Origin of the sequence: Janthinobacterium sp. LM6, from assembly GCF_002002885.1 — a bacterium.
Classification (GTDB): Bacteria; Pseudomonadota; Gammaproteobacteria; order Burkholderiales; family Burkholderiaceae_D; genus Janthinobacterium; species Janthinobacterium kumbetense.
In genome coordinates this window covers 6,005,279-6,119,619 of sequence record NZ_CP019510.1, presented here as the reverse complement: position 1 = coordinate 6,119,619, position 114,341 = coordinate 6,005,279, and the positions used below count along the sequence as shown (strand labels likewise).

Annotated in this window: 105 protein-coding genes and 1 tRNA gene (2 of these 106 running past the window's edge); 72 read left to right on the top strand and 34 right to left on the bottom strand. The window is 59.7% G+C overall.

Annotated elements, in window-relative coordinates:
- The 4 genes in view from BZG29_RS26910 to BZG29_RS26895 are tightly spaced (at most 25 nt apart) and all read left to right on the top strand, a layout consistent with a single transcriptional unit that may run on beyond the window.
- A protein-coding gene (locus BZG29_RS26910) for an ABC transporter permease (protein ID WP_077408788.1) crosses the window boundary here: on the top strand, positions 1-99 show its final stretch. The gene continues 681 nt to the left of window position 1, outside the view; only the last 99 of its 780 coding nucleotides appear in the window; the start codon falls outside the window, past its left edge; the stop codon is at positions 97-99.
- A gap of 13 nt (positions 100-112) precedes the next feature.
- The gene (locus BZG29_RS26905) at positions 113-1,144 is read left to right on the top strand and encodes an ABC transporter ATP-binding protein (RefSeq protein WP_077408787.1); all 1,032 of its coding nucleotides are present in this window, start codon (positions 113-115) and stop codon (positions 1,142-1,144) included.
- Positions 1,145-1,163: 19 nt separating this feature from the next.
- On the top strand, positions 1,164-2,108 hold the full coding sequence (locus tag BZG29_RS26900) for a nucleoside hydrolase (protein WP_253192720.1): 945 nt from the start codon (positions 1,164-1,166) through the stop codon (positions 2,106-2,108).
- A 25-nt stretch (positions 2,109-2,133) separates the two neighbouring features.
- Positions 2,134-3,189, top strand: a complete 1,056-nt coding sequence (locus BZG29_RS26895; protein WP_077408786.1) for an adenosine deaminase — start codon at positions 2,134-2,136, stop codon at positions 3,187-3,189.
- A gap of 1 nt (position 3,190) precedes the next feature.
- Here BZG29_RS26895 and BZG29_RS26890 read toward each other — a convergent pair whose 3' ends face one another.
- On the bottom strand, positions 3,191-4,573 hold the full coding sequence (locus BZG29_RS26890; protein ID WP_077408785.1) for a short-chain fatty acyl-CoA regulator family protein: 1,383 nt from the start codon (positions 4,571-4,573) through the stop codon (positions 3,191-3,193).
- Positions 4,574-4,731: 158 nt separating this feature from the next.
- Here BZG29_RS26890 and BZG29_RS26885 point away from each other — a divergent pair, with 158 nt between their 5' ends.
- The 5 genes from BZG29_RS26885 to mmsB are packed head-to-tail and all read left to right on the top strand — an operon-like array spanning position 4,732 to position 10,243.
- The gene (locus BZG29_RS26885; RefSeq protein ID WP_077408784.1) at positions 4,732-6,240 is read left to right on the top strand and encodes a CoA-acylating methylmalonate-semialdehyde dehydrogenase; all 1,509 of its coding nucleotides are present in this window, start codon (positions 4,732-4,734) and stop codon (positions 6,238-6,240) included.
- Between the two features lie 9 nt (positions 6,241-6,249).
- On the top strand, positions 6,250-7,410 hold the full coding sequence (locus BZG29_RS26880) for an acyl-CoA dehydrogenase family protein (protein WP_077408783.1): 1,161 nt from the start codon (positions 6,250-6,252) through the stop codon (positions 7,408-7,410).
- Positions 7,407-8,192: an enoyl-CoA hydratase gene (locus BZG29_RS26875; RefSeq protein ID WP_077408782.1), complete on the top strand. Its 786-nt coding sequence runs from the start codon at positions 7,407-7,409 to the stop codon at positions 8,190-8,192. The genes BZG29_RS26880 and BZG29_RS26875 overlap by 4 nt, the downstream gene beginning before the upstream one ends.
- Positions 8,185-9,318 (top strand): enoyl-CoA hydratase/isomerase family protein, encoded by a 1,134-nt coding sequence (locus BZG29_RS26870; protein ID WP_077408781.1) that lies wholly within the window; start codon positions 8,185-8,187, stop codon positions 9,316-9,318. Before BZG29_RS26875 ends, BZG29_RS26870 begins: the two co-directional genes overlap by 8 nt.
- Before the next feature lie 22 nt (positions 9,319-9,340).
- Positions 9,341-10,243, top strand: a complete 903-nt coding sequence (mmsB, locus tag BZG29_RS26865; RefSeq protein ID WP_077408780.1) for a 3-hydroxyisobutyrate dehydrogenase — start codon at positions 9,341-9,343, stop codon at positions 10,241-10,243.
- Between the two features lie 186 nt (positions 10,244-10,429).
- On the opposite strand, the gene BZG29_RS26860 is transcribed toward mmsB, so the two are convergent.
- The gene (locus BZG29_RS26860; protein ID WP_077408779.1) at positions 10,430-11,011 is read right to left on the bottom strand and encodes a hypothetical protein; all 582 of its coding nucleotides are present in this window, start codon (positions 11,009-11,011) and stop codon (positions 10,430-10,432) included.
- 36 nt (positions 11,012-11,047) lie between these two features.
- The gene (locus BZG29_RS26855) at positions 11,048-11,647 is read right to left on the bottom strand and encodes a hypothetical protein (protein ID WP_077408778.1); all 600 of its coding nucleotides are present in this window, start codon (positions 11,645-11,647) and stop codon (positions 11,048-11,050) included.
- Positions 11,648-11,892: 245 nt separating this feature from the next.
- On the opposite strand from BZG29_RS26855, the gene BZG29_RS26850 reads away from it, so the two are divergent.
- Complete coding sequence (locus BZG29_RS26850) at positions 11,893-12,618, top strand: HAD family hydrolase (RefSeq protein WP_171985114.1); 726 nt, start codon at positions 11,893-11,895, stop codon at positions 12,616-12,618.
- Positions 12,619-12,735: 117 nt separating this feature from the next.
- Positions 12,736-13,752 (top strand): heat-inducible transcriptional repressor HrcA, encoded by a 1,017-nt coding sequence (hrcA, locus tag BZG29_RS26845; protein ID WP_034745713.1) that lies wholly within the window; start codon positions 12,736-12,738, stop codon positions 13,750-13,752.
- Positions 13,753-13,803: 51 nt separating this feature from the next.
- On the opposite strand, the gene fur is transcribed toward hrcA, so the two are convergent.
- Positions 13,804-14,235 (bottom strand): ferric iron uptake transcriptional regulator, encoded by a 432-nt coding sequence (gene fur / locus BZG29_RS26840; RefSeq protein ID WP_034778781.1) that lies wholly within the window; start codon positions 14,233-14,235, stop codon positions 13,804-13,806.
- Between the two features lie 196 nt (positions 14,236-14,431).
- Here fur and BZG29_RS26835 point away from each other — a divergent pair, with 196 nt between their 5' ends.
- Genes BZG29_RS26835 through BZG29_RS26825 form a run of 3 tightly spaced genes read left to right on the top strand, consistent with a single transcriptional unit; the run spans position 14,432 to position 16,219 of the window.
- Positions 14,432-15,055, top strand: coding sequence for an outer membrane protein assembly factor BamE (locus tag BZG29_RS26835; protein ID WP_077408776.1), 624 nt, complete (start codon positions 14,432-14,434; stop codon positions 15,053-15,055).
- Between the two features lie 19 nt (positions 15,056-15,074).
- Positions 15,075-15,884, top strand: coding sequence for a 4-hydroxy-tetrahydrodipicolinate reductase (dapB, locus tag BZG29_RS26830; protein ID WP_077408775.1), 810 nt, complete (start codon positions 15,075-15,077; stop codon positions 15,882-15,884).
- An 8-nt stretch (positions 15,885-15,892) separates the two neighbouring features.
- Entirely contained in the window at positions 15,893-16,219 is a 327-nt protein-coding gene (locus BZG29_RS26825) for a barstar family protein (RefSeq protein WP_077408774.1), read from the top strand.
- A gap of 54 nt (positions 16,220-16,273) precedes the next feature.
- Here the strand turns inward: BZG29_RS26825 and BZG29_RS26820 are convergent, their stop codons facing one another.
- Both BZG29_RS26820 and BZG29_RS26815 read right to left on the bottom strand, forming a co-directional pair.
- On the bottom strand, positions 16,274-17,521 hold the full coding sequence (locus BZG29_RS26820; RefSeq protein ID WP_077408773.1) for a CaiB/BaiF CoA-transferase family protein: 1,248 nt from the start codon (positions 17,519-17,521) through the stop codon (positions 16,274-16,276).
- Positions 17,521-18,702: an acyl-CoA dehydrogenase gene (locus tag BZG29_RS26815; RefSeq protein WP_077408772.1), complete on the bottom strand. Its 1,182-nt coding sequence runs from the start codon at positions 18,700-18,702 to the stop codon at positions 17,521-17,523. Before BZG29_RS26815 ends, BZG29_RS26820 begins: the two co-directional genes overlap by 1 nt.
- Positions 18,703-18,863: 161 nt before the next feature.
- On the opposite strand from BZG29_RS26815, the gene BZG29_RS26810 reads away from it, so the two are divergent.
- The gene (locus tag BZG29_RS26810; protein ID WP_171985113.1) at positions 18,864-19,769 is read left to right on the top strand and encodes a LysR substrate-binding domain-containing protein; all 906 of its coding nucleotides are present in this window, start codon (positions 18,864-18,866) and stop codon (positions 19,767-19,769) included.
- On the opposite strand, the gene BZG29_RS26805 is transcribed toward BZG29_RS26810, so the two are convergent.
- Both BZG29_RS26805 and BZG29_RS26800 read right to left on the bottom strand, forming a co-directional pair.
- Complete coding sequence (locus BZG29_RS26805) at positions 19,766-20,158, bottom strand: VOC family protein (protein ID WP_253192719.1); 393 nt, start codon at positions 20,156-20,158, stop codon at positions 19,766-19,768. The two genes, BZG29_RS26810 and BZG29_RS26805, sit on opposite strands and share 4 nt — an antisense overlap.
- Before the next feature lie 52 nt (positions 20,159-20,210).
- Entirely contained in the window at positions 20,211-20,999 is a 789-nt protein-coding gene (locus BZG29_RS26800) for a DUF6597 domain-containing transcriptional factor (protein WP_253192718.1), read from the bottom strand.
- A gap of 149 nt (positions 21,000-21,148) precedes the next feature.
- Between BZG29_RS26800 and leuS the strand changes: the two genes are divergently transcribed.
- The 27 genes from leuS (at position 21,149) to BZG29_RS26665 (ending at position 56,542) form a co-directional block, all read left to right on the top strand.
- Positions 21,149-23,788: a leucine--tRNA ligase gene (gene leuS / locus BZG29_RS26795; protein ID WP_077408770.1), complete on the top strand. Its 2,640-nt coding sequence runs from the start codon at positions 21,149-21,151 to the stop codon at positions 23,786-23,788.
- Between the two features lie 2 nt (positions 23,789-23,790).
- Positions 23,791-24,390, top strand: a complete 600-nt coding sequence (gene lptE, locus BZG29_RS26790) for an LPS assembly lipoprotein LptE (RefSeq protein WP_077408769.1) — start codon at positions 23,791-23,793, stop codon at positions 24,388-24,390.
- A gap of 10 nt (positions 24,391-24,400) precedes the next feature.
- Positions 24,401-25,417 carry a DNA polymerase III subunit delta gene (gene holA, locus BZG29_RS26785; protein WP_034778765.1) on the top strand — a complete coding sequence of 339 codons (1,017 nt, stop codon included), beginning with the start codon at positions 24,401-24,403 and terminating at the stop codon, positions 25,415-25,417.
- Positions 25,418-25,440: 23 nt separating this feature from the next.
- A complete protein-coding gene (locus BZG29_RS26780) occupies positions 25,441-26,712 on the top strand; it encodes a glutamate-5-semialdehyde dehydrogenase (protein ID WP_077408768.1) in 1,272 nt (423 codons plus the stop codon).
- 84 nt (positions 26,713-26,796) lie between these two features.
- Positions 26,797-27,234, top strand: coding sequence for a CopD family protein (locus BZG29_RS26775; protein ID WP_076565768.1), 438 nt, complete (start codon positions 26,797-26,799; stop codon positions 27,232-27,234).
- Positions 27,235-27,244: 10 nt separating this feature from the next.
- The gene (locus tag BZG29_RS26770) at positions 27,245-27,859 is read left to right on the top strand and encodes a 2-hydroxychromene-2-carboxylate isomerase (protein ID WP_077408767.1); all 615 of its coding nucleotides are present in this window, start codon (positions 27,245-27,247) and stop codon (positions 27,857-27,859) included.
- A 134-nt stretch (positions 27,860-27,993) separates the two neighbouring features.
- Positions 27,994-29,163: a class I SAM-dependent RNA methyltransferase gene (locus BZG29_RS26765; protein ID WP_077408766.1), complete on the top strand. Its 1,170-nt coding sequence runs from the start codon at positions 27,994-27,996 to the stop codon at positions 29,161-29,163.
- A 181-nt stretch (positions 29,164-29,344) separates the two neighbouring features.
- Complete coding sequence (locus BZG29_RS26760; RefSeq protein ID WP_216350336.1) at positions 29,345-30,625, top strand: multidrug effflux MFS transporter; 1,281 nt, start codon at positions 29,345-29,347, stop codon at positions 30,623-30,625.
- Positions 30,626-30,827: 202 nt separating this feature from the next.
- A complete protein-coding gene (locus tag BZG29_RS26755) occupies positions 30,828-32,981 on the top strand; it encodes an HDOD domain-containing protein (RefSeq protein ID WP_171985112.1) in 2,154 nt (717 codons plus the stop codon).
- Positions 32,981-35,191: an EAL domain-containing protein gene (locus BZG29_RS26750; RefSeq protein WP_077408763.1), complete on the top strand. Its 2,211-nt coding sequence runs from the start codon at positions 32,981-32,983 to the stop codon at positions 35,189-35,191. The genes BZG29_RS26755 and BZG29_RS26750 overlap by 1 nt, the downstream gene beginning before the upstream one ends.
- A 3-nt stretch (positions 35,192-35,194) precedes the next feature.
- Complete coding sequence (locus BZG29_RS26745) at positions 35,195-36,769, top strand: tetratricopeptide repeat protein (RefSeq protein ID WP_077408762.1); 1,575 nt, start codon at positions 35,195-35,197, stop codon at positions 36,767-36,769.
- A gap of 342 nt (positions 36,770-37,111) precedes the next feature.
- Positions 37,112-37,816 carry a DUF4197 domain-containing protein gene (locus BZG29_RS26740; protein ID WP_077408761.1) on the top strand — a complete coding sequence of 235 codons (705 nt, stop codon included), beginning with the start codon at positions 37,112-37,114 and terminating at the stop codon, positions 37,814-37,816.
- 424 nt (positions 37,817-38,240) lie between these two features.
- Positions 38,241-41,135, top strand: coding sequence for a YjbH domain-containing protein (locus tag BZG29_RS26735; protein WP_253192716.1), 2,895 nt, complete (start codon positions 38,241-38,243; stop codon positions 41,133-41,135).
- Between the two features lie 53 nt (positions 41,136-41,188).
- Complete coding sequence (locus BZG29_RS26730) at positions 41,189-43,117, top strand: SLBB domain-containing protein (RefSeq protein ID WP_077408759.1); 1,929 nt, start codon at positions 41,189-41,191, stop codon at positions 43,115-43,117.
- Between the two features lie 105 nt (positions 43,118-43,222).
- Positions 43,223-44,443 carry a GNVR domain-containing protein gene (locus BZG29_RS26725; protein ID WP_077408758.1) on the top strand — a complete coding sequence of 407 codons (1,221 nt, stop codon included), beginning with the start codon at positions 43,223-43,225 and terminating at the stop codon, positions 44,441-44,443.
- Positions 44,444-44,500: 57 nt separating this feature from the next.
- Positions 44,501-45,271: a glucose-1-phosphate cytidylyltransferase gene (rfbF, locus tag BZG29_RS26720; protein WP_077408757.1), complete on the top strand. Its 771-nt coding sequence runs from the start codon at positions 44,501-44,503 to the stop codon at positions 45,269-45,271.
- Entirely contained in the window at positions 45,271-46,338 is a 1,068-nt protein-coding gene (gene rfbG / locus BZG29_RS26715) for a CDP-glucose 4,6-dehydratase (RefSeq protein WP_077408756.1), read from the top strand. Before rfbF ends, rfbG begins: the two co-directional genes overlap by 1 nt.
- A gap of 30 nt (positions 46,339-46,368) precedes the next feature.
- Entirely contained in the window at positions 46,369-47,694 is a 1,326-nt protein-coding gene (rfbH, locus tag BZG29_RS26710) for a lipopolysaccharide biosynthesis protein RfbH (protein ID WP_077408253.1), read from the top strand.
- Positions 47,695-47,871: 177 nt separating this feature from the next.
- Positions 47,872-49,134, top strand: coding sequence for a lipid II flippase MurJ (locus tag BZG29_RS26705; RefSeq protein ID WP_150131067.1), 1,263 nt, complete (start codon positions 47,872-47,874; stop codon positions 49,132-49,134).
- 3 nt (positions 49,135-49,137) lie between these two features.
- Positions 49,138-50,139, top strand: coding sequence for a glycosyltransferase (locus BZG29_RS26700; protein ID WP_077408754.1), 1,002 nt, complete (start codon positions 49,138-49,140; stop codon positions 50,137-50,139).
- Between the two features lie 17 nt (positions 50,140-50,156).
- Positions 50,157-50,792, top strand: coding sequence for an acyltransferase (locus BZG29_RS26695; protein WP_253192714.1), 636 nt, complete (start codon positions 50,157-50,159; stop codon positions 50,790-50,792).
- The gene (locus tag BZG29_RS26690; protein WP_077408752.1) at positions 50,789-51,922 is read left to right on the top strand and encodes an NAD-dependent epimerase/dehydratase family protein; all 1,134 of its coding nucleotides are present in this window, start codon (positions 50,789-50,791) and stop codon (positions 51,920-51,922) included. The genes BZG29_RS26695 and BZG29_RS26690 overlap by 4 nt, the downstream gene beginning before the upstream one ends.
- Positions 51,919-52,800, top strand: a complete 882-nt coding sequence (locus BZG29_RS26685; RefSeq protein WP_077408751.1) for a glycosyltransferase family 2 protein — start codon at positions 51,919-51,921, stop codon at positions 52,798-52,800. The genes BZG29_RS26690 and BZG29_RS26685 overlap by 4 nt, the downstream gene beginning before the upstream one ends.
- 190 nt (positions 52,801-52,990) lie before the next feature.
- Positions 52,991-54,334 (top strand): hypothetical protein, encoded by a 1,344-nt coding sequence (locus BZG29_RS26680; protein ID WP_077408750.1) that lies wholly within the window; start codon positions 52,991-52,993, stop codon positions 54,332-54,334.
- A gap of 4 nt (positions 54,335-54,338) precedes the next feature.
- On the top strand, positions 54,339-55,325 hold the full coding sequence (locus BZG29_RS26675) for a glycosyltransferase family 1 protein (protein WP_216350335.1): 987 nt from the start codon (positions 54,339-54,341) through the stop codon (positions 55,323-55,325).
- Positions 55,326-55,409: 84 nt separating this feature from the next.
- Positions 55,410-55,991 carry an SIS domain-containing protein gene (locus tag BZG29_RS26670; RefSeq protein WP_077408748.1) on the top strand — a complete coding sequence of 194 codons (582 nt, stop codon included), beginning with the start codon at positions 55,410-55,412 and terminating at the stop codon, positions 55,989-55,991.
- Between the two features lie 14 nt (positions 55,992-56,005).
- On the top strand, positions 56,006-56,542 hold the full coding sequence (locus BZG29_RS26665; protein ID WP_077408747.1) for a PfkB family carbohydrate kinase: 537 nt from the start codon (positions 56,006-56,008) through the stop codon (positions 56,540-56,542).
- A gap of 577 nt (positions 56,543-57,119) precedes the next feature.
- Here the strand turns inward: BZG29_RS26665 and BZG29_RS26660 are convergent.
- The 10 genes from BZG29_RS26660 to BZG29_RS28015 all read right to left on the bottom strand — a co-directional run bounded on the left by BZG29_RS26660 (position 57,120) and on the right by BZG29_RS28015 (position 67,470).
- Positions 57,120-58,217: a glycosyltransferase family 9 protein gene (locus BZG29_RS26660; RefSeq protein WP_077408746.1), complete on the bottom strand. Its 1,098-nt coding sequence runs from the start codon at positions 58,215-58,217 to the stop codon at positions 57,120-57,122.
- 122 nt (positions 58,218-58,339) lie between these two features.
- Positions 58,340-59,428, bottom strand: a complete 1,089-nt coding sequence (locus tag BZG29_RS26655; RefSeq protein ID WP_077408745.1) for an acyltransferase — start codon at positions 59,426-59,428, stop codon at positions 58,340-58,342.
- Positions 59,429-59,788: 360 nt separating this feature from the next.
- The gene (gene rfbD, locus BZG29_RS26650) at positions 59,789-60,661 is read right to left on the bottom strand and encodes a dTDP-4-dehydrorhamnose reductase (protein ID WP_077408744.1); all 873 of its coding nucleotides are present in this window, start codon (positions 60,659-60,661) and stop codon (positions 59,789-59,791) included.
- A gap of 41 nt (positions 60,662-60,702) precedes the next feature.
- Positions 60,703-61,248, bottom strand: a complete 546-nt coding sequence (gene rfbC, locus BZG29_RS26645; protein WP_077408743.1) for a dTDP-4-dehydrorhamnose 3,5-epimerase — start codon at positions 61,246-61,248, stop codon at positions 60,703-60,705.
- A gap of 24 nt (positions 61,249-61,272) precedes the next feature.
- Positions 61,273-62,166 (bottom strand): glucose-1-phosphate thymidylyltransferase RfbA, encoded by an 894-nt coding sequence (rfbA, locus tag BZG29_RS26640; protein WP_077408742.1) that lies wholly within the window; start codon positions 62,164-62,166, stop codon positions 61,273-61,275.
- A complete protein-coding gene (gene rfbB / locus BZG29_RS26635; protein WP_077408741.1) occupies positions 62,166-63,245 on the bottom strand; it encodes a dTDP-glucose 4,6-dehydratase in 1,080 nt (359 codons plus the stop codon). The genes rfbA and rfbB overlap by 1 nt, the downstream gene beginning before the upstream one ends.
- Positions 63,246-63,336: 91 nt before the next feature.
- The gene (wbaP, locus tag BZG29_RS28625; protein WP_366928739.1) at positions 63,337-64,704 is read right to left on the bottom strand and encodes an undecaprenyl-phosphate galactose phosphotransferase WbaP; all 1,368 of its coding nucleotides are present in this window, start codon (positions 64,702-64,704) and stop codon (positions 63,337-63,339) included.
- A gap of 172 nt (positions 64,705-64,876) precedes the next feature.
- On the bottom strand, positions 64,877-66,295 hold the full coding sequence (locus BZG29_RS26625) for a mannose-1-phosphate guanylyltransferase/mannose-6-phosphate isomerase (RefSeq protein ID WP_077408739.1): 1,419 nt from the start codon (positions 66,293-66,295) through the stop codon (positions 64,877-64,879).
- Positions 66,296-66,543: 248 nt separating this feature from the next.
- On the bottom strand, positions 66,544-66,900 hold the full coding sequence (locus BZG29_RS26620; RefSeq protein WP_077408738.1) for a diacylglycerol kinase: 357 nt from the start codon (positions 66,898-66,900) through the stop codon (positions 66,544-66,546).
- A 309-nt stretch (positions 66,901-67,209) separates the two neighbouring features.
- Positions 67,210-67,470 (bottom strand): hypothetical protein, encoded by a 261-nt coding sequence (locus tag BZG29_RS28015; protein WP_150131066.1) that lies wholly within the window; start codon positions 67,468-67,470, stop codon positions 67,210-67,212.
- 300 nt (positions 67,471-67,770) lie between these two features.
- Between BZG29_RS28015 and BZG29_RS26615 the strand changes: the two genes are divergently transcribed.
- The 3 genes from BZG29_RS26615 (at position 67,771) to galE (ending at position 69,784) form a co-directional block, all read left to right on the top strand.
- Positions 67,771-67,844 (top strand) — tRNA-Gly (locus tag BZG29_RS26615).
- Positions 67,845-67,936: 92 nt separating this feature from the next.
- Positions 67,937-68,617: a tRNA (guanosine(46)-N7)-methyltransferase TrmB gene (trmB, locus tag BZG29_RS26610; protein ID WP_077408737.1), complete on the top strand. Its 681-nt coding sequence runs from the start codon at positions 67,937-67,939 to the stop codon at positions 68,615-68,617.
- Positions 68,618-68,764: 147 nt separating this feature from the next.
- Positions 68,765-69,784, top strand: a complete 1,020-nt coding sequence (galE, locus tag BZG29_RS26605; RefSeq protein ID WP_077408736.1) for a UDP-glucose 4-epimerase GalE — start codon at positions 68,765-68,767, stop codon at positions 69,782-69,784.
- Positions 69,785-69,963: 179 nt separating this feature from the next.
- Here the strand turns inward: galE and BZG29_RS26600 are convergent, their stop codons facing one another.
- From BZG29_RS26600 to BZG29_RS26570, 7 genes are all read right to left on the bottom strand, one after another.
- Positions 69,964-71,250 carry a Glu/Leu/Phe/Val dehydrogenase gene (locus BZG29_RS26600; RefSeq protein WP_034785857.1) on the bottom strand — a complete coding sequence of 429 codons (1,287 nt, stop codon included), beginning with the start codon at positions 71,248-71,250 and terminating at the stop codon, positions 69,964-69,966.
- Between the two features lie 162 nt (positions 71,251-71,412).
- Complete coding sequence (locus BZG29_RS26595) at positions 71,413-72,390, bottom strand: LysR family transcriptional regulator (RefSeq protein ID WP_077408735.1); 978 nt, start codon at positions 72,388-72,390, stop codon at positions 71,413-71,415.
- Between the two features lie 44 nt (positions 72,391-72,434).
- Positions 72,435-72,929, bottom strand: a complete 495-nt coding sequence (locus BZG29_RS26590) for a hypothetical protein (protein ID WP_077408734.1) — start codon at positions 72,927-72,929, stop codon at positions 72,435-72,437.
- Positions 72,929-74,752 (bottom strand): DNA helicase RecQ, encoded by a 1,824-nt coding sequence (gene recQ, locus BZG29_RS26585; protein WP_077408733.1) that lies wholly within the window; start codon positions 74,750-74,752, stop codon positions 72,929-72,931. Before recQ ends, BZG29_RS26590 begins: the two co-directional genes overlap by 1 nt.
- Positions 74,753-74,758: 6 nt before the next feature.
- Positions 74,759-75,604: an undecaprenyl-diphosphate phosphatase gene (locus BZG29_RS26580; RefSeq protein ID WP_077408732.1), complete on the bottom strand. Its 846-nt coding sequence runs from the start codon at positions 75,602-75,604 to the stop codon at positions 74,759-74,761.
- A 155-nt stretch (positions 75,605-75,759) separates the two neighbouring features.
- The gene (locus BZG29_RS26575) at positions 75,760-76,908 is read right to left on the bottom strand and encodes an MFS transporter (protein ID WP_077408731.1); all 1,149 of its coding nucleotides are present in this window, start codon (positions 76,906-76,908) and stop codon (positions 75,760-75,762) included.
- A gap of 32 nt (positions 76,909-76,940) precedes the next feature.
- The gene (locus BZG29_RS26570; RefSeq protein WP_077408730.1) at positions 76,941-77,711 is read right to left on the bottom strand and encodes a DeoR/GlpR family DNA-binding transcription regulator; all 771 of its coding nucleotides are present in this window, start codon (positions 77,709-77,711) and stop codon (positions 76,941-76,943) included.
- A 146-nt stretch (positions 77,712-77,857) separates the two neighbouring features.
- Here BZG29_RS26570 and BZG29_RS26565 point away from each other — a divergent pair, with 146 nt between their 5' ends.
- Positions 77,858-78,094, top strand: a complete 237-nt coding sequence (locus BZG29_RS26565; RefSeq protein ID WP_077408729.1) for a hypothetical protein — start codon at positions 77,858-77,860, stop codon at positions 78,092-78,094.
- Positions 78,095-78,118: 24 nt separating this feature from the next.
- Here BZG29_RS26565 and BZG29_RS26560 read toward each other — a convergent pair whose 3' ends face one another.
- The gene (locus tag BZG29_RS26560; protein WP_077408728.1) at positions 78,119-78,391 is read right to left on the bottom strand and encodes a YkgJ family cysteine cluster protein; all 273 of its coding nucleotides are present in this window, start codon (positions 78,389-78,391) and stop codon (positions 78,119-78,121) included.
- A gap of 70 nt (positions 78,392-78,461) precedes the next feature.
- A complete protein-coding gene (locus tag BZG29_RS26555) occupies positions 78,462-79,331 on the bottom strand; it encodes a head GIN domain-containing protein (RefSeq protein WP_077408727.1) in 870 nt (289 codons plus the stop codon).
- Between the two features lie 318 nt (positions 79,332-79,649).
- Here BZG29_RS26555 and BZG29_RS26550 point away from each other — a divergent pair, with 318 nt between their 5' ends.
- The 4 genes from BZG29_RS26550 (at position 79,650) to BZG29_RS26535 (ending at position 82,939) form a co-directional block, all read left to right on the top strand.
- A complete protein-coding gene (locus BZG29_RS26550) occupies positions 79,650-80,300 on the top strand; it encodes a TetR/AcrR family transcriptional regulator (RefSeq protein WP_077408726.1) in 651 nt (216 codons plus the stop codon).
- Positions 80,301-80,469: 169 nt separating this feature from the next.
- Complete coding sequence (locus tag BZG29_RS26545; protein ID WP_034788761.1) at positions 80,470-81,120, top strand: protein-L-isoaspartate O-methyltransferase; 651 nt, start codon at positions 80,470-80,472, stop codon at positions 81,118-81,120.
- Between the two features lie 13 nt (positions 81,121-81,133).
- Complete coding sequence (locus BZG29_RS26540) at positions 81,134-81,457, top strand: rhodanese-like domain-containing protein (RefSeq protein WP_034745954.1); 324 nt, start codon at positions 81,134-81,136, stop codon at positions 81,455-81,457.
- A 141-nt stretch (positions 81,458-81,598) separates the two neighbouring features.
- Positions 81,599-82,939, top strand: a complete 1,341-nt coding sequence (locus BZG29_RS26535) for a TolC family outer membrane protein (protein WP_077408725.1) — start codon at positions 81,599-81,601, stop codon at positions 82,937-82,939.
- A gap of 68 nt (positions 82,940-83,007) precedes the next feature.
- On the opposite strand, the gene BZG29_RS26530 is transcribed toward BZG29_RS26535, so the two are convergent.
- Complete coding sequence (locus tag BZG29_RS26530) at positions 83,008-83,475, bottom strand: DMT family transporter (RefSeq protein WP_077408724.1); 468 nt, start codon at positions 83,473-83,475, stop codon at positions 83,008-83,010.
- Between the two features lie 84 nt (positions 83,476-83,559).
- Here BZG29_RS26530 and BZG29_RS26525 point away from each other — a divergent pair, with 84 nt between their 5' ends.
- Positions 83,560-84,474, top strand: coding sequence for a LysR substrate-binding domain-containing protein (locus BZG29_RS26525; protein WP_077408723.1), 915 nt, complete (start codon positions 83,560-83,562; stop codon positions 84,472-84,474).
- Between the two features lie 4 nt (positions 84,475-84,478).
- Here BZG29_RS26525 and gloA read toward each other — a convergent pair whose 3' ends face one another.
- The 3 genes from gloA to BZG29_RS26510 all read right to left on the bottom strand — a co-directional run bounded on the left by gloA (position 84,479) and on the right by BZG29_RS26510 (position 85,796).
- Positions 84,479-84,886, bottom strand: coding sequence for a lactoylglutathione lyase (gene gloA / locus BZG29_RS26520; protein ID WP_077408722.1), 408 nt, complete (start codon positions 84,884-84,886; stop codon positions 84,479-84,481).
- Between the two features lie 114 nt (positions 84,887-85,000).
- Positions 85,001-85,423, bottom strand: a complete 423-nt coding sequence (locus tag BZG29_RS26515) for an OsmC family protein (protein ID WP_077408721.1) — start codon at positions 85,421-85,423, stop codon at positions 85,001-85,003.
- A gap of 106 nt (positions 85,424-85,529) precedes the next feature.
- Positions 85,530-85,796, bottom strand: coding sequence for a hypothetical protein (locus BZG29_RS26510; RefSeq protein ID WP_077408720.1), 267 nt, complete (start codon positions 85,794-85,796; stop codon positions 85,530-85,532).
- A gap of 262 nt (positions 85,797-86,058) precedes the next feature.
- On the opposite strand from BZG29_RS26510, the gene BZG29_RS26505 reads away from it, so the two are divergent.
- The 7 genes from BZG29_RS26505 to can all read left to right on the top strand — a co-directional run bounded on the left by BZG29_RS26505 (position 86,059) and on the right by can (position 95,144).
- Positions 86,059-87,018, top strand: coding sequence for an NAD kinase (locus tag BZG29_RS26505; protein ID WP_251350094.1), 960 nt, complete (start codon positions 86,059-86,061; stop codon positions 87,016-87,018).
- Positions 87,019-87,066: 48 nt separating this feature from the next.
- Complete coding sequence (gene recN, locus BZG29_RS26500) at positions 87,067-88,734, top strand: DNA repair protein RecN (protein WP_077408719.1); 1,668 nt, start codon at positions 87,067-87,069, stop codon at positions 88,732-88,734.
- A gap of 272 nt (positions 88,735-89,006) precedes the next feature.
- The gene (gene hemH, locus BZG29_RS26495; RefSeq protein ID WP_077408718.1) at positions 89,007-90,116 is read left to right on the top strand and encodes a ferrochelatase; all 1,110 of its coding nucleotides are present in this window, start codon (positions 89,007-89,009) and stop codon (positions 90,114-90,116) included.
- Between the two features lie 352 nt (positions 90,117-90,468).
- Positions 90,469-91,005 carry a nucleotide exchange factor GrpE gene (grpE, locus tag BZG29_RS26490; protein WP_077408717.1) on the top strand — a complete coding sequence of 179 codons (537 nt, stop codon included), beginning with the start codon at positions 90,469-90,471 and terminating at the stop codon, positions 91,003-91,005.
- Positions 91,006-91,096: 91 nt separating this feature from the next.
- Positions 91,097-93,040, top strand: a complete 1,944-nt coding sequence (dnaK, locus tag BZG29_RS26485; RefSeq protein ID WP_070290878.1) for a molecular chaperone DnaK — start codon at positions 91,097-91,099, stop codon at positions 93,038-93,040.
- A gap of 162 nt (positions 93,041-93,202) precedes the next feature.
- Positions 93,203-94,336: a molecular chaperone DnaJ gene (gene dnaJ / locus BZG29_RS26480; protein WP_034745985.1), complete on the top strand. Its 1,134-nt coding sequence runs from the start codon at positions 93,203-93,205 to the stop codon at positions 94,334-94,336.
- 136 nt (positions 94,337-94,472) lie between these two features.
- On the top strand, positions 94,473-95,144 hold the full coding sequence (gene can / locus BZG29_RS26475) for a carbonate dehydratase (protein ID WP_077408716.1): 672 nt from the start codon (positions 94,473-94,475) through the stop codon (positions 95,142-95,144).
- Between the two features lie 21 nt (positions 95,145-95,165).
- On the opposite strand, the gene BZG29_RS26470 is transcribed toward can, so the two are convergent.
- Positions 95,166-95,651 carry a tetratricopeptide repeat protein gene (locus BZG29_RS26470; RefSeq protein ID WP_077408715.1) on the bottom strand — a complete coding sequence of 162 codons (486 nt, stop codon included), beginning with the start codon at positions 95,649-95,651 and terminating at the stop codon, positions 95,166-95,168.
- Positions 95,652-95,862: 211 nt separating this feature from the next.
- Between BZG29_RS26470 and BZG29_RS26465 the strand changes: the two genes are divergently transcribed.
- The 4 genes from BZG29_RS26465 (at position 95,863) to BZG29_RS26450 (ending at position 99,509) form a co-directional block, all read left to right on the top strand.
- Entirely contained in the window at positions 95,863-96,747 is an 885-nt protein-coding gene (locus BZG29_RS26465; protein WP_077408714.1) for a TauD/TfdA family dioxygenase, read from the top strand.
- Positions 96,748-96,836: 89 nt separating this feature from the next.
- Positions 96,837-97,793 (top strand): ABC transporter substrate-binding protein, encoded by a 957-nt coding sequence (locus BZG29_RS26460; protein ID WP_253192918.1) that lies wholly within the window; start codon positions 96,837-96,839, stop codon positions 97,791-97,793.
- A 1-nt stretch (position 97,794) separates the two neighbouring features.
- On the top strand, positions 97,795-98,640 hold the full coding sequence (locus tag BZG29_RS26455; protein WP_077408712.1) for an ABC transporter ATP-binding protein: 846 nt from the start codon (positions 97,795-97,797) through the stop codon (positions 98,638-98,640).
- Positions 98,637-99,509 carry an ABC transporter permease gene (locus tag BZG29_RS26450; RefSeq protein ID WP_077408711.1) on the top strand — a complete coding sequence of 291 codons (873 nt, stop codon included), beginning with the start codon at positions 98,637-98,639 and terminating at the stop codon, positions 99,507-99,509. Before BZG29_RS26455 ends, BZG29_RS26450 begins: the two co-directional genes overlap by 4 nt.
- Positions 99,510-99,523: 14 nt before the next feature.
- On the opposite strand, the gene BZG29_RS26445 is transcribed toward BZG29_RS26450, so the two are convergent.
- Positions 99,524-100,411, bottom strand: a complete 888-nt coding sequence (locus BZG29_RS26445) for an HTH-type transcriptional regulator ArgP (protein WP_077408710.1) — start codon at positions 100,409-100,411, stop codon at positions 99,524-99,526.
- 144 nt (positions 100,412-100,555) lie between these two features.
- Between BZG29_RS26445 and BZG29_RS26440 the strand changes: the two genes are divergently transcribed.
- The 5 genes from BZG29_RS26440 (at position 100,556) to BZG29_RS26420 (ending at position 106,993) form a co-directional block, all read left to right on the top strand.
- Entirely contained in the window at positions 100,556-102,985 is a 2,430-nt protein-coding gene (locus BZG29_RS26440) for a penicillin-binding protein 1A (RefSeq protein ID WP_077408709.1), read from the top strand.
- 4 nt (positions 102,986-102,989) lie between these two features.
- A complete protein-coding gene (locus BZG29_RS26435; RefSeq protein WP_077408708.1) occupies positions 102,990-103,613 on the top strand; it encodes a trimeric intracellular cation channel family protein in 624 nt (207 codons plus the stop codon).
- 95 nt (positions 103,614-103,708) lie between these two features.
- Positions 103,709-105,598: a beta-propeller domain-containing protein gene (locus tag BZG29_RS26430; RefSeq protein ID WP_077408707.1), complete on the top strand. Its 1,890-nt coding sequence runs from the start codon at positions 103,709-103,711 to the stop codon at positions 105,596-105,598.
- Positions 105,599-105,647: 49 nt separating this feature from the next.
- Positions 105,648-106,214, top strand: a complete 567-nt coding sequence (locus BZG29_RS26425) for a sigma-70 family RNA polymerase sigma factor (RefSeq protein WP_253192712.1) — start codon at positions 105,648-105,650, stop codon at positions 106,212-106,214.
- Positions 106,211-106,993 (top strand): hypothetical protein, encoded by a 783-nt coding sequence (locus tag BZG29_RS26420; RefSeq protein ID WP_077408705.1) that lies wholly within the window; start codon positions 106,211-106,213, stop codon positions 106,991-106,993. Before BZG29_RS26425 ends, BZG29_RS26420 begins: the two co-directional genes overlap by 4 nt.
- Before the next feature lie 6 nt (positions 106,994-106,999).
- Here the strand turns inward: BZG29_RS26420 and BZG29_RS26415 are convergent, their stop codons facing one another.
- Entirely contained in the window at positions 107,000-108,145 is a 1,146-nt protein-coding gene (locus BZG29_RS26415; RefSeq protein ID WP_077408704.1) for an MFS transporter, read from the bottom strand.
- A gap of 282 nt (positions 108,146-108,427) precedes the next feature.
- On the opposite strand from BZG29_RS26415, the gene BZG29_RS26410 reads away from it, so the two are divergent.
- The 5 genes from BZG29_RS26410 to BZG29_RS26390 all read left to right on the top strand — a co-directional run.
- Complete coding sequence (locus tag BZG29_RS26410) at positions 108,428-109,195, top strand: gamma-glutamyl-gamma-aminobutyrate hydrolase family protein (protein WP_077408703.1); 768 nt, start codon at positions 108,428-108,430, stop codon at positions 109,193-109,195.
- A 67-nt stretch (positions 109,196-109,262) separates the two neighbouring features.
- Positions 109,263-110,633, top strand: coding sequence for a glutamine synthetase family protein (locus BZG29_RS26405; protein ID WP_076565894.1), 1,371 nt, complete (start codon positions 109,263-109,265; stop codon positions 110,631-110,633).
- A gap of 11 nt (positions 110,634-110,644) precedes the next feature.
- Positions 110,645-112,105 carry an aspartate aminotransferase family protein gene (locus BZG29_RS26400; RefSeq protein ID WP_077408702.1) on the top strand — a complete coding sequence of 487 codons (1,461 nt, stop codon included), beginning with the start codon at positions 110,645-110,647 and terminating at the stop codon, positions 112,103-112,105.
- A 216-nt stretch (positions 112,106-112,321) separates the two neighbouring features.
- Positions 112,322-113,470 carry a polyamine ABC transporter ATP-binding protein gene (gene potA, locus BZG29_RS26395; RefSeq protein WP_077408701.1) on the top strand — a complete coding sequence of 383 codons (1,149 nt, stop codon included), beginning with the start codon at positions 112,322-112,324 and terminating at the stop codon, positions 113,468-113,470.
- A 7-nt stretch (positions 113,471-113,477) separates the two neighbouring features.
- A protein-coding gene (locus BZG29_RS26390; protein WP_077408700.1) for an ABC transporter permease subunit crosses the window boundary here: on the top strand, positions 113,478-114,341 show its 5' portion. Its footprint extends 66 nt past the window's final position; 864 of the gene's 930 nt are visible here — the first part of the coding sequence; it begins with the start codon at positions 113,478-113,480; the stop codon falls past the right edge of the window.

Here is a 114,341-nt window from a genome sequence, read left to right as displayed (position 1 = left end):
GATCCGTCGATCGCTGCCCTGTCGACCTTGCTGGTCTTGTTCACCATGGCCTTCGTGATGGTGACCGAGAAGGTGCTGGGCATTTCTAAATACATGTAAGAGGCAACACACCATGAGTTATCTGGAACTGCACAAGCTGAACCTCGGCTACGCCAAGAACACGACGTCCGTGAAAGACCTGGACCTGCACGTCGAGCAGGGCGAGCTGATTTCCCTGCTGGGCCCCAGCGGCTGCGGCAAGACCACCACCATGCGCGCCATCGCCGGCCTGATGCCGCTGCAGTCGGGCCGCATCGTGCTCGATGGCCGCGAAATCGGCAAGCTGGCGCCGAACAAGCGCAATATCGGCATGGTCTTCCAGTCGTACGCGCTGTTCCCGCACTTGAGTGTATACGACAACATCGCTTTCGGTTTGCGCTTGCGCAAGGTCGCGCCAGCTTTGCTGAAAACGAAGGTGGAAGCGGTGATCGCCGCCGTCGGCCTGACCGGTTTTGAAACGCGCCTGCCGGCGCAGATGTCCGGTGGCCAGCAGCAGCGCGTGGCGCTGGCGCGCGCCATCGTCGTCGAGCCGGCCCTGCTGCTGCTCGACGAGCCGCTGTCGAACCTGGACGCCAAGCTGCGCGTGCAGATGCGCGCCGAACTGCGCCGCATCCAGCGCGAGCTGGGCATCACCATGCTGTACGTGACGCACGACCAGGAAGAAGCGCTGGCGCTGTCCGACCGCATCGTCGTCATGAATGGCGGGCGCATCGAGCAACTGGCGGCGCCGGAAGCCGTCTTCAACACGCCGTCGACGCGCTTCGTTGCCAACTTCATGGGCTTCGAGAACCTGTTCGACTACCGCGACGGCGCGCTGCACCACGCGGGCGCCAGCCTGCCGTACACGTCGCCCGTCGCGGCCGGCACCACGGTGCTGGGCTGGCGTCCGGACAAGGTGCGCGTGTGCGCGGCCGACGACGCGGCCGGTCAATACCCGGGTACCGTGCTGGCGCGGGGCTTCCTGGGCGACACCGTCGAATACCTGCTGCAAACGCCGCTGGGCCAGGTCAAGGGCATTTGCGCGGCCGGCGGCGCCGCCTGGCGCGAAGGCACGGCCGTCTCCTTCGTGCTGCCGTCCGACAGCGCCCTGTGGCTGGGTGCCTGATTTCTTACTGGAAAGCATCATGACCCAATCCTTGAAAAAGATATGGCTCGATACCGATCCCGGTTTCGACGACTGGCTGACGATGTTGCTCTTGGGCAGCAATCCCGATATCGAGTGGCTGGGCGTGAGCGTGGTGGCGGGCAATGCGCCCGTCGATATCACCTACGACAACGCCTTGCGCATCAAGGCCCATGATGGCTTGACGGTGCCGATCTACCGCGGCTGCGAAGAGCCGCTGGCCGGCGTCATCGAAACGGCACAGCGCATCCTCGGCGACAGCGGCATGCCGACGACGGGCGCGATCCTGCCGCCCGGCGCCGCCACGGATGCTGCCGGCCACGCCGTCGACGCGCTGATCGCCGCCGTGCGCAAGTATCCTGGCCAGATCACCATCATGGCGATTGCGCCGATGACGAACCTGGCCACGGCATTGTCTAAGGCGCCCGACATCGCGGAAAAAATCGTCGAAATCATCCTGATGGGCGGCTCGACCGACCAGGGCAACCACACGGCGGCGGCCGAATTCAATATCTATGCGGATCCGGAAGCGGCCGCCCAGGTCTTCCAGGCCGGCATCCCGCTGCGCATGTTCGGCTTGAACCTGTGCCGCCAGCTGCTGGTCACTAAACTGGAAGTGGAGCAGCTGCGCGCCATCGGCACGCCGCGCGCGCAGCGTCTGGCCGGCTACCTGGAAGCGTATGTGCGCATCCGCAGCAGCGACGGTTCCGTGCCCATGCCGATGTACGACCCCGTGGTGGCCCTGTACCTGGAAGCGCCGCAGCTGTTCCAGTTCCAGAGCGCCCACGTGGCCATCGAATTGACGGGCGAACTGACGCGCGGCATGACGGTGTGCGAATTCCGCGTGCCGCGCCGCGCACCCATCAACACGCAGGTGGCGATGCTGGCCGACGGCCCGGCCGCCATCGAGCGCCTGATGCGCCGCCTGGCCGCCATTCTCGTCTGACCCACTTCACTACGAAACGAGCTTCATGTCTAATTCCCCCCTGAGCATCGAACAGTTTTTACGCGCCATGCCGAAAGTGGAGCTGCATTGCCACCTGTTCGGCACGGTGCGGCAGGCTACTTTCCGCGCGCTGGCCGCCAAGACGGGCAATGTCGTCACCCCCGAGGAAATCGACGCGTTTTACACGCGCGGCGACAAGCCCGTCGGCGTGCTGCGCGTGCTGCGCGCGCTCGACGCGCACCTGATCGTCTCGCCGACGGACTTGTATTGCCTCGCCTACGAATACCTGGAAGACGTGCATGGCCACGGCGTGCGCTACGCGGAATTCTTCTGGAATCCCACCGGCACCGTGCGCGTGTCGGGCATCCGCTATGACGCGGCGCAAGACGCCATCGTGGCCGCCATCCGCGACGCACAGCGCGATTTCGGCGTGATTGGCCGCCTGATCCCCAGCATCGACCGCGAAGCGAGTCCCGCCGAAGCCGTGCAAATGGTGGAATGGATGAAGGCTTACCGCGCGCCGGAAGTCATCGGCATCGGCATCGACTACCGCGAAAACGACCGCCCGCCAGAACTCTTTATCGAAGCCTACCGCGCCGCGCGCGAGGCCGGCTTCAAGTGCACGGCGCACGCGGGCGAATTCGGCATGCCGTGGATGAACGTGGAGACGGCCATTGAACAGTTACAGGTGGACCGGGTCGACCATGGCTACACGATTGTTGATAATCCTCAATTGGCGCAGCGCTGCGTGGAGCGCGGCCTCGTGTTTACGGTCGTGCCGACCAATTCCTACTATCTGCGCACCCTGGCTCCCGAGCGCTGGGCCCTCGACCACCCGATCCGCGCCATGGCCAAGCTGGGCCTGAAACTGCATCCGAACACGGACGACCCGACCCTGCACCACGTGACGCCGACGGGCGCCTGGATGATGATGCGCGAGTTCGGTTTCGGCCTCGATGACATGCGCGGCTTCATGTTGAATGGCCTGGACGCGGCCTGGATAGCCGAATCCACGCGGCGCGACTGGCGCGCGGAATTTGCGCGCGAATTCGACGCGCTGCGCGCCCGGGTCGTCGAGTAAGTCAGGCGGACGCTGGCGGCGGTGCCAGCAGCGACGGAAACGCCCGCTGCGGGCAGCTTTGGCGCTCGCACACCTTGCAGCCCGTGCCGATCGGCGTGGCGCTGCTGGGGTCGTGCAGATCGAGTCCCTTCGAATAGATCAGCCGGTGCGCCTGCGAGATGTCGCAGCCCAGCGCCACGGCAAAGGTCTTGCCCGGTGCGCGGAAGCCCGGCGACGCCGTGCTGACCTGGCGCGCGATCCACAGATAGGTGCAGCCGTCGGGCATGCTGGCCACTTGCGTCAGCACCTGGCCCGGATGGCTGAAGGCGTCGTAGACGATCCACAGCGGACACGTGCCGCCCACCCTGGAAAAATGGAAGTCCGTGGCCGACTGGCGCTTCGAGACATTGCCGGCGCGGTCGACGCGCACGAAGAAAAACGGCAGTCCCGCCGCATCGGGGCGCTGCATGGTGCTCAGGCGGTGGCATACGGCCTCAAAACCCACGCCGAACTGGTGCGCCAGGCGTTCGATATCGTAGGCGCGCGTTTCCGCCGCCTGCAGGAAGCGCTGGTAGGGCATCAGCAAAGCGCCCGCGAAATAATTGGAAAAGGCCAGGCGCGCGCCCGTTTGCGCGGCCGCGCCGGAGAGACCCGCCGCCAGCACGAGGGCGTCGATCAGCTCGCTGTGCTCGAGCAGGCTGATCTGCGCTGCCATCTGGAAGGCGCGCTGGCCGCCCGTCAGGGTGTCGGGCAGAAACAAAATATGTTGTTGCGCATCAAAGCGATGCTTGCGCACCATGCCCGCGTCGCCATCGGACAGTTGCACCCGGATGCCGTGGCGTTCCAGCAGGCGCCCTTGCAGCGCGTCGAGCGTGCGCAGGGACGGATCGAGTTCGCCCGCCACCCGCTCGGCCGCCCGGTCCAGCTCGTCGATGTAGTTTTGCCGCCGGTTCAGGTATTCGCGTACTTCCTCGTCCGTGGACGGCGCCGCCGAGCTGGCGCCGCGGCTGCCGTCGTCGAGGCGCGCGGCCAGCGTGTCGGCCCGCTCCGCCATCACCCGGTAGCGCCGCTGCAGGAGCAAGATCGAGCGCGCCAGTTCCGGCATGTTTTCCACCAGCATTTTCAATTCCGCCATCGAGGTGGGCGGCGCGTCGGGCAATTCGCCGAACACGTCGCGCACGTCGGCCACCAGGCTGGCGCTGTCGTGTTCGGAAAAGATTTGCGGATCGACCCCGAGAACACTGCCGATGCGCAGCAAAATCGGCACCGTCAGCGGGCGCTGGTTGCGCTCCATCTGGTTCAGGTAGCTGGGCGAGATGCCCAGGGACTTGGCCAGCGCCACCTGCGTCATGCGCCGTTCCTCGCGCAGGCGCTGCAGGCGCACGCCCATGAAAACCTTTGCCATCGCGTTTCCTCTTCCCCGGTTTGTGGAGTCTGCAAATTTACAATCTTTGCAGATTAACAGATTCAGCTTTGCATTATCTCGCATTTTCACGCCTTGTTCGCAGCGCGGATTGTGCGAATAATGCAAACAGACCTATACCCCCAACGAGGAGACACCGAGTGACCACGCAAACTTCCATCCCTACCGTTCCACTGCTGATCAACGGCGAGTGGGTTGAATCGACCACCACCGTCTGGCGCGACGTCGTCAACCCCGCCACGCAGGAAGTCCTGGCCCGTGTGCCGTTCGCCACGCCGGACGAAGTGAACGCCGCCATCGCCTCGGCCCAGCGCGCCTTCAAAACCTGGCGCAAGACGCCGATCGGCGCGCGCGCCCGCATTTTCCTCAAATTGCAGCAATTGATCCGTGAAAACATGGCCGACCTGGCCGCCACCTTGACCATGGAACAGGGCAAGACCCTGCTCGACGCGGAAGGCGACGTCTTCCGCGGCCTGGAAGTGGTCGAGCATGCGGCCAATATCGGCACCCTGCAAATGGGCGAATACGCGCAAAACGTGGCCGGCGGCGTCGATACCTACAGCGTGATGCAGCCGCTGGGCGTGTGCGCCGGCATTACCCCGTTCAATTTCCCCGCCATGATCCCCCTGTGGATGTTCCCGATGGCGATTGCCTGCGGCAATACGTTTGTCTTGAAACCATCGGAGCAAGATCCGCTGGTGACGGAAAAGCTCGTGCGTCTGGCCTTGCAGGCGGGTATCCCGGCCGGCGTGCTGAACGTGATACACGGCGGTGAAGACGTCGTCAACGCCCTGTGCGACCACCCGGACATCAAGGCGATTTCGTTCGTGGGATCGAGCAAGGTGGGCACGCATGTGTACCAGCGCGCCAGCCTGAACGGCAAGCGCGCGCAATGCATGATGGGCGCCAAGAACCACGCCGTCGTCTTGCCGGATGCTAATAAAGAACAGACCCTGAACCAGTTGCTGGGCGCGGGTTTCGGCGCGGCCGGCCAGCGCTGCATGGCTGCATCGGTGGCCGTGCTGGTGGGCGAGGCGCGCGAGTGGCTGCCGGAACTGTCCGCCAAGGCGAAAACCCTGACGGTGGGTGCGGGCAAGGACAATCCTGACCTCGGTCCCGTGATCTCGTGCGCGGCAAAAGAGCGCGTCTTCAGCCTGGTCGCCAAGGGCATCGAGCAGGGTGCCGTGCTGACCCTGGACGGCCGCGACGTGAAGGTCGATGGCTATCCAAACGGCAACTTCGTGGGACCGACGATTTTGTCCGGCGTCAAACCCGGCATGGTCGTATATGACCAGGAAATCTTTGGCCCCGTCTTGATCGTCGTCGAAGTCGATACGCTCGATGAAGCGATTGCCCTGGTGAACGCGAATCCGAACGGCAACGGCACGGCCCTGTTTACGCAAAGCGGCGCGGCCGCGCGCTATTTCCAGGAAGAAATCGACGTGGGCCAGGTCGGCATCAACGTGCCCATCCCCGTGCCCGTTCCCCTGTTCAGCTTTACGGGTTCGCGCGGCTCGAAACTGGGCGACCTGGGCCCGTTCGGCAAGCAAGTCGTGCTGTTCTACACGCAGACGCAGACGATTACCCAGCGCTGGTTCACGGACGCGGCCTCGGTGGGCAAGGTCAACACCACCATCAGCCTCAAATAAGGAGCTGGCATGGACTTTGAACTGAGCGACGAGCAGCGCGAGTTCCAGCAGGCGGCGCGCGCGTTTGCCGAAGGCGAACTGGCGCCGCACGCGGCGCATTGGGATGCGGAATCGATTTTCCCAGTGGAAACGATTGCCAAGGCGGGCGAGATGGGCTTTTGCGGCCTGTACACGCCGCAGCGCTGGGGCGGCCTGGGCCTCTCCCGCCAGGATGCGGCCATCGTCTTCGAGGAGCTGGCCGGCGGCTGCACCTCGACCACGGCCTACATCACGATCCACAACATGGCCACCTGGATGCTGTCGCGCTGGGGGCAGGAAGCCCTGTGCGACGAATGGGTGCCGGCCCTGGCCGCCGGCCAGAAGCTGGCCAGCTATTGCCTGACGGAACCGCAATCGGGCTCCGACGCGGCCTCCTTGCGCACCAAGGCCGTGAAAGATGGCGATTTTTATGTTCTCGATGGCACCAAGGCCTTCATTTCCGGCGCGGGCCAGACGGACATGCTGATCGTCATGGCGAGAACCGGCGGCGAGGGCGCGGCGGGCATTTCCGCGTTTGCCGTGCCGGCCAACCTGCCCGGCATCGTGTATGGCAAGAAAGAAGAAAAGATGGGCTGGAACAGCCAGCCCACGCGCATCATCAGCTTCGACCAGGTGAAAGTGCCTGTCGGTAACTTGTTGGGCGCGGAAGGCGAAGGCTTTGCCATTGCCATGAAGGGCATCGATGGCGGGCGCATCAATATCGCCGTGTGTTCGGTCGGCACGGCGCAGGCGGCCCTCACGCGGGCGCAAACGTACATGAAGGAGCGCACGCAGTTCGGCCGCGAGCTGGCCCAGTTCCAGGCCTTGCAGTTCAAGCTGGCCGACATGCTGACGGAATTGGTGGCGGCGCGCCAGATGGTGCGCCTGGCGGCCTGGAAACTCGACCAAGAAAGCCCGGATGCGACGGCATATTGCGCCATGGCAAAACGTTTCGCCACGGATGTGGGTTTTAATGTGGCCAACGATGCGCTGCAGTTGCACGGCGGCTACGGCTACATCCGCGAGTACCCGCTCGAGCGCCACGTGCGCGACACGCGGGTGCACCAGATCCTGGAAGGGACGAATGAAATCATGCGCCTGATCGTCGCGCGAGCGATTCTGAAAGATGGCGCCACGGAGACCTTACGATGACAAAAGTGTATACCAATCTGCTGCTGGAACGCCGTGGCCATACGGCTCTGGTGACCCTCGACAACCCGCCCGCCCACACGTGGACCCTGGCCAGCCTGAACGCGCTGACGCAGCTGGTGGCCGACCTGAATGCGGACCCGGACGTGTATGCGCTGGTGATCACGGGCGGCGGCGCCAAGTTCTTCTCGGCCGGTGCCGATTTAAAGGTGTTTGCCGACGGCGACAAGGATATGGCTTTTAATATGGCCGCCGCCTTTGGCGAGGCCTTCGAGGCGCTGTCCGCGTTTCGCGGCGTCAGCATCGCCGCCATCAATGGCTACGCCATGGGCGGCGGGCTCGAATGCGCGCTGGCGTGCGACATCCGCATTGCCGAGGAACACGCGCAGATGGCCTTGCCGGAAGCCTCCGTCGGCTTGCTGCCGTGCGCGGGCGGCACGCAGCACTTGCCGTGGCTGGTGGGCGAAGGCTGGGCCAAGCGCATGATTTTGTGCGGCGAGCGGGTCGACGCGGCCAAGGCCCTGGCCATCGGCCTCGTCGAGGAGGTCGTGCCAACCGGCAAGGCTGCCGCCACGGCGCTGGCCCTGGCCGCCAAGGTGGCGCGCCAAAGCCCCAGCAGCGTGACGGCGTGCAAGACCCTGATCCAGGGCGCGCGCAGCCATCCGCTGGTCAATTCCTTGCCCGATGAGCGCACCCTGTTCCTGGGCTTGTTCGATACGCAAGACCAGAAAGAGGGCGTGCAAGCGTTCCTGGAAAAACGTCCGGCGGAGTGGAAGAATGGTTGAGACCGTTAATATTGTTGAAACCGTGAAAATCGAGGAACGCGATTGTCCCGGCGGCATGAAGCTGGGCGTCATCACCCTCGACGCGCCAAAGTCCTTGCATGCGCTGACCCTGGACATGATACGCGCCATCGATGGCGCCCTCGTGCGCTGGGCCGTTGATGACGCCATCGCCTGCGTGGTGCTGCAATCGTCGACCGACAAGGCTTTCTGCGCGGGCGGCGACGTGCGCAGCCTGCGCACGGCCATCGTTGAGCAGCCGGGCGTCGTGCCTAACCCGCAGGCGCTGGCCTTCTTTGCCGAGGAATACCGGCTCGACCACCGCATCCACACGTATGCAAAGCCGCTGCTGGTGTGGGGCGGTGGCATCGTCATGGGCGGCGGCCTGGGCCTGATGGCCGGCGCCAGCCACCGCGTGGTGACGGAAAGCACGCGCATCGCCATGCCGGAAATCACCATCGGCCTGTTCCCCGACGTGGGCGGCAGCTGGTTCCTGGGCCGCATGCCGGGGCGCAGCGGCCTGTTCCTGGGGCTGACGGGCGCGCCGCTGAACGCGGCTGACGCCTTGTTTGCGGGCCTGGGCGACTATTTCCTGCGCCAGGAAGAGCGCAACATGGTGCTCGACGCGCTGGCGCTGGCGCAATGGCAAGCCAGCCCGCAGGCGAACAGCGAGCAGCTGGATCGCCTGCTGCGCGGCTTCTCTGCTCCCGCGTCCATGCTGCCTGTCTCCGAAGTGCGCGCCAACTTCGACGCCATCGCCGCGCTGACGCAAGCGCCCACCTTGCCTGAAGTGGTGGCCGCCATCGCCGCGTATGACGGCGATTCGGCCTGGCTGCAAAAGGCGGCCCACTCGCTGCACAGGGGCGCGCCCAGTTCCGCCGCTCTGGTCTGGGCCATGCGCGAACGCACGCGCCACATGAGTTTGGCGCAAGTGTTCCAGCTGGAATTGATCGTTGCCGTGCAGTGCTGCGCCCATGCGGACTTCAGCGAAGGCGTGCGCGCCTTGCTGATCGACAAGGACAACGCGCCGCAGTGGCAGCCGGCCAGCCTGGCCGACGTCGGCGACGCGTATCTCAATGGGTATTTCACGGCGCCGTGGGATAGCCATCCTTTGCGCGACCTACATTAAAAGAACAACAGGAGACTTTAAAATGCAACATATCGCTTTCATCGGCTTGGGCAACATGGGCGCGCCGATGGCCCGCAACCTGGTGGCCGCCGGCTTCCACGTATCCGTATTCGACCTGGCGCCGGCGGCGGTGGCGTCGCTGGTCGAGGCAGGCGCCACGGCGGCCGCGTCCGCCAGCGCTGCCGTGCAGACGGCTGACGCCGTCATCACCATGTTGCCAGCCAACAAGCACGTGCAGGAGCTGTACCTGGCGGCCGGCGGCGTGCTGGACTCGGCCAAGCCGGGCGCCCTGTTCATCGATTGCAGCACCATCGCGGCCGACGTGGCGCGCCAGGTGGCGCAGGCGGCCAGCGAGCGCGGCTTTGCCATGATCGATGCGCCCGTCTCGGGCGGCACGGCGGGCGCGGCGGCCGGCACCCTGACCTTCATCGTCGGCGGCAGCGAAGCGGCCTTGCAGCAGGCGCGGCCCCTGCTGGAAAAGATGGGCAAGAACATCTTCCATGCGGGCGAGGCGGGCGCGGGCCAGGTGGCGAAGATTTGCAACAACATGCTGCTGGGCATTCTGATGGCGGGCACGGCCGAGGCGCTGAACCTGGGCGTGGCGCATGGCCTGGACCCGAAAGTGTTGTCCGACATCATGGCCAAGAGCTCGGGCCGCAACTGGACTCTGGAAGTGTACAACCCGTGGCCCGGCGTCATGGACGGCACGCCCGCGTCGCGCAATTACACGGGCGGCTTCGGCACGGCGCTGATGCTGAAGGACCTGGGCCTGGCGCAGCAGTCGGCCCTGTCGGCGAACGCGCCCACGCCCTTGGGCGGCCTGGTGCGGCAGATGTACCAGATGCATGCGCAAGCCGGTTATGCGCAGCAGGATTTCTCCAGCATCGTGCAGATGCTGCAGCCGGGCTTGAATCAACCCGTTTGAGGAATTTTGGACAAAAAAAAGCCCGCTGGTAAAAGCGGGCTAAATCCAATTCTTGGAAGAGTTGGAGGAGACAGATGCATTATGCTGCATCGCCACATATAACTCCAATTTATCTTTGGAATATCGACTATATATTTCTGTGATATCTCTTCCCGGTAGCCGCGCAGCGGCTACCGTTGCCGCAAATCAGGCTGGATTACAGGCGATCTTCACCGTCGTCACATTCGCTTCGCCCATGGTGCCTTTTTCCGTACCTGGCACCAGGTCGCACTGCAGGCCCTTCGGCTGAACGGACACGCTGACGCCATAGGTGTCGCCATAGGCGACAGGGCCGGCCATGGTAAAGGTCGTGGTGTCCTTGGCCACCGTTGTTGTCGTACTGCCGTTAATCAGCACGAGGCCGTCCACGGTCAGGCCGGAAATCGTGCCGCCCACGGTATATCTGTTTTGCTGGCAAGTAACAGCGGCGCTGATACTGATGTAATGACCAGCCGAGCCGGAACCGCCGCTGATGCTGCAAGTCATGTGGGCCGGTTGTTTATTGAAGGTGATGTTGTAGTCGGTGCCATAGTCGATGCGCTTGACAAAAGTGAAGTTTGTTTTGCCCGCAGGAACTGGGAGGATGTCGCTGCCATTGGCCAGGATCAGCCCTTCATTGTTCAAGCCTGAGATCGTACCGCCGACCTCATACGAGGCCTTGCCGCCGCAAGCGGCCAGTCCCAGGGTCAGCAGCAGCGCGGCGAGTGGGCGCAAGCAGGATAACTTCATGTATTTCTCCAAAAAATAGGTGACGGATCGCAAGGATTACTGCGGCGTGCAGTCAAGTGTGGCCGCGGTCGTGGCGGCAGAGCCCATCGTGCCGACCGTATCGCTGGCGTCGGTACTCTTTGAACCCTGGAAGCGGCACGTCAGGCCCGTTGGCTGAGTCAGTATGGAAATACCGTACGGGGCGCCGTCATCTACCGAATTGAATGTGTAGGCGGCGGCGCCAGCCGACAGGGTGATGCCTTTGGGGCCCATCACCAGGCGCAAGCCATCGGCGGTCAGGCCCGTGATCGTGCCATTCAGCGGGTAGCTGTTGGTTGTGCAGTTCACCAAGGCCGTGTTCACGGAATAGCTCGATGCCTTGCCGGCGCCATTGACGATGGTGCAAACGGCGCCCTTGGGCTGTTCCGCGATGGTAATATTGTAGCGGTCATCGTTCTTCACCAGCTTGCTGAAGACAACGGTGGCCTGGCCCACAGGAACCGGCAAGCGCTCCCCGTCATTCAGGAGAATCAGGCCATCCTTGGCCAGGCCGCTGACTGAGACTTGCAAATACAGGTTGCCGCCGCTGCCGCCGCAGGCTGCCAGTGTGGCGGCGCAAGCCGCCGCCAGCATCGAGCGCAGGTACAAATTTTTCATACATTCTCCAAAACGAATTAGGTTGGGTAGCGCAACGCGGACGCTGGCGCCGCATTGGAATGGCGCCTATTTTAGTCTATCTGGCAAGCTGGATGACCTTGCCTTGTATCACCCTGTAACAATTTTTCGCCGGGAAGCGCTGGCCCGGCCCCATTTCACGGGGGCGCAGCCATGCCGGCGGCGGCGATCGGTGCGACAATAGACGCATCCTGCGCACCGTGACGCAGTATCCCATTGTGAGTCCCATGTCCCTTGCCCCTGTAAAACCCGCCGTGCCGCCCAAGGCCATCCTGTTTGACCTCGACGATACCTTGTGGCCCATCGCACCCGTGATCGCCGCCGCGGAAACCCTGCTGCACGACTGGCTGGTCACGCATGCGCCCAAGGTGGCGCGGCAGTTTTCCATCGAGGTACTGCGCCAGCACCGCCAGGCCATGCTCAACGAACAACCGCATTTCCATGGCAACCTGATCGAGTTGCGCCGCGCGGGCCTGCTGGCCGCCTTCGAGGCTGCCGGCGAGGATCCCGCCCTGGTCGACGGGGCTATCCTGCAATTCCTGGCCGCGCGCAACCGCGTCCAGCCCTATGACGACGTCTTGCCGGGCCTGGCCTGGATGCGCCAGCGCATGCTGGTCGGTTCGATCTCGAATGGCAATGCGGACCTTGACATTATCGGTCTGGCGCAGCATTTCAAGGTATCGATCGCCGCCAGCGATTTTGGCGTGGCCAAGCCCGACGCCAGCATCTTCCTGGCCGGTTGCGCCGCACTGGACGTCGCGCCCCATGAAGCCGTGTATGTCGGCGACGACCTGTATTTCGACGTGACGGGAGCGCAGGGGGCGGGCATGCGCGCCGTCTGGATGAACCGCAAGGGCAGCGATGCGCACCTGGCCGCCGGCGTGCAGCCCGACGCCATCTGCGCCAACTTTGATGAATTGTTGCTGTGGCTGCAAGGGCAACTGGAAGATTGATCGCCGCAGGCCGGGCGAACGTGCATAATAGGCGCTGTTGACGCACGTTCGGCCGCTTTCGTTGCCGCTTGCTTAACAAAATACTTGCTTAAAGAATATTTTCTTAAATAAGACACCATGCAACTCGATACACGTGCCCAAACACTGCTGAAAGCCCTGGTCGAGCGATATATCGCCGACGGCCTGCCGGTCGGTTCGCGCGCCTTGTCGAAAATTTCCGGCCTCGACCTGTCGCCGGCCACGATCCGCAACATCATGGCCGACCTGGAAGAGCTCGGTTATGTGTCCAGCCCGCACACTTCGGCTGGCCGCATCCCCACGCCGCGCGGCTACCGCATCTTTGTCGACACCTTGCTGACCGTGCGGCATCTGGACGAGCACCTGGTGGAATCGCGCATGCGCCTGCAGACGCCGCAACCGCAAAAAACCATCGCCAATGCGGCGCAGATGCTGTCGTCGCTGTCGCAGTTTGCCGGCGTCGTGCTCAGTCCGCGCCGCGAATCCGTGTTCCAGCAGATTGAATTTTTGCGCCTGTCGGAAAAACGCATCCTGCTCGTCATCGTCGCCCCCGGCGGCGACGTGCAGAACCGTTTATTGCTGACGGAGGCCGACTATACGCCGGCGCAACTGGTGCAGTCGGCCAATTACATCAACCAGAATTATGGCGGCCTGTCCTTCGATGCCGTGCGCGTGCGCCTGCAGGGCGAATTGCGCCAGTTGCGCGACGATATGGGCAGTTTGATGCAGGCGGCCGTGGAAGCGGGCAGCGAAGCGATGGCCGACCATAGCGACGACATGGTGATTTCCGGCGAGCGCAACTTGCTCAGCGTGAGCGATCTGTCGTCGAACATGCATTCGCTGCGCCAGATGTTCGACATGTTCGAGCAAAAAACGGGCTTGATGCAGCTGCTCGACGTGTCGAGCAAGGCGACGGGCGTGCAGATTTTCATCGGCGGCGAATCGAACCTGGTGCCGATGGATGAAATGAGCGTGGTGACGGCGCCGTATGAAGTCAACGGCAAGATCGTGGGAACGTTGGGAGTGATCGGGCCGACGCGCATGGCTTACGAGCGCGTCATTCCGATTGTCGATATCACGGCCAAGCTGCTGTCAAGCGCACTCAGCCATCATTGATCGTACTGCCTGGCGCGCCGGCCGTTCCCTTGCGGAAACGGCCGGCTTGGGTCAGGCGGTTTTGTGCGGGCAAGCCGTCTTGATGCAGTTGCCGTAGATGGCCAAAGCGTGTTCGGCGATCTTGAAGCCGCGCTCTTCGGCTACCTTTTGCTGGCGCACTTCGATGTCTTCGTCGAAGAATTCTTCGACCCGGCCACAGTCGAGGCACACCAGATGGTCGTGGTGGGAACCTTCGTTGAGTTCGAAAATCGCCTTGCCGGTTTCAAAATGGTTGCGATTGAGCAAGCCAGCCTGTTCGAATTGCGTCAGGACGCGGTAGACAGTTGCCAAACCGACATCCATATTGTCGGCCAGCAGAATCTTGTAGACGTCTTCCGCGGTCAGGTGGCGTACCGGGCTACTCTGGAAGATATCGAGTATCTTCAGCCGTGGCAGGGTGGCTTTCAGGCCGCTTGCCTTGAGATCACTAGGATTGTTACTCATGTTTGTTGCTCGTATGTGGGTCAGGTGCTTTATCATATAGCGTTTTGTCGGGGAGTGCCAAAATATGCTTTTTTTTGGCGGGCCGGTCACTCCTGGCGTTTTGTTCATCCAATTGAGGTCATTTATGCGCGTAACACCGGCTGTATTGCCATCTCTCTGGCACCGTATTCCATTTCGAGCACCAGTCTTGGCAGGCATGGTCTGTGTCGCGCTGGCCATGTCCGGCTGCGCCAACCGTGGCATTCTGGGCGAAAAGCCGGCAGCTGCTCAAAAAGAAGGCAAGGAACTGGTTCCCGAACAGGGCGCACAAACGACCACCATTACGCCACTGCAAAAATTCATGTGGTTTTTCTCGCCCTACCGTCCTGACATTCAACAAGGCAACTTTGTCTCCGAAGAGATGCTGGCCCAGTTGAAAGTGGGCATGACGCGCGACCAGGTGCGTTTCGTCCTTGGCACCTCGCTGCTGACCGATATCTTCCATGCCGACCGCTGGGATTACCCATTCCGCCTGGCCCGGGGCAGTGGCGAAACCACCAGCAGCCGCGTGGTCGTGTACTTTGGCAAGGATGGCAAGGTTGAACGTTTCGAAGGCGGTAACTTGCCGACGGAGAAAGAATACATCGACCGCATCGCCGGCCCGTCGCCGTTCGCCAAGGTCGCCAAGGCCGACGCGCCTGCCGCCGCCGTGCCGTCGCCCGTGGCGCCAAGCGCCGTGCCCGTGCCGGCCGATGCCGCGCCTGCCATTCCTGTGAGCAAGCCGGAAGTGACGCCTGCACCTGCCGCCGAGCCTGCACCTGCTGCCGAACCCACCAAATAAGTTGCTGTAAGAGAATAAAATGACTGAACTGAAAATTGCCATCGCTGGCGCCAGCGGCCGCATGGGCCATATCCTGATCGAAGCGGTCAGCAATGCGCCCGACGCCGTGCTGGCCGGCGCGCTCGACCGTGCCGGTTCGCCGTCCATTGGCCAGGATGCGGCCGCCTTCCTCGGCAAGCCTGCCGGCGTGCTGACGGAGTCCGACCTGGCGAAGGGCCTGGCGAACGCCGACTTCCTGATCGATTTCACGCGCCCCGAAGGCACTTTGCAGCACCTGGCGTATTGTGCCGAGCACGGCATCAAGATGATCATCGGCACCACCGGTTTCGATGACGCGGGCAAGGCGGCCATTGCCGCCGCCGCCGAAAAGACGGCCATCATGTTCGCGCCGAACATGAGCGTGGGCGTGAATGTCACCATGAAGTTGCTGGAACTGGCCGCGAAAAGCCTGTCCGAAGGCTACGACATTGAAATTATCGAAGCGCATCACCGCTTCAAGGTCGATGCGCCGTCGGGCACGGCCCTGCAAATGGGGGAAGTGGTGGCCGGCGCCCTGGGGCGCGACTTGAAGGAATGCGCGGTGTACGGCCGTGAAGGCGTGACGGGCGAACGCGACCCGTCGACCATCGGCTTTGCCACCATCCGCGGCGGCGATATCGTGGGCGACCATACGGTGTTGTTTGCCGGCATCGGCGAGCGCATCGAGATCAGCCACAAGTCGAGCAGCCGCGTCACCTACGCCCACGGCGCCCTGCGCGCCGCGCGTTTCCTGGCCGACAAGCCCACCGGCCTGTTCGACATGCAGGATGTGCTGTCGCTGAAGAACTGAGGAAGACCATGGCCACTGCCATCCTGAATGGAAAAGACATCACCGACGCAGCGAGCTTCCACGCGCAATGCGTGCAAGCCTTCGGTTTCCCCGCGTTTTACGGCAACAGCATGGATGCCTGGGTCGATTGCCTCAGCTATCTGCGCGACGACGAAAACATGACGCAGTTCCGTTTGAAGCCGAACGAAGTGCTCGACATCGTGGTGCAGGACGCCGAAAGCATGAAGGCGCAAGTGCCTGATTTACTGGAAGAAATCACGTTTTGTATCGCCGGCATCAATGAGCGCTATGAAGATTACGGTGAAAAGCCCGCGTTGAAATTGACGCTGAAGTAAGGCTGAAGAAATAAAAAAACACCGGACAGTGTTGCCACTGGCCGGCGTTTTTCTTTAGACGACCTTGCGTTCGCGCAAACCGTCGATCTGGCCGCCATCGAGGCCCAGCCATTGCTGCAGCACCTCATCCGTATGCTGCCCCAGCAGCGGCGGCGGCAAGCGGTATTGCACCGGCGAAGCCGATAGGCGCACGGGATTGGCCACCAGCGCCACAGTTCCCGCCGTCGGATGCGGCATTTCCACTTTCAAGCCCCGCGCCACCACTTGCGGGTCGGCAAACACCTGGTCGATGCGGTTGACGGGGCCGCACGGCACGGCTTGCGCCTCGAAGGCGCTGATCCATTCGGCCGTCGTGCGCATGACGGTAGTCTGGCGCATCAAGGGGATCAGGATCGCCCGGTGCGCCACGCGCTGCGGGTTGGTGGCGAAGCGCTCATCCTGCGCCCATTCCGGATGGCCGGCGACGGCGCAAAAGCGCGAGAATTGCCCATCGTTGCCGATCGCCAGAATCATGTCGCCATCGGCCGTGGGAAAGTCTTGATATGGAACAATGTTCGGATGCGCATTGCCCATGCGCTGGGGTACCTTACCGCCGCACAGATAATTGGCCGCCTGGTTGCCGAGCGCCGCCACTTGCACGTCCAGCAAGGCCAGGTCGATATGCTGCCCCAGGCCCGAGCGTTCCCGTTCTGCCAGCGCCGCCTGCACGGCGATGGTGGCGTACAAGCCCGTCAGGATGTCCGTCTGCGCCACGCCCACTTTTTGCGGCCCGGCGCCCGGCTGGCCGTCGGGCACGCCCGTGATGCTCATCAAGCCGCCCATGCCCTGGATCAGGAAGTCATAGCCGGCGCGCGCCGCGTACGGCCCATCCTGGCCGAAGCCGGTAATCGAGCAGTAGACGAGGCGCGGATTAAGTGCCAGCAAGCTGGCAGAGTCCAGACCGTATTGCTTCAAGCCATCCAGTTTGAAATTTTCCAGCAGCACGTCCGATTCGGCCGCCAGCCGGCGCACCAGGGCTTGCCCTTCCGGGGCGGCCAGGTCGATGCACAGGGAGCGCTTGTTGCGGTTGGCGCACTGGAAGTAGGCGGCCTCGGCCGTGTCGCGGCCGTCCTCGTCTTTCAAATACGGCGGCCCCCAAGAACGCGTATCGTCGCCGCGGCCCGGCTGCTCGACCTTGACCACGTCGGCGCCCAGGTCGGCCAGCATTTGCCCGGCCCATGGACCGGCCAGCACGCGCGACAGGTCGAGCACGCGCAAGCCGGTCAGCGGCGCGGGCCGCAAGGTGGAAGCGAAGGCGTCCATCAGTTGCTGAAGGCGGCGATGCCGGTGATGGCGCGGCCGATGATCAGCGCGTGCACATCGTGCGTGCCTTCATAGGTGTTGACCACTTCCAGGTTGACCAGGTGGCGGATGACGCCGAACTCGTCGGAAATGCCATTGCCGCCCATCATGTCGCGCGCCATGCGGGCAATGTCCAGCGCCTTGCCGCAGCTGTTGCGTTTCATGATGGAGGTGATTTCCACGGCGGGCGAGCCTTCATCCTTCATGCGGCCCAGGCGCAAACAGCCTTGCAAGCCCATGGTGATTTCCGTCAACATGTCGGCCAGTTTCTTTTGTACCAGCTGGTTCGCAGCAAGAGGGCGGCCGAATTGCTGGCGGTCCATCGTGTACTGGCGGGCCTTCAGGTAGCAGTCTTCGGCCGCGCCCAGCGCGCCCCAGGCGATGCCGTAGCGCGCGCTGTTCAGGCAAGTGAACGGGCCTTTCAAGCCGCGCACGTCCGGGAAGGCATTTTCTTCAGGGCAAAACACTTCATCCATGACGATTTCGCCGGTGATGCTGGTGCGCAAGCCGACCTTGCCGTGGATTTCCGGCGCCGACAGGCCTTTCCAGCCTTTTTCCAGCACGAAGCCCCGGATCGCGCCTTCATCGTCCTTGGCCCAGACGACGAATACGTCGGCAATCGGGCTGTTGGTGATCCACATCTTGGCGCCCGACAGGCTATAGCCGCCCGGCACCTTGCGCGCGCGCGTGACCATGCTGCCAGGGTCGGAGCCGTGGTTCGGTTCCGTCAGGCCGAAGCAGCCGATGTATTCGCCCGTCGCCAGTTTCGGCAGGTATTTCTGTTTGGTTTCTTCGTTGCCGAAAGCGTTGATCGGCACCATCACCAGCGACGATTGCACGCTCATCATCGAGCGGTAGCCGGAGTCAACGCGTTCGACTTCGCGCGCGGCCAGGCCGTAGCAGACATAGTTCAGGCCGGCGCCGCCGTATTCTTCTGGAATGGTGGTGCCCAGCAATCCCAGTTCGCCCATTTCGCGGAAGATGGCTGCGTCCGTGCGGCCATGGCGGAACGATTCGAGCACGCGCGGCACCAGGCTGCCCTGGCAATAGTCGCGGGCCGCTTCCAGCACGGCGCGTTCGTCGCCCGTCAGTTGTTCTTCCAGCAGCAGGGGGGAATTCCAGTCGAATACGGTTTTGCTCATCACAGGCCTCGCAGGTGAGCGCCGGTGATCGGCGCAAGATTGAATATGACTCATGGTAGATTTTTGCCTAGCCTTGCGCAAACGATTTTTTCGCACCCAGACATGCGTATAACGCATATCTTGCGGCATACTGGCGTTTCTTTTCCTTCCTTTGAGATGCCATGTCGCGAAAAATTCCCATGCTGCAAGCTTTAAATTGCTTCGAGGCGGCTGCGCGGCACCAAAGCTACACGCACGCGGCGCGCGAACTGTCGCTGACGCAAAGCGCCGTGTCGCGCCAGATTTCTTCCTTGGAAACTTTTCTTGGCGTGCAACTGTTCCAGCGCACGCGCCATGGCGTGCTGCTGACCAGTGCCGGCGCCGCGTATGCGCGGCAGATCGCGGCCCGCCTCGATGGCCTGGAGCGCGACACGCTCGACACCATGGCGCGCCAGGGCGGCGGCGGCGCCTTGCAGCTCGCTTCCGTGCCCACGTTTGCCACGCGCTGGCTGATGCCGCGGCTGTCTTCGCTGGCGGGCTTGCATCCGGACATCGTCGTGCATATCGACGCGTATACAAAACCGTTCATGTTTGCCGATACGGAATACGACGGCGCCCTGTACGCGGGCACGCCCGAGCAGCTGGCGCGCTGGCCCGGCACGCGCGCCACCTTGCTCATGCACGAAGAAATCGTGCCCGTCGCCAGCCCCCGCCTGCTGGCGGCGCGCAGCCAGTGGCAGCCGCAGGATTTATTGGAATTGACTTTGTTGCAGCAAAGTACGCGCCCGGGCGCCTGGCGCCAGTGGTTTGACGCCATGCAAGTCGAGGGCGAGGGGCGCGACGGGGCGCACTACGGCGCCCGCTACGAACTGTTTTCCATGCTGGCCATGGCGGCCGTGCAAGGGCAGGGCGTGGTCTTGCTGCCACGCATGCTGGTGGAGGCGGAACTGGCGCGCGGCGAATTGCAGATCGCATGCGAGCGCCCACTGCGGGGCCAGCGCGCGTATTACCTGATCACGCCCGAAACGGCGCATGAAAAGCTGGCTTTGCAGCAGTTCCGCGCATGGCTGCAGGGCGAAGCCGCTTAAACGACCTTGGCCGTATCGAAGTGGGGATTGTCGATCAGGCCGATCTGGTTGCCGAACGGGTCGAGCAATTCCACCGTGCGGATGCCGTCGCCCACGTCCGTGATCGGGTGGTGCCGGGTGCCGCCCAGCTTGATGATGCGCTCGACTTCCTGCTCGATGCCGTCCACGCCCCAGTACGTCACGCTGCCCTGCGTGCCAGGCTGGCCGCCCGGCAGCAGGCCCAGCTCGAAGCCGCCGATGGCAAAACCCACGTAGAACGGCTGGTCGAAATACGGCGTGGTATTGAACACCTGGCTGTACCAGGCCTTGGCCTGATCCAGGTCGGGGACGGGATAGGTGACGGTGCGCAAGCCCTTGATCATGTTCTGCTCCTGTTGGTTGAAATGCATGCCGCCATCATGCCACCGGCGCGCGCCGCGCGATTGGAAAAATGGAAGGTGTTCATGCGCGCCGGCCCGTCAGCCACGCCTCGGGCGAGCTGCGGGCGAAATCCTGGAAGTCGTGGATCAAATGCGACTGGTCGAAATAACCATATTGCAAGGCCACTTGCGCCCAGTCCGGCTGTCCCACCAGGCTTGTCAGGCCCTGGCTGGCGGCGCGAAAACGGCAGATGCGGGCAAACAGCTTCGGGCTGATGCCGACTTGCTGGCGAAATTGCAGCGCCAGGTGCTGGCGCGACACGCCCAGTTGCTGCGCCAGGCCCTCCACGCGCACCTGGCCGGATGCGCGCTCAATGGCCGCGATCGCATGTTCGGCCGCGCCGGCCTGGCGCCGTGGCGGCGCGGTGCGCAGGCGCAGCAGCAGATAATCTTGCAAAATAGAAATTCTTTGCGCGTTGGACAAGGGCTCGCTCCACAGCGCGTCACCCAGGCGCGCCGCCAGCTCGCGGCCCCACAGTTGCTGCAAGCCCGTGCGGCCATCGTTGAGTTCGCACAAGGGAAGCTGGAAAAAGCGCGCCGCCGCGCCCGGCTTGAAGCGGGCCGCCACCGTCTGCACGAGACCCCGGCTGACGACGGCAATCGGCGCCGTCATCATGCCCACGGCAAAGCTGGCGTCCTGCTGATCCTGGCACAGGATGTCGATGCAATTGTCGGGCAAGACCTGGTGCGTCAGGGGCGTGGCGCCCGTCTGCACGCGGCACGTCCAGACGCAGTCCAGCCACGGCCGCAGGGCGGGGATGGGCGGATATTCCTGGTAGACGATCATGGCCGGCGTTGATGCAAAGAACAAGATTGTGGCATATGACACAGCATAATTGTGCGCCGGCCAAAATATGCGAGACCGGGCCGCCGGCGCGCCGCGCTATCGGGCGGCGACAACCAGTATAATGCTCGGTTCATATCCACTATTGGCCGGGCCACGCTGGTCGCACATCCATTATGCAAGATAAATATAGTCCCGCCGACGTCGAACAAGCCGCCCAATCGCACTGGAAGGCGATCGACGCCTATAAAGCCGTCGAACACGACCCGCGTTTCCCAAAAGGCAAGTATTTTGCCTGTTCGATGCTGCCTTACCCTTCGGGCAAGCTGCACATGGGTCACGTGCGCAACTATACAATCAATGACGTGATGTACCGCTACCTGCGCATGAATGGCTACAACGTGCTCATGCCGATGGGCTGGGATGCGTTCGGCATGCCGGCGGAAAACGCGGCCATGGCCAACAACGTGCCGCCCGCGCAATGGACGTATTCGAACATCGCCCATATGAAGCAGCAGATGGAATCGATGGGCCTGGCCATCGACTGGTCGCGCGAAATGACCGCCTGCAAGCCCGAATACTACAAATGGAACCAGTGGATGTTCCTGAAGATGCTGGAAAAAGGCATCATCTACAAGAAGACCGGTACCGTGAACTGGGACCCGATCGACCAGACCGTGCTGGCCAACGAACAAGTCGTCGACGGCCGCGGCTGGCGTTCGGGCGCGCTGATCGAAAAGCGCGAAATCCCCATGTACTATGCGCGCATCACCGATTACGCGGAAGAATTGCTGGCGTATGTGGATGACAAGCTGCCGGGCTGGCCCGAGCGCGTGCGCACCATGCAGACCAACTGGATCGGCAAGTCGACGGGCGTGCGCTTCGCCTTCCCGCATGAGATCAAGGACGCGAACGGCGCCCTGATCGGCGACGGCAAGCTGTATGTGTTCACCACGCGTCCGGACACCGTCATGGGCGTGACCTTCTGCGCCGTGGCCGCCGAGCACCCGCTGGCCATCCACGCCGCGCAAAGCAATCCTGCGCTGGCCTCCTTCAACGCCGAATGCAAGCTCGGTTCCGTGATCGAGGCGGACATGGCAACGATGGAGAAGAAGGGCATGCCGACCGGCCTGTTCGTCACCCATCCGCTGACGGGCGCGCAAGTGGAAGTGTGGGTCGGCAACTACGTGCTGATCACCTACGGCGATGGCGCCGTGATGGGCGTGCCGGCGCACGACGAGCGCGATTTCGGCTTTGCCAAGAAATACGATCTGCCGATCAAGCAAGTCATCGAAGTCAAGGGCCAGGAATTCTCGACGGACGCCTGGCAGGAATCGTACGGCAGCAAGGACGGCGTCTGCGTCGCCTCCGGCAAATACGACGGCCTGCATTTCGCGTCCGCCGTCGACGCGGTGGCCGCCGACCTGGCCGAACTGGGCCTGGGCGAGAAGAAAACCACGTTCCGCCTGCGCGACTGGGGCATTTCGCGCCAGCGCTACTGGGGCACGCCGATCCCGATGATCCACTGCGCCGACTGCGGCGTGGTGCCGGTGCCGGAAAAAGACTTGCCGGTGGTGCTGCCGGAAGACTGCGTGCCGGACGGTACGGGCAATCCGCTGAACAAGTATGAAGCCTTCCTGCAGTGCGACTGCCCGCAGTGCGGCAAGCCGGCGCGCCGCGAGACGGACACCATGGATACCTTCGTCGATTCGTCGTGGTATTACATGCGCTATACCTCGCCAGGCTCGAACGACGCCATGGTCGACGCGCGCAACGATTACTGGATGCCGATGGACCAGTACATCGGCGGCATCGAACACGCCGTCATGCACTTGCTGTACGCGCGCTTCTGGACCAAGATCATGCGCGATTTCGGCCTGGTCAAGTTCGACGAGCCTTTCGTGAACCTGCTGACGCAAGGCATGGTGCTCAACGAAACATATTATCGCAAGGACGCGGTGGGCAAGACCACCTGGTTCAACCCGGACGATGTGCGCCTGTCGCTCGATGACAAGGGCCGTCCGCAAAGCGCCGTTCTGGTGGCCGATGGCCAGCCGGTGGAAATCGGCGGCACGGAAAAGATGTCGAAGTCGAAGAACAACGGCATCGACCCGCAAGCGCAGATCGAGCAGTACGGCGCCGACACGGCCCGTCTGTTCACCATGTTCGCTTCGCCGCCGGAACAGACGCTGGAATGGTCGGGCAGCGGCGTCGAAGGCGCGAACCGCTTCCTGCGCCGCGTGTGGAACTTCGGCTATGCCCAGTCGGCGACGATTCAAGCCGCGCTGACTGGCGGCGCCGCACCGGCCACGGGCGACGCGCAGAAAAACCTGCGCCGCGAATTGCACAAGCTGCTGCAGCAAGCCGATTACGACTTGAAGCGCATCCAGTACAACACCGTCGTGTCGGCCTGCATGAAGATGCTCAACACGCTGGAATCGGCCAAGCTGGATGATAGCGCGCAGTCGAAGGCGCTGATCGCCGAAGGCTTCTCCATCTTCCTGCGCCTGCTCAACCCCGTCGCGCCGCACATCACTCACGTGCTGTGGCAGGAACTGGGCTACGCTGGCGTGCACGGCGACCTGCTCAACGTCGCCTGGCCGCAAGTCGACCCGGCCGCATTGGAACAGTCTGAAATCGAGATGATGATCCAGGTGAACGGCAAGCTGCGCGGCTCGATCACGGTGTCCAAGGATGCGGACAAGGCCAGCATCGAAGCGGCTGCGCTGGCGTGCGAAAGTGTGCAGAAGTACGTCGAGACCACGCCGAAGAAGATCATCGTCGTGCCAGGCAAGTTAATCAGCATTGTGGTGTAATCATGACGATTTCCTCTTCCGTATCGCTGTTGGGCCGCCGCGCCGTGCTGGCCTTGGGCCTGACTGTCCTATTGTCGGCCTGTGGCTTTCATTTGCGCGGTTCGAACGGCAGTTTCATGCTGCCGTTCGCGACGATGTACATCGGCTTGCCCGACACGTCTCCGCTGGCGATCGGCCTGAAGCGCTATATCCGCGCCATTGGCAGTACGGAAGTGGTGAACACCAGGGATGGCGCCGACGCCGTCCTTGAAGTGCTCAGCGACCCGGAGAGGAATCAGACCAAGACCATTTTGTCGCTGAATAAAAATGGCCGGGTACAAGAGTATCAACTCGGCTATTCGATCAATTTCCGCGTGGTGGACAAGGCCGGCAACCAGTTGCTGGCGCCGACGACCATCAGCCTGGTGCGTCCGATTACCTTCGACGACTCGCAGGTACTGGCCAAGGAAACGGAAGAAGCGGCGCTGTACCGCGACATGCGCAACGACCTGGTGCAGCAGATCATGCGCCGCCTGGCCGCCATCAAGCCGGTGCTGCCGGCCATGTCGGTGGCGCCAGTGGCGCCCGTGACGCCGGTTGCGCCGGCAGCCCCGCAGCAGTAACGGGAACGCCATGCAATTGCGGATAGACGCGCTCGATGGGCATGTGGCCAAGCCGCTGGCGCAGCTGTATGTGATCACCAGCGACGAACACCTGCTGGCGCTGGAAGCGGCCGACAAGATCCGCCGAGCGGCGCGCGCGCAGGGTTACTCCGAGCGCGACGTGCTGACGGTGGAGCGCAGCTTCAAGTGGGGTGAACTGCTGGCGGCGAACCAGGAGCTGTCGCTGTTCGGTGACAAGAAAATGATCGAGCTGCGCATCCCCACCGGCAAGCCGGGCAAGGATGGCGGCGCGGCGCTGCAAAGCTACGCGAAAAACCTCAGTCCCGACAACCTGACCCTGATCACCTTGCCCAAGCTGGATTGGGCCACGCAGAAGGCGGCCTGGGTCGCCAGCCTGCAGCAGGCGGCCGTGTATATCGACATTCCGAATGTGGAACGGGCGCAGTTGCCGGCCTGGATATCCCAGCGCCTGGCCGCGCAGGGACAAAGCGCAGAACGGGCCAGCATCGACTTCATCGCCGAACGGGTGGAAGGTAACTTGCTGGCGGCGCACCAGGAAATCCAGAAACTGGGCTTGCTGCATGCCGCGGGCAAGCTGACGTACGAACAAGTGCAGGACGCGGTGTTGAACGTGGCCCGCTATGATGTCTTCAAGCTGTCCGAAGCCATGCTGGCCGGCGACCCGGCGCGCCTGGTGCGCATGCTCGAGGGCTTGAAAGGCGAGGGCGAGGCGCTGCCGCTGGTCTTGTGGGCCGTCTCCGAAGAAATCCGCACGCTGTTAAAATTGAAGGCGGGCATGGCGCAAGGGCGTCCATTGGGTGCGCTGCTGAAGGAATACCGCATCTGGGGGCCGCGCGAGCGGATGATGGAACCGGCCCTGCGGCGCATTTCACTACCTGTGCTGGAAGCGGCGCTGCAGCAGGCGGCGCAAGTGGACAAGATGATCAAGGGCTTGCGCGCCAAGGGCTACGCCGGCGATGCCTGGGATGCCATGCTGCAGTTGGGCCTGAAGATCGCCCGAGGCTAGTTTTTTACTATATGGATACGAGCATGGACATCACAGAATATATGCAGGACGTGGGCACGCGCGCGCGCGCCGCCTCGCGCGCCATGGCGCGTGCCGACAGCGCCACGCGCAACCGCGCCTTGAGCCTGATCGCCGCCGCCATCGTGCGCGATGCCGACCTGCTGCGCGCGGCGAACCAGCGCGACCTCGATGCGGCTGCTGCCGCCGGCCTGGCGCCGGCCATGCTCGACCGCCTGACGCTATCCGATGCCGCCATTGCCACCATGGTCGAAGGCTTGACGCAGATCGTGTCGCTGGCCGATCCGATCGGCGAAATCTCGAACATGAAATTCCGCCCGACGGGCATCCAGGTGGGCCAGATGCGCGTGCCGCTGGGCGTCATCGGCATCATCTATGAAGCCCGTCCGAACGTGACGGTGGACGCGGCCGGCCTGTGCATCAAGAGCGGCAACGCGACGATCTTGCGCGGCGGCTCGGAAGCGATTCACTGCAACCGCGCGCTGGCCAAGCTGGTGGCGGAGGGCTTGCTGGGAGCAGGCTTGCCGGCCGATGCCGTGCAAGTCATCGACACCACCGACCGCGCCGCCGTCGGCGCCCTGATCACCATGCCGCAGTACGTGGACGTCATCGTGCCGCGCGGCGGCAAGGGCCTGATTGCGCGCCTGATGGCCGAGGCCACCGTGCCGATGATCAAGCACCTCGATGGCATTTGCCACGTTTATATCGACGCCAAGGCCGATATCCGGAAGGCGATCGATATCGGCTTCAACGCGAAGTGCCACCGCTACGGCACCTGCAACACCATGGAAACCCTGCTGGTGTCGCGCGCCGTCGCCGCTACCGTGCTGCCGCAGCTGGCCGAACTGTACCTGACCAAGCAGGTGGAACTGCGCGCCGATCCGGAAAGCCATGCGATCCTGGCCGCCGCCGCTTATCCGCACTTGGTAGCTGCCACCGAGGAAGACTGGTCCACCGAATACCTGGCGGCGATCCTGTCGGTGAAGGTCGTCGACGGCATCGACGAAGCGATGGATCACATCAACCAGTATTCATCCAAGCACACGGAATCGATCATCACGGAAGACTACAGCGATGCGCTGCGCTTCCTGCGCGAAGTCGATTCCGCCTCGGTGATGGTGAACGCGTCGACGCGTTTTGCCGACGGCTTCGAATACGGCCTGGGCGCCGAGATCGGCATCTCAAACGACAAGCTGCACGCGCGTGGTCCGGTGGGACTGGAAGGCCTGACCTCGCTCAAGTACGTGGTCTTTGGCCACGGCGAAGTACGCAAATAGGCATCGTAGGTAGTACGTCTTCGCGGGCGGCTCACAAGGCGGCCCGTGCTCTCATTTCTGTAGCTCTCTGACACTGGGAATCCCATGCTTTTTCTCTGGACCAAAGCCTTCCACATCATCTTCGTCATGTCCTGGTTTGCCGGCCTGTTTTATTTGCCGCGCATCTTCGTGAACCTGGCGATGGAGACGGAAACGGTGGCCACCGAGCGCCTGCTGCTGATGGCGCGCAAGCTGTACCGCTTCATGTCCCTGCTGGCGCTGCCGGCGATGGTGCTGGGGCTGGCGTTGATGTGGATGCTGTACGGCGGCGGCGAAGGACGCATGAAGATGCCGGGCTGGATGCACGCCAAGCTGACCTTCGTGGTGCTGCTGCTCGGCTACCACCACGCCTGCGGTTCCATCCTGCGCAAGTTTGAAAAAGGTCTCAACAAGCGCAGCCACACCTGGTTCCGCTGGTTTAATGAAGTGCCGGTGCTGATGTTGCTGGCCGTCGTCGTGCTGGTCGTGGTCAAGCCTTTCTAAGGGAGTCGTGATGAGTGCAAGCCAGAACAAAGTCGTGCAGTATTTCTTTGCCCCCCACTCGCCATGGACTTACCTGGGTCACGCGCGCCTGATGGCGATCGCCGCGAGGACGGGCGCGCAGATCGACGTGCGCCCCTTCGACCTGGGCAAGGTTTTCAGCGTCTCGGGCGGCCTGCCGCTGGCCAAGCGTGCACCGCAGCGCCAGGCGTATCGCCTGGCCGAACTGGCGCGCTGGTCGGCCTTTTTGCAAGTTCCCCTGACCTTGCAGCCCAAGTTTTTCCCCGTGTCGCCGGAAGCTTCGGCCAAGCTGATCATCGCCACGCGCCTGGCGCACGGCGTGGAGGCATCGCTGAACCTGGCGCACGCCATCATGCGCGGACTGTGGGCCGAAGAGCGCAACATCGGCGACGAGGAAACCCTGGTGCAGATCGCGCTCGACGCCGGTTTCGATGGCCGCCAGTTGCTGAAAACGTCGGAAACGGCCAGCGTGCAGGCCGAATACGACGCCAACACGGAGGCAGCGACCGCCGCTTCCGTGTTCGGCTCGCCGTGGTACATCGTCGATGGCGAAGGGTACTGGGGCCAGGACCGCCTCGATTTTGTCGAACGGGCGCTGGCAGGGTAGTCAAGCAAAAGCAGTTTTTTAAACGTCGTATTTTTTAACGTAGTAAGCAGCGCCTGTAATTTAGCGGGCGTTCAACACAATGGAATAAGGGTACACCAACCATGGCTTCATATTTTTGCCCATGCCCGCGCGGCATGGAAGCGGCGCTGGCCGAGGAATTGGGCGAGATCGCCCAGGATAGTTCGACCATGAAGGTCCACAACCAGGTGCCGGGCGGCGTACACTGCTCGGGCGACCTGCTGGACTCCTACCGCATCAACCTGCATTCGCGCATCGCTTCGCGCGTGCTGATGCGCATGGCCCATTCCGGCTACAAGACGGAAAACGATATTTATGACCTGACCCTGGCGCAATCCTGGGAAGACTGGTTCGGCGTGCACCACACGATCCGCGTCGACGTCACGGCCGTGAAATCGCCGCTGCGCAGCCTGGAGTTTACGACTCTGAAAATCAAGGATGCGATCTGCGACCGCTTCCGCGACCAGTTCAACGAGCGTCCATCGGTCAATACCAAGACGCCGGACATGCGCATCGTCGGTTTCCTCGACGCGCATACGTTTACCGTGTACCTCGACACCTCGGGCGAAGCCTTGTTCAAGCGCGGCTGGCGCGAAGAGACGGGCGACGCGCCGCTGCGCGAAAACCTGGCCGCCGGCCTGCTGCGCGTGTCGGGCTGGAAGCCTGGCATGGTGCTGTTCGACCCGATGTGCGGTTCCGGCACCATCCTGGCCGAAGCGGCGCAGATGCTGCAGGGGATTCCGCCGGGCGCCTCGCGCCAGTTCGCGTTTGAAAACTTCCATGACTTCGATCCGGCGCCGTGGAATGCCATGAAAAATGCCATCAAGGTCAATCCGCTGCCGGTAGAACCGACCATCTTCGGCAGCGACATCTCGGGCGACATGGTCGCCATGACGCGTCATAACCTGCGTTGCGCCGGCGTGCGCTTCGACGTGCCCTTGAAACAGATCGAGGCGCAGGAAGTCAAGCCGCCAAGCGACGTGCCGGGCATCATGCTGACCAACCCGCCGTACGGCGAGCGTATCGGCGTGCGCGGCGACAGCACCATCCCGGAAGATGAATTGTCGACGTCGTTCTATTCGGCCATGGGCACGACCCTGAAGCAGCGTTTCGCCGGCTGGACCGTGTTCCTGTTCACCGCCGACCTGGGTCTGCCCAAGCTGCTGCGTTTGAAGGAAGCGCGCAAGACGCCTTTCTTCAACGGTGCGCTGGAATGCCGTCTGTTCCGCTTTGATATGGTCGCCGGGTACAACCGTAGAGAAGAAGCCAAACCGAAAAACATCTGATTAAACCTACTGCGCGTTGCCACTTGCGGCTTGCGATGCTTACCGTACTTTTGTACGGTTGCGCTTCTCGGCCACAATTGGCGGCCGCTCGCTACGGTTTTCTCAGGTGTTTTACGCGCTAAAAAATGCAGTAACCCCGCGCGCGGACTGAAATTGGTCCGCGCGCCACTTTGGATCCGCCATGTTTCCCACCCCTCCGGCCGATGTGCCGCCCGACCCGGTCACCCCCGTTCCTCCACCCACGCCGAGCCACATGGCGCCGCTGAGCCGCGGTGCGTTGGCGATGATGCTGGCCGGCCTGTCGATGCTGGGGCCTTTGTCGATCGACACCTATCTGCCTGCCTTTGGCGCGATCCAGGGTTCGCTGCAGGCGTCGCCGCTGGAAGTGCAGCAGTCGCTGACGTTCTACATGCTGGCCTTTGCCGGCATGGTGCTATGGCATGGCGCGATCTCGGACACCTTTGGGCGGCGCAACGTGGTGCTGGTATCGCTGCTGATGTTTGCCATCGGCTCGCTCGGTTGCGCTTCGGCGCACACGGTGCACTATCTGTGGTTCTTCCGCATCCTGCAGGGTGTTTCGGCCGGCGCCGGCGTGGTGATCAGCCGCGCCATCATCCGCGACCTGTATGCCGATGCGGCGGCGGCGCGGTTGCTGTCGCTGGTGACGATGATCTTTTCCATCGCCCCGGCCGTGGCACCGATTCTTGGCGGCTGGATCGTCATCTGGTTCGACTGGCGCTCGATTTTCCTGTTCCTCGCCTTTTACACGGTCATCCTGCTGGCGTTCTGCTACTGGCGCCTGCCTGAAACCCTGCCGATGGAAAAGCGCCAGCCCTTCAATCCGCGCTTCCTGGCGTCGAGCTATGGCCAGATCCTGCGCTCGCCCCTGTTCCACATCAAGGCCGGCATCGTCGCCCTCAATTTCGCGGGTCTGTTCCTGTTCATCACGGCCGCGCCGGAAATGCTGCCCAAGCAGCTGGGCCTGGGGCCATCGCAATTCGCCTGGCTGTTCATTCCCTGCGTGAGCGGGATTTTCATGGGCGCCCTGGCGGCCAACCGCATCGCCGGCAAGGTCACGTTCGCGCGCCAGATCGGCATCGGCTTTGCCTTCCTGCTATGCGCCGCCAGCGTCAATGTCGTGTACCACCTGTTCCTGCCGCCGTCGCTGCCCTGGTCGGTGCTGCCCCTGTTCTTCTACACCTTCGGCATGTCGCTGGTGGGGCCGGGCGCGACCTTGCTGGCGCTCGACCTGTTCCCGCATATCCGCGGCACGGTGGCCTCGTGCCAGTCGTTTGCCAGCACCTTGCTGGGCGCCGTGGTGGCTGGCGTGATCTCGCCGCTGCTGTCCGGGTCCGTGCTGTGGCTGGCGTCGGGCCAACTGGCGTTTACGGGCCTGGCGCTGGCCTTGTGGCTGATCTCGCGGCGCTTCCGTCACCGTTTGCTGGGTTCCTTCAAGGCATAAGTTTCCACTGCAGAACGCTAGATTTATTTCAACTTAATTTTCTATATTGCAAGTAATATTCGGCGCTTATGATAAGATGACTTCTTTTCCCGGCATCCTCTCAGGCGACATTTTTTGGGTTACAGGAGTAGAGGATTCCTCTGACGTGGCCGCGCTTCGCTGCTAAGCGCTCATCCTTTTCGAACCGGCAATGCCTGATACGATGCATCAATCTGATCAAGATATTCGCAATCGCCTGCTGATTGCCCGCCTGCCGGCCATGCCGCAGATCCTCATCAAGCTGATCGCCCACCTGCAGGCCGACGATGCCGGCATGCCGGAGCTGGCGGCCCTGATCGCCAAGGATGCGGGCATGGCCAGCAAGATCCTCGGCGTGGCCAACAGCTCGGCCTACCATCGCCAGGGCAAGGTCGTCAGCCTGGAGCAATCGCTCGTGTCGCTGGGCACGGACATGATCAAGACCCTGGTCATCAGCGAATCCGTCTTCCAGACCTTCAACAGCTTTCCCCATTCCGGCAGCACGGATCTGCGCGCCTTCTGGAAAAGTTCGCTGTCGGCCGCTGTCATGGCGCGCGCGCTGGCCAAGGCCATGGCCTATCCGCACGTCGAGGAAGCGTATCTGGCCGGCTTGCTGCACAACGTGGGCCGCCTGGCCTTGCTGGCCACGGCGCCGAAGGAATACGCGTTCAATTTCACGGCGCGCGACGATGCCGCCCTGTGCGCGGTGGAGCAGCGCACCTTGCAGATCACGCATGCCGAAGCGGGCGCCTGGCTGATCGAGCGCTGGCATCTCGATTCCTTCCTGGCCGACAGCGTGCTGTATCACCACGAACCGCTGGCGCGCCTGGAAGCGAGCCATCCCCTGATCCGCATCGTGCGCCTGGCGCACCTGCTGTGCTGCCACGCCGACGATGCGGAATCGATCACGCAGGCGGCAAGCCTGTGCGCGCTGGATGACGAGGTACTGCAAGACCTGGCCGGCAGCGTCGCGCGCCAGGTGGCGCAGGCGGCGCAGCACCTGGGCATCGACCTGGCCGGCGCGGACGATATCGCCACACCGCCCGCGTATGCGCCGCCATCCGTCGATCCGGTGCAGCAGCGCCTGTCCGATGAAGTGCGCAATATGGTGCTGGTGTCCGAAGTGGGTCAGACCTTCTCCCGCCAGCAGGGAGAAAGCAGCCTGCTGGAAGCCATCACGCGCTCGGCGCGCATCCTGTTCGATTTCGACACCGCCGTCATCCTGCTGCAAAACCCCACCGGCCATGCGCTCGTCGGCGTGGCAGCGGGCGAACATCAGCAGCGCCTGGCCGGCTTCTCGATCCCGCTGGCCAAGGGCGGGCTACTGGCCGCTTCGGCGCTGGAGTGCCAACTGGCGTTCCTGAAGCGCGACATGCCGGCGCTGGGCATCGTCGAAGAGCAGCTGTTCCGCATTCTCGCTACCGACAGCCTGGTTTGCGTGCCGCTCGTGGCGGGCCAGCGCAGCCTGGGCGTGTTGATTGGCGGCGTGGCGGCGTGGCAGATTCCCGCGTGCCAGAAGCGCGAAGGTTTCCTGCGCGCCTATGCCAACCAGGCCGCCACGGCGCTGGAAACGGCCATCAACGCGCGCGGCCTGGCACGGCGCCAGCTCGATCACGTGGCCGAGGAATACCGCGCCGCGTCGCGTCGCGTCGTGCATGAAGTGAATAACCCGCTGTCCATCATCAAGAACTACCTGAGCGTGCTCGATCACAAGCTGGAGAAGCAGGAGCCGGTCACGGGCGAGATGTCGATCCTGAACGAGGAAATCGACAGGGTCGGCCAGTTGATCGGCAGCCTGGCCGATCTGCAGCCGGTGGCGGCCAGTGGCGTGACCGATTGCGCGCGCGTGGTCGACGATGTGCTGCGCCTGTTCCGCGCCACCGATTTCCTGCCGCCGAAGATCGAGGTGGTCACGCGCATGCAGGATGCGCCATGCGAAGTGGAGGCCGATGCCGACATGCTCAAGCAAATCCTGCTCAACCTGCTGAAAAACGCCGTCGAAGCCTTGCCCGATGGCGGGCGCATCGAAGTGGCGAACCGTGGCCACGTCAACCGCGACCGTCGCTTGTACCTGGAACTGTGCGTCAGCGACAATGGCGCCGGCCTGGCGCCGGAAGTGCTGGCCAATCTGTTTTCCCCTGTGCGCAGCAGCAAGGAAGGGGCGCATCACGGCCTGGGCTTGTCCATCGTGCATGACCTAGTCACCCGCCTGCATGGCGTGATCGGCTGCCGCAGCAGCAAGTCCGGCACCTCGTTTGAAATTCTGCTGCCCATTTCCTTGCCGGCGAGCGCCGCAGCGGCGCTGCCCGCGCCCGGCAATACCGCCTTGTCTTCGTAATGTCCATGAACTCCTCCGCCATTCCGTTTGACCTGGAAAACAGCCCGCGCATCCTGCTGGTCGACGACGAGCCCCGCCTGCTCGCCTCCCTCCACGAATTGCTGAAAGACCGCGGCTACCAGCTGTACACGGCCACCTGCGGCAGCGAGGCGCTGGCGCAGTTGTCGAAACTGCGCTTCGACCTGATCCTGCTGGACTTGCGCCTGCCCGACATGAGCGGCCATGAAATCATGGACCACATCAACCGCCGCGGCATCGAGGGTGACGTGATCGTCATGAGCGGCGATGTCGGCATCGAGGCGGCCATCGGCGCCTTGAAGCGTGGCGCCTACGATTACCTGCGCAAGCCGTACAGCCGCGAGGAGCTGCTCAAGACGGTGGAGAATGCGCTGCAGAAGCGCAAGCTGGCGCTGGAAAACGAGCGCATCGCGCTGCAGCTGGAAAATTCGGAAAAGATGTACCGCTACCTGGTCGACAGTTCGCCCGACATCATCTATACGCTGAACCACGAAGGCCGCATCACCTTCATCAACGACCGGGTGCACCAGTTGCTGGGCTTTAGCCGCGAAGAGCTGATCGGCAGCCATTATTCGATCCTCGTGCACGACGAGGACCAGGAGCGGGCACGCTATGCCTTCAATGAGCGCCGCATCGACGAGCGCGCCTCGCGCAACGTGGAGCTGCGCCTGAAGTGCCACAGCGGCAGCGGCAGCGACCGCACCTTCAACAACACCCTGATGACGATTCCGCTCAACTCGATCGGCATGCACGGCCACGAGCACGAAGCGAAAAAGCAGGAATACTTCGGCACCTACGGCGTGGCGCGCGACATCACCGACCGCAAGCGCGCCGAGGAAGTCATCTCCTACCAGGCCTACCACGATATCCTGACGGACCTGCCGAACCGCATGCTGTTCAAGGACCGCCTGGGGCTGGCCGTGATCCAGGCGCGGCGCAAGCTGACGGAACTGGCCGTGATGTTCATCGACCTCGATCGTTTCAAGCTGGTCAACGATACCCTGGGCCACGTGAAGGGTGACGAGTTGCTGCAGCAGGTGGCGCTGCGCCTGAAGGATTGCCTGCGCCGCGGCGATACCCTGGCGCGCCAGGGCGGCGATGAATTTACCATCGTTCTGCCGGAACTGCGCGACCGCCAGGATGCGCGCCTGATCGCCGACAAATTCCTTGAATGCCTGCACCAGCCCTTCGACCTCGATGGCAACCAGGTGCATATTTCGGCCTCCATCGGCATCGCCATCTATCCGGGTGACGGCGAGACCATCGACGAACTGCTGCGCCACGCCGACATCGCCATGTACCAGGTCAAGGCGCTGGGCAAGAACGGCCACAGTTTTTATCACGAGTCCATGCTCGACGTGTCGCACCAGAAGATCGCGCTCGAACAAAGTCTGCGCAAGGCGCTGGAGCTGAACCAGCTGGAGATGTATTACCAGCCGCAGGTGGACGTGATGACGGGCCGCATCGTCGGCGCCGAAGGGTTGATGCGCTGGAACCACCCGCAGCGGGGCTTGCTGACGGCCGGCGAATTTTTGCCGTTCGCCGAGGAAAACGGCTTGATGCTGCCGATCTCGGACTGGATGCTGGGCGCCCTGTGCCGCGACCTGGTGCAGTGGAACGCGGCCGGCGGCGAAGCCGTACGTCTGTCGCTCAATCTGTCTCCGCAATACCTGGACCGGGGCGACTTTTTCGAGAAGATGCGCGGCGCGCTGACGCGCTATGGCATCGCGCCGGAAAAGATCGAAGTGGAGATCACGGAAAACATCTGCATCCGCAACCCGCAGTATGCAATCGAGCAGCTGAACAAGCTGTGCCAGCTGGGCGTGTCGGTCGCCATCGACGATTTCGGCACCGGTTATTCCTCGCTGTCGTACCTGCACCGCTTCCCCATTCACACCATCAAGATCGACCAGTCGTTTGTGAAGGAAATCCACGACGAGCACGGACACTATCCCGTCATCCTGGCCATCATCTCGATTGCGCGCGGACTGGGCCTGCACCTGATCGCCGAGGGCGTGGAAACGGAAGGTCAGGCGCGCTATTTGCAGGACAAGGGCTGTACCACGATGCAGGGTTATCTGTACCACCGGCCCATTTCGCTGGGCAGCTTCATCGGCGTGTTGCAGGAGCAGAACCGCCTGATCGCCGATACCATCCCCGCGTTGACCCAGACGCTGGCCATCGAGGCCTGACCCATGCCGCTTGCCGCTCCCCGTTACACGGCTGCTCATTACACGGCTGATTACCTGCGCCTGAAAGGGCTGGCAGAGAAGGGCAATGCGAACGCCCAGCACAGCCTGGGTTTCATGCATTTCAATGGCCAGGGCATCGAGCAAAGCTATGCGCTGGCGCTGCACTGGTATGGCCTGGCCGCCGCGCAGGGGCTCGAACACGCGCAATACAACCTGGGCGTGATGTGCCAGAAGGGGCAGGGCGTGGCGCAGGATTTTGCGCAGGCGGCGCACTGGTACCAGCAGGCGGCCGAGCAGGGTTACGCTGCGGCGCAGTACAACCTGGGCTGGCTGTATGCCAAGGGCCAGGGACTCGCGCAAGATAGCGCACTAGCCATGCTGTGGTTCAGCCGCGCGGCGGAACAGGGCGACGCGGGCGCGCAAAACAATCTGGGCATGATGTATGACAATGGCAAGGGCGTGCCGCAGGACTTCGTGCAAGCCATCAATTGGTACCGCAAGGCGGCCGAACAGGGCTATGCACGGGCGCAGTTCAACCTGGGCCTGCGCTACGACAATGGCCAGGGCGTGCGCCAGGACCGCCAGCAGGCGACGGCCTGGATGCGCAAGGCGGCCGAGCAAGGCTATGCGCCGGCCCAGTTCAACCTGGCGCTGCGCTATGAAAATGGCGACGTGCTGCCGCAGGATAGCGGGCAGGCGGTTACCTGGTACCGGCGCGCCGCCGAGCAGGGCCACGCCAGTTCGCAATTCAACCTGGGCCTGATTTACGACAATGGCCAGGGCGTGCCCTGCGATAAACAGGCGGCACTCGCGTGGTACGTGAAGGCAGCGGGCCAGGGACATGCGGCGGCCCAGCATAACCTGGGCCTGCACCATGAGCATGGCGCGCAGGACTATACCCGGGCACAGGTCTTTTACCGCCAGGCGGCCGGGCAGGGCTTTCCCGCCGCGCAGTACCAACTGGGACTCCTGCATGAGCATGGGCAGGGCATGCCTGCCGATGCGCAGGAAGCCATCTTCTGGTACCGCAAGGCGGCCGACCAGGGACATGTGCGGGCCCAGTTCGACCTGGGCCTGCGCTATGAACATGGCCAGGGCGTGCCGCAGGATCTGGCGCTGGCGCTGGAGTGGTACCGCCGCGCCGCCGAGCAGGATTATGCGCCGGCGCAATACATGCAAGGCGTGCTGCACGACCGCGACGACGGCCCTGCGCCTGACAGCCAGCAGGCCTGCGCCTGCTATTGCCGCGCCGCCGCGCAAGGCCATAGCCTGGCGCAGTTCGCGCTGGGCCTGCGGCATGACAATGGCCAGGATGTGCCGCAGGACTATGCCGCCGCCTGGGACTGGTATGCGCTGGCCGCGCGCCAGGGCCATGCGCGGGCGCAAATGAATCTGGGTTTGATGGCGGCCAGCGGTCAGGGTGGCCCGCTCGATTTGCAGCAGGCGTATATCTGGCTGTCGATGGCGGCGGCGGCCGGCGTGGCCGGCGCGGAAAAGTCCCTGCGCCAGACGGCGGCGCGCATGCGCGAGACGGATCTGGCGCGGGTGCGCGAACAGCTGGCGGCGATAGCAGGCTGAACCTATCCCGGTAGGGAGCGTCTTCTGCTGGCAGCGTATTCGGGAGCGCGGACAAGGCGTGAGGAGGACGCGTGGCGAGCTACGCGACGACGATCAACGCAGTCCCCGCTTCCGAGGCGCGCCAGCAGGAGATGTATTCATCTACTGGGATAGGTTCTAAACCATGCCGCCGGCGTTAGCGTGCGCGGATACAACAGCCGGTGTTGTATAGTCCTTTCCCTCCGCCATCTGTGGCACCCCTTATTTTCCCCAAGACGCAAAAAATTGCTGCGGTATTTGCAGTTTTGATGTGCTAAGGTTCCAGCAGAAGGTAGTCTGTCCATTCTTTAGAAAAGGAAAACTATGCGCCTGAACCCTTTACCTGGCCGTTCGGCCGCCCTCCTGTGCGCGCTGGTGTTGTTGTCGTCCGGTGCAGGCGCCGCCGGTCCCCTGGATGCTCTCAGTAACCAGGATGCGAGCAATGGCTTGAAGGCGGCACTGGAAGCCGGATCGGCCGCCGCTGTTGCCAAGTTGGGCATCGAAAATGGTTTTCTCAATAACGACAAGGTGAAGATCAAGTTGCCCGGCATCCTGGAACAAGCCAAGCCCTTGCTGAAAATGACGGGCCGCGGCCAGCAACTGGACGACCTGGTGGTGTCGATGAACCGGGCCGCCGAGTCGGCCGTGCCCATGGCCAAACCCTTGCTGCTCGACGCCGTCAAATCAATGAGCGTGAGCGACGCGAAAAATATCCTGTCCGGTGGCGATACCTCTGTCACGGATTTCTTCCGTCAGAAGACCTCGGCGCCCCTGGCCGTCAAATTCTTGCCCATCGTGAAATCCGTTACCGACCGTTCTGGCCTGGCCAGCAAGTACAACAGCACTATGAGCCAGATCGGCAAGACGGGACTGGTGCCGCAGCAGCAATCGACGGTGGAAGGGTATGTCACGGACCGTGCGCTTGACGGCCTGTACCTGATGATTGGCGAGGAAGAAAAAGCCATCCGCAGCAATCCACTCGCGTATGGCAGCAAGATTATCGGTAAAGTATTTGGCAGTTTGAAGTGACCTTTCCCGCATGCCGCAGCGCCGCAGGCGGCGTTTGCGGTGCATGAGCAGGTGTGGCGCAAGGGAAACAAGTTAAGCATTTGCTACAAGAAAACAATGTTAAAATTCCGCGACATATATTCCTGAGGCATGATTAAGCAACCATCTGTTGCCCGGGAGTGCCTAGTTTGAGTGGCGAACTGATACGTGGCATTGCAAGATGCCCGTCGGTTGGCCTTTTTTCGTTTTATTCACGTTTCCCCAAGCTCATTGATTTTCTGAAGACATTGTCAGGAATTCCAGGTGCAGGATCTTTAGGTAGCCGGATTTGTTAAGCGTACTCAGAAAATCAATCAAATATACCTGGTGTGGCTGTCTGGTGCTTGGCGCGCCTTCGGTGATGGCTGCGACACCGAATCATGGTGGCCAATCCGGGTATATCAATATGCCCAGCGCCGTGGTGGAAACGGACGGCACCTTCAGCGTTGGCTACAGCTACGACAGCCCGTATGGCCAGTTATGGGCGACGGCGAATATCCTGCCTTTCCTGCAAATGACGGGACGTTATGTGTCGATCACGGGCATTCCCGGTTTTACCAACGTGCCCGGTGAATATGGCAGTGGCTATGGCCGCTACAAGGATAAAGTCGTCGACGGTAAATTGCGCCTGTGGACGGAAACGGAGTGGCTGCCGTCCGTTGCCGTCGGCATGACGGATCTGTTTGGTACCGAGCTGTTCAAGGGGCAATACGTCGTGGCTACCAAGACATTTGGCGCCAGCAAGAATATCGAAGCGAGCCTCGGCTATGCCCATAAACGCCCGGACGGCGTGTTTGCCGGTGCGCGCTGGACGCCGGCCGCGCTGCCGCGCTGGTCGGTGGTGGCTGAGTACGATACAACGAATTACTTGCGCGACTTCCGCGCAAGCGACACGAATGCCGGCAAGCGCCGCAAAGGCGCGTCTGTGGGCCTGGAGTACCGCTGGGGCTGGCTTGCCTTGCAGGCGGCCCGCAACCGCGACCAGTTCAGTGTGAACGCCTATATCAGCATTCCGTTTGGCGAACGCGAGTTTGTCCCCAAGGTGTACGAACCGCCGTATTTCGTGGACGACAAGAATCCGCCACCGCTGCCGAGCAAGGAAGAATGGCACCGCGATGCCGTGTATGGCGCCGACCTGGTCAATGCCCTGGTAAAACAGGACTACAAGAACATCCGTGTCGAGCAGGAAGGCAATGTCCTCAGCCTGAGCCTGACCAACAGCCGTATCTCGAACATGGGCCGCGCCGTTGGCCGTGCCGCGCGCACGGCTGTCGCCTTCACGCCGAAGGGCGTGACGACCCTGCGCATCACGTATACCAAACTGGACCAGCCAATCGCCACCTACGAATTCTTTGATTTGCCAAAACTGAATGACTATTTGGCAGGCAAGATCGACCGCAAGGCCTTCCTCGACGTCGTGCTGCTGCGCTACCCTGAAAAAAGCGATGTGATCCGGGACGATCAGCAAGGCTGGCTGCAGGAATTCCTCGACAAGCCGGCACCGGTCGTTGCCGCAGCACCTGCACCAGTACCTGCGCCCGCGCCAACACTTGCCGCCGCTCCGGCGACTGCCATTGCGCCAGCGGCGCCTGCTCCTGCTGTTTCCGCACCTGCTCCCGCCAAGGCCGCCAATGTCCTCCAGGACGACGGCAAGCTGGCCGTCGGCGTCGGCGTCGATGGCGACGTGGTGCAGATCAAATCGCTGGATCGGGAAGCGAACCGTTTCAAGGTCGCTCCCAAGGTGGGCTTCTTCTTCAACGACCCGAGCGGTGCCTTCCGTTATTCGATCTCGGCGGTAGCCAATTATGACCGCCGCCTCGGCGATGGCCTGTACCTGAATAGCGCCGCCAGCCTGCAGTTGCTGGAAACGGTATCGGGCGTCAAGCAGCCGTCGAACAGCAATTTGCCGCACGTGCGTACCGATATCGCGGAATATTTGCGCGGCGGGCGTTTCTCGCTGAGCCGCGTCTTGCTGAACAAATACAACAATCCCGCCGAGCGCGTGTATACCCGCATGTCGGCCGGCCTGTATGAAGACATGTTCCGCGGCGTGGGCGGCCAGGTGCTGTACCTGCCGAAGGATAGCCGCTGGGCGGCCGACGTGGCTGTCGATGCCTTGCAGCAGCGTGGCTACAAGGGCTTGCTCGATTCGCGCGACTACAAGACGGTGACGGCGATCGGCTCCCTGCATTACCGCTTGCCGCACGATATTACCGTGACGGCGCGCGCCGGCCGCTTCCTGGCCAAAGATACGGGCGTGCGCATGGAGTTCAAGCGCCGCTTCCAGTCCGGTATCGAAGTCGGCGCCTGGTACACGCATACGAACGGCAACGACATCACCAGCCCTGGTACGCCGTCGAAGCCGTATCAGGACCGTGGCATCTTCCTGTCCGTGCCGCTGAACAGTATGTTGCCGATGGATACGCAATCGACGGCCGGTTTTGCCATTGCGCCATGGACGCGCGACGTGGGGCAGATGGTGGCTTCGCCTGGCGACCTGTACGACATGTTCGAGCGCCCGCGCGCCGACATGCACAGCTACGATGGCCTGGGCAACTTTGCCGAGCGCCCGGACGAACAGCACCTGCCTGCCGTCAATCCGCCGGACCGGCCGTTTGTCAGCCCATGGCCCGCCATGCGCGCACGCCTGGAACAATCCGCATCTGCTACGCCTAGCGCCCCTGAGTGGCTCAAGGCGACGGCAGTGGTCGGGGGCGTGGTGCTGGCATCAGCCCTCAGCGACAAGCCCGTCGACCGTTTCGTCAAGAAGCACGAGGATTCCAAGGTCTACCGCAACTGGGACAAGCTGGGCAAGGCTATGCCCTATGCGGCAGTGGGCGCCGCTGCTGCCGCCTTCGCCCTGGGTGATGAGCGCATGCAAAATACGGGACTCATATCCCTGCAATCGGTTGCTGCGGCAACGGGCCTGGCAGTGGCCGGTAAATATGCGTTTGGCCGTGCCCGTCCCGAGGAAGACCTCGGAACGTGGAGCCGCGTCGGCAGCGGCAGTTCCCGTTCGAACTCGTCGTTCCCTTCCGCGCATGCCGCGATTGGCTTTGCTGCCGTGACGCCATTTGCCAAGGAATACGATGCGCCATGGCTGTACAGCGTGGCTGCCGTGGGTTCCGCCGGCCGCGTGTTCGGCCGCAAGCACTGGGTGTCCGACACGGTCGCCGGCGGCATCGTCGGCTACGCCATGGGCAGCTGGCTGTGGCACGCGCAGCGCGACCAGAGCAAATCGGGTTTGTCGATCAATCCCGGCCCGAAAGAAATCAGCGTGACCTGGCAGGGCAAGTATTAAGCGCGCATGGTGCTCCCTTTACTCATACAACATTCATCCAGACAAAGACCAGCATGAAAAAGCAATTTCGTACTCCCCCGCCTTTCGTGAAACACATGATTTTCTCGGCTTTCCTGCTGGGGGCAACTTCCGCCTATGCCGTCGAACAGGAACTTGGCGCAACTGACATGCCCCGCACGGATATTTCCCGTGCACAGGCGAATGAAATGGGCGGCAGCAGTTTGCCCAGTATTCGCAGCGGACGCGGTGAGCAGCGTCAGGCAAAAAAAGTCCCCGTCAACAGTAACGGCAAACGGAGCATTGTGGGTACTGGTACTGATGTCGATGCGCCAGTCGGGGCTTTCGAAGAGTATGTCGATGGCGTGACCGGTAAGAAATTGAGCATCTTTGGCCAGGATCTGTTCGGCGACGTGCCGTCCACCTTTGCGCCGCTCGATGGTGTCCAGGTGAACCAGGAATACGTGATTGGCACGGGTGACGAGCTGCAGGTACGCGGATGGGGCATGGTCGACATTGACGTCAGCGCCACGGTTGACCGCAGCGGTGCGATTTTCATCCCACGCGTCGGCTCCATCAAGGTCAGCGGCGTGCAGTACAAGGATTTGCAGGGCTATTTGAAAAAGGCCATTGGCAAGATATACACCAATTTCGACCTGACTGCGAGCATCGCGCAAACGCGTGCCGTGCAAGTGTACGTGGTTGGCCATGCCGTTCGTCCCGGTACGTATACCCTCAATTCCATGAGCACCCTGCTCAACGCCCTGTTTACCTCGGGCGGTCCGGACGCTACCGGCAGCATGCGCAGTATCCAGCTCAAGCGTGGCAAGGATACCGTCACCACGTTCGACCTGTATGACATGCTGGTCAACGGCGACAAGAGCCGTGACGTCACCTTGCGCGACGGCGACGTGATCTATATTCCTGAGGTGGGCTCGCTGGTGGCCTTGACGGGCAGCGTGAAGCAACCGGCCATCTTCGAGTTGAAAGGCAACGCGACACTGGCTGATGTACTGAGCTGGGCCGGTGGTTTTGATTCGGCGGCGGAAACCAAGCAGATCGTGGTCGAAAAGAACATCGACAATCAATATAAAACCGTGCTGGAACTGGTGGCCGACAAAGGCGTCTCCAGCAGCCAGTTGGCTGGCATTGCCGTCAAGCCTACCGATATTCTGCGCGTGTTCGCACCAGGTGCTGTGCCCGTCCAGGCACAAATCCAGAATGAATACGTGCGCGTGGCTGGCGAAGCAAAGCAGAGCGGTATTTTCTTGCTGAAAAAAGGTGAAACCTTGCGCGAACTGATCGCCCGTGTCGGTGGTGCCAATGAAAACGGCTACCTGTACGCCACCCAATTGAACCGCGAATCCGTACGCCGCGCCCAGCAAATCAAATTGAACCAGGTGGCCGACCGCTTTGAGCGCGACCTGGAATCGAATGCCACCCAGCGCATCTCCTCGAGTGGCGACAAGGAGAATGCGGCAAAAACGGCTGCTGAAGTCGAGCAGCAGCGCCGCATCGTGCAAAAACTGCGCACCGTCAAGGCAGAAGGCCGCATTGTGCTCGATTTACCTGGCGTCGATACGCAAGTGAAAAACCTGCCCGATTTGCCCTTGCAGGACGGCGACTCGATCCTGATCCCGCGCCGCCCCGGCACCGTGGATGTGCTGGGTTCTGTCTTCCAGCAAAATGCGTTCGTTTATCGCTCACAGCGCACGGTCAACGACTATGTGCAGCAAGCTGGTGGCATCACCGCGAATGCGGATAAATCCGAAATGTACGTGATTCGTGCGGATGGCACGGCGCAAAGCGGCCAAGGCACCGGCTGGTTCGGCGGCCTCGGCGGCACGGCGTTGAATCCCGGTGATACGGTCGTGGTGCCTGAAAAAATCGAACGCAGCACGTTCATGCAGAGCTTGAAGGAATGGACATCTATTTTTTATCAGTTTGGTTTGGGTGCGGCTGGCTTGAAGGTGCTGAAAGACTAATGGCCAAGTAGATGCCAGGGTATTTTGATAGTTATGCGATATGCGTAAGACAAACGAACCTTGGTGACGCTGAAAATATGACGGGTTATCAACCGAGAGAAAAAGATGTCTGAGCAATTAAAAAATAGAGAGCAGAGCGTACCGATGAATGAAAATAATGATGAAATTCACTTATTGGATATATTGACTGCACTTGCCCGGCAAAAAAAAATATTGTTTATGGTGCCGTTGGTAACGGGAGTATTGGCAATCGCTGTTGCATTCCTGATTAAGCCGACTTTTTTATCGACAGCAGTCATTTTACCTCCTCAGCAGCAAAGCTCGGGAGTCTCTGCCATGTTGGGACAGCTTGGCGGACTGGCTGGAGCCGCCGGCGGTATTGCAGGGTTGAAGAATCCTAATGATTTGTATGTTGCCATGTTGCAAAGTCGAACCATCGCAGACAAACTGATAAGTCAATTTGATTTGAAAACACGCTTTGATGTGGAAACATCAGACGAGGCGCGCAAGAAATTGGATGGAATAGCGACTGTCGTTAATGATAAAGCCGGAACTATTTCTGTGCTGGTCGAAGATAAAGATCCAAAATTTGCGGCTCAAATAGCCAATGCCTTTGTCATTGAGCTGTCGAATTTGACCAAGGGCCTTGCGATAACCGATGCTGCGCAGCGCCGCCTGTTTTTTGAAAAACAGTTAGTCGCGGTTAAAGACGACTTGGCGAATGCCGAAATTGCTTTGCGCAAGACACAGGAAAGTACTGGCATGCTGCAATTGGATGGACAAGTCGAGGGCATTATCCGTAACGTTGCCCAGTTGGAAGGAACGATTGCAGCCAAAGAAGTGCAACTGAATGCAATGCGGAGCTTTGCAACAAATAACAATCCAGATCTTATGCGTTTGCAGGGGGAAATACAGGGATATCAAGCTCAACTTGCTAGATTGAAAACAGGGAAATCATCCAAGGACGGCGATTTGATGGTGCCAACCGGAAAGATTCCTGAGGTGGGGATTGAATATATACGAAGCTTGCGTAATGTTAAATATCAGGAAACCATATTTGAATTGCTGTCAAAACAGTATGAGTTGGCAAAAATAGACGAGGCCAAAGAATCGTCGAACATACAAATTCTTGATAATGCAGTACCGGCAGAAAAAAAATCAAAACCGAAAAAAATGATTATTATTATTTTGGGATTTGTCTGTGGTGGATTCTTGGCATTGTTTTTGGCGTTGATGCGTGATGCATATTTGCGATCTGCTCATGATGAGGGCAGCAAATATCGTTGGAACGCTCTGAAAAATGCTTGGGCGGGAAAAAATAATTGAATAGCGGGTATGCCTGGGCCTGCCTGCGGGAAGTAAATTGAAGAGTAAGGGAATGAAATGAAAGCTGTTATTCTGGCGGGAGGATTGGGAACCCGTATTAGTGAGGAAACATCAACAAAGCCCAAGCCGATGGTGGAAATTGGCGGCAAGCCAATTTTGTGGCATATCATGAAAAGCTATTCAAGCTATGGCATCAACGACTTTGTGATTTGCTGCGGCTACAAGGGCTATGTCATCAAGGAATATTTCGCGAATTATTTCCTGCACACGTCGGACGTGACGTTCGATATGCAGAATAATCAGATGGAAGTGCATGCGCGCAATGCCGAGCCGTGGAAAGTGACGCTGGTCGATACGGGTGACGAGACCATGACCGGCGGGCGTCTGAAGCGTGTCCAGCCCTACCTGGAAGGCGAAGAGGCATTCTGTTTCACCTACGGCGATGGCGTGAGCGATGTCAACATTGCTGAATCGATCGCCTTCCACAAGGCGCACGGTAAGCTCGCCACCCTGACCGCGACGCAGCCGCCCGGCCGCTTTGGCGCGCTGAATCTGGATGGCAACAAGATCAACAGTTTCCAGGAAAAACCGCAAGGCGATGGCGCCTGGATCAACGGCGGCTATTTCGTGCTGTCGCCGCAAGTCATCGACTATATCGCCGAAGACAGTACCGTGTGGGAAAAGGCGCCGATGGAGCGCCTGGCGCGGGAAGGCGAAATGCATGCCTTCTTCCATCACGGCTTCTGGCAACCGATGGATACCTTGCGCGACAAGGTGCACCTGGAAGAACTGTGGCAATCGGGCAAGGCCCCCTGGAAGGCGGCTTGATGAATCCCGCATTCTGGCAAGGAAAACGTGTTTTCCTCACCGGGCATACCGGCTTCAAGGGTGGCTGGCTGAGCCTGTGGCTGCAGCAGCTTGGCGCCGACGTGACCGGCTATGCGCTGGCGGCGCCCACCACCCCCAGCCTGTTTGAGGTCGCCGACGTGGCGCGTGGCATGCAGTCGATCATCGGCGACGTGCGCGATGGCGACGCAGTCAAGCGCGCCATGGCCGCCGCGCGCCCGGACATCGTCATTCACATGGCCGCCCAGCCGCTGGTGCGCTACTCGTACGCCAATCCGGTGGAAACGTATTCCACCAACGTCATGGGTGTGGTGCATGTGCTCGAAGCCGTGCGCGCCACGCCTGGCGTGCGTGCGGTGGTGAATGTCACCAGCGACAAGTGCTATGAAAACCGCGAATGGCCGTGGGGCTACCGCGAAAACGAGGCCATGGGCGGCTACGATCCCTATAGCAACAGCAAGGGCTGTGCCGAACTGGTGACAGCCGGCTACCGCAGTTCCTTCTTCCATGCGGACAAATACGCCGAGCACGGTATTGCCCTGGGCAGCGGCCGCGCCGGCAACGTCATCGGCGGCGGCGACTGGGCGCTGGATCGCCTGATCCCGGATATGCTGCGCGCGATTGGCGCCGGCGAGCCGGTCATGATCCGCAATCCCCATGCAATCCGCCCGTGGCAGCATGTGCTCGAGCCATTGAGCGGTTATCTGACCCTGGCGGAAAACCTGTACACGGCAGGCCCCGTGCATGCCGAAGGCTGGAACTTCGGCCCGCACGATACCGACGCCAAGCCGGTCGAATGGATCATCGAGCGCATGACGCAAGAATGGGGCGCGGGCGCCTCCTGGTCGCTCGATGGACAGGACCATCCGCATGAGGCAACCTATCTGAAACTCGATTGTTCCAAGGCACGCGGCCAGCTGGGCTGGCATCCGCGTTGGGACATCGGCCAGACCATCGCCAAGATCGTCGAATGGCATAAGGCCTGCGACCAGGGCGCGGACATGCGGGCAATGACGCTGGCGCAAATCGCCACCTATCAAAATACCTGATTAATTACCTAATAAATTGAAGGCTGTATCATGAGCGAACAACTGACCCAACAACAAATCCGCGAGCAGATCGCCGCCCTGGTGGCGCAATACGGCGCACTGGCCAGCGTGCCGAAACCCTTCGAGCCGGGCGTGACGGTGATTCCACCGGCCGGCAAAGTCGTCGGCGCCCCCGAGATGGGCCTGATGGTCGAAGCCTCGCTGGACGCCTGGCTGACCACGGGGCGTTTCAATGACGAATTCGAACAGCGCCTGGCCAAGTTCATCGGCGTCGAATTCCTGATCACGGTGAACTCCGGCTCGTCCGCCAACCTGGTGGCCTTCTCGGCGCTGACGTCGCCGAAACTCGGCGCGCGCGCCATCCAGCCCGGTGACGAAGTCATCGGCGTGGCGGCCGGTTTCCCGACCACCGTCAATCCGATTCTGCAATATGGTGCGGTACCCGTCTTCGTCGACGTGGAACTGGGCACCTACAATATTGACGCCAGCAAAATCGAAGCGGCCATCACGGACAAGACCAAGGCCATCATGCTGGCCCATACCCTGGGCAATCCGTTTAACCTGGAAGTCATCGTCGCGCTGTGCAAAAAGTACAATCTGTGGCTGGTGGAAGATTGCTGCGACGCCCTGGGCGCCACGTATAACGGCCAGATGTGCGGCACCTTCGGCGATATCGGCACCATGAGTTTCTACCCCGCGCACCATATCACCATGGGCGAAGGCGGCGCGGTGTTCACCAACAATCCGGAACTGAAAGCGATTGCCGAATCGTTCCGCGACTGGGGCCGCGACTGCTATTGCGCGCCAGGCAAGGACAACACCTGCGGCCAGCGCTTCTGCTGCAAGCTGGGCACGCTGCCGGACGGCTATGACCACAAGTACACCTACAGCCACCTGGGCTACAACCTGAAGATTACCGACATGCAGGCCGCTTGCGGCCTGGCACAGATGGACCGCGCGGCCGGTTTCGTGCAGGCGCGCAAGGACAATTTCAACTACATGAAAAATGGCCTGCAGAGCTGTGCGGAGTTCCTGATCCTGCCGGAAGCGACGCCGAACTCGGATCCGTCGTGGTTCGGTTTCCCGATCACCCTGCGTCCGGAAGCGAATGTGGACCGTGTCAGCCTGCTGACCTTCCTGGACCAACACAAGATCGGTACGCGTCTGCTGTTTGCCGGCAACCTGACGCGCCAGCCGTATATGATCGGGCGTAACTACCGCGTCTCGGGCGAGCTGACGAATACCGACCGCATCATGCACGACACCCTGTGGATCGGCGTCTTCCCGGGCCTGACCCGTGAAATGATGGACTTCTCGATCAGCAAGATCGAAGAATTCTTTGGCGTGAACTTCTAATACATCTGAGTATGCATATCGTCGCTGAACTTTTGCAGGGCACTTTTTTGTTGCAACCAGATCGCTTCGATGAGATGCGGAGCTTTTTTGTAAAAACCTGTAATGAAAAATTATTGCCCGCACTCGATATCGATTTTGAGTTGAAAGACGACGTTTAGTATGCTCCTCAAGTACAACATGCTCGCGGTTCTCGGCGCCGGAATTGGCTTGATGAACTCGGTGCTGGTATGGAAACTGTTTGGTACGGATATTAACTCTGATATCTGGTTATTGAATGTTGGAATTATAGCGATACTAAGCTTGTTGGTACTGATTGGAGTAGAGCAGTTCCAGGTATTTTATACCGAGATATACCTAAGAAATAAAGAGGATGCTGCTGATTTCTTGGGAGGTGCATTTGTATGGGCAATAGTCAGTGGCTTAGTATTTAGCGCAGTTTGCTTTGTAATTGTTAATGCAATAATGGATGGATTTGCCGGAGGATTTGGAAGGCAAGCCAAGGAACTTGCCATCCCCGTATTTTTAATATTACTAATCCAGGTAGCTTTTTCGCCGCTGCTTCATGTAGTGCGTTGCACCTTGAATGTGCATCATTATTACGGTGCATCTTATTGCCTATCCTTGATATTGCCTTTGGGTCAATTATTAAGTTTACTTGTTTTTATTTTGCTTGATGAACATGATGTTATTGAACTTGCTAAATGGAGCAGTTTTTCGATATTGGTACAGTTGGTGTTGTATCCATTAATTTTGATCAAGTGGGCAAGCTTCCCCAAAAATATAGATACAAAATTTTTCATTTCGTTCATAAAAAATAGTTTTACGATGCGTATTGGACATTCCTTTCATAATTTCTTTGTCGGAATGATATTAAACAATGCGCTTTCATATCTGGCGCCAGGAATGATATCCGTTTTCCAATATGCCAAGAAGTTTTCGGACGGTTTGGCGGGCGTTGCAATAGGCCCGCAAGCCAATATATATCATGCCAGGCAGGCCAAAGCATGGGTTGAGCGTGATAAAAAACTATTTTATGTCAATGTAAAAGTTTATTTGAAAAATACCCTCCCGATTTATATCGTGGGAGTATTTTTAGTTTACTTTATTATGCCATGGTTTCTGGAGATTCTATCCGAAGGACGTGATGCCGGCAGCGTTATCGGGATTAAATTCGTATTTCTTGCTTTGGCTGCCTGGCAAGGAATTATTTCGATAGAAACAATATTCGCGGGAGTAGTCGTTATCGCAAAGCGCAGTATGATTCTATGGATGGTCAATGGATTATTTATTATCAGCTTTTTTATTGCGGTAAAGTTTATTCCAAATGATTCTTCTGTATGGTGGCTTGCCATTGCCGGACTGTTAACCCAGTGCCTGAACTTTATTTTTTACGCTGCCTTTGCATGGCGATTAACCAATAAACATTTTTCACAAAGATAAATTATGCATTTGCCAAAAATTAGTGTGGTTATCCCTACTTATAATCGTGCTAAATATCTTGATCAAACAATAGGCAGTGTAATCTCCCAAAAGAATGCCGATTTCGAAATAATAATTTCTGATAATTGCTCAATAGATAATACATTTGAGGTGGTCGAAAAGTATTTAGTGAATCCACGTGTTAAATATTTTAAAAATACAACAAATATTGGGATGGTAAACAATTGGAAAGAGGCAGTGTTTAATCGCTCTAGCGCGGAGTGGTTTATTATTTTATCGGATGATGATTATTTTGTTAATGATGATTACTTGAGAAGTGTATTAAGCTGCATAGAGAAAAATGAAAACATTGTACTTGTGTACGGTGAAGGTACTATTTTTGATGAAACAAAGAAAGAAAGTACATTTCTTTCCTTGCCATTTCCCGATGTTGTTTCAGGTATAGATATTTTTATGTCGCGTGGTACAGTGAAACCCCAAGATGCAACTTTATGCAATATGGCATTCAACCGAAGATTAGCGATGGAGTTGAATGCATTCTCCAATCCGGATAATTTATCCTGCGACTCTGAATTGTACCTAAAATGTGCATTGCTTGGAAATGTTGGTATTATCAAGGGAAACAATTCTGTCTATCGGTTTCATTCAAGTAATTTAGTTAATACAATTTCATCTTCGCCATCGTTAAGATTGGGAAATCTTGATTTTATTTTTAATGTGCATGATTTTGCAAAAGATAAATTAAATGCAAGTCAGATTAGTAAATTTCTTGAGAATGTGAATGCAAAAAATGGAGTCCAATCATGCTTGTTGAAATCTGCAGCTATTGGTTTGGATCAATACATCCTGTGCAAAAAATATTTGCTTAAAAAGAATCATGGCTTGACAAAATTATTTATTGAAGAGCCGGCTTTCAAAATAAAATTATTTTTATGTCGCTATTTCGGAAGGGCATTACCTTTTTATCTTAGTTTAAAAATGAAATTTTTACGGATAAATTATTAAATTCTATTGGATGATAAATGATGATTTTGAAAATTGTTAAATTTCTTAATTTGCCATTCCATGAAAAAATTAATAGATGCTTTCTGATGTTGGCTATTTTAAAAACAAAAATTTATTATAATTTTGTTTTTAAGAAAATTGGCAAACGATCTTTATTATTTAAGCCACTTTACATCGGGAATCCTCAATGTATAGAAATCGGGAATAATACGATGATACGTTCGGGGGCTCGACTTGAAGTTATTGGAGAGAGTAATGCATGGGAACCAGAATTGTTAATTGGCGATAATGTAAATATAGAGCAAAATGTACACATTGTTTGCGGTTCGAGAATATCGATAGGGAATAATGTTTCGATAACGGGGCATGTTGCTATTGTTGATGTAATTCATCCTTATAATGATATTTATAATCCAATAAAGGTTGGAGACAGAGTTCAATGTGAAGGTAATTATGTTGAAATCGGCGATGGTGTCTTTATTGGGTATGGTTCGATAATTTTACCAAATACCAGGATCGGAAAAAATTCTATCATTGGTGCTCATACGGTAGTTAATTCTGACGTACCAAGTTACTGCATAGCTGGTGGGAATCCGATGCGGATTATAAAAAAATATAATTTTGAGTTAAACGAGTGGGTAAAGATGCAATGAATATATTGATAACAGGTGGTGCAGGTTTTATCGGATCAAATCTTGCTTTGAAATTAATAAAAGCAGGACATGTAGTTACGATTCTGGATAATTTATCCCCACAAATTCATGGCCCGAATCCAGCCGTAACATCAATGCTGTACTGCAGTATCAAAGACAAAACAAATTTTGTACTTGGGTCTGTTACAGACCGCGCCGCTTGGGAATCTGTTTTACCTGGTCAAGATGCGATTGTGCATCTTGCTGCGGAAACTGGTACTGGGCAATCCATGTATGAAATACACCGTTATGTAGACGTTAATATTGGTGGTACGGGTTTGATGCTTGATTTATTGGCAAATGGTTCATATCAAATCAAAAAGATTGTGATAGCGTCGTCGCGCTCGATTTATGGCGAAGGGAAGTATCATTCTTCAGCATTGGGCATTATCTATCCCGGTGCACGCAAGGATGAAGATATGCAAGCAGGTCGATTCGAACCTTTATGTCCAAAGACGGGAGAACCGTTGATGCTGCTTGCTACCGATGAAGACTCAAAAATTCATCCATCGTCAGTTTATGGTATTACCAAACAAAATCAGGAACAGATGGTAATGACGGTCTGCGCTTCAATCGGAATTGGCGCCACAGCTTTGCGCTATCAGAATGTCTATGGCCCTGGCCAGTCCCTGAGTAATCCTTATACCGGTATTTTGTCGATTTTTTCAACCCGGATTAAAAATGGAAATGGCCTGAGTATTTTTGAAGATGGCAAGGAGAGCCGTGATTTTGTATTCATTGACGATGTCGTTGCTGCAACGACCCTCGCATTGACGAATGACGCGGCGAATGGTGAAGTATTTGGTATCGGAGCTGGCGTTGCGACGGATGTGCTCACTGTTGCCAATACATTGGTTGGTCTGTTTGGCAAGGAAGTACCCATTGAGGTGACCGGTGCATATCGTCTCGGTGATATTCGTCACAATTATGCTGATATAGCTAAAGCGAAACGTTTACTTGGATTTCAACCTAAAGTTCCATTTAGCGAAGGCATTGCTTGTTTCACAGCTTGGGTAAACGAACAGGAAGTACAGACGGATAACTACGAGTCAAGCATCGAAGAGATGAAAAAACGGGGATTGTATAAATGACCCCTCAAGTTGGTTTGGTAACTGTTTTATTCAACAGTGCTGATGTCTTGCCTGGTTTTTTTGAAAGTTTAACACGTCAAAAATTCTTGGATTATTGGCTATTCATCATTGATAATAGTTTAGATGATCTATCTTTTTTAAAGTCGCAAGAGTTGATAAAAAAGACTGGTATGCAGAATGTTACATTGATAAAAAATGATCGGAATGTTGGTGTAGCAAAAGCGAATAATCAAGGTATCGAACTTTCGCTGAAAATGCAGTGTGAATATGTCTTGCTTCTTAACAACGATATTGAGTTCAAAGATGCCGATTTATTGAGTCGCATGCTTGCATTGGCGAAAAAACGTGATGAGAAAATAGTTGTTCCCAAAATCTACTTTCACGACTCTGGATTGATCTGGTGTGCGGGTGGAGAGATTAAGAAGTGGCGCGGCAGCACGATTCATCGAGGCGAAGGTGATGCTGATATTGGGCAATATGATATGGCCGAATATACAGCTTATGCTCCAACATGTTTCATGTTGATCCACGCATCGGTATTTGAAAAGGTAGGAATCATGGATGAGCGGTATTTCGTATACTACGATGATACCGATTTTGTACTGCGTTGCAACCAGAATAATATTCATGTTTATTATTGGCCCGAAGGCCAGGTATGGCACAAAGTAAGTAGCAGTACCGGAGGGGATATGACACCTTTTTCGATTTATTTCGGATCGAGAAATCGTATATATTTTATAAAGAAAAATTACCCTGCATTCGTAGCGTTAGTTGCTTTGACATTTTTTATTTTGACAAGATTTTTGAAATTTAAACTATACAGGTTGGATTTACGTAAGAAGTTAATCTCGGGTATTATTGATGGCTTCAAGATGTAATATGTTCCACTGCGTGGTAGAAGCAGTGCCATTTAAAGATATGCTGTATTGCAATATGCCATTACTGAAGAGTTTACTGGGGGCATTGTCATGCAAAAATGACTGTGATGTATCTCATGATGGTCGGCGACGTTGTCAACAGCATTTCTTTCAGATTTATTTTTAGTTGTATTAGCATTTGGCAAAATAGATGAAAAATTATTTTTTGCTTGAGAAAAATAATCAACTGGGGTTGATGCAGGGGCTGTTTATTGCAGCCGCTTTTACATCCTCATTCGATATTTTTTTAATTATAAATCTTGGTCTAAATTTCAGAATTTCACAAATATTTTTGCTGTTTCCTATTTTTGTAGTGATGGCGAGTATGCTTGAGAAGAAATTTACTGTGCCATTGGGGCTGAAGTGGCTGTGCTTATGGGCGGTATTTATTTTATTGTTTATTCCCAATGGCAGTTTCCCTGAGCGGAGTATTGGATATTTTGCCTGGCTAATTATTAATATTGCCACAATTTTTGTATGCGTTCAGATTTTTTCCAGTAAGGAAAAGGTGAGGCTGCTGATGAGATGGTATATTTATTCTTTTGTTGCCATTGCATTATATGGAGTGCTGCAGTTTATTTCTCCATTGATTGGCCTTGGTAGTTTTTTACTGGTTCAACAATGGTGGATTCCTGGTGTTTTGGCCAGGATCAATGGATTTTCATATGAACCATCTTTCTATGCCACTTATTTGTTAATGGGCTGGGTTGTTTGCGCGTATTTTATGGAAGTTAAGAACACACTATTTTCCAGAAAAGTTTTGAAATTTTGCTTCTTAATAATCACCCTTTCAATAGTTCTAAGTTCTTCGCGAATGGGACTATTGATGATAATTCTTTGGTATTTACAGCACCCTGTACGTTTCTTCGTGAAACTCGCATGCGGAAAAGTGGATCGAAAACTGGCGAAAATCGTATTATTTATGAGCGCCCTATTGATTCTCCTGGTATCAGCTATCGTATATGTGATTGGCATCGATAATATTGCTTTTTTGTTTCAAGGTGTTGGGTTATTTGGCGGATCTTCTCACTCGGTCAATGATCGTGAGAATGGATTGCGTGATACTTTAACGCTGTTTTTTAATAATCCGATTATTGGTACAAGTTTGGGAGGGATTGCTCCTGGAATTGCCAAGTTACACGGAGTGACCAGTCTCGATTTTGAAACTGTCAAGTTATACGAGGGTAATGCAGTATTTGCAGAAGTTTTAGCTGCCAGCGGATTTTTTGGATTCATTCCCTTCATGATTTATATCTTTATGATCGTTGTCGAACCCCTGCGCCTAGCCAAAAAATTGCCGCCTGAGCAGGCACAGATTTTGACAGGTCTGGGTCTGGCACTGCTGTTTGAGTTTTTGATATTGCAATTTAATCAAAACATTTTACGTCAATATTTATGGATACATATCTCAGTAATGGCAGCCGTTTATGCAGTATTCAAACGCCAAAACTTATCTGTAATAATTCCTGATAACCAAAATTCTTTGAAGGTATAGTATTTTGAAATTTTTCTATGACGCCCGCTGGATTGGGGATCATGGCATTGGCCGGGTTGCTCGCGTATTGGACAATGCGCTGAAATTTCCCCATCTGGATGTGGAGGGTGCGCCCTCAGCACCGTTTGACGCGTTGCATTTGTGGTTGGCAACATTGAAGCGTATTCCAAAAGGGAGCGGTTTATTCAGTCCAGGTTATAACGCACCGTTGTTTTTTTCGCGCCGCTTTGTGTTCACGATTCATGACCTAAATCATATTGATCGCACAGAAAATAGCAGTTGGCTGAAGACATTGTATTACACTGTAGTTATGCGTCGCGCTTGCCATAATGCTTCGGCAGTATTAACCGTTTCTGATTTTTCCCGGCAGCGAATTATCGATTGGTCAGGTATTAACCCTTCCCGGGTAATTAATGTCGGCAATGGAGTCGATCCATCATACAACGTTAATGTTGCACCGTATAGTCCTGGTTTTTCTTATATGTTGAGTGTAAGTAATCGAAAACCGCATAAGAATGAGCCACGCATATTACAGGCATTTGCATTGTCCAATATTGATCCAGCAATTCGTCTGGTATTTACGGGGAAGCCGACTGAGGAGTTACTGCTTCAGGCGAAGACGCTGGGAATTTCTGAACGACTGGTATTTGCCGGGCGAGTTGAGGAAAGCGAATTGCCTGCACTTTATCGCGGAGCGTTAGGACTTGTTTTCCCGTCTCTCTATGAAGGATTTGGTTTACCCGTGATTGAGGCCATGTCATGCGGTATTCCGGTATTGACGTCGAATACCACTTCATTGCCGGAGGTAGCGGGCGAGGCCGCATTGCTGGTAGATCCGGATTCGGTCGAGTCTATCGCCAAAGGTATTTATACCTTGTGTAATGATACCGACATGCGTGAATCCCTGTGCACCAAGGGCTTGCTCCAAGCTAGAAAATTTTCTTGGGACGAAACAATCCGCAAGGTACAGGCAGCCTTGGCTAGCGTATGAAAAACTTTGGCTGTTAATGATTGCATGTCAATAATTAGAGCAAGTTAATGGCTTATTTGAAATTTCTTTATTTGAAGGTGTTTAATGAGTATTGCCCTGATCAGAAATTCCTTGCTGGAAGCACAGTCAGCTCTCAGTGACTTGCTCAACAATGAAGTGGTGCTTGCAAATGTAGACCGGGCGGCGAATCTGATCGTTGAATCGTTGCGTAATGACGGTAAGGTGCTTTCCTGCGGTAACGGTGGATCGATGTGCGATGCAATTCACTTTGCTGAAGAACTATCCGGCCGCTACAGGAAAAACCGCAAGGCGCTGGCGGCCATGTCCATCAGTGATCCAGCCCACATTACTTGCGTGGCGAATGATTATGGCTATGACTACGTGTTCTCGCGTTTTATCGAAGGCCATGGTCGTAAAGGAGACGTCGTGTTGGCAATCAGTACCAGCGGTACCAGCCCGAGCATTTTGAACGCAGTCAAAGCCGCCCAGGACAAGGGCATGATCGTGGTTGGCCTGACAGGACGTGCTGGTAGCGCTCTTGACGTCATGGCAGACGTCAGTATTTGCACAAAGGCTGGCCAGTTTGCAGATCGTGTTCAAGAACTGCATATTAAAATGTTACATATCATTATTGAACTTATTGAGGAAAAGCTGGGTTTATCCTGATTGTTCGGGAATCTATGTCGAATGATGGGAATGCTGGTTTGCAATTGAGTGGTGCGCGGGTGCTGGTAATGGGGGATTTAATACTGGATCGTTACTGGTTTGGCAGTACGGACCGCATATCACCAAAGGCGCCAGTGCCAGTGGTTAATATTGCCAAGGACGACCTGCGTCCGGGCGGTGCAGCCAATGTCGCAGTGAATGTGGTGAGCTTGGGCGGTCAGGTGACCTTGCTAGGCGTTGTCGGTAATGACGAACCTGCTGAGTTGTTGCCAAAGCTGTTGATCGGGCATGGTGTCAATATAGATTTTGTCCGATCCAATTCGAATCCGACGATTACAAAACTACGTGTGGTTTCTAGAAATCAACAACCCATCAGGCTTGATTTCGAAAGTTCATTTTATGCCGCACAAGCATTTGATGAAAGTGAAATTTTCAGGCGATATTGTGCTGTACTTCCTGACGTAGAGACGTGTTCGTTTGCTCGCAGAATTGCCCCACTCTGTTTACCTCGCCTTCCACTGCCTGGCAAATGCTGCCACGCGGTTGTATGACCCTGCATAGCCCAGCTCTTTCAGGTCCTCATGGATCTGCTTCAAATTGCGCCGCCGCTTACGCGGCTTAATCGTCTCGGCCTTGAGCCACCCAGATAGCTGCACCGAATATTTGCCTAATCCGCTAACTGATCGCCGCTCCGCATAGGAGGGCTCAGTGATTTCCGATCGCAGATAGCATCGGACGGTATTGCGTGAGATATTCAGTCACCTGGCGATTTCTCGTATTGGGATCCGGTCACAAAGGTGCCAGCGTCGAATGATACCGAGTAGAGCCACGTTGATCACTCCGATCTCCTGCCGATAAGACAGGTGGAATTGTGCTACTAACGTGGGTCAGGTTCCGTTGCAAATTCGTTGGGGAAGTGGGTCAATTTTCAGTGCAACTTAACATCGAACGTTCAAAATTGAAGTGAGTCTGGTAATTCTCCGCTATTGAAGCACCTTCCTTGCATTCTAGGGGCAGGCTGCAGCGTGTTCCTACGCAGCAAGCCTGACCTATGTGTTCAAGGCAGGAAGTGAAGTGTTATTGCCTGTGTTTCACTTCACATCCCTGGCATGTACATGGTTGACCTGATCAGTTGCTTGCTGTCCAGTAAAGCAGTTCACGGCTGGCATTTATGACGTCACTGTCGTCGATGCCGCTCATGTAATCGGTTTCAAGAGTGTATTCAAAGCCCAGATTCAAGGTCCCTGCACCTTTGCTTTTGCTGACGACTGAGCGAGTACGTGGTCCGACAGGTCCCCAACGTCTCGGGTCCGTCGGGCCGTGCAGGCCAACAGTTGGCACTCCCATTGCCGCCCCCACATGCATGATGCCTGTATTGACGCTGACCAACAGCGCAGCTTGCTGTAACAACGATAGTGTGTTGCTGAAAGATGCCCCCGCGTGACTGATAAATCGCGTGCGCAGTGACGCTGGCAGGGTTGCGAGAAAAGCATCGCAGCCGGAAATGTCTTCTCGTCCCCCAGTCAATACGAACGAGTAATTGCCCAGTAACAGCAATTCGTTCGCAAGAGTGTGCCATTTTTCGGCCGGCCATTCTTTCAGATGACTCTGGGTGCCACTTGGCCACATATGGAAGACGATGGTGTTTCCACCTTCTTTCCAAGAGTGCTGTAATTGCTGCGGCAAATTTGCAGCATTCAGGCCAATCACTCTAAGCAGGTCGCGATAGTTCTCCAGTTCATGCTGGTCATTTCGGTGAGGTACCGGGATGTCTTGCATGAAGTGGCGATATTGCTGCGATGTGTTGAAGCCAATCCGTATTTTTGCACGCGACAGTGCTGCGAGTAGAGCACTGATACGTGGCCACGAGTCGAAGTCAATAAAAATGTCGATTTGATGGGAGCGTATGATTTTGACGCAGGCGAAAGGATTGGTCAGCGGTAGCTTGACAATCTGGTCGGCGCCCGATAGTAGCTTGGCAAACTCAAAATTTGAGGCGCCGGTGAATAGAACAATTTTCATATCTGGATTGGCGACACGTAGATCGGTGATGGCTGCGGATAGCAACACGGTATCGCCAATGGCTGCGGTTTTCAGCAATGCAACCGAATTGATTAACTTTGGTACTTGCCTGGTGCGAAATAAACGCAAGGGGGTCAGAGCGAGTAATAGGAGAGGCCCAAGATATTTGTCAAAAAATTTCAGTTTTGTATTTCCGCGTTCCATGAGAATTCAATATAGTAAACGTAAGATTAAAAGAGTGAGGGGCTGTTGCAATGAATATAGACGAGTTAAGAACTAAATTGTTGCGGTGCCGTTTGTGTCGTTTATTTTTGAATGATGATTAATTACCTGCCGCCAGTAATTGTTGCGGTAAATTTCGGGAATGTTTTTATTAGTATTTTATGTAGGGCTATGGATGTGATGATGGTGATGATTGCCGAGAAAAAATAGATAAAAATAATTGATGAGTTATGTTCTGGCTGGATTAATTTATACGATATTTTTTTGAATACAGTGAGTGTTGGTTCATGCATGGCATATAAAAAGAAACTGGTGGATCCAAGAGCAATAAGCATTTTTTTCAGACGGGGAAGGGCCAACGCCGGTCGCGTCAGATACAAGATGATCGGTATCCCGAGAATAATGCCAGTCTTGTGCATGTATTGATAACTTGGTACTTCCGGGAATAATGCATTGGCGATGATCAGAAGAGTATAAATTATTAGCGTCGGCGTTAGAAATTTTGAGATTGGCTGGTCAAGCAAGAAGATGCTTTGTGAATAGATGCCGAAATAACAGCCAAGTACGAAAAAAAATGCTGATTCAGAACTGTTTTCTCCAATATTCAAAAACCACAGAACAAATAGTGCTCCAAGCACAGTTTTTGGCAGCCATTTGAGGGAGAAATGTATCAATGGTGTCAATAGAGCCAATATCATCAAATCTCGGATGAACCAAAATTGATAGGAAATAGGATATCTGGTAAGCCCGAAGATTGCATCGAGGTAGTCGAAGAAAGCATAATTGGCGATTAATGTTTTATTGCCGGAGAAGTATGACAGTGTTGCGGGAACTGACTGTGCGAGAAAAAAAATCAGTAACGTTAAAATGTTCCAGAAAAGAAACGGAAGCAATAGTGTGCGAGCGCGGGAGATGATTTTCTTGACGTAGTTCCCGGTTGACCATTGTGTGTCATGAAAGAATAAATAGCCAGAGATGAGAAAAAACAGGGGGACGGCGCAACGTGCAATTTCCTGTGAAATAAGAGATTGAATGAAATCGCTAATATGGTTCTTCTCACTTGCTCCAGTGGCGATCCCGGAAAACATCAATGTGGCTCCATACACATGAATGAAAACGACGCCAACAATCAAAGGGAAACGTAATAGTTGTAGTCTCAACGATTGTTCATTGCTTAGGGATTTTTTTATCATGGAAAATGAAGTTAATTGTTGATTTTTGAGACGGAAAAATCACGAGAGGGAGATGATAAAAAATGAATGGGCCAATACGGCGGCAGATAGCAACTTCGCGATCCTCTGTATTGGCTGACCTGGCGATTACGCCCATGTATCGCCAGATCGTTGCTGCCGATGCGCGTTTTGGCGCAAACTTATTTGAGTCATGGACTACGCCGTCGTGTGCGTTAGTATTGCTCAACGTGAAAAGATTGCTGTCAGCGCATGCGAAGACACATCCCGAGCAGGTGGCTCCGAGATGTTGTCGCTGCTTGAGCTACCTCCGTGGGCCGCGCGGACCTTGGACTGAGTATGCAAAACGGAGTTGGCTCGAGCTCAATCCTGGCACAGTTTCAGCGCATCTTGCCACTGCGGCAAACCACAGAAGGTATTGATAAGACGCTGCGACGATAGTACTGAATTGTTCGGTCGCTTTGCCGGTACCGGATAGTCGCGCGCCAGAATCGGTTTCACGCGGGGTTTTTTCTGAACCGACGTATGTGCCATGATCGCCTCGGTAAAGCCAAACCAGCTTGTCTTTCCTTGGGCCGTCAAATGGTACAGGCCCGAACGTTCTTCCCACCATCCTTGTCGGTCAGCCGTGGCCAGGCTTTGCGCGACAATATGTGCGGTGGTGTCAGCAATGGTACGGCTCCATGTCGGTGCGCCGAACTGATCGGAAACGATACTCAGTTCGTCACGTTCCTGGGCCAGACGGAGCATGGTCAGCAGAAAGTTCTTACCGTGCGTACTGTAAACCCAGCTGGTGCGCAGGATCAGATGCGGGATGCCGGTCGCCTGGATCGCCTTTTCGCCGGCCAGCTTGCTGCTGCCATACACATTCACGGGGCAGGTCGGATCGGTTTCGACGTAGGCACCATCTTTCGACCCGTCAAAGACGTAATCGGTGCTGTAATGGATCATCGCAGCGCCCAGTTTCTTTGCTTCTTCCGCCATGACACCCGGCGCTTCGCCATTGATTCGCAGCGCCAGTTCCGGTTCACTTTCAGCCTTGTCGACCGCCGTATAGGCTGCCGGGTTGACGATCAGCGTCGGTTTGACGCGGCGGATGACGTCGCGCACCTGGTCCAGGTCAGCCAGGTCCATCTGGCTGCGGTCCACCGCGATGATCTCGCCCAGGCCCTGCAGGCTGCGTTCTAGTTCGTAACCGACCTGGCCGGTTTTTCCTGTGATTAAAATACGGCTCATGAAATAGTTTTGTTCCAGTGTGTCAGATTGGTCGGTAACGGTCAGGCAAAAACGTCGGCATTGGCCAGCAAGGTACCGACTTTATCTTTGCCAGACAGCAGTGGTTCGCCATCGAGCGGCCAGTCGATACCGATGGCTGGATCGTTCCACAGGAGGCTGCGTTCGAACTCCGGTGCCCAGTAGTCGGTCGTCTTGTACAGGAACTCGGCGCTGTCGCTGGTGACCACGAAACCGTGGGCAAAGCCTTCCGGTATCCACAACTGGCGTTTATTGGCCGCTGATAAGGTCACACCTACCCAGTGGCCAAACGTCGGGGAGCTTTTGCGCAGGTCGACGGCGACGTCGAAGACTTCGCCAGCGGTCACACGCACCAGCTTGCCTTGCGGTTGCTGGATTTGGTAGTGCAGGCCCCGCAACACGCCTTTGGCCGACTTGGAATGATTGTCCTGTACGAAATCGCGCGTGACGCCGGTCAGTTCGGCAAAGCGCTTCTGGTTGAAGCTTTCGTAGAAAAAGCCCCGGTCATCGCCGAACACGGTGGGTTCAAGGATCAGGACGTCCGGTATGGCGGTGGTTTGAATTTGCATGGTGTGAAATGAGCCGTTCAGGCTTTAGTATATTTTTTCTTCGAGCAGGCGCAGCAGGTATTGACCGTAAGCGTTCTTTTTCAAGGGTTGTGCCAATGCTTCGAGCTTGGCTGCATCGATGTAGCCACGGCGGTAGGCGATTTCTTCAGGGCAGGCAACTTTCAAGCCCTGACGGTTCTCGATGGTGGCGATGAACTGGCCCGCTTCGAGCAGGGATTCATGCGTGCCTGTGTCGAGCCAGGCCATGCCGCGGCCCATCAGTTCTACGTTCAACTGCCCGCGCTCCAGATAAGTACGGTTGACATCCGTGATTTCCAACTCGCCACGTGGTGACGGGGCGATGCCGGCGGCGATATCGCACACCTGGCTGTCGTAGAAATACAGGCCGGTGACGGCGTAGTTCGATTTTGGCTTGAGCGGCTTTTCTTCAATGCTGATGGCCCGGCGTTGTGCATCGAAGTCGACGACGCCATAGCGTTCCGGATCTGTGACATGATAGGCAAACACGGTCGAGCCGCTGGTGCGCGCCGAGGCCTCGCGCAACTGCGATTCAAAGTCGTGACCGTAATAGATGTTGTCACCCAGAATCAGCGCCGATGGTGCATCGCCGACAAACTCTTTGCCGATGATGAACGCCTGTGCCAGGCCATCCGGGCTGGGCTGCACGGCATAGGTCAGGCTGATACCCCACTGGCTGCCATCGCCCAGCAACTCCTGGAAGCGCGGCGTATCTTGTGGTGTGGAGATGATCAGGATATCGCGTATGCCGGCCAGCATCAGGGTGGTCAGCGGATAGTAGATCATCGGCTTGTCATATACGGGCAGCAGTTGCTTCGATACGGCCATGGTCACAGGGTACAGGCGCGTGCCGGAACCGCCAGCCAGGATGATGCCCTTGCGTTCGATGGATGTTGCCATTATTGCTGCTCCTTGGCCGTGTCACGTGCCGCGTAGTTTTTTTCTACCCACTTGAGGTAGTCACCCGACTGGACATCGCGTACCCAGGCCTGGTTGTCCAGGTACCATTGAACGGTCTTGCGGATGCCGGTGGCGAAGGTTTCGGCTGGCTTCCAGCCCAGTTCGCGCTCGATCTTGCGTGCGTCGATGGCATAGCGGCGGTCGTGGCCAGGGCGATCCTGTACATAGGTGATTTGTTCGCGATAGCTGCCGGACGCTTTCGGGTCCAGCGTATCGAGGATGTCGCACAAGGTATGCACGACTTCCAGATTGGCCATTTCATTCCAGCCGCCCACGTTGTACACCTCACCCAGGCGTCCCGCTTCCAGGACGCGGCGGATCGCCGAGCAATGGTCGCCCACGTACAGCCAGTCGCGCACTTGCATGCCATCGCCATAGATAGGCAAGGCTTTGCCGGCACGGGCATTGCTGATGATGAGCGGAATCAGTTTTTCCGGGAAATGGAAGGAACCATAGTTGTTCGAGCAGTTGGTCGTCAGCACGGGCATGCCATACGTATGGAAATATGCGCGCACCAGATGATCGGACGCCGCTTTCGATGCCGAGTAGGGGCTGTTTGGCGCATACGGCGTCGTTTCCGTGAATGGCGGATCATTCGGTCCCAGGGTGCCATACACTTCGTCGGTCGAGACGTGCAGGAAGCGGAAGCCGTCCTTGGCTTCGCCCGTCAAGCCGCTCCAATAGGCGCGTGCCGCTTCCAGCAGGCTGAAGGTACCGTTGACGTTGGTCGAAATGAATTCGCCGGGGCTATGGATCGAGCGATCGACATGGCTCTCTGCGGCAAAATGCACGATGGCGCGTGGCTGGTGTTCTGCCAGCAGGCGCGAGATGTGAGCGGTATCGCAAATATCGCCACGCACAAAGATATGCCGCGGGTCTTGCTCCAGGCTGGCCAGATTGCTGAGATTGCCAGCATAGGTCAGTTTGTCAAAATTGATCACGGGCTCCTCGTTGAGCGCCAGCCAGTCGCGTACAAAGTTGGAGCCGATGAAGCCGGCACCGCCAGTCACTAAAATCATGTTGTTATCCTTTTTTACTTGAACATCTTCACGATGCTTCACTCTTCTATTTCCGAAATGAAATTATTTGAAATTTTATTTGATCATGTACTTAATACGCGCCATCTTTCTTGAAAATGACTTTAACCGTTTTCAGTAGAATAACAATGTCATTGAATAAAGACCAGTTCTTGACATACCATGCATCCAGATAAACGCGCGTATCATAGCTGACGTCGTTCCTGCCGCTGACTTGCCATAGACCCGTGACGCCGGGTTTCGCTTCCAGGTAATAGTCTACTTGGGGGCCATAACGCTCCAGTTCCGCATCAACAACCGGGCGCGGCCCGACCAGGCTCATTTCGCCTTTCAGCACGTTCCATAGCTGCGGCAATTCATCAAGACTGGTCCGGCGCAGGAAGTGGCCGATCGAGGTGATGCGAGGGTCGTTCTTCAGTTTGAAATCACGGTCCCACTCGGCACGGGCTTCAGGGTCGCGTTCCAGCAATTCTTTCAGCAAGACGTCTGCATTTACGGCCATGGTACGGAATTTGTAGCAGAGAAAATGCTTGCCATTTTGACCCACGCGTTTGTGGCCGTAGAAGATGGGGCGGCCAGAGGCCATGACCTTGGCGGCGATCCACAGCAGGATGGGGGCGCCGACGATCAGCACGCAGATTGAAGCCATCAGATCAAAGCAGCGCTTGATCATTTGTAAACCTGGCCGTGCCAGGTTGTTGCGCATGGTTAGCAGCAGCACCTCATGTGTAAAGAAATGGTTGACCTCCATGCCATACAGGGGCAGGCCGCGTACGGCAGGTACCACTTGCATATTGGCAACGCAACGGCTGACTTGCTGGATCATGCCCTGATAGGTATCGATGCCGCCTTGCTCCAGAGCGACAACTGCATGCGGATCACCCAGCAGCTTGAGCGTTTCTTCAGGATTGACGCCAAGCGGAATGCACGGTACCGCCTGTTTGCTGCGGTTCACGTAGTGTTGTTCCAGGCGGCCTTGGCCTTCGGGGATCAGGAAGGCAATCAGGCGATAGCCCATCAATGCTTCCTCATCGAAGGCCCGCGCTGTCTGCAAGGCATTGTCACCCCATCCGATGATGACCATAGGGCGTATCCAGCCGCCAGCTTTCATCAGCAGGTATTTGACCATGCCGCGCAGCAGCAGGACACAGCATGGCACCAGCAGCCAGGTGGCCAACAGTGCCTCGCGCGAAGAGTCGCGCTTGTCGAGGAAGACCAGGGCCGCGTCGATCAGGCCCATGACCATGGCGATCTTCAGAAGTTCCTTGATTTCATTCGAGTACGGGCGGCGTTTGGCATGATGGCCTTTCAGCTTGAAGATCGCCACAGTGACCACGGATAGCAGGCTGTAACTGAGCAGGCGTGAGCTATCCAAGCCCCAGTTGTTCAAATCGCCGCCATCGAGGGTCCATGTGCCGGCGAGCCAGAATGCCGTGAACATGGCTAACGCATCGGCAAAGGTGAGGAAATATTTTTCTACCCTGCTGCTGCAATACCATTTTACTTCTTGTACAAAGATGCCTTCGATTGGTTTCATGATGACTTGCTAAACCTTATAAACTTCAGTGTGAATTCTTGCGATGACGACTGCGTGGTCTTGCGTATCTGCTCGGTCAAGCGCGGCCGTAGCGGTCTTCAAAGCGGACAATGTCGTCTTCCCCAAGGTAGCTACCCGATTGAATCTCAATCAATTCCAGCGGTAGCTTGCCTGGGTTGGCCAGGGAGTGGACGACGCCGAGGGGAATATAGGTAGACTGGTTTTCGGTCAGTAAATATTCCTTGTCGCCATTCGTAATCTGGGCCGTGCCGGAGACCACGATCCAATGCTCGGCGCGGTGGTGATGCATTTGCAATGACAGCTTGGCACCAGGCTTGACAGTGATCCGCTTGACCTGGAAGCGCTCGCCATTGCCGATGGAATCATAGGAACCCCACGGACGGAAGACTTCACGGTGCATGGTGGCCTCGGGGCGTTTCCTGTCGACCAATTGCGCGACCATGGTTTTTGTTTTTTGTGCCTGATCCGCATCCATGACCAGCACGGCATCGGCGGTTTCCACGATGACGGTATTGCGCATGCCAATGGCGGTGACCAGACGGCTGGTGCTGTGTACCAGGCAATCGTTGCAATCCTGGATCAGTACATCGCCCTGGGTGCTATTCTGGCCGGCATCCTTGTCCGCCACGTCGAGTACGGCTTTCCAGGAGCCGATATCATTCCAGCCCGCATCGAGGGCGACGGTCGAAGCATGGCTGGTGCGCTCCATGACGGCGTAGTCCACGGCAATATCGGGACTGGCGGCGTAGGCATCCTTGTCCAGGCGAATGAAGTCGAGGTCGCTTTTTGCGGTGCTGATGGCAATGCGGCAAGCTGCCAGAACAGCGGGTTGGAAGCGCGCCAACTCTTCCAGGTAGCGGCTGGCGCGGAACAGGAACATACCGCTGTTCCAGAAGTAGTCGCCGCTGGCGACATATTGTTCCGCGAGCGTCAGGGCCGGCTTTTCCACGAATTCAAGTATGCGTTGGACTTGCCCGCTTGCAGTGCCCTCGGCGCGAATATAGCCGTATCCTGTCTCTGGTCCCGTTGGCGTGATGCCGAAAGTCAGCAACTGACCTGCCTCTGCAGCAGTACGCGCCAGCGCAATGGCGCGATGGAAGACCGGGGTATCCAGAATGACGTGGTCCGAGGGCAGCACCAGCAGGAGCGGATCCTCGCCATTCTCCATCGCATGCAAGGCTGCCGAGGCGATTGCTGGAGCCGTATTGCGGCGCATGGGTTCAAGCAGCATGCGGCTATTTGCCAGACCGATCTCACGCACTTGCTCCGCGACAACAAAACGCGAGGATTCGTTGCATACCAGTAGTGCTGGCGACACGGTGTCGATGCCCGCCAGGCGCTGCAGCGTTTGTTGCAGCATGCTGCCCTGAGTGGACAAGCGCAGAAACTGCTTCGGGAACGCCTCTCGCGACAGCGGCCATAAACGTGTGCCGGAACCACCACAAAGAATTACCGGTACGAGGGGAATAGTCATTTATGCTTCAACTTAAATTTAATATTGGGTAGAGCTGAGTATTTAGTTATTCGACATGCATTAAAACTTGTCCGGCTTGCCGCGCTCGTATGTGGCGGCGCACGCACTGGAAAAAATCCATATTGCCAATAGGGGCAATGCTTTAATAAATTACAGGAATCTTTGTATTTTCTTCCTACTCTATGGAGTCGGATAGGCAGGTAATTTAGCGCGTCCTGTATTGTAGTTTGCTACCCTGGTATTCCTACTTAGCACGCAACGTTTTCAATCAAAAAAGCAACAAACACGCATACCGCCGTCATGCTGAGGAGCAACACTGCTCCTGCTGCGCAGTCCTTGGTAATCTTGATGTTCGGATGTAGGGTTGGATGGAGGTGATCGATCAGGTGCTCCAACGCGGTGTTGAACAATTCCGCGGCCAGAACCATGCCGCAATTAAGCAATAGCAAGGCCCACCATATCAAGGGAGGTCGGAACCAACAAAGTACAATGATCACCATCAGAGCAGCCAGGCATTGCAGGCGAAAGCTCGATTCCAGGCGGAGGGCAGCGCTTATGCCTTGCAGGGCAAATCCCAAGCGCTTGAAGAAAGGCTGGTTCTTCATGGTAACTGAAGCGATGGCGCCGGATATTTTACTGACATGAAGGCGGATCTCTCAATGAATAGATGAGGATCGCAGGCATGGCCATACGATATGACATCATTCGTCCACAGCAGAAAGACTGGTGCCAATCTTTTTGATGTTTGATAAAAAGTAAAAAAGCCCGTTTTCAAATGAAAAGGGCTTTTATTGCAATATTTAACATATTTTACATATTTTAGTATGTCAACTATTGCGGTACCAGGCCTTCACCTTTTGCTCGATGTCAAGCTGCAGGGGGGACCTACCTGTCGCTGCCTGGGCAGCCAGGTATTAATGGTGGGTTGGGGTCGTGTGCGCGGTGGTCGAATCCGAGCTTGCTGCACCGGCCACAACGGCAACTGCTGCGCCGATTGCGATCAGGGCGCTCGTGCTCAGGCCGGCAACAGTGCCGCCGGCGGCAGCGCCGGTAGCGCCAGCTGCTGGTGCCGCTGCTGGTGGAACAGGTGCTCCGCCAACTGGTGCCGTCGTTTGAGCCATGGCTTGTGCGGAAGCGAAGCACAGGATTGCCGAAGCGATCAGAATTTTCTTCATGGGATATCCTTTTAGGTTGAACAGCGGGAATGCTAAACTGTCACGCGATTGTAGCAACATTTGTCCTGGTAGTCAGTGTCACACCGTTCGCGACGACAATAATTTGTTTTATTTTAGCCGTATACCAGGCCATTCACCGTGCCTGGCCACCCTCAATGTTGTTCTCTATCAACAAAAACGCTGGCATGGCGATGCGGCCGTATTGGTTTTTTTGTTCATTGTCGTGAGAATTCCTGATGAATTCGAAAGCGCCGCACAAGTTTGCCAAGTCCTCGCCATCCCGCGTAAAATGCAGGCTTCGCGGGTGTAGCTCAATGGTAGAGCAGAAGCTTCCCAAGCTTACGACGAGGGTTCGATTCCCTTCACCCGCTCCATTTTTCGCTGGCGCCTGGCTGGATGCGGCGCGGCCACTTATTTCTCCATTCCCATGTCTTCTGATACCCCAGCAAACGGCCCGGCGCGGCCGATGATGTACGATCCGACCGAACACCGCATCCGCAGTTTCGTGACCCGCGCGGGACGGCTTTCCGTGGCGCAGGCGCGCGCGCTCGAGACTCTGGGGCCGCAGTTTCTGTTGCCTTTCGCCAAGGAGTCGTTGGATTTCGAGCAGGTGTTCGGCCGCAAGGCGCCCGTCATCCTGGAAATCGGCTTCGGTATGGGCGCGACGACCGCGCATATCGCCAAGGCCATGCCGGAGAAGGATTTCATCGGCGTCGAAGTGCATACGCCCGGTGTCGGCAGCCTGCTGAAGCTGATCGGTGAAGAGTCGCTGACGAATCTGCGCCTGCTGCAGCACGATGCGGTGGAAGTGCTCACGCACATGATTCCCGCCAATTCGCTGGCCGGTATCCACGTGTTCTTCCCCGATCCATGGCACAAGGCGCGCCATAACAAGCGCCGCCTGATCCAGCCGCCGTTCGTCAAACAATTGACCGATCGCCTGGCGCCGGGCGGCTATCTGCATTGCGCCACCGATTGGGAGGATTACGCGGTGCAAATGCTGGAAGTGCTGGGCGCCGAGCCGCAGTTGCACAATAGCGCCGATGGCTATGCGCCGCAGCCGGCGTATCGTCCTCTGACCAAGTTTGAAAACCGTGGCTTGAAGCTGGGCCATGGCGTGTGGGATCTGGTGTTCATCAAGAAATAACCTGGCGGTTTGCCTACCTGTGCCGTTTGCACGAGAACAAGCCTGCCGCGGCGACGCCGCAGGCTTTTTTAACGCGCACGCTAGCGCGCTAGCTAGGCAGGGCGGGCGAATTACGGTAGTCTTATCTTTTTTGCATTGATTGATATTATGTCCAAGAAAATACTCGTGACCGGCGCATCCGGTTTCATCGGTTCGCATACCTGTGTCGAATTGCTGGCTGCCGGCTTTGAAGTCGTCGCGGTGGATAATCTGTGCAATAGCGCGCGCGAAGCGATGGCGCGCGTGGAGCGCATTTCCGGCAAAAGCATGCCCTTCTATGTAGCGGACGTGCGCGACCGCGCGGCCATGGCCGCCGTCTTGCGCGAGCATGCCATCGATGCCGTGATCCATTTCGCGGGCTTGAAGGCTGTGGGCGAATCCGTGGCGCAGCCGCTGATGTATATGGACAACAATGTCACGGGCACCGTGGCCTTGCTGGAAGTGCTGGCGGCGGCGAACGTGAAGCGTTTTGTGTTCAGCTCGTCGGCCACCGTGTATGGCGACCCGGAGGCCTTGCCGATTCTGGAAACGTCGCGCCTGTCCGTGACCAATCCCTACGGCCGCTCGAAGCTGATGGTCGAGCAGATCCTGGCCGATCTCGTGCATGCCGATGCACAGTGGCAAGTTGGCGTGTTGCGCTACTTCAATCCGGTAGGTGCGCATGCCAGCGGCTTGATCGGTGAAGATCCGGCCGGCATCCCGAACAACCTGATGCCGTTCATCGCCCAGGTGGCCGTGGGCCGCCGCGAACGCCTGGCCGTCTTCGGCAACGATTACGCCACGCCCGACGGCACGGGCGTGCGCGACTACATCCACGTGGTCGACCTGGCGCTGGGCCACGTGGCCGCGTTGAACCGCCTGTTTGCCACCGAGGGCGGCTTTACCGTCAACCTGGGCACGGGCCATGGCTACAGCGTGCTCGACACCGTGCGTGCCTTCGAGGCCGCCAGCGGCCGCCAGGTACCGTACGACATCGTGCCGCGCCGCCCGGGCGACATCGCCAGCTGCTACGCTTCGGCCGACAAGGCGAAGGAGTTGCTTGGCTGGCAAGCACAGAAAAACATCAACGACATGTGCCGCGACCACTGGCGCTGGCAGCACCAGAACCCGCAAGGCTATTCAGCCTGAAGCAAAGCCGGCACGCACAAAAAAATCCCGCTCACATAACAGTATGGCGGGATTTTTCTTTAGAGCGCCAACAACCCAATGGCGCCTGAAAAATGCCCAGGGCTAGGCGCAAAGCCGAAGACAGTACGCAAGTACGGCGAGGCGAAGCAACAACGCCATGGGCTTTTTTCAGGCAGCCATTATGGATACAGGCCGCGCACTTCGCGAGCTTGCAGGACGCGCGTACATGCCAGGATGAAGGTCGCGGTACGCATCGACACTTTCTTCTCTTGCGACACTTGCCATACGGCGTCGAACGCTTCGCGCATGATGCGGGTCAGGCGGCTGTTGATCTCTTCTTCCGTCCAGAAGAAGCTCGAGAAGTTCTGCGCCCACTCGAAGTAGCTGACGGTCACGCCGCCGGCGTTGGCCAGCACGTCCGGCACGATCAAGACGCCGCGGTCGGTCAGGATGTCGTCCGCTGCCGGCAGGGTCGGTCCGTTGGCGCCTTCCAGAATGATCTTGGCGCGGATGACTTGTGCGCGTTCGGCCGTGATCTGCTGTTCCAGCGCGGCCGGGATCAGGATGTCGCAATCGATGCCCCAGAAATCTTCGCGTGGCACGAATGCCTCGGCGCCCGGGAAGCCTTCGACGCTGCCCACTTCGGCCACGTGTGCCAGCAACTGCGGGATGTTCAAGCCGCCGGCGTGCACGACGGTGGTCTTGTGGTCTTGCACCGCCACGACTTTCGAGCCGGCTTCAGCGAACATGCGTGCAGCGACGCCGCCCACGTTGCCGAAACCTTGCACGATGACTTTCGCGCCTTCGAGCGACATGCCGACCTTGGCGGCCGCATCGCAACCGACGACGAACACGCCGCGGCCCGTCGCATCGCGGCGGCCCAGGCTGCCGCCCAGCGAGATTGGTTTGCCCGTCACCACGCCGGTCGACATATTGCCGCCGATCATGGCGTAGCTGTCCATCATCCACGCCATGACTTGCTCATTCGTGTTGACGTCCGGCGCCGGGATATCCTTGTTCGGTCCGATGATCATGCTGATCTCGCTCGTGTAGCGGCGGGTCAGGCGTTGCAGTTCGTTGCGCGACAGGGTCTTCGGATCGACACGGATACCGCCCTTGGCGCCGCCGTATGGCACGTTGACCGCGGCATTCTTGACCGTCATCCAGGCCGACAGGGCCATTACTTCCGACAGGGTCACGTCCTGGTGGAAGCGCACGCCGCCCTTGCCCGGGCCGCGCGACAGGTTGTGCTGCACGCGGTAGCCTTCGTAGTGGGCAATGGTGCCGTCATCGCGCTCGATAGGCACGTCGACCGTCAGGATGCGCTTTGGACGCTTCAGCGTTTCCACCCAGCGCGACAGGTTGCCCAGGTACGGCGTAACGCGGTCGATCTGCTCGAGGTAGACGCCCCATGGGCCAAGGTCTTCAGGATTCAGGTAGGAAGGAAGTGCGTGCTTGCTGGTCATGCTTGATAAGCTCCTGGACAATACGAATACGTTAGAGGCACAGCCGAGATGCAGCTGCGCGCAGCGGAACCGCATCGTAGGCGATAGCCTCATGCCCCGGCCAATGCTTTGTGCGCATCCGGTTATGCATTTATTGCATAGTTGTGTTGCCAGGATTGCCAGTCAGGACTGGGGGGCCTCGGTGGCGCGTTTGCGGCGCTTGCCCATGCGCGCCTTGCCATCCTGCGACTGCACCAGGTATTGCCACAGGCTTTCGACGATCTGCTTGCCGGGACGCAGGCTCGATGGCCGTTCGCGGTACAAACGGATTTCCAGCTCGATTTCCCAGCCTGGCGCGCCGCCGTCGGCGCGCGCCAGGTGTTTGTATTTGACGTCGCGCATGACGGCCGATTCGGGCAGGAAGGCGATGCCGCGGCCTTCCAGCGCCATCATCTTCAATCCTTCGGCCATGTCCGTTTCGTAGCAGGTTTCCAGGAACAGCGGCGCCTTGGCGTCGGCCACCAGCAGTTCCACCATGCGTCCCAGGTAGGCGTTGCTGGTGTAGGAGAGGAAGGGCAGCGGCTCCTTGGCGCTGCCGGGCAGGACGAAGTCCGGCACCTTGTCCTGGCCGCAGCGCGCATAGGCGCGCAGGGTTTCGCGGCCCATCACCAGCATGTCGTAGCGGCCCGGGTCCAGCTGCACCGGCTGGCGCGGATGGTGATAGCACAGCAGCAGGTCGCAGCCGCCATCGACCAGCTGCAGCACGGCGTCGTGCACGTTCAGGGCCATCAGACGGCTGTTGATCGGCGCAAAGCCTTCTTCCAGGGCCGTCAGCCATTTCGGCATGAAGGTCAGCGACAAGGTGTGCGGCACGGCGAAATCGACGCTCGTCTGCGTGGCCGCCCGCTTGCCGCGCAACAGGGCGCGCACGCCGTTGATCTGCCCCAGCATTTCCAGCGCCTGCTCGTAAAACACGGCGCCGGCCGGCGTCAGGCGCGTGGGATACGAGGTGCGGTCGACCAGGTCGATGCCGAGCCAGTTTTCCAGCGACTGGATGCGCCGCGAGAATGCTGGCTGAGTGACGTGGCGCAGGGCTGCGGAACGGCTGAAGTTATGCGTTTCAGCGAGCGAGATGAAGTCTTCCAGCCATTTGGTTTCCATCGCGGCAGCATTCCGTTATCAAGGGCAGAGGCAAGGTGAAGTGGTCAGGGCGTATCGGGCGATGCCGCCGGCTGGTACAGGGCGGCGGGCAGGCCAAAGAAGGATGGCGGGCCCAGGGTCGTGCCATCGAGCGAGCCGCCCGCGTTCAGGGCCTTGTTGATGGCCGACAGCAGGGAGCTGCGGTCGGCGAGATTTTTTATCAGGGCGCGCGGGCCGTTGTGGAAGGTATGCTGGGCGATGTCCGCAGCGACGACAAAGATCGGCTCGCGGCGCAGGGGAAACTCCACCCATTCGCCGTCCTCGTCCTGGGCGCAGAAGGTATGGGGCAGGGTCATGTTTTCGGCGCCGGGCAGGTGCGACGCCAGCACCAGGCCGAAGGCTTCCGGCACCACGTCGGTCAGGCGGCGCACGGTGAGATCGTCCTGCACCAGTAACCGTACTTGCGCTTCCACCGCGTCTTCGGCGTCGGGCTGGGCGCCGAGAATTTTCACGGCCTGATAGATCAGGTCGGACGAGAGTGCTTCCATCAAATCTTGCATCAAATCATCTCCAGGATCATGGCGACGATTTCGTCGCCGTACGAGGCCAGTTTTTTCTCGCCCACGCCGCTCACGCCGCGCATCTGCTCGAGCGAGGTGGGTTTGGCCTTGGCGATTTCGCGCAGGGTGGCGTCGACAAAAATGACGTAGGCCGGCACGTTGTGCGTGCGCGCCGTCTCCACGCGCCACCAGCGCAGCTTGTCGAAGATCGCCTGTTCGCTGGTCGACAAATCCGTCTCGACATAGCCCTTCGTCACACTGGTGCTGCGCTTGCTGGTTTTCACCGGTTTCTGGTACTGACGCAGCTGCACTTTCTGGCCGCCCTTGAGCACGGGGCGCGAGGCATCCGTCAGTTTCAGCGAGCTGTATTGTTCATGGTCGACCGAGACGAGGCCCAGTGCGATGGCCTGGCGCAGAATCGATTTCCACTCCGCTTCGCCCAGGTCCGAGCCGATGCCGAAGACGGACAGTGCATCGTGGTGCCAGGTCTTGATGCGTTCCGATTCCACGCCGCGCAGCACGTCGATCACGTGGCCGCCGGCGAAGCGCTGGTCGACGCGGTAGATGGCCGACAGCAGTTTTTGCACGGGCACCGTGCCGTCGAACGACACGGGCGGCACCAGGCAGGTGTCGCAATTGCCGCACGGCGAAGCCGGTTCGCCGAAGTATTCGAGCAATCGCATGCGGCGGCAGCTGAGCGTTTCGCACAGGCCCAGCATGGCGTCGAGTTTGACGCCCAGCACGCGCTTGAAGGTGTCGTCCGCTTCGGATTCGTCGATCATGCGCCGCTGCAGCACCACATCCTGCAAGCCGTACGCCATCCAGGCGTTGGCGGCCATGCCGTCGCGGCCCGCGCGCCCCGTTTCCTGGTAATAGCCCTCGATGCTTTTCGGCAGATCCAGGTGGGCGACGAAACGCACGTCGGGCTTGTCGATGCCCATGCCGAAGGCGATGGTGGCGACCATGACGATGTTTTCTTCGCGCAGGAAGCGCGCCTGGTTGGCGCTGCGCTTGGCGTATTCCATGCCCGCATGATAGGGCAGGGCGCGGATGCCGCTCTGGTTCAGGAATTCCGCCGTTTCCTCGACTTTTTTACGCGACAGGCAGTAGACGATGCCGCAGTCGCCCGTGTGTTCCGTGTTGATGAAGTCGAGCAGCTGCTTGCGGCCATTCGCCTTTTCCACGATCTGGTAGCGGATGTTCGGGCGGTCGAAGGACGAGACGAACTGGCGCGCGTCTTCCAGCTGCAAACGCAGCGCGATTTCGGCGCGCGTCTGCGGGTCGGCCGTGGCCGTGAGCGCGATGCGCGGCACGTCCGGGAACTGCTCGTGCAGCACCGACAGCTTGATGTATTCGGGACGGAAGTCGTGGCCCCACTGGGCCACGCAGTGCGCCTCGTCGATGGCGAACAGGGAGATCTTCGAGGCCTGGAACAGGTCCAGGCAGCGCTGCGTCATCAGGCGTTCTGGCGCCACGTAGACGACGTCGATGCCGCCCGTGCGCACCAGGCGTTCGATGCGGCTCGCTTCTTCGTAGGTTTGCGTGGAATTGAGGAAGGCGGCGCGCACGCCGACTTCCTCCAGCGCGTCCACCTGGTCCTGCATCAGCGCGATCAATGGCGACACGACGACGCCGACGCCGTCGCGCAGCAGCGCGGGAATCTGGTAGCACAGCGACTTGCCGCCGCCCGTGGGCATCAGCACCAGCGCGTCGCCGCCATGGCTGACGTGGTCGACGATGTCGGCTTGCTGGCCGCGGAAGGCCGGGTAGCCGAAAACGGTCTGCAGCAGGTGCAGCGCGCGCTGGTTAAGATCTTGATTCATAGTGCCTTATTCTGCCCAAACAACCCAGCCGTAGTGGGCGCTGGCCAACACCAGCAAGCCGAACACAATGCGGTACCAGGCAAAAAACGTGAAGTCGTGCGAGCTGATATAGCGCAGCAGCCAGCGCACGCACAGGAAGGCGGAAATGAAGGCGGCCACGGTACCCAGGCCAAACAGGGGCACGTCGGTGGCCGACAGGATGTCGCGCGCTTTGTACAGCGAGTAGAAGGTGGCCGCGAACAAGGTCGGGATGGCCAGGAAGAACGAGAATTCGGTGGCTGTCTTGCGCGACAGGCCCAGCAGCATGCCGCCGATGATGGTCGAGCCGGAACGGCTGGTGCCGGGGATCAGCGCAAATGCCTGCGCGCAGCCCACTTTCAGGGCGTCGAACGGCGTCATTTCATCGACCGAGTTGACGCGCACGGTGACGGGGTTGATGCGCGCGCGGCGCTCCACCAGCAAGATGATGATGCCGCCGATGATGAAGGCCATGGCAACCGGTACTGGCTTGAACAGCGCATGCTTGATCATCTTGCCGATGGCCAGGCCGATGACGGCCAGCGGAATGAAGGCGATGGCCACGTTCAGCACGAATTTGCGCGACTTGACTTCGGTGCCGAAGGTGGACAGCACGCTGCCGATGCGCTGGCGGTATTCCCAGCACACGGCCAGGATGGCGCCGGCCTGGATGGCGATCTCGAAGACATCCATGACTTCTTTCGAGACATCCTTGGTAAAGTCGAGCAGGCTGCCGGCCAGGATCAGATGTCCCGTGGACGAAATCGGCAAGAATTCGGTAAAACCTTCGACCAGCCCCATGATGATGGCTTTTAACGCAAGAATGAGATCCATAGATGTATAAACGGGTATAAGTGACAGGATGGGGTGACCGCGTGGCGCCGGCAATGTGCGCGGGGTCGAAGCTTACCATGCCGCAGGCCCGCGAACCTTATTTGGGCGCAGTTGGGCGGCGCTTTTTTAGCGCCGTCCGCCAGGCAGGGGAGGGATCAGGATACTTGTTTTGCCGGCGCCACCAGGCGCGCGCTGGCCGCCACCAGCAGCAGGGCGGCGCCCAGCATGGCGAAGGCGATATTCAGGCTGGTGGCGTGGGCGACAAAGCCAATCACGGCCGGGCCGGCCAGGATGCCCGCGTAGCCGATGGTGGTGATGGCCGCCACCGCCAGGCTGGCCGGCATGGCATGCTGGTTGCCTGCCGCCGTGAACAGGATGGGCACGATATTCGCCGCGCCCAGGCCGATCAGCACGAAGCCAAGCATGGCCAGACTGGCATGCGGTGCCAGCACGGCCAGGAAGAAGCCTGCCGCCGCGCACAATCCGCCAAAAGTGAGCACACGCTTTCCGCCAAAGCGGCTGACTACCTTGTCGCCGGTGAAGCGGCCCACCGTCATGGCGATGGCGAAGGCGGCGTAGCCGAGGCCGCCCTTGGCTTCTTCCACGCCGCGCGTGGTGGTGAGGAACAGGGCGCTCCAGTCGAGGATGGCGCCTTCGGCCAGGAAGACGATAAAGCACAACAGGCCAATGAAAATGACGGCGCCATGCGGCATGACGAACAGCGGCGTCTTTTCGCCGGAGGCGGAGGCGGTCGGCAACAGATGGCCTTGCGCCGCACCCAGCACGCCGCACAGCAGCAGCATTACCACCACGCACGACCAGGCCGGCGTCAGGCCCAGCCACAGCAGCAAGGCCATGCAAGCCGCGCCGGCAAAGCCGCCCACGCTGAACAGCGCATGAAAGCCCGACATCATGGCGCCGCCGTTGGCCTTTTCGATGATCACGGCCTGGATGTTGATGGCCACGTCAAACGTGCCCATGGCCGCGCCGAACACCAGCAGCACCAGGCCCAGCTGCAGCGGCGTGGCGGCCAGCGCCAAGCCGGGCAGGATGGCGGTCAGGAGCAGGCCGGCGCCGCAGATGACCTTGCGGCAGCCGAAGCGTGCCGTGAGCATGCCCGTAAACGGCATCGCGCACAGCGAGCCGGCGCCCAGGCACAGCAGCAAAATGCCGAGGGTGGCTTCATCGAGGCCCAGGCGCGATTTGGCGTAGGGGACCAGCGGGGCCCAGGCGGCCATGCCGAGGCCGGCGGCGAAGAAGACCAGGCGCGTGGCGCGTTGTTGCAGGGTGCCGGTGAGATGCATGGGGGAACTTTTCAAAGGTCGGGTGGATAACATCAGGCGCGGGCGCGCAATACTTGCACGCCCAGCCGTTCAAAGGCGGCCAGGTGGGCAGCGTCGGCATCGGCTTCCAGCACCAGGTGCTGCAGCAAGCCGGTGGCCAGCACGCCAAAGGGCGCGGCGGTACCCAGCTTGTCGCTGGTGACGGCCACGACCACGGCCTTGCTGGCGCCGGCGATGCTGCGCTTGAACTCGGCCTCGTCGTAGTTGAACGCCGTCACGCCCGCGTCCGCATCGGCGCCGCAGGCGCCGAGGAAGCACAGGTCGGGATGCATGCGCTCGACCGTGCGCAAGGCCTGCGGGCCCAGGCTGGCGCCGGCGCGCCGGTCGACCCTGCCGCCAGCCATGATCAGCTCGATTTCCGGGCGTTCCATCAGCGCCATGGCAATGGCTGGCGCATTGGTGATGACAGTGAGCGCTAACTCTGGCAAGGTGCTGGCGATGGCGAGGTTGGTTGAACCCGCATCGAAAAACAGCACCTGACCCGCGCGCACGAGGGAGACGGCGGCCTGCGCCAGACGCGCCTTGCGTTCCGGCGCTTCCTGCTTGCGCTGGCTCAAGGTGCCGCCATCCGGCGCCAGCGGCAGGGCGCCGCCATACACGCGCTGGCACAGGCCGGCCGCCGCCATCTCGCGCAGGTCGCGCCGTATCGTATCTTCGGACACGTCAAGCTGGCGCGCCAGATCCAGCGCCAGCACCCTGCCATCGGCGTGCAATTGTTGCTGGATCAGCGCGTGGCGTTGTTTGAGGAGCAGGGTGGCGGACATGGGTTTTTTCTAAAACGTGCAGGAATGCGCATGAATATACGCAAACGTGCAAAGCGAGTCAAGTGTACGCAGGTTTCCGTCAGATATTGCCGAAAAGATATAAATTCTGTTAGTGTTGTAAAAAATGGAATGAAATAAGGGAAGCCATGTTTTCAAGTACCTCTTTCAAGGCAAGCTTGCCGGGCCGCGCCCTGCGCCGCAGTGGATGGTTGATCCTGGGCATGATGATCGTGTTGAATGCGCTGCATTGGATGCGTCATGGCACGCTGGGCTGGAGCGATGCACGCGATTCCGTGTGCCTGCTGCTGATCTATCTGGGGATTGCCACCTTGCTGGAATACAAGCGGCAGCGCGACGCCGAGGAAGCGGAAGACGCGCGCTAAGCGCGATGCAAGCAGGGACGCCGCTCAGGGCGCCGTCAGCCGTTCCAACTCCGCCAGCCAGTGCACCGCGTGTTCGCGGCTGTTGCCGCACATCTCCGCGGATGGCTGCAAGCCGCCGCAAAACGCGGGCCGTTCCGGCTGGCCAAAGATCTTGCAACGGTTGTCATCGGCCAGCTGCACGCAGCGCACGCCCGCCGGTTTCCCCTCCGGCATGCCAGGAATCGGGCTGGTGATGGACGGTGCGGTGCAGCAGGCGCCGCACGAAGGACGGCATGCCAGGGTGGCAGATGGTGACATGGGAGTTCAGACGGGCGGGTGAGGAGCCGACAGTATAGCAAGCCGGCTCCCGCGTGTTGCCCGGGCGCGTTCAGCGCACGATGCTGACGCGCTTGCCCGACAAAGTGCGGCGGGCCGGATCGCCATGCACGGTGATGCGGCCGGAACCGCTGGCGCGGGCGTTGACTTCATTCTGGACGCTGACGTCGATGTCGCCGGAGCCGTTGCTCGCCAGATAGGCAACGTCGCTGCGCAGCGACGCCAGGTTGACATCACCCGAGCCATTCACGTTGGCGTCGAGGCGCTGCACGGCGCCGTTGGCGCTGATGCTGCCCGAGCCGTTGACGGCCACGTTGATGCGTTCGCCGTGCACGCTGCCCAGCTGGATGCTGCCGGAACCGTTCTGCACCGCGTCCGTGTTGCCGCTGGCGAGGGCCGCCGCATTGATGCTGCCCGAGCCATTGTTGGCCACGTCGAAGCGTCCCGTCGTGCCCGACAATTCGCTCTTCATCGACCCGCGCTGTTCCAGGCTGAAATCGTCGCCATTCAGGCCGCTGACCACCAGGCGGCCGGAGCCGGAGATGTTGATTTTCCTCAATTGCGGTGTCGTATAGATGACGTGGATGCCATTGCTGCTGCGAATGTTCGTGTCGCTCCACAGGCGCAGCGTGTTGCCGTTCACGTCGCTATGGATCAGCGGTTGCAGATTGCTGTCCGCTTCGATCACCAGCGATGCCGTCGGGCCGACGCGCACGTCGATCTTGATGTCGATGCGCTTCATATTGTCGATGTCGAGCGCGCTGATGTTGCTGACCTGGCGCACGTCGCGGCTCACTTGCCCGTTGCCCTGGATGACATTGCTGCTGGAATCGGCATAGCGCACTTCGCCATCGTTGGGGTTGATGACGATGGCGCAACCGCCAAGGGCAACGGCACAGCACAGGGCCAGCAAGGTACGCATGGTGTTTCCTTTATGATTGTTTTAGTTCGGGACAAGAAAAAAGCCGGCTGCCGCGCCGCGGCTGCCGTGCTGTCGATGAGAAGATAGCAAAGCGGTGCGCTGGCTTGCATGGAAATGCGACGAACTGCGCAAAACGCGGGGTGAAACGCATTCTGCTTCACCTGGCGCCGCAGGTCCGGCGGCAGTGGAGGTGTCGCCAACGCCGGCACGCAGCGTACAATACCCGTGTTCGGCGTGCCGGGCGGTGCCCCGCGCTTGACCTTGCCCATAGACAGGGCTACTATTAATGACTCAAAAGTAAGTTACTTGGAAAGACACATGCAAGCCCCGATTGATACCAAGCCCCGCTGGGAGCGGCGCAAGGATGCCCGCCCGCAGGAGTTGCTCGCCGCCGCCCTCGACCTGTTTGTCGAACGGGGCTTCGCATCGACGCGCCTGGAGGATGTGGCCAAGCGGGCCGGCGTGTCGAAAGGCACCCTGTACCTGTACTTTGAGAACAAGCAAGAGCTGTTCAAGGCCGTGGTGCGCGACAATATCGTGCATTCCATCGGCGAGGCGGAAGACAGCATGGCCGCCTCGGACAGCAGTAGTGCCGAGTTATTGCGCAGCATGATGATGCAATGGTGGGAAGAATTCGGCGCCACCAAGCTGGCCGGTTTGACCAAGCTGATGCTGGCCGAAGCGAACAACTTCCCGGAACTGGCGCAGTTTTACAACGAAGAGGTGGTCACGCGCGGCAATGCGCTGATCGCCACCTTGCTGGAACGGGGCATGCAGCGCGGCGAATTTCGCCAGGTCGATCCCGTGCTGGTCAGCACCATCCTCAGCGCGCCCGTCACCATGCTGATGATGTGGACGCACTCCTTCCTGCCGTGCGAGGTCAAGAACATCGATCCCGTCGCCTACATGGATGCCTTTATCGACATGAGTTTGCGCAGCTTGCAGGTGGAGGCGCCCGGGAAAAGTTGATATGCGGAGCTTGCCTCTACCGTTCAGTTGCCCCTTTTCCAAGGTTCGCCCCCCCAAATCTGCAGATCGTCGCAAATTTCCTCCATTCCCCGCCTTTATGGTTAACATGTGCTTTCAGCCAGTTCAACGATAAAATGGCGGATTATTACTTCACTTACCGAGTCCAAAGATGAATATCGAACAAGCCCGCTTCAATATGATCGAACAGCAGATCCGTCCATGGGACGTACTGGATATCGACGTATTGGAGCTGTTGAACGTGGTCAAGCGTGAAGATTTCGTGCCGGCCGCCTATAAAAACCTGGCCTTCGTCGATACCGAAATTCCACTGGGCGGTGGCGAATGCATGTTGACGCCGAAGCTGGAAGCGCGCATTTTGCAAGACGTAGCCGTCAAAAAGCATGAAAATGTGCTGGAAATCGGCACCGGCAGCGGCTACATGGCCGCGTTGCTGGCGCACAAGGCACGTCATGTAACGAGCGTGGAAATCGTTCCCCAATTGAAAACCCTGGCCGAGCAGACCCTGGCCGCCAACGGTGTGACGAACGTCACCGTGGAACTGGGCGACGGCGCGCAAGGCTGGAGCAAGGGCGCACCGTATGACGTAATCGTCGTGTCCGGCGCCCTGGCCGTGTTGCCGGAAGCACTGTTGCAACAAGTGAAAGTCGGCGGACGCATCCTGGCCATCATCGGCGAAGCGCCGATCATGTCGGCGCACCTGATCACGCGCAGCTCGGACAAGGCCTACGACACGCGCAAGCTGTTTGAAACCAATGTCACGCCGCTGCAAGCCGTGGCACCGTCGCATTTCCAGTTCTGAGGCGACCGATTCGATGGAGCATTTGAGTGCACCGCAGCTGGCCGCCTGGCTGGCTGACCCTTCCCGCCCGCGCCCCTTGTTGCTGGACGTGCGGGAACAGTGGGAGTTCGACCTGTGCCACCTCGACGGTGCCACCCTGATGCAGATGAATTCGATTCCTGCGCGCATCGATGACCTCGATGAAGACGCCGAGATCGTCTGCATCTGCCATCACGGCATGCGCAGCATGCAAGTGGCAGCCTTCCTGGAGCGCAATGGTTTTGGCAAGATCAGTAATTTGACGGGCGGCGTGCATGCCTGGGCGCTGCAAGTCGACAGCGCGATGCCTAAATACTAAGTTATTTTGCAGTAGATGCACCCAGGCATGTTTTCCTGCATGCCTGCGGAGGCCTGTACCCCGCTCACCCGGCGGGCGCAAGGCAAGCGGTAGCAGATTTTTGATTCCATCAACTTTTGACGACTCCAACGGAGAAATGCAATGCGGAAACCCCTTATCGCCGTGCTGATGACCAGCGCCTTTGTCTCGATGACATACTCGCTGCAAGCGCAGGCGGCCGATCTCATCCAGGTGTACCAGCAGGCGCTGGCCAATGACGCGCAGTACGCCAGCGCGCGCGCGGCCCTGTCGGCCGGGATGGAGCGGGTTCCGCAGGGGCTGGCAGGCTTGCTGCCGCAAATCTCCGCCTCGGGCAGCAATACGCGCGGCAATCAGGAGCAAATCGTCCAGAACAATGGCGGCAACAAGATCACCTCGCCGTCCGTGAACGTGCGCACGAATGCCTACAATTTGACACTGGCGCAACCGCTGTTCCGCTGGGACCGCTGGGAAACCTATCAGCAAAGCAAGCTGGCGCAGGCGATTGCCGAAGCGCAATTTGCGCAAGTGCAGCAAGACCTGATCACCCGCGTGGCGCAGGCGTATTTCGACGTGCTGAGCGCGCAGGACAACCTGGGCGCCACGCAGGCGCAAAAGGTCGCCACGACGGAGCAACTGGCATCGGCCAAGCGCAACTTCGAAGTGGGCACGCAAACGATTACCGATACGCACGAAGCGCAAGCGGCCTACGACCTGGTGGTGGCGCAGGAATTTGCCGCCATCAATGACCTGGCCAACAAGCGCAGCGCCTTGCAAACCATCATCGGCGAAGCGCCGACCACCCTGGCACCGATGCGCACGGGCGTGGTCATCAGCGCGCCCGAACCGGCTGCCGTCGAGCCGTGGGTGTCGTCCGCCGAAGAACAGAACTACGGCGTCGTCACGGCCCAGTTCAACGTGGAATCGGCCAAGCGCGACATCGGCCGCAACCGCGCCGGCCACTACCCGACCGTGGACCTGATCGCCAACGCAGGCCATACCTATTCCTCGGGCGGCGGCAATGGCAACGGCAATAACAATAATGCCATCGGCGTGCAGTGGAGCATCCCGATCTTCAGCGGCTTTGCCGTCACCAGCAAGGTACGCGAATCGATCGCGCTGGAAAACAAGGCCCGCAACGACCTGGAAACGGCACGCCGCACGGCCTCGCAAGGCGCGCGCCAGGCTTTCCTGGGCGTCAATAGCGGCCTGGCGCAAGTCAAGGCGCTGGAAGCGGCGGAAGTGTCGAGCAAATCGGCGCTGGAGTCGAACCAGCTCGGCTATCAAGTGGGCGTGCGCATCAATATCGACGTCTTGAATGCGCAGAAACAATTGTTCTCGACACAAAAAGACCTGTCGAAAGCCCGCTACGACACCATCATGAACGGCTTGCGCCTGAAGGCGGCGGCCGGCACCTTGAAGGAAACGGACTTGATGCCCGTCAATGCCTTGCTGGACAAGTAATCCAGTATTGCGCACGATCAAAACCAGCCCCGGCGACGGCGCTGGTTTTTTTTCGTCTTGCCGTGTTATCACACGGCGCGGTTGTTGGCCACTTGCGTCAGGATCACGCCCGCCACCACCAGCCCTGCACCGGCCCAGTGCAGCGGAGAAATATGCTTCACGGCAAAGCCCAGCAAGCCGTAGCGGTCGATGGCCAGCGCGGCCAGCATTTGCCCGCCGATGACGGCGGCCATGAAGGGACCGGACCCCATGCGCGGCGCCAGCATCAGCGCGGCCGTAATATAAAACACGCCGGCCGCGCCGCCCAGCCAGGACCAGCCCGGTCCGCGCATGGCGAGCTGGACATCGGGCGCCGGCACCCGCCAGAGCAGCATCACCAGTGAAGCGAGCACGGCGCTGACGGCCAGCGAGGCAATGGTCGCCCACAGCGGGTGGCCCAGGTTGCGGCCCAGCGCGGCATTTGCGCCCGCCTGGAAGGGGACGACGGCGCCGGCCAGCATGGCCAGCGGGGCAAACAAGGTGATCCATCCGTTCATGTATGACTCCCTGCGTGTTGAGTTGATGGAGTCATCGTATTATGCTGTCATGATTAAATCCAATTCGTAGTTTGTCATCCAACTATGCATCAAACGAATAATCTGCGCGCCGTCGATTTGAACTTGCTGGTGATCCTGGATGCGCTGCTCAGCGAGCGCCATTTGTCGCGCGCGGCTGAACGGTTACATATGAGCCAGCCTGCCGTCAGCCATGCGCTGGCTCGCTTGCGCCACCTGCTCGGCGACGCGCTGCTACTGCGCGGCAAGGGCGGCTTCCAGCCGACGGCGCGCGCGCTGGCATTGGCGCGGCCCTTGGCCGAAGCCCTGCAAAGCGTGCGTTCCGTGCTGGGCGGCGCCGTCTTCGAGGCGGCCACGGCGCAGCGCGTGTTTCGTCTGGCCATGTCGGATTACGGCGCGGCCTTGCTCTTGCCCGCTTTGCTGCGGCGCTTGCGCGTGGAAGCACCGGGCATCGACCTGGCTGTCAGCTACGCCAGCCGTCCGGCCGTGATCGCTGGCGTGCAGGATGGCGAGATCGACCTGGCGCTCGGTGTATTCCCGCAACTGCCCGAGCAGTTACACAGAGAAACTTTATTTGAGGAAACGTTTGCGTGCGCGCTCGATCCGGCCAGCCTGGCGGCCGGTGAAGTGTTGAGCCTGGACACCTACCTGGCGCGCCCCCATGTGCTGGTGGCATCCAGCGAAGGCGGCATGGCTGCCGAAGTCGACGCGGCCCTGGCCCAGCTGGGACAGACGCGCCGCATCGCCGTGCGTGTGCCGTACTGGACGGTCGCACCGGCTGTCGTGATGGGGACGGATTTGATCCTGACGGTGGCGCGGCGCACCTTGCAGGGCAGTGCGGCGCAAGAGCTGGCGCAGTACGCTGCACCGTTTGCCATCGCGCCGTTTGCGTTTGAAGTGATACGGCACCGCCGCACGGACGGCGATGCGGGCATCGCCTGGCTGCGCGCGGCCATTGCACAGGCCGCCGAGCCAGGCTGAGGTATTACAGGCCGCCGCCCGGGCCGTCGAACTTGCGCTCGATCAATTCGATCTTGTAGCCGTCCGGGTCGGTGATGAAGGCGATGACGGTATTGCCGCCTTTCACGGGGCCCGGTTCGCGCGTGACATTGCCGCCATTTGCGCGTGCCGCGTCGCACGCGGCGACAATGTCGTCGGCCGAGATGGCGATGTGGCCATACGCCGTGCCCAGCTCGTAGCTGGTGGTGCCGTAGTTATACGTCAGTTCCAGTTCCGCATGGTCGGGATTCGCGCCATAGCCGACGAAGGCCAGGGTGTACTGGTATTCCGGGTTGTCGCTGGTGCGCAGCAATTTCATGCCCAGGACCTTGGTGTAAAAATCGATGGAGCGCTGCAGGTCGCCGACCCGTAACATGGTGTGCAAAATACGCATCGTAAATCCTTGAGGATGATAGGGGAATGGCAGGATTTTATGCGTTTTACGGCTTTCTTGCCGAGGCCGCCCCTGCCGTCCGGTGATGGGACGGCAGCGGACGGCATGCCGGCATTACTCCAGATGGGCATCCAGGGTGATTTCCGTGGCCAGCAATTTGGACACGGGGCAGCCGAGCTTGGCGCGCAGGGCCGCGTCCTGGAACACTTCGTCGGTGGCGCCGGGGATGGTGGCCACGAGGGTCAGGTGCACGGCCGTGATGGCATAGCTGCCGTCGATTTTTTCCAGGCTGACGTCGGCCGTGGTTTTCAGGGCCGTGGCGCGCAAGCCCGCCTCGCCCAGCTGGCCGGACAGGGCCATGGTGAAGCAGGCCGCATGGGCGGCACCGATGAGTTCTTCCGGATTGCTGCCGGGACCGTCTTCGAAGCGTGTGTTGAAGCCATAGGCTATGTTGTCGAGCGCGCCGCTTTGGGTGGAAATAAACCCTTTGCCATCTTTAAGGCCGCCACTCCAGACGGCTGATCCTGTTTTTTTCATGATGTACTCCTTGCGTGGTTCGAGCGTTCATCATGCGCGCCGGGGCTTGCCGCTTCCGTTCGTTGCGTCACACTGCGGGAGCATGCGCGGCCCACGACGGTTCGACTCAGCGTGCCTTCTTTGGTTCCAGTTCTGCGTCGGGACGCGCCTGTTTCGGTTCGGCCGGCTTGACCTTTTCCACGCCGGGCTGGGCACGCCGATCCGTATCGACCAGGCCTTGCTCCAGGTCGCTGGCCGCCTGCTGCATGATTTTGCGCGGGCGTACGTTTTGCGCATCGGGCGATTCGTCGCGCTCGTGCGGCAGGCGGTCGACGCCGTCATTCCTGACTTTTTCCTCGGTATTGATCTTGCGTTCGCTTGACTGGGTAGCCATATGGCCTCCTGACAGTAAAAATGACGTGCAATCAGTGTCCTGCCGCGCCGGGCCGCCCGCAAGCGGATTTGTCCGGGCAGGGAGCGCTGGCGCACGCATGGACGATTCTTTTTCTGCGCTACACTGCGTGCAACACCAAGAACGCCCCTTGCAGGCACGCGGCAGCCGCACTATACTGTGCATATATACAGTATTATGCGATGCCGGCGTGCGATGCGACAGCCTGGGGCGGTTTGCCACCGAATTCACTACCGAGACTCTTATGCCCGTCGATACACACGCCGAACAGCCAGCCGCGACCTTGCCAGCCCCGGGCGAGCGCTTCAACCTGGGTGCCAAGACCATCGCCCTGGTCGTGCGCCAGAATACGGATGGCATTGCCGAGCCCGTGAAAAGCATCGTCGATTTCCTGCAAGTGCTGGGCCACACGGTGGTGTTTGAGGCGGAGACGGCCGCGCACCTGAACCTGGCGTTTCCAGGCGTGCGCGCCATGTCGCCGGCCGAGATCGGCGCCGCCGCCGATTGCGCCATCGTCATGGGCGGCGACGGCACCATGCTGGGCATTGCGCGCCAGCTGGCGCCATTCGACGTACCCTTGATCGGTATCAATCAAGGGCGTTTGGGTTTCATGACGGATATTCCGCTCGAGCGTATGCTGCCTGTATTGGCGCAAATCCTCGGCGGTCGCTTCAAGGCCGAACGCCGTACCTTGCTTGAAGGCAGCGTACTGCGCGATGGCGTATCGATCCACGTGGGCATGGCCGTCAACGATGTCGTCGTTTCGCGCGGCGGCGGCGCCGGCATGGCCGAATTGCGTGTCGAGGTCGACGGCCACTTCATGTACAACCAGCGGTCGGATGGCTTGATCATTTCCACGCCCACGGGCTCGACCGCGTACTCGCTGTCGGCCGGCGGCCCCTTGCTGCACCCGACCCTGGGCGGCATCGTGCTCGTGCCGATCGCCCCGCATGCGCTGTCGAACCGTCCCATCGTCTTGCCCGACTCCAGCCAGATCGTGGTGGAAATCGTGCGCGGACGCGATATCAGCGTCAATTTCGACATGCAGACCTTTGCCAGCCTGGTCCAGCAAGACCGCATCCTCATCCGCCGTTCGCCGCACACGATTACCTTCCTGCATCCGGAAGGGTGGAGTTACTACAACACCCTGCGTGAAAAATTGCACTGGAATGAGTACCCGTCGGGCGAGGGCAAGCTCAGCTAATAAGTTTCCCTATCTCAACCCGCGGTGCGCCGCCTAACCACTGAAGCCATGCTCCATACACTGTCCATTCGCGATTTTGTCATTGTCGATACCATTGAACTGGAATTTTCCGCCGGCTTCAGCGTGCTGACGGGCGAGACGGGCGCCGGCAAGTCCATCCTCATCGATGCGCTGACACTGGCGCTGGGCGGGCGCGGCGACGCCAGCGTGGTGCGCGAAGGCGCGGCCAAGGCCGACATCACGGCCGATTTTTCCGTCAGCGAGGTTGCGCAGGCCTGGCTGGTGGCCAATGAGTTCGCCAACGACGAGGGCGGCGCCCTGTTGCGCCGCGTGATCGATAACGCGGGCCGCTCGAAGGCGTATATCAACGGCATCCCCGCCACGGCCGCGCAGCTGCGCGAGCTGGGCGACATGCTGGTCGACATCCACGGCCAGCATGCGCACCAATCCTTGCTGAAAAGCGAGGCGCAGCGCGCCTTGCTCGACGGCCAGGCGACGGCGCGCGAAATGGGCGCGGAGCAGGATGCGCGGCAAGTGGCGGCGTTGCACAAGCGCTGGCGCGCCCTCGTGCGCCAGCGCGAGGAATTCGAAACCAACGCCGCCAACGTGCTGTACGAGCGCGAACGCCTGGAATGGCAAGTGGGAGAATTGGAAAAACTGGCCGCCAAGCCCGGTGAATGGACGGAGATCACGAACGAGCACAGCCGCCTGTCGCACGCTGCCAGCCTGCTGGAAGGGGCGCAGGAAGCCTTGTCCATCATTTCTGAACAGGAAGACCATCCGATCGTGTCGCAACTGTCGGCCCTGAACCAGAAGCTGGGCAAGCTGGTGTCCGTCGATGCGGAATTGCAACCGATTGTCGACCTGATCGAATCGTCGCGCATTCAATTGCAGGAATCCGTGTACGCGCTGAACAATTACCTGGACCGGGTCGAACTGGACCCGGAGCGCCTGCACCAGCTCGACGCGCGCATGGAAGCCATGCACAGCACGGCCCGCAAATTCCGCGTCACGCCCGAAGAATTGCCCGAGGAACACGCGAAGCTGTCGGAAAAGCTGCAGCACCTGGCGGACGCATCCGATATCGAAGGCTTGCTGCGCCAGGAAGCCAAGATCGAGGCGGAATACCGCAGCGTGGCCGAGCGCTTGTCCGCCACGCGGCGCGCCGCCGCCCTGGAACTGGGGCACGCCGTCACGCGCGCCATGCAGGAACTGAGCATGACGGGCGGCAGCTTTGAAATCGCCCTGCACCCGTGCGTACCGGCCGCGCATGGCCTGGAGCAAGTGGAATTCCTCGTCGCCGGCCATGCGGGCACGGCGCCCCGCTCGCTGGCGAAAGTGGCGTCCGGCGGCGAACTGGCGCGCATCGCGCTGGCCATCTCCGTCATCACCTCGCACGCCACCACCACGCCGACCCTGATCTTCGACGAGGTCGACAGCGGCATCGGCGGCGCCGTCGCCGAAGTGGTGGGGCGTTTGTTGAAACGCCTGGGGCAGGGACGGCAAGTGCTGTGCGTGACCCACTTGCCGCAAGTGGCCAGCCAGGCGAATCAGCATTTCCAGGTGGCAAAAAGCACCCTGGACAATGGCAAGACGGCGTCGCGCATCGATATGCTCGACGCCAAGGCCAGGGTGGAAGAAGTGGCGCGCATGCTGGGCGGCCTGGAAATCACGGCCACCACGCGCAAGCATGCACGCGAGTTGCTGGCTATCTAGTACACCTAACCAAACCTACTGCGCGTCGCGGGTCGCGGCCAGCGATGCTCACTGCCTCGGCGGCCCCGTGCTTCGCACAGCTGCGCTTCTCAGACCAACGGGGGCGCCGAGCCTCGCTGCCGCTCGCTACGGTTTTGTTAGGCGTTGTTAGCGTAAGCCGGTCTGGTGAGAATGGCAGTTAGCCTTATGCCGTTCCTTTCCATCTTTCCCAATGTTGACGCAATGTAACTATAATGGTCGGCTAATCCATCCAACGCCTTCGAAGAGCTTTCATGTCATTTCAAACAGAACCGCCGTACACGCATGGCCGTATCGACCGCAGCGCCGTGGTGCTGGTCAACCTGGGCACGCCCGATGCGCCGACCTCGTCGGCCGTGCGGCGCTACCTGAAGCAATTTTTGTCCGACCCGCGCGTGGTGGAGATTCCCCGCCTGGTCTGGTGGTTCATCCTGAACCTGATCATTTTGCCCTTCCGCTCCGGCCAGTCTGCCAAAAAATACGCGTCGATCTGGACGCGCGACGGTTCGCCCCTGAAAGTGCACACGCAAAAGCAGGCGAAATTGCTGGCCGGCGCCCTGGCCGAGCGGGGCCACGATGGCGTCACGGTGGCCATGGCCATGCGCTACGGTTCGCCTTCCCTGCCCGAAGTGCTGGCCAGGCTGAAAAGTGAAGGCTGCGAGCGCATCGCCATCCTGCCTGCCTATCCGCAATACTCGGGCACGACGACGGGTTCCATCTACGACGCCGTGTTTGCCCATTACGCCACGGTGCGCAATGTGCCGGAATTGCGCTTTATCAAGCAGTATCACGAGCACGACACGTACATCGACGCCTTGCGCGATTCCGTGCTGAATCATTGGGAAGCGCATGGCCGTCCCGAAAAACTGGTGATGAGTTTTCATGGCGTGCCCAAGCGCACCTTGCTGCTGGGTGATCCCTACCACTGCCAATGCCTGAAAACGGCGCGCTTGCTGGCGGAAAAGTTGAAGTTAAGCAAAGATCAATACGTGGTGACTTTCCAGTCGCGCTTTGGCAAGGCCGAATGGCTGCAGCCGTACACGGCACCCACCCTCGTGGCGCTGGCGCAACAGGGCGTCAAGCGCGTCGACCTGCTGTGTCCGGGCTTTACCAGCGATTGCCTGGAAACCCTGGAAGAGATCGCCATGGAAGCCAAGCATGATTTCGAGACGGCCGGCGGCCAGCAGTTTCATTACATCGCTTGCCTGAACGAAACGCCAGCCTGGATCGCGGGCCTGGCGGAAATTGCGGAACAGCACATGATTGGCTGGCCGACGATGAAGACGGCGGCGCAGCGCGAAGCGGACAAGAAGGCGGGCGAGCAGGCGCGCACGGCGGCCCTGGCCCTGGGCGCGCCGAATTAAGCTGTCGCTGCCGGTATCAAATATCATCAAGAAAGCCGCGCTTGCGCGGCTTTGTCATGTCTGGCGCAGCCAAGGGGTTTTCCAAATAGCAACACCGCCAGTGGCGATGGCCGCGGCGGGACTGGTAGAATGCCCGCTTTGCCGTGGGAAGCCTGGGAAATCAAGGGGGGCGCGCACGGATCGCTGGCCGAAATGGGAAGTGCTTTGTAATAAGCTGTAACATGGATCGATGTAATTCCGGTTTTGCCACGCATACCCCTTGAAACAATAGGATATAGCCCCATCTGCCCGTTAGTGTTGTAAAGATAGTTAGACTAACTCATTTAAGTCATTGATTGTAGGAGCTTTTCAGATGCAAGATCAGGAAAACCAAGCTGTACCTAATCCGCAAGCGGACGCCGCGGCGACTGCCCCATCGACTCCCGCAGAGCCTACTTTGGAAGAGCAGCTGGCGAGTACCGAAGCGCGTCTTGCAGAGATGCACGATGCCTTCATGCGCGCCAAGGCCGATGGCGAAAATATCCGCCGCCGCGCGCAGGAAGATGTTGCTAAAGCACATAAATTTGCAGTGGAAAGCTTTGCCGAAGCCATGGTGCCGGTGAAAGACAGCCTGGAAACGGCGCTGACGGTGGAAGCACCGACCATCGACTCGCTGAAAGAAGGCGTCGAGATGACCTTGAAGCAACTGAACGCCGCGTTCGAGCGCAACCGCCTGGTGGAAGTGTTGCCGGTGCAGGGCGAGAAGCTCGATCCGATGAAACACCAGGCTGTTGCCGTGGTGCCAGCGGACCAGGAAGCCAATACCATCGTGTCAGTCCTGCAAAAGGGCTATATGATTGCGGACCGCCTGCTGCGTCCAGCCATTGTAACGACCGCGCAAGCAAAATAATCAGAGGGCGGCATCAAGCAAGCCTTGAAACCATGCCGCTTTGCCACATATAAGAACCATCTGAAATCTAGCAAATAAAAGGAAAAAAATCATGGGTAGAATTATCGGTATCGATCTGGGAACCACGAATTCCTGCGTTTCCATCATGGAAAACGGTCAACCAAAGGTAATCGAAAACGCTGAAGGCGCACGCACGACGCCGTCGATTATTGCTTATCAAGAAGATGGCGAAATTCTCGTCGGCGCGCCAGCGAAACGCCAGGCCGTGACCAATCCGAAAAACACGCTGTACGCAGTCAAGCGTTTGATCGGTCGCAAGTTCGACGAAAAAGAAGTGCAAAAAGACATCGCGCTGATGCCGTACCAAATCATGAAAGCCGACAATGGCGATGCATGGATCGGCGTGCGCGACAAAAAACTGGCGCCGCCGCAAATTTCGGCTGAAGTCCTGCGCAAGATGAAGAAAACGGCAGAAGACTACCTCGGTGAAGAAGTCACCGAAGCCGTCATCACCGTGCCTGCGTACTTCAACGACTCGCAGCGTCAAGCCACCAAGGATGCCGGCCGTATCGCTGGCCTGGACGTCAAGCGCATCATCAACGAGCCAACCGCGGCAGCGCTGGCGTTCGGCCTGGACAAGACCGAAAAAGGCGACCGTAAAATCGCCGTGTATGACTTGGGTGGCGGTACGTTCGACGTGTCGATCATCGAAATCGCAGATGTTGATGGCGAGAAACAATTTGAAGTGCTGTCGACCAACGGCGACACCTTCCTGGGCGGCGAAGACTTCGATCAGCGCGTCATCGATTACATCATTGACGAGTTCAAGAAGATCAACGGCATCGACCTGAAAAAAGATCCGATCGCCCTGCAGCGCATCAAGGCTTCGGCCGAGCGCGCGAAGATCGAATTGTCGTCGTCGCAACAAACCGAGATCAACGAGCCGTACATCGCCATGGCGAACGGCGCACCGGTCCACTTGAACCTGAAGATGACCCGCGCCAAGCTGGAATCGCTGGTGGAAGAGCTGATCACGGCCACGATGGAACCATGCCGTACCGCCATCAAAGATGCTGGCGTGAAAGTGTCGGACATCGATGACATCATCCTGGTCGGCGGCATGACGCGTATGCCGAAGGTGCAGGAAAAAGTGAAGGAATTCTTCGGCAAGGATCCACGCAAGGACGTGAACCCGGACGAAGCCGTCGCCGTGGGCGCAGCGATTCAAGGTTCGGTCCTGTCGGGCGAACGCAAGGACTTGCTGTTGCTGGACGTCACCCCTCTGTCCCTGGGTATCGAAACCCTGGGCGGCGTGATGACCAAGATGATCCACAAAAACACGACGATTCCGACCAAGTTCAGCCAGGTCTTCTCGACGGCCGACGACAACCAGCCTGCGGTGACCATCAAGGTCTTCCAGGGTGAGCGCGAAATCGCCGCCGGCAACAAGGGCCTGGGCGAATTCAATCTGGAAGGTATCCCGCCAGCATCGCGCGGTACGCCACAGATCGAAGTGACCTTCGACATCGACGCTAACGGCATCTTGCATGTCGGCGCGAAAGACAAGGCCACCGGCAAGGAAAACAAGATCACGATCAAGGCCAATTCCGGCTTGACCGAGGCGGAAATCCAGAAGATGGTGAAAGACGCCGAGTTGAACGCGGAAGAAGACAAGAAGGTCAAAGAATTGGCCGAGTCGCGCAACCAGGCCGATGCTCTGGTACACTCGACCCGGAAATCCTTGACCGAATACGGCGACAAGCTGGATGCGGGCGAGAAAGAGAAGATCGAAGCGGCGATCACCGACCTGGAAGCAAGCATCAAGGCCGGCGACAAGGCTGAGATCGACGCCAAGGTGGAAGCACTGTCGAGCGCATCGCAGAAACTGGGCGAAAAAATGTATGCCGACATGCAAGCGCAGCAAGCTGCCGGCGGCGCGGAAGGTGCACAGCAAGCTGCTGGCGCATCGGACGCAGGCGCCAAGCAAGACGACGTTGTTGACGCTGACTTCAAAGAAGTCAAAGACAGCAAGTAGTGTCTTGCGCTCCCATGAACTGGGGGTAGCCGGGCTGAACGCTACATCGCGGGATTAGCCGCGAAGACCGGCCGAGCCGAGTCGCTGCGCCTAGCGCAGCACTCGACTCGGCTTTTTCGTGTAATTTTTACATCAGTAGATAGACTGCAAGGTGCCGACAACATGGCAAAGCGTGATTTTTACGAGACACTCGGTGTCGCAAAAAATGCTTCGGAAGAAGAGATCAAAAAGTCTTACCGTAAACTGGCGATGAAATACCATCCGGACCGCAATCCGGATAGCAAGGAATCGGAAGAAAAGTTTAAGGAAGTCAAAGAAGCCTACGAGATGCTGACCAATCCGGAAAAGCGCGATGCGTATGACCGTTACGGTCACGCTGGCGTGGACCCGAACATGGGCGGCGGTGGCGGCTTCGGCGGCGGTGCTGGCGGCTTTGCCGACAGCTTCGGCGATATCTTCGGCGACATCTTTGGCGGTGGCGGTGGACGCAGCCGCAATGCGGGTCCACAGGTGTACCGTGGCGCCGACTTGCGCTACAACCTGGAAATTACACTGGAGCAAGCTGCTCACGGCTTCGACACGACCATCCGCGTGCCGAGCTGGGACAAGTGCGACACCTGCCACGGCAGCGGCGCCAAGCCGGGCACCTCGCCGACCACTTGCGGTACGTGCGGTGGCCACGGCCAGGTGCGCATGCAGCAAGGTTTCTTCAGCATCCAGCAAACCTGCCCGAAATGCCATGGCAGCGGCAAGGTCATCACCGACCCGTGCACGCCGTGCGGCGGCGCCGGTCGCATCAAGCGCAACAAGACCCTGGAAGTGAAAATTCCAGTCGGTATCGACAACGGCATGCGTATCCGGTCGTCCGGCAACGGCGAACCGGGCACGAATGGCGGTCCGTCGGGCGACCTGTATGTGGAAATCCACATCAAGCCGCACGCCGTGTTCCAGCGCGAAGGCGACGACCTGCATTGCGAAATGCCGATCTCGTTCACCAAGGCGGCCTTGGGCGGCGAAATCGAAGTGCCTACCCTGAACGGCAAAGTGTCGTTTACGATCCCGGAAGGCACCCAGTCGGGCAAGACCTTCCGCCTGAAAGGCAAGGGCATCAAGGGCGTGCGCTCCGGTTACGCGGGCGACCTGTTCTGCCACGTGGCCATCGAAACGCCGGTGAAACTGACGGAAAAACAGAAAGACCTGCTGCGCGACTTTGAAAAGTCGACGACCGAGGGCGGTGCCAAGCACAGTCCGCAAAGCAAGACCTGGAAAGACAAGGTCAAGGATTTTTTTGAGTAAGCACACGTAATACCATGCGCCGGGATGCTGAAACATCCCGGCGTTTTTTTCACCACGACTGAGAAATGTGCGCGCATCGCCGGCCTATGGGCGCGATCTGCCGCCAACTCAGTCGTACGCACACAATGGGAGCGATATGACCGAACCGAAAAATGGCCTGGCCCTGGCGGAACTGCTGCAGCGTAACCGCCGCTGGGCCGACTCGATGGTGGCGAAAGACCCGAACTTCTTCAAGAATCTGGAAGCGCAAACGTCGCCCGAATACCTGTGGATCGGCTGCTCCGACAGCCGCGTGCCCGCCAACGAACTGCTGGGCATGGCGCCTGGCGACGTGTTTGTGCACCGTAATATTGCCAACGTGGTCGTGCATTCCGACCTCAATTGCTTGTCCGTCCTGCAATTTGCCGTGGACGTGCTGAAAGTCAAACATGTCATCATCGTCGGCCATTACGGCTGCAAGGGCGTGCATGCGGCCATGACGGGCACGCGCATCGGCCTGGTCGACAACTGGCTGCGCCACGTCCAGGACGTGGGCCAGAAGCATGAGCGCTACCTGGGCGACGTGCTGACGAGCCGCCAGCGCGGCGACCGCCTGTGCGAACTGAACGTGGTCGAGCAAGTCTTGAACGTGTGCCAGACCACCATCGTGCAAGATGCGTGGGAACGGGGCCAGGAACTCAGCGTCCATGGCTGGGTCTATGGCTTGAAGGATGGCTTGCTGAACGACCTGGAAGTGACCGTCACGGCCGGCCACGAACTGGCGCCGCGCATGGCGACCCGTTTGGCGCGCTACGAAGCGACGGCGTAAGCCAGCAATGCTGGCGCGGCGCTAAGGTGCCGCGCCTTCCAGGCGGCCCAGGTAGTCGGCCGCCTCCCGCACGCCCTCCTGCGCCGCCTGGCGCAGCCAGGTCTTGGCCTGGGCAATGTCCTGCGGCGTGCCCCGGCCTTCGGCCAGGGCCACGCCATAGTGGTAGCGCGCCAGCCGCGCATAGGCGGCGTCATCGTTCGTATGCGCGCCGCGCCGCATCAGCGCCGTCGCCTGCGCCAGGTCCTTGGGCACGCCGATGCCCGTTTCATACAGCTGGGCCAGCCAAATCATCGAATACACATCGTTCCAGCGCCGGATGCAGTCTTCAAAGATGGCGACGGCTGCCGCATGGTCGCCCGTCTTGTCGGCCGCATAGCCGTACAAACACTTGATGCGCTTGTTGCTGTGCACATAGGCTTTGTAGCTGAGATCACTTTCACCCTGGCTGTCCTGGGCGTGGATGGAAGCAGGGAACAGCAAGGCGAGCAGCAGGGCGACGATGGGCATGGCTTTCCTGGGATAGGGTTAAAGATTGGTAGATAAGCAAGTTTCGTGCTAGCGCCATTCCCGGGCAACGCCGGTGCTGCTGTGCCATTGCGTGACAGCCGCTGTGGCAACCTGGCGCAACGCGCCGCGCATATCCATATAGTAAATGCTTCGTTTGCAAGCAAGGCTGGCCGGCATACAGTGGACTTCCCCTGACTCTTGGCGAATTCCCATGTCGGCCGTCCTGAAACCCGTGCAGTCCACCAGCCACTTCCGTATCGAAACGTTCGACGCGCCGCTCGGCGCGCAAGTGCTGGGGCTGGACCTGGCGCAGCCGCTGTCGCTGAACGACTTCCAGCGCCTGCACCACGCCCACCTCGACCATCACGTGCTGGTGTTCCGCGAGCAGCGCATCACGCCGCAACAGCAAGTCGATTTCAGCCGCCGCTTCGGCCCCCTGCAAATCCACGTGCTGCGCCAGTTCCAGCTGCCCGCGCAGCCGGAAGTGCTGATCATCTCGAACATCGTCGAAGATGGCCAGCCCATCGGCCTGGGCGACGCGGGCCATTTCTGGCATTCCGACCTGTCGTACAAGGAAGTGCCCAGCCTCGGCTCCATGCTGCACGCGCAAGAGTTGCCGGACGAGGGCGGCGATACCGTGTTTGCCAACATGCACCTGGCGTGGGAAAGCTTGCCGGCCGCGCTGCGCCACGCCGTGCGCGGTGCCCGTGCCGAGCACAGCTACCTGAGCCAGTACGAGGAATTGCGCCGCCGCAACCCATGGCGGCCCGCCCTGACGCAGGCGCAGGTCGATGAAGTCAAACCCGTAACGCACCCCGTCGTGCGCGTGCACCCGGAAACGGGGCGCCGCGCCCTGTTCGTCAGCGAGCATTTCACCACGCGCATCGTCGGCTTGCCCGACGATGAAAGCCGCGCCCTGCTCGATGAACTGTTCGCCCACAGCGTGCGCCCCGAGCATTTATATGTGCACCGCTGGCAGCCGCACGACCTGGTGTTCTGGGACAACCGCTCGCTGATGCATCTGGCGACGGGCTGCCCGCCCGACCAGCGCCGCAAACTCTACCGCACCACCATCGAAGGCGATGCGCCTTACTGATTTTGACTGTTGATTTAACCCAAGGAGTGTCCATGTTGCCGATCTTTAGCTTTGCCCGCCGCCTGCTCGCCACCATCGCCCTGCTGTGCATGGCCATGCCCATGGCCCGGGCCGAAGGTCAGATCCGCATCGCGGGCCAGCACGGCATCACCTTCTTGCTGCTCAATATTGCGCAGGAACAAAAGCTGATAGAAAAGCATGGCAAGCAGCAGGGCGTCGATGTCAAAGTCGAGTGGATCACCCTGTCCGGCGGGCCGGCCATCAATGACGCTTTGTTGTCCGGCAATATCGATATCGCGGGGGCCGGGCTGGGGCCGCTGCTGACCATCTGGGACCGCACCAAGGGCCGGCAGAACGTGCGCGCTGTCGCATCCCTGGGCAATTTCCCCTACTATTTGATCAGCAACAACCCGAAGGTGAAAACCTTGGCGGACTTGACGGACAAGGACCGCATCGCCTTGCCGGCCGTCTCCGTTTCCGTGCAGGCAAGGATATTGCAGATGGCCGTGGCGAAACAATGGGGCGACAAGGAATTTGCCCGCCTCGATAAAATTACGCAAACCCTGCCGCACCCGGACGCGGCGGCCGCCATCATCGCCGGCGGCACGGAGCTGAGCGGCCACTTCGGCAATTCGCCGTTCCAGGAGCAGGAACTGGCGCAAAACCCGAACGCCCACATCATCCTGAACTCGTACGACGTGCAAGGCGGGCCCAGCTCGTCGACCCTGCTGTATGCGACGGAAAAGTACCGCAAGGACAATCCGAAGACGTACCGCGCCTTCATCGCCGCCCTGGCGGAAGCGGCGCAGTATGCGAGCAGCAATCCGCAAGGCGCGGCCGACATCTATATCAAGGTCAACAAGAGCAAGGTGGACCGCAACCTGCTGCTGAAAATCTTTGCGAATCCGCAAGTGCAATTCAAGATCGCGCCGCAAAACACCTATGGCCTGGCGCAATTTTTGCACCGCGTGAACGCCATCCGCAACCTGCCCGACAGCTGGCGCGACTACTTCTTTGACGACCTTGCCATCACGCAAGGAGGCTGATATGAATGCACCCGCTTTTCACCTGGTACGTCCGCCAGTCGCCTTACAGCCTTTGCTCAGCGTCAAGCATGTCAGCCTGGAATATCGGACCGAACAGCGCACCGTGCGCGCCACGCATGACGTCAGTTTCGACGTGTTCCGCGGCGACCGTTTTGTGCTGCTGGGTCCATCCGGCTGCGGCAAGTCGTCCTTATTAAAAGCCGTGGCGGGCTTCATCGCGCCGCGCGCGGGCAGCATCGCCATGCAGGGCCAGCCCATCCAGAAACCGGGGCCGGACCGTGTCGTCGTATTCCAGGAATTCGACCAGTTGCCGCCATGGAAAACGGTACTGGAGAACGTCATGTTCCCCTTGCTGGCCAGCAAGCGGCTGGACAAGCAGGCGGCCCGCGAGCGTGCCCATCACTGGATCGCCAAGGTGGGCCTGGCCGGCTTCGAGGATGCCCATCCGCATACCTTGTCGGGCGGCATGAAGCAGCGGGTAGCCATCGCCCGCGCCCTGGCGATGCAGCCGGAAGTGCTGCTGATGGACGAACCGTTTGCCGCCCTCGATGCCTTGACGCGGCGCAAGATGCAGGAAGAGCTGAGCCGCCTCTGGGAAGAGCTGCGTTTTACGCTTGTCTTCGTCACGCATTCGATCGAGGAAGCGCTGGTCGTGGGCAACCGCATCCTGCTGCTGTCGCCCCATCCGGGCCGGGTGCGCGCCGAACTCAACAGCCACCAGTTCGGCTTGCACAGCGCCGGCAGCGCGGAATTCCAGGCTGCCAGCAGCCGCATCCATGGTTTGCTGTTCGATGAGGACGTTGCTCCCGCCCAGCAAGCTGACGCGGCACGTAGGGAGGCCGTATGAGCGCGCTGCTGGAACCGCCCATTCGCCAGGAATTCGTCTACGCGGCGCCGCCGCCGGCTGGCGTCACGGTCGAGCAGCCGCTGTCGCGCTGGCAGCGCCTGGGCCAGCATGCGCTATGGCGCAAGATCTTGATTTTGCTCAGCCTGGCCCTATTGTGGGAAGGGGCGGCGCGCTGGACGCATAACGATTTATTGTTGCCCGGTTTTCTGCAGACGGCGCAGGCGTTTATCGGCGGCATCGCCAGCGGTGAATTGCTCACGCGCACGGCCGCGTCCCTCGTCGTCTTGCTGCAGGGCTATGCGGTGGGCGTGCTGGCCGCCTTCGTGCTGACTTTGCTGGCCGTGTCGAGCCGCATCGGGCGTGACGTGCTGGAAACCCTGACGGCCATGTTGAATCCCTTGCCGGCGATTGCCCTGCTGCCGCTGGCCTTGCTGTGGTTTGGCCTGGGGCGCGCCAGTTTGATCTTTGTCATCGTTCATTCCGTGATGTGGCCGCTGGCCTTGAACACGTATGCGGGCTTCCAGGGCGTGCCCGACACTCTGCGCATGGCGGGCCGCAATTATGGCTTGAACGGCTTGCGCCTGGTGTTGCACATCCTCGTGCCCGGTGCCTTGCCGTCCATCGTCTCGGGATTGAAGATCGGCTGGGCGTTTGCCTGGCGCACCCTGATCGCGGCCGAGCTGGTATTTGGCACGACATCGGGGCAGGGCGGCCTGGGCTGGTATATCTTCCAGAACCGCAACGAACTCTACACGGACAAGGTGTTTGCGGGCCTGGCGGCCGTCATCGTCATCGGTTTAATCGTGGAAAACATCGGCTTTCGCACCCTGGAGCGCGTCACCTTGAAACGCTGGGGCATGCAGCGGTAGTTATCTGACCATACTTATTTCAGGATCTTGCGCGCCGCCGCGATGATTTGCCGCGACAGCTGCTCCATGCGCGGCGACTGCACCTTCCACGTGTGCCAGTACAGGGCCACGTCGGCCGGGGTCTTGGGCGTGAGCATCTCCACGAGTTCGCCGTCCGTGTTCGCTTTCAGCAGCAATTCCGGCACCATGCCGTAGCCGAGGCCGTAGCGGATAGCGTTGAAGTGCGAGGTGGCGCCCGGCACGTAATGGCAGGGGTAAGCCCCTTCGGGCAAGCCCAGCGCCTCTTGCAGGAACGATGACTGCAGGGTGTCCTTGCGCGTGTAGGCGACGACGGGCGCCGTGCGCGCCGCCTTGCGCGTCAGGCCGTGCGCGAACCAATGCTGGCGGAACGCGGGCGTAGCCACCAGCCAGTAGCGCATCACGCCCAGCGGTTCGGCCGTGCAGCCGCGCATGGGTTTCGGCTCGGTGCTGATGCAGCCGATGGCCATGCCCGTCTCCAGCAAGGTATACGTGTGGTCCTGGTCTTCCACGGTCAGGTCCAGCAGCACGCGCTCGCGTATCAACACCTCGGACAGGGCGGGGAAGAACCACGTGCCCATCGAATCCGCATTCAGCGCCAGCACCAGGGTCAGCGGGGTATCCTGCTGCACCGCTAGTTCCGCCTGCAAGTCCGCTTCCAGCAGCTTGGCGCGCTTCAGATACTGCATCAGGCGTTGGCCCATGCGCGTGGCGCGTGCGGGACGGCTGCGCACGATCAAGGCATTGCCCAGCTGGCTTTCCAGCGCCCGCACCCGCTGCGAAATGGCGGGCGACGTCAGGTGCAGCCGCAGCGCCGCCTGCTCGAAGCTGCCCGTTTCGACGACGGCGCGGAACGCTTCCGTGTGCTTGGGATTGAGGTCCATGGTGCGCGCCTAACATAAGAAAAATTTATCAATACTAAATAATACTTACTTTTCATAAGGATGGGTGTGTTGCAGTGCACAATGCCTCTTTGATGGAGTGCCACGCGCCAGCGCGCGGCCTCCTGGCAGCAAGGGAATACCACCATGGAAGCACAAGCGAACGACACATCTACCCGCAAGCCGCAATCTAAACTGGCGCGCAATCTGAAATTCGGCCTGGGATTGACCCTGGGCCTGGGCATGGCCGCCGCCCTGGCGGGCGGCTGGTGGCTGCGCCAGGCCTGGCAGGATTTGCCCGCCGTCGAGCACCTGGCCCAGTACAAGCCCGCGCTGCCGTTGCGCATTTTCTCCAGCGAAGGCGAGCTGCTGGCCGAATACGGCGAAGAGCGCCGAGAATTTCTGCCCTTGAAGGAGATCCCGCTGCGCATGCGCCAAGCCTTGCTGGCCATCGAGGATGCGCGCTTCTATGAGCATGGCGCCGTCGATTTCTATGGCTTGACGCGCGCCACGCTCGCCAACGTCGTCACGGGCCACCACGCGCAGGGCGCCAGCACCATCACCATGCAGGTGGCGCGCGACTTTTTCCTGTCGCGCGAAAAAACCGTGCAGCGCAAGCTGACGGAGATGCTGCTGGCCTACAAGCTGGAACAGCACTACGGCAAGGACAAGCTGCTGGAACTGTATATGAACCAGATTTACCTGGGCGAGCGCTCCTACGGCTTTTCCGCCGCCTCGAACATTTACTTTGACAAGCCGCTGGCGGACGTCAGCATCGCCGAAGCGGCCATGCTGGCCGGCTTGCCGAAAGCGCCGTCGGCCTACAACCCCGTCGCCAATCCGCAGCGCGCCACAGTGCGCCAGCATTACATCCTGCAGCGCATGCGCGAACTCGGTTACATCACGCCGGCCGAATACGATGCGGCTGTGGCGGAAAAACTGGCCCTGAACAAGGACCGCAACAGCTCCGTGCACGCGGCCGCGTATGCGGTCGAGGAAGCGCGTCAATTGATCCTGCAAAGCTATCCCGAAGGCGCCTACAGCATGGGCCTGGACGTGACGACCACCATCCGCATGGCGCCGCAGCGCGCGGCCGACAAGTCGCTGCGCGATGGACTATTGAATGCGCAGGCGCGGCGCGGCTATCGCGGCCCGGAAGCACGCCTGGCCGCCTCCGCAGACGGCGTGGCGCGCCAGCTGGCCGCCTACCCGGACAGCGGTGAACTGCGTGCCGCCTTGGTACGCAAGGTGGAGAGTGCCGGTGCGCGCCAGGTCAAGGCGCAGCTGCGCAATGGCGACGAGATCGTGCTCACGGCATCGGATGCGCGCCTGGGCGGCAAGCTGCAGTGGGATGGCAAGCGCACCATCGTCGAGGGCAGCGTGATCCGCGTGGTGCACGACGCGGCGAAAAAACGCTGGCTGGTGAGCCAGCTGCCCGAGATGGAAGGCGCGCTCATTTCCGTCGAGGCGCACAGCGGCGAAATCGTCGCCATGGCCGGCGGCTTCGATTTCTACCGCAACCACTACAACCACGCCATGCAGGCGTATCGCCAGCCCGGTTCCAGCTTCAAGCCCTTCGTGTATTCGGCGGCGCTGGAAAAGGGATATTTTCCCGGCACGGCCGTGGACGATACGCAGCGCCTGCTGCTGCCGCAGGAGACGGGCGCGCAGCCATGGCGTCCGCGCAATTACGGCAACAACTATGAAGGCTTCATCAGCGTGCGGCGCGGCCTCGTGCGCTCGAAAAACCTCGTGGCCGTCAGCCTGATGCAGGCGGCCGGTCCCGGCTACGTGCAGCACTACGCCACGCGCTTCGGCTTCGAGGGCGCGCGCAATCCCGTCTCCCTGCCGCTGGCGCTGGGCGCTGGCGCCGTCACGCCGCTGCAGCTGGCGCAGTCGTATGCCGTGTTCGCCAACGGCGGCGTGCAGATGCCGCCCAAATTGATCAAGGAAGTGCGCAACCGCAGCGGAGAAGTGCTGTTTTCCGATGCGGCGCCACGCGCCAAAGGCGAGCCGACGCCGGGCACGCAAGTCATCTCCACGCGCAACGCCTACGTCATGGACAGCATGCTGCGCGACGTCGTCAAGAGCGGTACGGGACGCGGCGCGCTGGCGCTGGGACGCGGCGACGCGGCCGGCAAGACGGGCACGTCGAACAACGCGTATGACGCCTGGTTCGCCGGCTATTCCTCGGGCCTCGTCTCGGTCGTCTGGCTCGGCTACGACCAGCCGAAAAGCCTGGGCAACGCCACCGGGGGGACGTTGGCGCTGCCCGTCTGGCGCGACTACATGCAGGTGGCCGTGCAGGGCCGCCGCGAACAGGTATTGGCTGAGCCGCCAGGCCTGGCCCTGCTCGACGGCGATTACGTGTATGCGGAATACCTGGCCGGCGACTGCCTGAAGGATAACCATGCCTTTATCCACAGCAGCGTCAGCTGCGGCAGTGGCAGCCTGGGCGCCGACACGCGCCTGGCCAACGGCGAAGAGCGCGGCACCAGCGGCACGGGCCACGAAGCGCGCACCCTGAGCGAAGCGCGCGAACGCGAACAAATTCTCAAATCATTTTCGGAAGAGTAAGACCATGCTGCTATATACGATTTACCTGGTGGCGATTGTCGCCGAAGCGATGTCCGGCGCCATCATGGGCATGCGGCGCGGCATGGATTTGTTCGGCATCTGCATGATCGGCACCGTCACGGCGCTGGGCGGCGGCACCGTGCGCGACGTGCTGCTGGGGCACTACCCACTGGGCTGGATCGCGCATCCCGAATACCTGCTGTTTACCATCGGCGCGGCCGTCGTCACGGCCTTTGTCGCGCGCTATCTGCACCATCTGCGCGCCGTCTTCCTGCTGGTCGATGGACTGGGCCTGGTGGCGTTTTGCGTGATCGGCTGCGATATCGCCATGTCGGCCAAGATGCATCCGGCCATCGTCGTGCTGGCGGGGATGATCACGGGCGTCTTCGGCGGCCTGTTGCGCGACATCCTGTGCAACCAGATTCCGCTCGTGCTGCAGCGAGAGGTGTATGCCACCGTGGCCCTGTTTACGGGCGCCCTGTATGTCGGCCTGCTGCACTTCAAGGTCGACAGCTCGGTGGCGCAGCTGGCGTCCATCGGTGCCGGTTTCCTGTTCCGCTTCCTGGCCCTGCATTTCGAGTGGCGCCTGCCGAATTTCAACGGCGACCGGATTCGGGGATTTGAATAGGGCGGCAGCTTCCTGACTATTTTTACGCGCGCTTAACCCCTTTTTCTGCGCCGCTGCGTTTCATGTTGGACACCCAGCCAACCGGAGAAGAAGCGATGTCCAGCGCCCTCAAGATCACATTGATACTGTCCCTGCTGCTGTCGGCCGGCTGCCACGCCGCCGAGACGGCGCCAAGGAAAACCCTGGCGCCGTTCGCCAGCGAGCAAGCCTTGAGCAGCTACCTGCAGCAGTTGCAGGCGCGCCAGGCGGCACTGCAAAGGGAGCAGCGGAAACTGCAGCGCGCCACGGCGCAGCCCATGGCGGCACCATCGCCGGCCCCTGCTGCGCCGATGATGGCGAAAGCCGCGCCGGCAGCGTCGGCGGAAGCGGCGGAATCCGTCACCAATGTGCAGACGGTGGGCGTGGACGAAGGCGGCATCGTCAAGCTGCATGGCAAGCACCTGGTGATGCTCCGGCGCGGCAAGCTGTTCACCGTGCAGGTGGGAGGCAATGCCTTGCAGCCCGTGGCCTCGCTCGACGCATTTACGCCGGGGGCCGACCCGTCGGGCAGCTGGTATGACGAGATGCTGATCGACGGCGATACGCTGGTGGTGATCGGCTACAGCTACAGCCGGGGCGGCACGGAGATCGGCTTGTTCGACATCGACGCGGACGGCAAGCTGGCCTACCGCTCGACTTACCATTTGCGCTCCAACGATTATTACTCGTCGCGTAATTACGCCAGCCGCCTGATCGGCAGCAAACTGGTGTTCTATTCGCCCCTGTCGCTGAATTTGCGCCGTGGCGACCCGTTCGGCGGCTTTCCCGCCCTGCGCCGCTGGCGTCCCGACGCCGTGCCGTCCGACTTCAGGCGCATTGCCCCGGCTACGCGCATCTACCGCACCGATGACGAGCCCGAACCGGGCTTTGGTCTGACCCTGCACACGGTCACCGTGTGCGACCTGGCGCAGCGCGACATGCGCTGCGCAGCGACCGCCGTGATGGGGCCGCAGGGCCGCGTATTTTATGTGTCGGGTGAATCCGTGTTCGTGTGGACCACGCGCCGCGGCAGCGACTCGGGCGTGTTCCGCATTCCCCTCGATGGTTCGGCGCCCAGCGCCCTGAAGGTGGCGGGTGCGCCCGTCGACCAGTTCTCGTTCCTGGAAAGCGCTGACGGCCACCTGAACGTCCTGCTGCGCGCCGAAGGCCAGGGCGACGCCATGTGGGATGGCGCGCGCGGGCGTGGCGACATGGCCTTGCTGCGCGTGCCATTGGCGTCGTTTTCCGATGGCCGCGACAGCGCGCCGGCCGGCAGCTACAAGGCGCTGCCCGGCGGCGGCGGCTACGGTCTGCAGAACCGCTATGTGGGGTCATATTTGTTGTACGGCAATCCGGGCAATGCAGGACGCCGTCAGGCGGACCAGGCCTGGCCGCACCAGCCCCTGTATGCCGTGCGCTGGGCCGATGCGGGCAGCGTGCAAGCCTTGTCCCTGCCGCACGGCGTGGAGCGCATCGAAGCGCTGGGCAATGACGCCGTGGTGATCGGCGCGCAGGGCAAGGATCTGCACTTCAGCAGCATCCGCCTGGGGGCGCAGGCGGCGATTGCCACGCGCTACATCCGCGCCGATGCGGCGCAGGGCGAGTCGCGCAGCCACGGCTTTTTCTACAAGCCGCACACGGCCAGTGAGGGCGTGATCGGCCTGCCCATCCTGGGCGCGGACGAGCGGCCGGGATCAAGCCGGCCGGCCGCCTCCGTCCTGTACCTGCGCAACAGTGGTTTGACATTGACGGAACTCGGTGCGCTGGCCGCGCGTCCCGGTCCGGCACCGGACGACGGTTGCCGCGCATCCTGCGTGGACTGGTATGGCAATGCGCGGCCCCTGTTCCTGCGGGGCCGGGTCTTCGCCCTGCTCGGCTATGAAGTGGTGGAAGGGGCGCTCAAGGATGGACAGATCCGTGAAGTGCGCCGCATCAGCTATGCGCCCATTGCGTCCACTGTACGCTGAAGGAGCATGGGAATTGTCGCTGCCGCGCAGTTCGGCTACACTGCTTCGCATGCCCGACACATTACTCACTGCCACGGATGAAGAACTGATGCTGCGCTACAGCGCCGGCGACCTGCCGTCGTTTCGCGAATTGTACCGGCGCCATAGCCAGGGCCTGTACCGCTTCGTGGCATGGCGTTCTCCCCGGCGCGCGTGGGTCGACGAGATCGTGCAGGATGCGTGGGCCAGCCTGCATGCGGCGCGCACGGGCTACCAGCCGCAGGCGGCGTTTCGCACCTATCTGTACCAGATCGCGCGCAACCGCCTGATCGACCTGCTGCGCCAGCGGGAAGGGCAGCAACACGAGGACGCGGGCGAACTGGTGGACGAGGGCGCATCGCCGCCGCAATCGCTGGAGCAGAAACAGCAGCATGCGCTGCTGCATGCGGCCATCGCCGCGCTGCCGGTGGAGCAAAAGGAAGCGCTGGTGCTGCAGCAGTTCAGCGGCATGAGCATCCTCGAGATCGCCGTGGTGACGGGGGCGGAAGCGGAAACAGTCAAGAGCCGGCTGCGCTACGCCATGCAGAAATTGCGCGCGGGCTTGGACAGCGCCGCTGGCGCGGGAGCACAGGCATGAATACGCACGATACAGAGCATCACGACGACGAATTGAAGGCGCTGCTGGACAGCCTGCCGCAGCCCGCGCCTTCCAGCGCGCTCGATGCGGCCATCCTGGCCGACGCTGAAAAAGCCTTGGACAAGCCGGCGGCCGCGAACGACAGCGCCGATGGCGTGCGGCGCACCTTGCCGGCCAAGAAATCGCCCGATTACCTGCAGCGCTGGCGCGTGCCGCTGGGACTGGCCGCCGCCGTGCTGTTGACGGTAAACCTGATCGGTGTGGACTGGTTCGGCTCGAAGCCGGCGCAATTTCCCGTGGTCGGGGAACCGGTCACGCAGGACGTGACGCCTGCACCTGTCACCGTACCTGCCGCTGCGCCCGCGACTGAGTCTGCGCCACCGGCACTGCGCGCCATGGCCAAAGCGGCACCCAGGATGCCAGCGCAGGCCGAGCCAGTGCCAGCACCCCTGCCTCCGCCAGCACCGCCGCCTCCTCCGGCCCGGGCAATGCGTGAGGCGATGGAGCAGCAAGCCGCCATGCAGGCTGAAGCCGGCCTGCAGCGCCCGGCGTCCGTGCAGCGCGCGCTGGCCATGCCCGCGCCCGCGCCCGTCGCGGCCCGTTCCGTTCCGCTGCCGCCACCGGCCAGGCTCGACGCTTCCGTGTGGCTGGTGAAGATCGACGCCCTGCTCAAGGCGGGCGAGGGTACCCTGGCGCACGAGGAGTGGACGGCGTTCCGGCAGGCGTATCCCGATTATCCGGTGGCCGAGGAGCTGCGGCAGCGGCTGGAAATGAAGTAAAAAACGCTAGACGATTCCCTTCCGGCGTTCCCATACGGCGCTGCCCACGAAAATGGCGGCGCACACCCACATCACGGCAGGCAGGGCGTTCACGCCCACCGACTGCATCAGCACGCCCGTCAGCAGTGGCCCGCCGCCGCTGGTGATACCCCAGGTGGCGTTGACGATGGCGCTGGCGCTGGTCAGCGACAGGCCCGTAAAACGCTCACCGCACGCCACCAGCGCCAGCATGTAGATGCCGCCCGCCGCCGCGCCCAGCAACAGCAGCAGGGTCCACCACAGCCACGGCGTGCCGACGGCGAACGGCAGCAGCGGCAGCAGCAGGCAGACGGCCACGCCGCAGCCCGCGTGGACCCTGGCGCGGCCGAATCGGTCGGCCATCCAGCCCAGCGCGAATTGCAGGCCCGTGTCGCCCACCAGCACCACGGTGGCCGACAGCAGGGCCAGGTTCGTGCCAATGCCGTGCTCCATCGCGTACAGGGGCAGTAAGCTCAATGCGAGGGTGTCGAACAGGGCGAAGAAGGCGGCGCCCAGCACGATCATCGGCATGCGCGGCAGGATCAAGGTCCACTTCACGCCGTGTTCCTCCGGTTCGCGTTCCGGGCCGCTGTTCGAGATCAGCATCAGGCCCGGCACGGCCAGCAAAAACAGCAGGCCGCAGGCGGCGAAGCTCCAGCTGATCTTGTCGTTGAACAGGGCCACGAGGGCGGGGCCGATCAGCTGGAAAAACGTAAAACTGGTGGTGTACATGGCCACCACGCGGCCGCGCGAATTGTCGGGCGCCAGGCGGTTGACCCACGCCTCGCCGATGGTAAACAGCACGCCCATGGCGCCGCCGAACAGGAAGCGTAGCACGCTCCACGCCAGCAAGTGGTCGGTACACTGCATGGCGATCGTCGCCAGCGACGCCACCCAGACGGCGCCCAGCATGGTGGCGCGCGCGCCGAAGCGTCCCACCCAGCGCGAGACGAATGGCGAAGCGGCCAGGATGCCGAGGGCGCTGACGGCCGTGATCATGCCGATGATGTCCGTGCCCACGCCGCGCTGGTGCAGGGTCAGCGCGGTGAGCGGCATGGTGGCGCCCAGGCCCAGGCCCACCACGCCGATGCTGACCACGAGGGCGAAGAAGTCGCGCCACGGCATGTGCTTCATGGCTGCTCCCGCAGGGGGGAACAGGTACTTGGAAAGGCTGGAAAACGGTGTGGATGCATGGGAAAGTGAGGGACTTTGCCTGCGGCGCTGGTGTTTGGCGCCGGACGGGCATATGATGATTTAAGAAAGGCAATATTGCAAAGCCGTAGTGTAGGCGATATGCGCCGCTGCTGGCCACGTCCATCGGTGTGGCCGCCCCTGCCGGCTCTGCTGTACAGTGAAGCGAGCGGCAGCGCTGTCATGCGCTGTCATTGGATCGTCACGCCAGCGAGGTAGCACTCTATGCGCCGTCCCATCGTTCTCGTCCCCGCCTGCCAGCGCCAGCTTGGCAGCCACGCCTGGCACATGGCGCAGGACAAATACCTGCACGCCGTGCTGCGCGGCGCCGGCTGCATGCCGCTGCTGCTGCCGGCCCTGGGCGCCGATGCCGACCTGGAAGCGGCGCTGCGGATTGCCGATGGCGTGATGCTGACCGGTTCGGCCTCGAACGTCGACGCGCGCCTGTATGGCGAAGACATCCTGCATCCCGACCTGCCGCAAGATCCCGCGCGCGACGCCACCACCTTGCCCCTGATCCGCGCCGCGCTGGCGCGCCAGCTGCCCTTGCTGGCCATCTGCCGCGGCTTCCAGGAAGTCAATGTGGCCCTTGGCGGCAGCCTGCACCAGGCCGTGCACGCCGTGCCGGGCATGCAAGACCACCGCGAAAACGTGCTCGATCCCCTGGCGCGCCAGTATGCACCCGCACACCGCATCAAGTTGATGCCCGACGGCCTGCTGGCACGGTTGCTGGGCGGCGAGAGCGAGATGATGGTCAATTCCCTGCATGGCCAGGGCATCGCTCGGCTGGCCGATGGCTTGCTGGCGGAAGCACTGGCCGACGACGGCCTGGTGGAAGCGTATAGCGTGGCCAGCGCCGCCGGTTTTACGCTGGCCGTGCAATGGCACCCGGAGTGGCAGGTGGAAGACAACCCGCAGTCGATGCGGCTGTTCGACGCTTTTGGCCATGCGTGCCGCGATTTCCAGGAACAGCAGCACAGGAAGAAAGAATGACAGGCGCGCCGCACCAGCACCATGCGGCGCTTAATCAGGAAAAGCGCAAGACCAACGAGAGGGAAACATGGCAATACGCGAAAATTTCACCTATACGGATATGGATTTGTGGCTCAATGAAAAGCGCGTCACGGAAATCGAATGCCTGGTGCCCGACTTGACGGGCGTGGCGCGGGGGAAGATCCTGCCGCGCGGGAAATTCACCCAGGAGCGCGGCATGCGCATCCCGGAAGCGGTGCTGGGCATGACGGTGACGGGCAATTACCCGGTCGACGATGGCGGCTATGACCGCGCCATTTCCAGCACCGACCGCGACATGATCTTGAAGGCCGACCCGACCACCATCACCATGGTGCCGTGGGCCACGGACCCTACCGCGCAAGTCATCCACGACTGCTATTTTGCCGACGGCGCGCTGGTCGATTTCGCTCCCCGCTCCGTGCTGCGGCGCGTGCTGAAACTGTATGCGGACAAGGGCTGGAAACCCGTGGTGGCGCCGGAGCTGGAGTTCTACCTGACGGCGAAAAACACGGACCCGGACTTGCCATTGAAGCCGCCCATCGGCCGCAGCGGCCGGGCCGAGACGAGCCGCCAGGTGTACAGCATCGACGCCGTCAACGAATTCGACCCGCTGTTCGAGGATATCTACGATTACTGCGAATTGATGAACCTTGACGTCGATACGCTGATCCACGAGATCGGCGCGGGGCAGATGGAAATCAACTTCCTGCATGGCGACCCGCTGGGCCTGGCCGACAAGGTCTTCTTCTTCAAGCGCACCCTGCGCGAAGCAGCGTTAAAACACGATATGTACGCCACCTTCATGGCCAAGCCCATGGCGGGCGAGCCGGGTTCCGCCATGCACGTGCACCAGAGCGTGACGGATGCGAAGACGGGCCTGAACATTTTCAGCAACGAGGACGGTTCGGCCGCGCCCATCTTCAAGCATTACATCGCGGGCCTGCAGCGCTACATGCCGTCGGCCATGGCCATCGTCGCGCCCTACGTGAACTCCTACCGCCGCATCGTGCGCCACACGGCCGCACCCATCAACATCCAGTGGGGCCTGGACAACCGCACGGTGGGCTTCCGCGTGCCCGAGTCGGGCGTGCAGGACCGGCGCGTGGAAAACCGCATCATCGGCGCCGACGCGAATCCCTACCTGGCCCTGGCCGTAACCCTGGCCTGCGGATATCTCGGCATGACGGAGCAGCTGGAAGCGACGCCGATGATGGTGGGCAGCGCCTACGACATGAAATTCGAGTTGCCGCAAGGCTTGCCCGAGGCCCTGCAACTGCTGCGCGCGGAAGACAAGCTGCGCACGGTGCTGGGCGAGCGCTTCATCGACGTGTATGCAGCCATCAAGGACCTGGAGCACCAGGAGTTCATGACCGTCATCAGTCCGTGGGAGCGCGAACACCTGTTATTACACGTTTAAAAGGAACACGCATGAGCACAAGCAACAATCCACTGGCGCCGAGCGCCGCTTTTGTCGACTCCGTGGCGCAAAGGAATGCGGCGCCGCAGGTGTATGACACGGCCGCCATCCAGCACATGGATTCGGCCCACTACCTGCATCCATTCACCGATTTTAAAGATCTGGCAAGCAAGGGTGCGCGCGTGATGGTGCGCGGCGACGGCGTCTACCTGTGGGACAGCCAGGGCAAGAAGATCGTCGACGGCATGTCGGGCCTGTGGTGCGTCAACGTGGGCTACGGCCGCACGTCGATTTCGCAAGCCGTGTACCGGCAGATGGAGACGCTGCCCTTCTATAACAGCTTCTTTGGCACGACGAACGTGCCGGCCGCGCAACTGGCGGCCAAGCTGGCGCAAATATCGCCGCCGCAGTTCCAGCACGTGTTCTTCACCAGTTCCGGCTCGGAAGGCAATGACACGAATTTGCGCATGGTGCGCCGCTACTGGGACATTCTTGGCCACAAGGAGCGCCACACCATCATCAGCCGCCACAACGCGTATCACGGCAGTACGGTGGCGGGAGCGTCGCTGGGCGGCATGGATGGCATGCATGCGCAGGGCGGCTTGCCGATACCGGGCATCGCGCACATCGGCCAACCCAATTACCTGGAGTCGGGCCACGGTTTGAGTCCCGAGGAGTTCGGTGTCAAAGCGGCCGGCTGGCTGGAAGACAAGATTCTGGAAATCGGCGCCGACAAGGTGGCCGCCTTCATCGGCGAACCGGTGCAGGGCGCGGGCGGCGTCATCATCCCGCCTTCGACCTACTGGCCCGAAATCCAGCGCATCTGCGACAAGTACGACATCTTGCTGATCGCCGATGAAGTCATCTGCGGCTTCGGCCGACTGGGGCGCTGGTTCGGCTCCGAACTGTTCGGCATCAAGCCCGACCTGATCACCTTTGCCAAGGGTGTCACCTCGGGCTATGTGCCGCTGGGCGGCGTGCTGGTGGGCGACAGGGTGGCCACGGTATTGATCGAGCAGGGCGGCGAATTCACGCACGGTTTCACGTATTCCGGCCATCCCGTCGCCTGCGCGGCGGCGCTGGAAAACATCCGCATCATCGAGGAAGAGCAACTGGTGGCGAAGGTGGCCGAGGATACGGGACCCTACCTGAAGCAATGCTTCGCCAGCCTGGCCGAACATCCGCTGGTCGGCTATGCGGACAGCTGCGGCCTCGTCGCGGGCCTGAACCTGGTGCGCAGGAAGGGCGCCACCGTGCACGACAACGAGCTGTTCGACGAGGACCAGGGCGTGGGCATGATCTGCCGCGGCCACATGTTCGACAATGGCGTCATCATGCGTGCCGTGGGCGAGCGCATGATCGTCGCCCCGCCGCTGGTGATAACGCGCGCGCAGATCGATGAAATGGTGGCATTGATACGGCTGTGCCTGGACAAGACGTATGCGGATGTGAAAGCGAAGGGCTGGGTGTAGGTTCTGGCTGAACCCAAACGCAAGGGCTGGGGTCGTACCCTCAGGGTACGACCCCGGGGTTGGCTCTTGGGTTGGTGTCAGTTTTTTACCCAAATAGACGCCAACTCAAGTTTTTTGGACCAGAATCGCGGCAGTTCCGCTAAACTTCCATCCTGGCCGCTCTTTGTAGCGGCCAGTTTTTCATTTTGACACCCTCTTACCCAGAAGCTACCCACAATGACGATAGCAACACCCGCCGCGTCGGCCAGCGACGCCCCAGCGCCTTTCTTGCTGATTGATCAGCTGGTCAAGGAATTCGATGGCGTGCGCGCCGTCGATGGAATTTCCGTGACGATCAACAAGGGCGAGATCTTCGCCCTGCTGGGCAGTTCAGGTTGCGGCAAGTCGACCCTGCTGCGCATGCTGGCCGGTTTCGAGACGCCGACGTCGGGGCGCATCGCCCTGGCGGGCAACAGTATCGTCGATGTGCCGCCGCACCAGCGGCCCATCAACATGATGTTCCAGTCGTATGCGCTGTTCCCCCATCTGTCCGTGTGGGACAACATCGCCTTCGGCCTGCGCCGCGACGGCTTGCCGAAAGCGGAAGTGGCGGCGCGGGTCGAGCAGATGCTGGCGCTGGTGCAGCTGGGCCAATACGCGAAGCGCAAGCCGCACCAGCTGTCGGGCGGGCAGCAGCAGCGCGTGGCGCTGGCGCGCAGCCTGGCCAAGCGTCCGCAGTTGCTGCTGCTCGACGAGCCGTTGGGCGCGCTGGATAAAAAACTGCGCGAGCGCACGCAGATGGAACTGGTCAACATCATCGAGCAGGTGGGCGTCACCTGCGTGATGGTCACGCATGACCAGGACGAGGCCATGAGCATGGCCACGCGCATCGCCGTCATGAGCGAAGGGCGCATCCTGCAGGTGGGCGCGCCCGGCGAAATCTACGAAACGCCGAACTGCCGTTTCGTGGCCGACTTCATCGGCAGCGTCAACCTGTTCGACGGCCGCATCACGGAAGACGAACCGGATCACGTGATCATCGACACGCCCGACGGCCGCCAGTATGTCGCGCATGGCATCACGGGCAACCTGGGCATGGATGTCTCGGTGGCCGTGCGCCCCGAGAAAATCGGCATCCAGATCGAACCACCCGCCCTGGAAGAGCGCGCGTCGCCGGCCGAACACGGCTACAACTGCGCCCAGGGCGTGATCGTCGCCATGGCGTATTTTGGCAATGAAACCAGCTACCACGTGCGCCTCGACAGCGGCACGGTGGTGAAAGTCTCGCGCACCAACGCGGCCCGCCACGATGTCTCGCGCCTCGAGCGCGAACAGCGCGTGTGGGTATGGTGGGATGGCGCCGACATCGTCGTGCTGACCAGCTGAGGCCATCATGACGCCTATTCTGCAATTGCTGCGCAAGCTCGTCACCCTGCGTTGGGTCACTGGGCGCAACGCCGTCATCGCCGTGCCCGCGCTGTTCCTGACGGCCGCCTTTTTAATACCGTTCCTGATCGTGCTGCGCATCAGCCTGTCCGACATGGACACGGCGGGCAGTCCGTTCGGCGGCTTGCTGTCGTATGTCGACGGCATCGTCGTGCTGAAGGTGAAAGTCGCCAATTACCTGTTCATCGCCGCCGATGAACTGTATCTGCTCACCTACCTCAGTTCCATCAAGTACGCAGCCATCACCACCGCCATCTGCCTGTGTATCGGCTATCCGTTTGCCTACTTCATGGCGCGCGCCAAACCGTCGATACGCCCCGTGCTGATGATGCTGGTGATGCTGCCGTTCTGGACCTCGTTCCTGCTGCGCGTGTACGCGTGGAAGGGCATCCTGGCCAATCACGGCTTGCTCAACGACCTGCTGATCGCGCTGGGCGTGGTGAGCGAACCGCTGCACATGATGAATACCTCGTTTTCCCTGGTGGTCGGCATGGTGTACGCCTACCTGCCGTTCATGATCCTGCCCCTGTACGCCAATCTGGTCAAAATGGACATGCGCTACCTGGAAGCGGCGGCCGACCTGGGCGCCACGCCATTGCAGGCGTTCTGGCGCATCACGGTGCCCCTGTCGAAGTCGGGCATCATCGCCGGCGCCATGCTGGTGTTCATCCCGTCCGTGGGCGAATACGTGATTCCCGAACTGCTGGGCGGCCCGGAAACCCTGATGATCGGCCGTGTGCTGTGGGATGAGTACTTCACGAATAACGACTGGGCCATGGCTTCGTCGGTGACGGTGCTGGTGATCCTGCTG

Coding starts and splice junctions, on each gene's coding strand:
- BZG29_RS26595 (WP_077408735.1), bottom strand. CDS start 72,390: ATGGAAACCAAATGGCTGGAAGACTTCATCTCGCTCGCTGAAACGCAT.
- rfbB (WP_077408741.1), bottom strand. CDS start 63,245: ATGATTTTAGTGACTGGCGGTGCCGGCTTCATCGGCTCCAACTTTGTA.
- trmB (WP_077408737.1), top strand. CDS start 67,937: ATGATGTACGATCCGACCGAACACCGCATCCGCAGTTTCGTGACCCGC.
- BZG29_RS26770 (WP_077408767.1), top strand. CDS start 27,245: ATGAGTGCAAGCCAGAACAAAGTCGTGCAGTATTTCTTTGCCCCCCAC.
- BZG29_RS26525 (WP_077408723.1), top strand. CDS start 83,560: ATGCATCAAACGAATAATCTGCGCGCCGTCGATTTGAACTTGCTGGTG.
- recN (WP_077408719.1), top strand. CDS start 87,067: ATGCTCCATACACTGTCCATTCGCGATTTTGTCATTGTCGATACCATT.
- BZG29_RS26780 (WP_077408768.1), top strand. CDS start 25,441: ATGGACATCACAGAATATATGCAGGACGTGGGCACGCGCGCGCGCGCC.
- dnaK (WP_070290878.1), top strand. CDS start 91,097: ATGGGTAGAATTATCGGTATCGATCTGGGAACCACGAATTCCTGCGTT.
- rfbG (WP_077408756.1), top strand. CDS start 45,271: ATGAATCCCGCATTCTGGCAAGGAAAACGTGTTTTCCTCACCGGGCAT.
- BZG29_RS26875 (WP_077408782.1), top strand. CDS start 7,407: ATGACAAAAGTGTATACCAATCTGCTGCTGGAACGCCGTGGCCATACG.
- holA (WP_034778765.1), top strand. CDS start 24,401: ATGCAATTGCGGATAGACGCGCTCGATGGGCATGTGGCCAAGCCGCTG.
- BZG29_RS26740 (WP_077408761.1), top strand. CDS start 37,112: ATGCGCCTGAACCCTTTACCTGGCCGTTCGGCCGCCCTCCTGTGCGCG.
- recQ (WP_077408733.1), bottom strand. CDS start 74,752: ATGAATCAAGATCTTAACCAGCGCGCGCTGCACCTGCTGCAGACCGTT.
- leuS (WP_077408770.1), top strand. CDS start 21,149: ATGCAAGATAAATATAGTCCCGCCGACGTCGAACAAGCCGCCCAATCG.
- BZG29_RS26530 (WP_077408724.1), bottom strand. CDS start 83,475: ATGAACGGATGGATCACCTTGTTTGCCCCGCTGGCCATGCTGGCCGGC.
- gloA (WP_077408722.1), bottom strand. CDS start 84,886: ATGCGTATTTTGCACACCATGTTACGGGTCGGCGACCTGCAGCGCTCC.
- BZG29_RS26555 (WP_077408727.1), bottom strand. CDS start 79,331: ATGCGTACCTTGCTGGCCCTGTGCTGTGCCGTTGCCCTTGGCGGTTGC.
- BZG29_RS26625 (WP_077408739.1), bottom strand. CDS start 66,295: ATGACTATTCCCCTCGTACCGGTAATTCTTTGTGGTGGTTCCGGCACA.
- BZG29_RS26575 (WP_077408731.1), bottom strand. CDS start 76,908: ATGCATCTCACCGGCACCCTGCAACAACGCGCCACGCGCCTGGTCTTC.
- BZG29_RS26905 (WP_077408787.1), top strand. CDS start 113: ATGAGTTATCTGGAACTGCACAAGCTGAACCTCGGCTACGCCAAGAAC.
- mmsB (WP_077408780.1), top strand. CDS start 9,341: ATGCAACATATCGCTTTCATCGGCTTGGGCAACATGGGCGCGCCGATG.
- rfbC (WP_077408743.1), bottom strand. CDS start 61,248: ATGCAAATTCAAACCACCGCCATACCGGACGTCCTGATCCTTGAACCC.
- fur (WP_034778781.1), bottom strand. CDS start 14,235: ATGAGTAACAATCCTAGTGATCTCAAGGCAAGCGGCCTGAAAGCCACC.
- BZG29_RS26550 (WP_077408726.1), top strand. CDS start 79,650: ATGCAAGCCCCGATTGATACCAAGCCCCGCTGGGAGCGGCGCAAGGAT.
- BZG29_RS26850 (WP_171985114.1), top strand. CDS start 11,893: ATGTCCCTTGCCCCTGTAAAACCCGCCGTGCCGCCCAAGGCCATCCTG.
- galE (WP_077408736.1), top strand. CDS start 68,765: ATGTCCAAGAAAATACTCGTGACCGGCGCATCCGGTTTCATCGGTTCG.
- potA (WP_077408701.1), top strand. CDS start 112,322: ATGACGATAGCAACACCCGCCGCGTCGGCCAGCGACGCCCCAGCGCCT.
- BZG29_RS26420 (WP_077408705.1), top strand. CDS start 106,211: ATGAATACGCACGATACAGAGCATCACGACGACGAATTGAAGGCGCTG.
- BZG29_RS26765 (WP_077408766.1), top strand. CDS start 27,994: ATGGAAGCGGCGCTGGCCGAGGAATTGGGCGAGATCGCCCAGGATAGT.
- rfbF (WP_077408757.1), top strand. CDS start 44,501: ATGAAAGCTGTTATTCTGGCGGGAGGATTGGGAACCCGTATTAGTGAG.
- BZG29_RS26870 (WP_077408781.1), top strand. CDS start 8,185: ATGGTTGAGACCGTTAATATTGTTGAAACCGTGAAAATCGAGGAACGC.
- hemH (WP_077408718.1), top strand. CDS start 89,007: ATGTCATTTCAAACAGAACCGCCGTACACGCATGGCCGTATCGACCGC.
- BZG29_RS26685 (WP_077408751.1), top strand. CDS start 51,919: ATGACCCCTCAAGTTGGTTTGGTAACTGTTTTATTCAACAGTGCTGAT.
- rfbD (WP_077408744.1), bottom strand. CDS start 60,661: ATGAGCCGTATTTTAATCACAGGAAAAACCGGCCAGGTCGGTTACGAA.
- BZG29_RS26410 (WP_077408703.1), top strand. CDS start 108,428: ATGCGCCGTCCCATCGTTCTCGTCCCCGCCTGCCAGCGCCAGCTTGGC.
- rfbA (WP_077408742.1), bottom strand. CDS start 62,166: ATGGCAACATCCATCGAACGCAAGGGCATCATCCTGGCTGGCGGTTCC.
- BZG29_RS26510 (WP_077408720.1), bottom strand. CDS start 85,796: ATGGCTACCCAGTCAAGCGAACGCAAGATCAATACCGAGGAAAAAGTC.
- BZG29_RS26590 (WP_077408734.1), bottom strand. CDS start 72,929: ATGCAAGATTTGATGGAAGCACTCTCGTCCGACCTGATCTATCAGGCC.
- BZG29_RS26680 (WP_077408750.1), top strand. CDS start 52,991: ATGAAAAATTATTTTTTGCTTGAGAAAAATAATCAACTGGGGTTGATG.
- BZG29_RS26700 (WP_077408754.1), top strand. CDS start 49,138: ATGCATTTGCCAAAAATTAGTGTGGTTATCCCTACTTATAATCGTGCT.
- BZG29_RS28015 (WP_150131066.1), bottom strand. CDS start 67,470: ATGAAGAAAATTCTGATCGCTTCGGCAATCCTGTGCTTCGCTTCCGCA.
- BZG29_RS26690 (WP_077408752.1), top strand. CDS start 50,789: ATGAATATATTGATAACAGGTGGTGCAGGTTTTATCGGATCAAATCTT.
- BZG29_RS26810 (WP_171985113.1), top strand. CDS start 18,864: ATGTCGCGAAAAATTCCCATGCTGCAAGCTTTAAATTGCTTCGAGGCG.
- BZG29_RS26515 (WP_077408721.1), bottom strand. CDS start 85,423: ATGAAAAAAACAGGATCAGCCGTCTGGAGTGGCGGCCTTAAAGATGGC.
- hrcA (WP_034745713.1), top strand. CDS start 12,736: ATGCAACTCGATACACGTGCCCAAACACTGCTGAAAGCCCTGGTCGAG.
- BZG29_RS26900 (WP_253192720.1), top strand. CDS start 1,164: ATGACCCAATCCTTGAAAAAGATATGGCTCGATACCGATCCCGGTTTC.
- BZG29_RS26425 (WP_253192712.1), top strand. CDS start 105,648: ATGCCCGACACATTACTCACTGCCACGGATGAAGAACTGATGCTGCGC.
- lptE (WP_077408769.1), top strand. CDS start 23,791: ATGACGATTTCCTCTTCCGTATCGCTGTTGGGCCGCCGCGCCGTGCTG.
- BZG29_RS26760 (WP_216350336.1), top strand. CDS start 29,345: ATGTTTCCCACCCCTCCGGCCGATGTGCCGCCCGACCCGGTCACCCCC.
- BZG29_RS26565 (WP_077408729.1), top strand. CDS start 77,858: ATGTTTTCAAGTACCTCTTTCAAGGCAAGCTTGCCGGGCCGCGCCCTG.
- dnaJ (WP_034745985.1), top strand. CDS start 93,203: ATGGCAAAGCGTGATTTTTACGAGACACTCGGTGTCGCAAAAAATGCT.
- BZG29_RS26620 (WP_077408738.1), bottom strand. CDS start 66,900: ATGAAGAACCAGCCTTTCTTCAAGCGCTTGGGATTTGCCCTGCAAGGC.
- BZG29_RS26455 (WP_077408712.1), top strand. CDS start 97,795: ATGAATGCACCCGCTTTTCACCTGGTACGTCCGCCAGTCGCCTTACAG.
- BZG29_RS26815 (WP_077408772.1), bottom strand. CDS start 18,702: ATGAGCAAAACCGTATTCGACTGGAATTCCCCCCTGCTGCTGGAAGAA.
- BZG29_RS26880 (WP_077408783.1), top strand. CDS start 6,250: ATGGACTTTGAACTGAGCGACGAGCAGCGCGAGTTCCAGCAGGCGGCG.
- BZG29_RS26705 (WP_150131067.1), top strand. CDS start 47,872: ATGCTCGCGGTTCTCGGCGCCGGAATTGGCTTGATGAACTCGGTGCTG.
- BZG29_RS26430 (WP_077408707.1), top strand. CDS start 103,709: ATGTCCAGCGCCCTCAAGATCACATTGATACTGTCCCTGCTGCTGTCG.
- BZG29_RS26730 (WP_077408759.1), top strand. CDS start 41,189: ATGAAAAAGCAATTTCGTACTCCCCCGCCTTTCGTGAAACACATGATT.
- BZG29_RS26750 (WP_077408763.1), top strand. CDS start 32,981: ATGTCCATGAACTCCTCCGCCATTCCGTTTGACCTGGAAAACAGCCCG.
- wbaP (WP_366928739.1), bottom strand. CDS start 64,704: ATGTTCACGGCATTCTGGCTCGCCGGCACATGGACCCTCGATGGCGGC.
- BZG29_RS26835 (WP_077408776.1), top strand. CDS start 14,432: ATGGTCTGTGTCGCGCTGGCCATGTCCGGCTGCGCCAACCGTGGCATT.
- BZG29_RS26655 (WP_077408745.1), bottom strand. CDS start 59,428: ATGATAAAAAAATCCCTAAGCAATGAACAATCGTTGAGACTACAACTA.
- BZG29_RS26805 (WP_253192719.1), bottom strand. CDS start 20,158: ATGCATTTCAACCAACAGGAGCAGAACATGATCAAGGGCTTGCGCACC.
- BZG29_RS26725 (WP_077408758.1), top strand. CDS start 43,223: ATGTCTGAGCAATTAAAAAATAGAGAGCAGAGCGTACCGATGAATGAA.
- BZG29_RS26860 (WP_077408779.1), bottom strand. CDS start 11,011: ATGAAGTTATCCTGCTTGCGCCCACTCGCCGCGCTGCTGCTGACCCTG.
- BZG29_RS26415 (WP_077408704.1), bottom strand. CDS start 108,145: ATGAAGCACATGCCGTGGCGCGACTTCTTCGCCCTCGTGGTCAGCATC.
- BZG29_RS26735 (WP_253192716.1), top strand. CDS start 38,241: ATGCCCAGCGCCGTGGTGGAAACGGACGGCACCTTCAGCGTTGGCTAC.
- BZG29_RS26665 (WP_077408747.1), top strand. CDS start 56,006: ATGTCGAATGATGGGAATGCTGGTTTGCAATTGAGTGGTGCGCGGGTG.
- BZG29_RS26405 (WP_076565894.1), top strand. CDS start 109,263: ATGGCAATACGCGAAAATTTCACCTATACGGATATGGATTTGTGGCTC.
- rfbH (WP_077408253.1), top strand. CDS start 46,369: ATGAGCGAACAACTGACCCAACAACAAATCCGCGAGCAGATCGCCGCC.
- BZG29_RS26695 (WP_253192714.1), top strand. CDS start 50,157: ATGATGATTTTGAAAATTGTTAAATTTCTTAATTTGCCATTCCATGAA.
- BZG29_RS26825 (WP_077408774.1), top strand. CDS start 15,893: ATGGCCACTGCCATCCTGAATGGAAAAGACATCACCGACGCAGCGAGC.
- BZG29_RS26755 (WP_171985112.1), top strand. CDS start 30,828: ATGCATCAATCTGATCAAGATATTCGCAATCGCCTGCTGATTGCCCGC.
- BZG29_RS26890 (WP_077408785.1), bottom strand. CDS start 4,573: ATGGCAAAGGTTTTCATGGGCGTGCGCCTGCAGCGCCTGCGCGAGGAA.
- BZG29_RS26580 (WP_077408732.1), bottom strand. CDS start 75,604: ATGGATCTCATTCTTGCGTTAAAAGCCATCATCATGGGGCTGGTCGAA.
- can (WP_077408716.1), top strand. CDS start 94,473: ATGACCGAACCGAAAAATGGCCTGGCCCTGGCGGAACTGCTGCAGCGT.
- BZG29_RS26440 (WP_077408709.1), top strand. CDS start 100,556: ATGGAAGCACAAGCGAACGACACATCTACCCGCAAGCCGCAATCTAAA.
- BZG29_RS26670 (WP_077408748.1), top strand. CDS start 55,410: ATGAGTATTGCCCTGATCAGAAATTCCTTGCTGGAAGCACAGTCAGCT.
- BZG29_RS26505 (WP_251350094.1), top strand. CDS start 86,059: ATGCCCGTCGATACACACGCCGAACAGCCAGCCGCGACCTTGCCAGCC.
- BZG29_RS26660 (WP_077408746.1), bottom strand. CDS start 58,217: ATGGAACGCGGAAATACAAAACTGAAATTTTTTGACAAATATCTTGGG.
- BZG29_RS26855 (WP_077408778.1), bottom strand. CDS start 11,647: ATGAAAAATTTGTACCTGCGCTCGATGCTGGCGGCGGCTTGCGCCGCC.
- BZG29_RS26435 (WP_077408708.1), top strand. CDS start 102,990: ATGCTGCTATATACGATTTACCTGGTGGCGATTGTCGCCGAAGCGATG.
- BZG29_RS26820 (WP_077408773.1), bottom strand. CDS start 17,521: ATGGACGCCTTCGCTTCCACCTTGCGGCCCGCGCCGCTGACCGGCTTG.
- BZG29_RS26535 (WP_077408725.1), top strand. CDS start 81,599: ATGCGGAAACCCCTTATCGCCGTGCTGATGACCAGCGCCTTTGTCTCG.
- BZG29_RS26470 (WP_077408715.1), bottom strand. CDS start 95,651: ATGCCCATCGTCGCCCTGCTGCTCGCCTTGCTGTTCCCTGCTTCCATC.
- BZG29_RS26400 (WP_077408702.1), top strand. CDS start 110,645: ATGAGCACAAGCAACAATCCACTGGCGCCGAGCGCCGCTTTTGTCGAC.
- BZG29_RS26450 (WP_077408711.1), top strand. CDS start 98,637: ATGAGCGCGCTGCTGGAACCGCCCATTCGCCAGGAATTCGTCTACGCG.
- BZG29_RS26460 (WP_253192918.1), top strand. CDS start 96,837: ATGGCCATGCCCATGGCCCGGGCCGAAGGTCAGATCCGCATCGCGGGC.
- BZG29_RS26445 (WP_077408710.1), bottom strand. CDS start 100,411: ATGGACCTCAATCCCAAGCACACGGAAGCGTTCCGCGCCGTCGTCGAA.
- BZG29_RS26895 (WP_077408786.1), top strand. CDS start 2,134: ATGTCTAATTCCCCCCTGAGCATCGAACAGTTTTTACGCGCCATGCCG.
- BZG29_RS26775 (WP_076565768.1), top strand. CDS start 26,797: ATGCTTTTTCTCTGGACCAAAGCCTTCCACATCATCTTCGTCATGTCC.
- BZG29_RS26545 (WP_034788761.1), top strand. CDS start 80,470: ATGAATATCGAACAAGCCCGCTTCAATATGATCGAACAGCAGATCCGT.
- BZG29_RS26560 (WP_077408728.1), bottom strand. CDS start 78,391: ATGTCACCATCTGCCACCCTGGCATGCCGTCCTTCGTGCGGCGCCTGC.
- BZG29_RS26600 (WP_034785857.1), bottom strand. CDS start 71,250: ATGACCAGCAAGCACGCACTTCCTTCCTACCTGAATCCTGAAGACCTT.
- BZG29_RS26540 (WP_034745954.1), top strand. CDS start 81,134: ATGGAGCATTTGAGTGCACCGCAGCTGGCCGCCTGGCTGGCTGACCCT.
- grpE (WP_077408717.1), top strand. CDS start 90,469: ATGCAAGATCAGGAAAACCAAGCTGTACCTAATCCGCAAGCGGACGCC.
- BZG29_RS26745 (WP_077408762.1), top strand. CDS start 35,195: ATGCCGCTTGCCGCTCCCCGTTACACGGCTGCTCATTACACGGCTGAT.
- BZG29_RS26465 (WP_077408714.1), top strand. CDS start 95,863: ATGTCGGCCGTCCTGAAACCCGTGCAGTCCACCAGCCACTTCCGTATC.
- dapB (WP_077408775.1), top strand. CDS start 15,075: ATGACTGAACTGAAAATTGCCATCGCTGGCGCCAGCGGCCGCATGGGC.
- BZG29_RS26570 (WP_077408730.1), bottom strand. CDS start 77,711: ATGTCCGCCACCCTGCTCCTCAAACAACGCCACGCGCTGATCCAGCAA.